General features: G+C 55.3%; 110 protein-coding genes and 1 pseudogene (1 of these 111 only partly in view). 53 read left to right on the plus strand and 58 right to left on the minus strand.

Annotation, left to right across the window (positions count from 1 at the left end):
• Positions 1 to 103 carry the 3' end of a DUF2931 family protein gene (locus MIH19_RS14545; RefSeq protein ID WP_249005546.1) on the plus strand. It extends 512 nt beyond the left edge of the window, so the window shows 103 of its 615 coding nt (coding positions 513-615); its start codon lies beyond the left edge, outside the window; its stop codon occupies positions 101 to 103.
• 367 nt (positions 104 to 470) lie between these two features.
• On the opposite strand, the gene ung is transcribed toward MIH19_RS14545, so the two are convergent.
• From ung to prfB, 3 genes are all read right to left on the minus strand, one after another.
• Positions 471 to 1,178: a uracil-DNA glycosylase gene (gene ung / locus MIH19_RS14550; RefSeq protein WP_249005547.1), complete on the minus strand. Its 708-nt coding sequence runs from the start codon at positions 1,176 to 1,178 to the stop codon at positions 471 to 473.
• 3 nt (positions 1,179 to 1,181) lie between these two features.
• On the minus strand, positions 1,182 to 2,726 hold the full coding sequence (gene lysS, locus MIH19_RS14555) for a lysine--tRNA ligase (protein ID WP_249005548.1): 1,545 nt from the start codon (positions 2,724 to 2,726) through the stop codon (positions 1,182 to 1,184).
• Positions 2,727 to 2,784: 58 nt separating this feature from the next.
• Positions 2,785 to 3,880, minus strand: a protein-coding gene (gene prfB, locus MIH19_RS14560; protein ID WP_349292874.1) for a peptide chain release factor 2 whose coding sequence is annotated in 2 segments (ribosomal slippage) — positions 2,785 to 3,807 and positions 3,809 to 3,880 — 1,095 coding nt in all. Because the reading frame shifts where the segments join, the coding sequence is not laid out codon by codon here.
• Positions 3,881 to 4,150: 270 nt separating this feature from the next.
• Between prfB and MIH19_RS14565 the strand changes: the two genes are divergently transcribed.
• Positions 4,151 to 6,166 carry a hypothetical protein gene (locus tag MIH19_RS14565; protein ID WP_249005550.1) on the plus strand — a complete coding sequence of 672 codons (2,016 nt, stop codon included), beginning with the start codon at positions 4,151 to 4,153 and terminating at the stop codon, positions 6,164 to 6,166.
• 69 nt (positions 6,167 to 6,235) lie between these two features.
• Here the strand turns inward: MIH19_RS14565 and sbcB are convergent, their stop codons facing one another.
• Positions 6,236 to 7,684 carry an exodeoxyribonuclease I gene (gene sbcB / locus MIH19_RS14570; RefSeq protein ID WP_249005551.1) on the minus strand — a complete coding sequence of 483 codons (1,449 nt, stop codon included), beginning with the start codon at positions 7,682 to 7,684 and terminating at the stop codon, positions 6,236 to 6,238.
• Between the two features lie 195 nt (positions 7,685 to 7,879).
• Here sbcB and MIH19_RS14575 point away from each other — a divergent pair, with 195 nt between their 5' ends.
• On the plus strand, positions 7,880 to 8,932 hold the full coding sequence (locus MIH19_RS14575) for a response regulator (protein WP_249005552.1): 1,053 nt from the start codon (positions 7,880 to 7,882) through the stop codon (positions 8,930 to 8,932).
• Positions 8,933 to 8,935: 3 nt separating this feature from the next.
• Positions 8,936 to 9,892: a sensor domain-containing diguanylate cyclase gene (locus MIH19_RS14580; RefSeq protein ID WP_249005553.1), complete on the plus strand. Its 957-nt coding sequence runs from the start codon at positions 8,936 to 8,938 to the stop codon at positions 9,890 to 9,892.
• A 149-nt stretch (positions 9,893 to 10,041) separates the two neighbouring features.
• Here MIH19_RS14580 and MIH19_RS14585 read toward each other — a convergent pair whose 3' ends face one another.
• On the minus strand, positions 10,042 to 10,410 hold the full coding sequence (locus MIH19_RS14585) for a histone-like nucleoid-structuring protein, MvaT/MvaU family (RefSeq protein WP_249005554.1): 369 nt from the start codon (positions 10,408 to 10,410) through the stop codon (positions 10,042 to 10,044).
• A gap of 33 nt (positions 10,411 to 10,443) precedes the next feature.
• Between MIH19_RS14585 and MIH19_RS14590 the strand changes: the two genes are divergently transcribed.
• The 3 genes from MIH19_RS14590 to MIH19_RS14600 all read left to right on the plus strand — a co-directional run bounded on the left by MIH19_RS14590 (position 10,444) and on the right by MIH19_RS14600 (position 11,584).
• The gene (locus MIH19_RS14590; RefSeq protein WP_249005555.1) at positions 10,444 to 10,668 is read left to right on the plus strand and encodes a hypothetical protein; all 225 of its coding nucleotides are present in this window, start codon (positions 10,444 to 10,446) and stop codon (positions 10,666 to 10,668) included.
• A complete protein-coding gene (locus tag MIH19_RS14595; RefSeq protein ID WP_249005556.1) occupies positions 10,665 to 10,904 on the plus strand; it encodes an MBL fold metallo-hydrolase RNA specificity domain-containing protein in 240 nt (79 codons plus the stop codon). The genes MIH19_RS14590 and MIH19_RS14595 overlap by 4 nt, the downstream gene beginning before the upstream one ends.
• Before the next feature lie 386 nt (positions 10,905 to 11,290).
• On the plus strand, positions 11,291 to 11,584 hold the full coding sequence (locus tag MIH19_RS14600; protein ID WP_349292875.1) for a ComEA family DNA-binding protein: 294 nt from the start codon (positions 11,291 to 11,293) through the stop codon (positions 11,582 to 11,584).
• Between the two features lie 65 nt (positions 11,585 to 11,649).
• On the opposite strand, the pseudogene MIH19_RS14605 reads toward MIH19_RS14600, so the two are convergent.
• Together MIH19_RS14605 and zapE are read right to left on the minus strand one after the other, a co-directional pair.
• Positions 11,650 to 12,026, minus strand: a pseudogene (locus MIH19_RS14605) (hypothetical protein); the annotation flags it as partial.
• Between the two features lie 51 nt (positions 12,027 to 12,077).
• A complete protein-coding gene (zapE, locus tag MIH19_RS14610; RefSeq protein ID WP_249009016.1) occupies positions 12,078 to 13,181 on the minus strand; it encodes a cell division protein ZapE in 1,104 nt (367 codons plus the stop codon).
• Positions 13,182 to 13,409: 228 nt separating this feature from the next.
• Here zapE and MIH19_RS14615 point away from each other — a divergent pair, with 228 nt between their 5' ends.
• Positions 13,410 to 13,856 carry a DUF1043 family protein gene (locus tag MIH19_RS14615; protein WP_249005557.1) on the plus strand — a complete coding sequence of 149 codons (447 nt, stop codon included), beginning with the start codon at positions 13,410 to 13,412 and terminating at the stop codon, positions 13,854 to 13,856.
• A gap of 12 nt (positions 13,857 to 13,868) precedes the next feature.
• Here the strand turns inward: MIH19_RS14615 and MIH19_RS14620 are convergent, their stop codons facing one another.
• The 11 genes from MIH19_RS14620 to MIH19_RS14670 form a co-directional block, all read right to left on the minus strand.
• On the minus strand, positions 13,869 to 14,612 hold the full coding sequence (locus MIH19_RS14620) for a Nif3-like dinuclear metal center hexameric protein (RefSeq protein WP_283164058.1): 744 nt from the start codon (positions 14,610 to 14,612) through the stop codon (positions 13,869 to 13,871).
• A 21-nt stretch (positions 14,613 to 14,633) separates the two neighbouring features.
• The gene (hisC, locus tag MIH19_RS14625) at positions 14,634 to 15,698 is read right to left on the minus strand and encodes a histidinol-phosphate transaminase (protein ID WP_249005558.1); all 1,065 of its coding nucleotides are present in this window, start codon (positions 15,696 to 15,698) and stop codon (positions 14,634 to 14,636) included.
• 39 nt (positions 15,699 to 15,737) lie between these two features.
• On the minus strand, positions 15,738 to 17,045 hold the full coding sequence (gene hisD / locus MIH19_RS14630) for a histidinol dehydrogenase (protein WP_249005559.1): 1,308 nt from the start codon (positions 17,043 to 17,045) through the stop codon (positions 15,738 to 15,740).
• A 288-nt stretch (positions 17,046 to 17,333) separates the two neighbouring features.
• Positions 17,334 to 17,972: an ATP phosphoribosyltransferase gene (hisG, locus tag MIH19_RS14635; RefSeq protein ID WP_249005560.1), complete on the minus strand. Its 639-nt coding sequence runs from the start codon at positions 17,970 to 17,972 to the stop codon at positions 17,334 to 17,336.
• Positions 17,973 to 18,013: 41 nt separating this feature from the next.
• Entirely contained in the window at positions 18,014 to 19,276 is a 1,263-nt protein-coding gene (gene murA, locus MIH19_RS14640; RefSeq protein WP_249005561.1) for a UDP-N-acetylglucosamine 1-carboxyvinyltransferase, read from the minus strand.
• A gap of 30 nt (positions 19,277 to 19,306) precedes the next feature.
• Positions 19,307 to 19,549 carry a BolA/IbaG family iron-sulfur metabolism protein gene (locus MIH19_RS14645; RefSeq protein ID WP_249005562.1) on the minus strand — a complete coding sequence of 81 codons (243 nt, stop codon included), beginning with the start codon at positions 19,547 to 19,549 and terminating at the stop codon, positions 19,307 to 19,309.
• Between the two features lie 118 nt (positions 19,550 to 19,667).
• On the minus strand, positions 19,668 to 20,009 hold the full coding sequence (locus tag MIH19_RS14650; protein ID WP_249005563.1) for an STAS domain-containing protein: 342 nt from the start codon (positions 20,007 to 20,009) through the stop codon (positions 19,668 to 19,670).
• Positions 20,006 to 20,671: an ABC transporter substrate-binding protein gene (locus MIH19_RS14655; RefSeq protein WP_249005564.1), complete on the minus strand. Its 666-nt coding sequence runs from the start codon at positions 20,669 to 20,671 to the stop codon at positions 20,006 to 20,008. The genes MIH19_RS14650 and MIH19_RS14655 overlap by 4 nt, the downstream gene beginning before the upstream one ends.
• Before the next feature lie 36 nt (positions 20,672 to 20,707).
• On the minus strand, positions 20,708 to 21,157 hold the full coding sequence (gene mlaD, locus MIH19_RS14660) for an outer membrane lipid asymmetry maintenance protein MlaD (RefSeq protein WP_249005565.1): 450 nt from the start codon (positions 21,155 to 21,157) through the stop codon (positions 20,708 to 20,710).
• A 27-nt stretch (positions 21,158 to 21,184) separates the two neighbouring features.
• Positions 21,185 to 21,982 carry a lipid asymmetry maintenance ABC transporter permease subunit MlaE gene (gene mlaE, locus MIH19_RS14665; RefSeq protein WP_249009018.1) on the minus strand — a complete coding sequence of 266 codons (798 nt, stop codon included), beginning with the start codon at positions 21,980 to 21,982 and terminating at the stop codon, positions 21,185 to 21,187.
• Entirely contained in the window at positions 21,964 to 22,788 is an 825-nt protein-coding gene (locus tag MIH19_RS14670) for an ATP-binding cassette domain-containing protein (RefSeq protein WP_249005566.1), read from the minus strand. The genes mlaE and MIH19_RS14670 overlap by 19 nt, the downstream gene beginning before the upstream one ends.
• Positions 22,789 to 23,001: 213 nt before the next feature.
• On the opposite strand from MIH19_RS14670, the gene MIH19_RS14675 reads away from it, so the two are divergent.
• The 12 genes from MIH19_RS14675 (at position 23,002) to yjgA (ending at position 32,322) form a co-directional block, all read left to right on the plus strand.
• Positions 23,002 to 23,982, plus strand: a complete 981-nt coding sequence (locus tag MIH19_RS14675) for a KpsF/GutQ family sugar-phosphate isomerase (RefSeq protein ID WP_249005567.1) — start codon at positions 23,002 to 23,004, stop codon at positions 23,980 to 23,982.
• Complete coding sequence (locus tag MIH19_RS14680; protein ID WP_249005568.1) at positions 23,982 to 24,590, plus strand: HAD hydrolase family protein; 609 nt, start codon at positions 23,982 to 23,984, stop codon at positions 24,588 to 24,590. Before MIH19_RS14675 ends, MIH19_RS14680 begins: the two co-directional genes overlap by 1 nt.
• Positions 24,587 to 25,204, plus strand: a complete 618-nt coding sequence (lptC, locus tag MIH19_RS14685) for an LPS export ABC transporter periplasmic protein LptC (RefSeq protein WP_249005569.1) — start codon at positions 24,587 to 24,589, stop codon at positions 25,202 to 25,204. Before MIH19_RS14680 ends, lptC begins: the two co-directional genes overlap by 4 nt.
• On the plus strand, positions 25,188 to 25,775 hold the full coding sequence (gene lptA, locus MIH19_RS14690; RefSeq protein WP_249005570.1) for a lipopolysaccharide transport periplasmic protein LptA: 588 nt from the start codon (positions 25,188 to 25,190) through the stop codon (positions 25,773 to 25,775). Before lptC ends, lptA begins: the two co-directional genes overlap by 17 nt.
• A complete protein-coding gene (gene lptB / locus MIH19_RS14695; RefSeq protein ID WP_249005571.1) occupies positions 25,753 to 26,478 on the plus strand; it encodes an LPS export ABC transporter ATP-binding protein in 726 nt (241 codons plus the stop codon). The genes lptA and lptB overlap by 23 nt, the downstream gene beginning before the upstream one ends.
• Before the next feature lie 170 nt (positions 26,479 to 26,648).
• The gene (locus tag MIH19_RS14700; protein WP_249005572.1) at positions 26,649 to 28,181 is read left to right on the plus strand and encodes an RNA polymerase factor sigma-54; all 1,533 of its coding nucleotides are present in this window, start codon (positions 26,649 to 26,651) and stop codon (positions 28,179 to 28,181) included.
• 43 nt (positions 28,182 to 28,224) lie between these two features.
• Positions 28,225 to 28,524 (plus strand): ribosome hibernation promoting factor, encoded by a 300-nt coding sequence (hpf, locus tag MIH19_RS14705; RefSeq protein WP_249005573.1) that lies wholly within the window; start codon positions 28,225 to 28,227, stop codon positions 28,522 to 28,524.
• A gap of 85 nt (positions 28,525 to 28,609) precedes the next feature.
• Complete coding sequence (gene ptsN, locus MIH19_RS14710) at positions 28,610 to 29,077, plus strand: PTS IIA-like nitrogen regulatory protein PtsN (RefSeq protein WP_249005574.1); 468 nt, start codon at positions 28,610 to 28,612, stop codon at positions 29,075 to 29,077.
• A 52-nt stretch (positions 29,078 to 29,129) separates the two neighbouring features.
• Positions 29,130 to 30,014 (plus strand): RNase adapter RapZ, encoded by an 885-nt coding sequence (gene rapZ / locus MIH19_RS14715; RefSeq protein WP_249005575.1) that lies wholly within the window; start codon positions 29,130 to 29,132, stop codon positions 30,012 to 30,014.
• Positions 30,015 to 30,021: 7 nt separating this feature from the next.
• Positions 30,022 to 30,291, plus strand: a complete 270-nt coding sequence (locus MIH19_RS14720) for an HPr family phosphocarrier protein (RefSeq protein ID WP_018402368.1) — start codon at positions 30,022 to 30,024, stop codon at positions 30,289 to 30,291.
• Positions 30,292 to 30,352: 61 nt separating this feature from the next.
• Entirely contained in the window at positions 30,353 to 31,714 is a 1,362-nt protein-coding gene (gene mgtE, locus MIH19_RS14725; protein ID WP_249005576.1) for a magnesium transporter, read from the plus strand.
• Positions 31,715 to 31,797: 83 nt separating this feature from the next.
• Positions 31,798 to 32,322 (plus strand): ribosome biogenesis factor YjgA, encoded by a 525-nt coding sequence (gene yjgA / locus MIH19_RS14730; protein ID WP_249005577.1) that lies wholly within the window; start codon positions 31,798 to 31,800, stop codon positions 32,320 to 32,322.
• A 38-nt stretch (positions 32,323 to 32,360) separates the two neighbouring features.
• Here the strand turns inward: yjgA and MIH19_RS14735 are convergent, their stop codons facing one another.
• The 7 genes from MIH19_RS14735 to MIH19_RS14765 form a co-directional block, all read right to left on the minus strand.
• Entirely contained in the window at positions 32,361 to 33,203 is an 843-nt protein-coding gene (locus tag MIH19_RS14735; RefSeq protein ID WP_249005578.1) for a carbon-nitrogen hydrolase family protein, read from the minus strand.
• A gap of 107 nt (positions 33,204 to 33,310) precedes the next feature.
• On the minus strand, positions 33,311 to 37,054 hold the full coding sequence (locus MIH19_RS14740; RefSeq protein WP_249005579.1) for an AsmA-like C-terminal region-containing protein: 3,744 nt from the start codon (positions 37,052 to 37,054) through the stop codon (positions 33,311 to 33,313).
• A 37-nt stretch (positions 37,055 to 37,091) separates the two neighbouring features.
• Positions 37,092 to 38,582 (minus strand): ribonuclease G, encoded by a 1,491-nt coding sequence (gene rng, locus MIH19_RS14745; RefSeq protein WP_249005580.1) that lies wholly within the window; start codon positions 38,580 to 38,582, stop codon positions 37,092 to 37,094.
• A complete protein-coding gene (locus MIH19_RS14750; protein ID WP_249005581.1) occupies positions 38,579 to 39,184 on the minus strand; it encodes a Maf family protein in 606 nt (201 codons plus the stop codon). Before MIH19_RS14750 ends, rng begins: the two co-directional genes overlap by 4 nt.
• 20 nt (positions 39,185 to 39,204) lie before the next feature.
• Complete coding sequence (mreD, locus tag MIH19_RS14755; RefSeq protein WP_249005582.1) at positions 39,205 to 39,681, minus strand: rod shape-determining protein MreD; 477 nt, start codon at positions 39,679 to 39,681, stop codon at positions 39,205 to 39,207.
• Complete coding sequence (gene mreC / locus MIH19_RS14760; protein ID WP_249005583.1) at positions 39,681 to 40,532, minus strand: rod shape-determining protein MreC; 852 nt, start codon at positions 40,530 to 40,532, stop codon at positions 39,681 to 39,683. Before mreC ends, mreD begins: the two co-directional genes overlap by 1 nt.
• 62 nt (positions 40,533 to 40,594) lie before the next feature.
• Complete coding sequence (locus MIH19_RS14765) at positions 40,595 to 41,635, minus strand: rod shape-determining protein (RefSeq protein WP_249009019.1); 1,041 nt, start codon at positions 41,633 to 41,635, stop codon at positions 40,595 to 40,597.
• A 268-nt stretch (positions 41,636 to 41,903) separates the two neighbouring features.
• On the opposite strand from MIH19_RS14765, the gene MIH19_RS14770 reads away from it, so the two are divergent.
• The 5 genes from MIH19_RS14770 to gatB all read left to right on the plus strand — a co-directional run bounded on the left by MIH19_RS14770 (position 41,904) and on the right by gatB (position 46,921).
• Entirely contained in the window at positions 41,904 to 42,050 is a 147-nt protein-coding gene (locus MIH19_RS14770; protein WP_249005584.1) for an entericidin A/B family lipoprotein, read from the plus strand.
• Positions 42,037 to 43,455, plus strand: coding sequence for a mechanosensitive ion channel family protein (locus MIH19_RS14775; RefSeq protein WP_249005585.1), 1,419 nt, complete (start codon positions 42,037 to 42,039; stop codon positions 43,453 to 43,455). The genes MIH19_RS14770 and MIH19_RS14775 overlap by 14 nt, the downstream gene beginning before the upstream one ends.
• A gap of 179 nt (positions 43,456 to 43,634) precedes the next feature.
• Complete coding sequence (gene gatC, locus MIH19_RS14780) at positions 43,635 to 43,922, plus strand: Asp-tRNA(Asn)/Glu-tRNA(Gln) amidotransferase subunit GatC (RefSeq protein ID WP_249005586.1); 288 nt, start codon at positions 43,635 to 43,637, stop codon at positions 43,920 to 43,922.
• A gap of 59 nt (positions 43,923 to 43,981) precedes the next feature.
• The gene (gatA, locus tag MIH19_RS14785) at positions 43,982 to 45,439 is read left to right on the plus strand and encodes an Asp-tRNA(Asn)/Glu-tRNA(Gln) amidotransferase subunit GatA (protein WP_249005587.1); all 1,458 of its coding nucleotides are present in this window, start codon (positions 43,982 to 43,984) and stop codon (positions 45,437 to 45,439) included.
• A 21-nt stretch (positions 45,440 to 45,460) separates the two neighbouring features.
• Positions 45,461 to 46,921: an Asp-tRNA(Asn)/Glu-tRNA(Gln) amidotransferase subunit GatB gene (gene gatB / locus MIH19_RS14790; RefSeq protein WP_249005588.1), complete on the plus strand. Its 1,461-nt coding sequence runs from the start codon at positions 45,461 to 45,463 to the stop codon at positions 46,919 to 46,921.
• Between the two features lie 19 nt (positions 46,922 to 46,940).
• Here gatB and MIH19_RS14795 read toward each other — a convergent pair whose 3' ends face one another.
• Entirely contained in the window at positions 46,941 to 47,891 is a 951-nt protein-coding gene (locus MIH19_RS14795) for a LysR family transcriptional regulator (protein ID WP_249005589.1), read from the minus strand.
• A 155-nt stretch (positions 47,892 to 48,046) separates the two neighbouring features.
• Here MIH19_RS14795 and MIH19_RS14800 point away from each other — a divergent pair, with 155 nt between their 5' ends.
• Positions 48,047 to 49,462 (plus strand): acetyl-CoA carboxylase biotin carboxylase subunit, encoded by a 1,416-nt coding sequence (locus MIH19_RS14800; protein ID WP_249005590.1) that lies wholly within the window; start codon positions 48,047 to 48,049, stop codon positions 49,460 to 49,462.
• A gap of 19 nt (positions 49,463 to 49,481) precedes the next feature.
• Positions 49,482 to 51,287: a sodium-extruding oxaloacetate decarboxylase subunit alpha gene (gene oadA / locus MIH19_RS14805; protein ID WP_249005591.1), complete on the plus strand. Its 1,806-nt coding sequence runs from the start codon at positions 49,482 to 49,484 to the stop codon at positions 51,285 to 51,287.
• A 79-nt stretch (positions 51,288 to 51,366) separates the two neighbouring features.
• Here oadA and rimO read toward each other — a convergent pair whose 3' ends face one another.
• Positions 51,367 to 52,710 carry a 30S ribosomal protein S12 methylthiotransferase RimO gene (rimO, locus tag MIH19_RS14810; RefSeq protein ID WP_249005592.1) on the minus strand — a complete coding sequence of 448 codons (1,344 nt, stop codon included), beginning with the start codon at positions 52,708 to 52,710 and terminating at the stop codon, positions 51,367 to 51,369.
• Between the two features lie 238 nt (positions 52,711 to 52,948).
• Between rimO and MIH19_RS14815 the strand changes: the two genes are divergently transcribed.
• From MIH19_RS14815 to MIH19_RS14830, 4 genes are all read left to right on the plus strand, one after another.
• Positions 52,949 to 53,356, plus strand: a complete 408-nt coding sequence (locus tag MIH19_RS14815; protein ID WP_249005593.1) for a PilZ domain-containing protein — start codon at positions 52,949 to 52,951, stop codon at positions 53,354 to 53,356.
• Between the two features lie 99 nt (positions 53,357 to 53,455).
• Complete coding sequence (locus MIH19_RS14820; protein WP_249005594.1) at positions 53,456 to 54,481, plus strand: nucleoid-associated protein; 1,026 nt, start codon at positions 53,456 to 53,458, stop codon at positions 54,479 to 54,481.
• A gap of 244 nt (positions 54,482 to 54,725) precedes the next feature.
• Positions 54,726 to 55,004 carry a hypothetical protein gene (locus MIH19_RS14825; RefSeq protein WP_249005595.1) on the plus strand — a complete coding sequence of 93 codons (279 nt, stop codon included), beginning with the start codon at positions 54,726 to 54,728 and terminating at the stop codon, positions 55,002 to 55,004.
• Positions 55,001 to 56,629 carry an NAD(P)/FAD-dependent oxidoreductase gene (locus MIH19_RS14830; RefSeq protein WP_249005596.1) on the plus strand — a complete coding sequence of 543 codons (1,629 nt, stop codon included), beginning with the start codon at positions 55,001 to 55,003 and terminating at the stop codon, positions 56,627 to 56,629. Before MIH19_RS14825 ends, MIH19_RS14830 begins: the two co-directional genes overlap by 4 nt.
• A gap of 198 nt (positions 56,630 to 56,827) precedes the next feature.
• On the opposite strand, the gene MIH19_RS14835 is transcribed toward MIH19_RS14830, so the two are convergent.
• The 3 genes from MIH19_RS14835 to MIH19_RS14845 are packed head-to-tail and all read right to left on the minus strand — an operon-like array spanning position 56,828 to position 58,891.
• Positions 56,828 to 57,445, minus strand: coding sequence for a TPM domain-containing protein (locus MIH19_RS14835; protein WP_249005597.1), 618 nt, complete (start codon positions 57,443 to 57,445; stop codon positions 56,828 to 56,830).
• A gap of 54 nt (positions 57,446 to 57,499) precedes the next feature.
• Positions 57,500 to 58,273: a TPM domain-containing protein gene (locus MIH19_RS14840; protein ID WP_249005598.1), complete on the minus strand. Its 774-nt coding sequence runs from the start codon at positions 58,271 to 58,273 to the stop codon at positions 57,500 to 57,502.
• A complete protein-coding gene (locus MIH19_RS14845) occupies positions 58,274 to 58,891 on the minus strand; it encodes a LemA family protein (RefSeq protein WP_249005599.1) in 618 nt (205 codons plus the stop codon).
• A 251-nt stretch (positions 58,892 to 59,142) separates the two neighbouring features.
• Between MIH19_RS14845 and miaB the strand changes: the two genes are divergently transcribed.
• The 5 genes from miaB (at position 59,143) to lnt (ending at position 64,446) form a co-directional block, all read left to right on the plus strand.
• Complete coding sequence (gene miaB / locus MIH19_RS14850; protein ID WP_249005600.1) at positions 59,143 to 60,489, plus strand: tRNA (N6-isopentenyl adenosine(37)-C2)-methylthiotransferase MiaB; 1,347 nt, start codon at positions 59,143 to 59,145, stop codon at positions 60,487 to 60,489.
• A gap of 77 nt (positions 60,490 to 60,566) precedes the next feature.
• A complete protein-coding gene (locus MIH19_RS14855; protein WP_249005601.1) occupies positions 60,567 to 61,562 on the plus strand; it encodes a PhoH family protein in 996 nt (331 codons plus the stop codon).
• Positions 61,559 to 62,035 carry an rRNA maturation RNase YbeY gene (gene ybeY, locus MIH19_RS14860; protein WP_249005602.1) on the plus strand — a complete coding sequence of 159 codons (477 nt, stop codon included), beginning with the start codon at positions 61,559 to 61,561 and terminating at the stop codon, positions 62,033 to 62,035. Before MIH19_RS14855 ends, ybeY begins: the two co-directional genes overlap by 4 nt.
• On the plus strand, positions 62,032 to 62,883 hold the full coding sequence (locus MIH19_RS14865) for a transporter associated domain-containing protein (RefSeq protein ID WP_249005603.1): 852 nt from the start codon (positions 62,032 to 62,034) through the stop codon (positions 62,881 to 62,883). The genes ybeY and MIH19_RS14865 overlap by 4 nt, the downstream gene beginning before the upstream one ends.
• On the plus strand, positions 62,884 to 64,446 hold the full coding sequence (gene lnt / locus MIH19_RS14870) for an apolipoprotein N-acyltransferase (RefSeq protein ID WP_249005604.1): 1,563 nt from the start codon (positions 62,884 to 62,886) through the stop codon (positions 64,444 to 64,446). It abuts the gene before it with no gap.
• A gap of 9 nt (positions 64,447 to 64,455) precedes the next feature.
• Here the strand turns inward: lnt and MIH19_RS14875 are convergent, their stop codons facing one another.
• Positions 64,456 to 65,004 (minus strand): zinc ribbon-containing protein, encoded by a 549-nt coding sequence (locus MIH19_RS14875; protein WP_249005605.1) that lies wholly within the window; start codon positions 65,002 to 65,004, stop codon positions 64,456 to 64,458.
• Positions 65,005 to 65,244: 240 nt separating this feature from the next.
• Between MIH19_RS14875 and leuS the strand changes: the two genes are divergently transcribed.
• The 4 genes from leuS (at position 65,245) to MIH19_RS14895 (ending at position 69,847) form a co-directional block, all read left to right on the plus strand.
• Complete coding sequence (gene leuS / locus MIH19_RS14880) at positions 65,245 to 67,833, plus strand: leucine--tRNA ligase (RefSeq protein ID WP_249009020.1); 2,589 nt, start codon at positions 65,245 to 65,247, stop codon at positions 67,831 to 67,833.
• Position 67,834: 1 nt separating this feature from the next.
• Positions 67,835 to 68,473, plus strand: a complete 639-nt coding sequence (gene lptE, locus MIH19_RS14885; protein ID WP_249005606.1) for an LPS assembly lipoprotein LptE — start codon at positions 67,835 to 67,837, stop codon at positions 68,471 to 68,473.
• Positions 68,470 to 69,474, plus strand: coding sequence for a DNA polymerase III subunit delta (gene holA, locus MIH19_RS14890; protein ID WP_249005607.1), 1,005 nt, complete (start codon positions 68,470 to 68,472; stop codon positions 69,472 to 69,474). Before lptE ends, holA begins: the two co-directional genes overlap by 4 nt.
• Positions 69,475 to 69,583: 109 nt before the next feature.
• Complete coding sequence (locus MIH19_RS14895) at positions 69,584 to 69,847, plus strand: hypothetical protein (RefSeq protein WP_249005608.1); 264 nt, start codon at positions 69,584 to 69,586, stop codon at positions 69,845 to 69,847.
• Between the two features lie 100 nt (positions 69,848 to 69,947).
• Here MIH19_RS14895 and MIH19_RS14900 read toward each other — a convergent pair whose 3' ends face one another.
• The 9 genes from MIH19_RS14900 to bioB all read right to left on the minus strand — a co-directional run bounded on the left by MIH19_RS14900 (position 69,948) and on the right by bioB (position 79,478).
• Positions 69,948 to 71,744: an acyl-CoA dehydrogenase C-terminal domain-containing protein gene (locus MIH19_RS14900; RefSeq protein WP_249005609.1), complete on the minus strand. Its 1,797-nt coding sequence runs from the start codon at positions 71,742 to 71,744 to the stop codon at positions 69,948 to 69,950.
• Positions 71,745 to 71,955: 211 nt separating this feature from the next.
• Positions 71,956 to 73,755: an acyl-CoA dehydrogenase C-terminal domain-containing protein gene (locus tag MIH19_RS14905; RefSeq protein WP_249005610.1), complete on the minus strand. Its 1,800-nt coding sequence runs from the start codon at positions 73,753 to 73,755 to the stop codon at positions 71,956 to 71,958.
• A 314-nt stretch (positions 73,756 to 74,069) separates the two neighbouring features.
• Positions 74,070 to 74,597: a putative metalloprotease CJM1_0395 family protein gene (locus tag MIH19_RS14910; RefSeq protein ID WP_249005611.1), complete on the minus strand. Its 528-nt coding sequence runs from the start codon at positions 74,595 to 74,597 to the stop codon at positions 74,070 to 74,072.
• 39 nt (positions 74,598 to 74,636) lie between these two features.
• Positions 74,637 to 74,897, minus strand: coding sequence for a flagellar biosynthesis protein FlgE (locus tag MIH19_RS14915; protein WP_249005612.1), 261 nt, complete (start codon positions 74,895 to 74,897; stop codon positions 74,637 to 74,639).
• A gap of 50 nt (positions 74,898 to 74,947) precedes the next feature.
• A complete protein-coding gene (gene bioD / locus MIH19_RS14920; RefSeq protein ID WP_249005613.1) occupies positions 74,948 to 75,640 on the minus strand; it encodes a dethiobiotin synthase in 693 nt (230 codons plus the stop codon).
• A 26-nt stretch (positions 75,641 to 75,666) separates the two neighbouring features.
• Positions 75,667 to 76,473 carry a malonyl-ACP O-methyltransferase BioC gene (gene bioC / locus MIH19_RS14925; protein ID WP_249005614.1) on the minus strand — a complete coding sequence of 269 codons (807 nt, stop codon included), beginning with the start codon at positions 76,471 to 76,473 and terminating at the stop codon, positions 75,667 to 75,669.
• Positions 76,460 to 77,200 (minus strand): alpha/beta fold hydrolase, encoded by a 741-nt coding sequence (locus MIH19_RS14930; protein WP_249005615.1) that lies wholly within the window; start codon positions 77,198 to 77,200, stop codon positions 76,460 to 76,462. The genes bioC and MIH19_RS14930 overlap by 14 nt, the downstream gene beginning before the upstream one ends.
• Positions 77,200 to 78,396 carry an 8-amino-7-oxononanoate synthase gene (bioF, locus tag MIH19_RS14935; protein WP_249005616.1) on the minus strand — a complete coding sequence of 399 codons (1,197 nt, stop codon included), beginning with the start codon at positions 78,394 to 78,396 and terminating at the stop codon, positions 77,200 to 77,202. Before bioF ends, MIH19_RS14930 begins: the two co-directional genes overlap by 1 nt.
• 17 nt (positions 78,397 to 78,413) lie before the next feature.
• On the minus strand, positions 78,414 to 79,478 hold the full coding sequence (gene bioB / locus MIH19_RS14940; protein WP_249005617.1) for a biotin synthase BioB: 1,065 nt from the start codon (positions 79,476 to 79,478) through the stop codon (positions 78,414 to 78,416).
• 49 nt (positions 79,479 to 79,527) lie between these two features.
• Between bioB and MIH19_RS14945 the strand changes: the two genes are divergently transcribed.
• The 6 genes from MIH19_RS14945 (at position 79,528) to cmoB (ending at position 83,955) form a co-directional block, all read left to right on the plus strand.
• Positions 79,528 to 80,286 carry a ComF family protein gene (locus MIH19_RS14945; RefSeq protein ID WP_249005618.1) on the plus strand — a complete coding sequence of 253 codons (759 nt, stop codon included), beginning with the start codon at positions 79,528 to 79,530 and terminating at the stop codon, positions 80,284 to 80,286.
• Between the two features lie 182 nt (positions 80,287 to 80,468).
• Entirely contained in the window at positions 80,469 to 80,600 is a 132-nt protein-coding gene (locus MIH19_RS22475) for a hypothetical protein (RefSeq protein ID WP_283164059.1), read from the plus strand.
• Positions 80,601 to 80,756: 156 nt separating this feature from the next.
• Entirely contained in the window at positions 80,757 to 81,782 is a 1,026-nt protein-coding gene (locus MIH19_RS14950; protein WP_249009021.1) for a serine/threonine protein kinase, read from the plus strand.
• A 52-nt stretch (positions 81,783 to 81,834) separates the two neighbouring features.
• A complete protein-coding gene (locus tag MIH19_RS14955; RefSeq protein WP_249005620.1) occupies positions 81,835 to 82,215 on the plus strand; it encodes a kinase in 381 nt (126 codons plus the stop codon).
• Positions 82,208 to 82,963 carry a carboxy-S-adenosyl-L-methionine synthase CmoA gene (cmoA, locus tag MIH19_RS14960; RefSeq protein ID WP_249005621.1) on the plus strand — a complete coding sequence of 252 codons (756 nt, stop codon included), beginning with the start codon at positions 82,208 to 82,210 and terminating at the stop codon, positions 82,961 to 82,963. Before MIH19_RS14955 ends, cmoA begins: the two co-directional genes overlap by 8 nt.
• Entirely contained in the window at positions 82,960 to 83,955 is a 996-nt protein-coding gene (gene cmoB / locus MIH19_RS14965; protein ID WP_249005622.1) for a tRNA 5-methoxyuridine(34)/uridine 5-oxyacetic acid(34) synthase CmoB, read from the plus strand. The genes cmoA and cmoB overlap by 4 nt, the downstream gene beginning before the upstream one ends.
• Before the next feature lie 79 nt (positions 83,956 to 84,034).
• Here the strand turns inward: cmoB and MIH19_RS14970 are convergent, their stop codons facing one another.
• The 11 genes from MIH19_RS14970 to MIH19_RS15020 all read right to left on the minus strand — a co-directional run bounded on the left by MIH19_RS14970 (position 84,035) and on the right by MIH19_RS15020 (position 97,092).
• Positions 84,035 to 85,330, minus strand: coding sequence for an adenylosuccinate synthase (locus tag MIH19_RS14970; RefSeq protein WP_249005623.1), 1,296 nt, complete (start codon positions 85,328 to 85,330; stop codon positions 84,035 to 84,037).
• 86 nt (positions 85,331 to 85,416) lie between these two features.
• Positions 85,417 to 86,598 carry an ATP phosphoribosyltransferase regulatory subunit gene (locus MIH19_RS14975; RefSeq protein ID WP_249005624.1) on the minus strand — a complete coding sequence of 394 codons (1,182 nt, stop codon included), beginning with the start codon at positions 86,596 to 86,598 and terminating at the stop codon, positions 85,417 to 85,419.
• 131 nt (positions 86,599 to 86,729) lie between these two features.
• Positions 86,730 to 87,605, minus strand: coding sequence for a protease modulator HflC (gene hflC, locus MIH19_RS14980; protein WP_249005625.1), 876 nt, complete (start codon positions 87,603 to 87,605; stop codon positions 86,730 to 86,732).
• Positions 87,606 to 87,607: 2 nt separating this feature from the next.
• Positions 87,608 to 88,798: an FtsH protease activity modulator HflK gene (gene hflK / locus MIH19_RS14985; RefSeq protein ID WP_249005626.1), complete on the minus strand. Its 1,191-nt coding sequence runs from the start codon at positions 88,796 to 88,798 to the stop codon at positions 87,608 to 87,610.
• Positions 88,799 to 88,876: 78 nt separating this feature from the next.
• The gene (hflX, locus tag MIH19_RS14990; RefSeq protein ID WP_249005627.1) at positions 88,877 to 90,175 is read right to left on the minus strand and encodes a ribosome rescue GTPase HflX; all 1,299 of its coding nucleotides are present in this window, start codon (positions 90,173 to 90,175) and stop codon (positions 88,877 to 88,879) included.
• Positions 90,176 to 90,306: 131 nt separating this feature from the next.
• Positions 90,307 to 90,567: an RNA chaperone Hfq gene (gene hfq, locus MIH19_RS14995; RefSeq protein ID WP_249005628.1), complete on the minus strand. Its 261-nt coding sequence runs from the start codon at positions 90,565 to 90,567 to the stop codon at positions 90,307 to 90,309.
• 36 nt (positions 90,568 to 90,603) lie between these two features.
• A complete protein-coding gene (gene miaA / locus MIH19_RS15000; RefSeq protein ID WP_249005629.1) occupies positions 90,604 to 91,662 on the minus strand; it encodes a tRNA (adenosine(37)-N6)-dimethylallyltransferase MiaA in 1,059 nt (352 codons plus the stop codon).
• Positions 91,662 to 93,563, minus strand: a complete 1,902-nt coding sequence (mutL, locus tag MIH19_RS15005) for a DNA mismatch repair endonuclease MutL (protein WP_249005630.1) — start codon at positions 93,561 to 93,563, stop codon at positions 91,662 to 91,664. The genes miaA and mutL overlap by 1 nt, the downstream gene beginning before the upstream one ends.
• A 57-nt stretch (positions 93,564 to 93,620) precedes the next feature.
• Complete coding sequence (locus MIH19_RS15010) at positions 93,621 to 94,991, minus strand: N-acetylmuramoyl-L-alanine amidase (protein WP_249005631.1); 1,371 nt, start codon at positions 94,989 to 94,991, stop codon at positions 93,621 to 93,623.
• 14 nt (positions 94,992 to 95,005) lie between these two features.
• Positions 95,006 to 95,521 carry a tRNA (adenosine(37)-N6)-threonylcarbamoyltransferase complex ATPase subunit type 1 TsaE gene (tsaE, locus tag MIH19_RS15015; RefSeq protein WP_249005632.1) on the minus strand — a complete coding sequence of 172 codons (516 nt, stop codon included), beginning with the start codon at positions 95,519 to 95,521 and terminating at the stop codon, positions 95,006 to 95,008.
• A 59-nt stretch (positions 95,522 to 95,580) separates the two neighbouring features.
• Complete coding sequence (locus MIH19_RS15020; RefSeq protein WP_249009022.1) at positions 95,581 to 97,092, minus strand: NAD(P)H-hydrate dehydratase; 1,512 nt, start codon at positions 97,090 to 97,092, stop codon at positions 95,581 to 95,583.
• Positions 97,093 to 97,371: 279 nt separating this feature from the next.
• Between MIH19_RS15020 and queG the strand changes: the two genes are divergently transcribed.
• Positions 97,372 to 98,478, plus strand: coding sequence for a tRNA epoxyqueuosine(34) reductase QueG (gene queG / locus MIH19_RS15025; RefSeq protein ID WP_249005633.1), 1,107 nt, complete (start codon positions 97,372 to 97,374; stop codon positions 98,476 to 98,478).
• Positions 98,479 to 98,538: 60 nt separating this feature from the next.
• Here queG and orn read toward each other — a convergent pair whose 3' ends face one another.
• Entirely contained in the window at positions 98,539 to 99,081 is a 543-nt protein-coding gene (gene orn, locus MIH19_RS15030) for an oligoribonuclease (RefSeq protein ID WP_249005634.1), read from the minus strand.
• Positions 99,082 to 99,256: 175 nt separating this feature from the next.
• Here orn and rsgA point away from each other — a divergent pair, with 175 nt between their 5' ends.
• Together rsgA and asd are read left to right on the plus strand one after the other, a co-directional pair.
• Positions 99,257 to 100,327 carry a small ribosomal subunit biogenesis GTPase RsgA gene (gene rsgA, locus MIH19_RS15035; RefSeq protein ID WP_249005635.1) on the plus strand — a complete coding sequence of 357 codons (1,071 nt, stop codon included), beginning with the start codon at positions 99,257 to 99,259 and terminating at the stop codon, positions 100,325 to 100,327.
• Between the two features lie 91 nt (positions 100,328 to 100,418).
• Positions 100,419 to 101,288 carry an archaetidylserine decarboxylase gene (asd, locus tag MIH19_RS15040; RefSeq protein ID WP_249005636.1) on the plus strand — a complete coding sequence of 290 codons (870 nt, stop codon included), beginning with the start codon at positions 100,419 to 100,421 and terminating at the stop codon, positions 101,286 to 101,288.
• 32 nt (positions 101,289 to 101,320) lie between these two features.
• Here asd and epmA read toward each other — a convergent pair whose 3' ends face one another.
• Together epmA and efp are read right to left on the minus strand one after the other, a co-directional pair.
• Positions 101,321 to 102,289 carry an EF-P lysine aminoacylase EpmA gene (gene epmA / locus MIH19_RS15045; RefSeq protein ID WP_249005637.1) on the minus strand — a complete coding sequence of 323 codons (969 nt, stop codon included), beginning with the start codon at positions 102,287 to 102,289 and terminating at the stop codon, positions 101,321 to 101,323.
• 7 nt (positions 102,290 to 102,296) lie between these two features.
• The gene (efp, locus tag MIH19_RS15050) at positions 102,297 to 102,869 is read right to left on the minus strand and encodes an elongation factor P (protein WP_249005638.1); all 573 of its coding nucleotides are present in this window, start codon (positions 102,867 to 102,869) and stop codon (positions 102,297 to 102,299) included.
• Positions 102,870 to 102,914: 45 nt separating this feature from the next.
• On the opposite strand from efp, the gene epmB reads away from it, so the two are divergent.
• The 3 genes from epmB to MIH19_RS15065 all read left to right on the plus strand — a co-directional run bounded on the left by epmB (position 102,915) and on the right by MIH19_RS15065 (position 108,143).
• On the plus strand, positions 102,915 to 103,967 hold the full coding sequence (epmB, locus tag MIH19_RS15055) for an EF-P beta-lysylation protein EpmB (protein WP_249005639.1): 1,053 nt from the start codon (positions 102,915 to 102,917) through the stop codon (positions 103,965 to 103,967).
• A 122-nt stretch (positions 103,968 to 104,089) separates the two neighbouring features.
• Positions 104,090 to 105,880 carry a GTPase gene (locus MIH19_RS15060; protein ID WP_249005640.1) on the plus strand — a complete coding sequence of 597 codons (1,791 nt, stop codon included), beginning with the start codon at positions 104,090 to 104,092 and terminating at the stop codon, positions 105,878 to 105,880.
• 178 nt (positions 105,881 to 106,058) lie between these two features.
• The gene (locus tag MIH19_RS15065; protein WP_249005641.1) at positions 106,059 to 108,143 is read left to right on the plus strand and encodes an EAL domain-containing protein; all 2,085 of its coding nucleotides are present in this window, start codon (positions 106,059 to 106,061) and stop codon (positions 108,141 to 108,143) included.
• 38 nt (positions 108,144 to 108,181) lie between these two features.
• Here MIH19_RS15065 and serB read toward each other — a convergent pair whose 3' ends face one another.
• Both serB and parC read right to left on the minus strand, forming a co-directional pair.
• Positions 108,182 to 109,429 carry a phosphoserine phosphatase SerB gene (gene serB / locus MIH19_RS15070; RefSeq protein WP_249005642.1) on the minus strand — a complete coding sequence of 416 codons (1,248 nt, stop codon included), beginning with the start codon at positions 109,427 to 109,429 and terminating at the stop codon, positions 108,182 to 108,184.
• Positions 109,422 to 111,740 carry a DNA topoisomerase IV subunit A gene (parC, locus tag MIH19_RS15075; protein WP_249005643.1) on the minus strand — a complete coding sequence of 773 codons (2,319 nt, stop codon included), beginning with the start codon at positions 111,738 to 111,740 and terminating at the stop codon, positions 109,422 to 109,424. Before parC ends, serB begins: the two co-directional genes overlap by 8 nt.
• Before the next feature lie 207 nt (positions 111,741 to 111,947).
• On the opposite strand from parC, the gene MIH19_RS15080 reads away from it, so the two are divergent.
• Positions 111,948 to 112,178, plus strand: coding sequence for a hypothetical protein (locus MIH19_RS15080; RefSeq protein ID WP_249005644.1), 231 nt, complete (start codon positions 111,948 to 111,950; stop codon positions 112,176 to 112,178).
• A 90-nt stretch (positions 112,179 to 112,268) separates the two neighbouring features.
• Here the strand turns inward: MIH19_RS15080 and MIH19_RS15085 are convergent, their stop codons facing one another.
• A complete protein-coding gene (locus MIH19_RS15085) occupies positions 112,269 to 112,850 on the minus strand; it encodes a YceI family protein (protein WP_249005645.1) in 582 nt (193 codons plus the stop codon).
• Positions 112,851 to 112,890: 40 nt separating this feature from the next.
• On the minus strand, positions 112,891 to 113,436 hold the full coding sequence (locus MIH19_RS15090; RefSeq protein ID WP_249005646.1) for a cytochrome b: 546 nt from the start codon (positions 113,434 to 113,436) through the stop codon (positions 112,891 to 112,893).
• Positions 113,437 to 113,706 lie beyond the last annotated feature (270 nt).

Here is a 113,706-nt window from a genome sequence, read left to right on the forward strand (position 1 = left end):
TTTTGACGATGAGAAAAACGACTACTCAATATGGGTTGATGAATACCTGAAAGAGCATGGCGACTATCTCAATCAGCACGGCCTTCAGCTTGACCGTTGGTGAAGATCATAGGCCAACGAATCACGGGAGAGCTCTAATAGTGAGTTGCTCAGTGAAGAGAAAGTACGGGAGGCTTATTTGAGTATGTGATTGCGTGCAGCTGCCGGCTACCAATGAAGCGTTTTTCATCAATCAGATTCTGCCTGTGCCCGATTAGGTCTTTTGTCATCACACCTCTGTCGGTTTCGACCTCCCAATGCGATGACAGCCAGCAACAGATTGCAAGCGAGCATCGTCCTATTATGCTCGTCAGTGGAGAGATCAAATATCTCCAGCCCATCTTCAATATTTGCACCAAGTAGAAAAGGCATTTGGTCATCTGAGGTGGCGCTCAGGCGCTGGCCGTTTCACAAAGCCAAAAAGAGAAAAATCACGAGCGCTGGGGAAGCGCCCAGTCAATAGCGCCAAGACCCTTGTCACCCAGCCATTGATTGGCCCGGGAAAAATGTTGGCAACCAAAAAAACCGCGATAGGCGCTCAGGGGTGATGGATGCGGCGCTTCCAGCACCCGATGTTTTTGATGATCAATACCGCGACCCTTTTTGTGGGCGTAACTGCCCCAAAGCATAAACACCACTCCCTGGGCCTGCTCATTGACTGCTGAGATCACAGAGTTGGTAAATTCTTCCCAGCCCATACCTTGATGCGCACCAGCACGGCCCTGCTCGACGGTTAAGACGCTGTTCAGTAGCAATACGCCCTGGTCGGCCCAGGCCTGCAAACACCCGTGCGCTGACGGCTGTATGCCAAGGTCACTGCGAATCTCTTTAAACATATTCACCAGCGATGGCGGTGTACGAGTACCGGGCAACACCGAAAAGCTCAAACCGTGGGCCTGGCCCGGCCCATGGTAGGGATCCTGCCCCAGAATCACCACTTTCACCTGTCCCAACGGCGTACTGTTCAGCGCGTTAAATACCTGGTGCACCGGTGGGTAAATGTTCTTACCCGCCGCTTCCTCTGCGGCTAAAAACTGCGCCAAAGACGCCATGTACGGCTGCCTGAACTCTTCTGCCAGCTGTTCCGACCAGCCGCGGCCCGGCAGCAGTTGCTGCGCCAGCCCCTGTAGCGGCGTCATCGCTTAGCCTTCGCTCTTTTTGCTGTCCGCTTTGTGTTCCGGGCGCATGGCCGGAAACAGGATAACGTCGCGGATAGAGGCGGAGTTGGTCAGCAACATGGCTAAACGGTCGATACCAATGCCCTCACCCGCGGTGGGAGGCAGGCCGTATTCCAGCGCCATTATGTAATCTTCATCATAGAACATGGCTTCGTCGTCGCCTGCGTCTTTTTCCGCCACCTGGGCGCGGAAACGCTCGGCCTGGTCTTCAGCGTCATTCAACTCAGAGAAGCCGTTAGCAATTTCGCGGCCACCGACAAAGAATTCGAAACGCTCGGTAACAAACGGATTGCTGTCTTTGCAGCGGGCCAACGGTGACACTTCTTTCGGGTACTCGGTAATGAACGTGGGCTGCATCAGGCGGTGCTCGGCGGTTTCCTCGAAAATTTCGATGTGCACTTTACCAAGGCCCCAGCTGTCCTTCACTTTAACGCCCAGGTCTTTCGCCATCTGCCGCGCAAAGGTTTCGTCCGCCAGTTGTTCGGCGCTGACGTTTTCGTTGTAGCGCACAATAGCGTCAACAACGGTCAGCCGATCAAACGTTTTACCAAAGTCGTATTCAATGCTGCTTTCGTTACCGTCGGCGTCAACCGCCGTATTCACCACCAGGCTGGAGCCTAAAACCTGCTCGGCAATGCTGCGCAGCATGTTTTCGGTCAGATCCATCAGGTCGTTGTAGTCGGCGTAGGCCTGGTAAAATTCGACCATGGTAAATTCCGGATTGTGACGGGTAGAAAGCCCCTCGTTACGGAAGTTACGGTTGATTTCGAATACTCTTTCAAAACCGCCCACCACCAGGCGTTTCAGGTACAGCTCCGGGGCAATGCGCAAGTACATATCAATACCCAATGCATTGTGATGGGTCATAAACGGCCGTGCGGCAGCGCCACCGGGAATCACCTGCAACATGGGGGTCTCAACTTCCATGAAGTCACGATCGGCAAAAAACTGGCGCATGACGGTAATGATTTTTGAACGCGCCAGGAATACTCGACGGCTGTCTTCGTTGACCATCAAATCCACATAGCGATGACGATAGCGGGACTCGGTATCGGTCAGGCCTTTGTGTTTTTCCGGCAGCGGGCGCAACGATTTTGTCAGCAGCAGGTAATCATCCATAGTGACGTAAAGGTCGCCCTTGCCCGAGCGCGCCAATATGCCGCGAACCCCGATAATGTCCCCCAGATCCCAGTGCTTTGTGGCCTTTTGCACGTCTTTGGAGGCGTACACCTGAATTCGGCCAGTCACGTCCTGAACTACCTTAAATGCCTTGCGATCCAGCATCATGCGGCCGGCAATGGCCACAGGAATCGCCATGTCTTCCAACTGCTGCTTGCTATAATCCGCGTATTTTTCCAGCAGCTCGGCGGCGGTACTGTCTCTGCGAAAATCGTTGGGAAACGCATTGCCCTGCTCGCGAATATCCGCCAGTTTGGCGCGGCGCTCGGCAATCAGCTTGTTCTCATCAGGCTGGGCATCGGGCTGGGCATTGTGCATTTGTTCAGTCATTTTGGCTCACTGGGAATAGGAATCGGGTTAGTCCGGATCATAAAAGAGCGGCGCTGAATCAGAGCGCCATTTTCAGGCTGGCTTCAATAAACTTGTCGATATCGCCGTCCAATACTGCTTGGGTATTGCTGGTTTCTACCTTGGTGCGCAAATCCTTGATACGGCTGTCATCCAGCACGTAAGAGCGGATCTGACTGCCCCAGCCAATATCAGACTTGGAATCTTCCAGCTTTTGCTTCTCGGCGTTACGGGCCTGCATTTCGTGTTCGAACAATTTGGCTTTCAGCTGTTTCATGGCCTGATCTTTATTTTGATGCTGGCTACGACCGGCCTGGCAGGCTACAACAATGCCGGTCGGGTTGTGGGTCAGGCGCACGGCCGACTCGGTGCGGTTAACGTGCTGGCCGCCAGCACCGGACGCGCGATACACATCCACCCGCAAGTCCGCCGGATTGATTTCAATCACAAAGCTGTCGTCTACCTCAGGTGCCACAAACACCGATGAAAATGAGGTGTGCCGACGGTTGCCGGAATCAAACGGCGACTTCCGTACTAAACGATGCACGCCGGTTTCGGTGCGTAACCAGCCGAAGGCGTACTCGCCCTGAATATGAAGTGTGGCGCTCTTTATACCCGCCACTTCGCCTTCCTGCAGTTCAACAATCTCGGCCTTAAAACCACGGCGCTCCGCCCAGCGCAGATACATACGCAGCAGCATATTGCCCCAATCTTGGGCTTCGGTGCCGCCAGAGCCGGCCTGAATGTCCATATAGGCGTTGTTGGCGTCCATTTCACCGGAAAACATACGACGGAATTCGAGCTTTTCCAACTTTGCATCCAGCTCGGCAAGATCGTTTTCGATGTCGGCAACCGTGGCTTCGTCGTCTTCTTCAACGGCCATTTCAAGCAGACCGTCGGCATCGGTCAGGCCGCTGGTTAGCCGGTCAATGGTGGACACGATCAGTTCCAGATCAGAGCGCTCTTTGCCCAAAGCTTGCGCCCGTTCGGGATCTTCCCAAACGCTGGGCATTTCCAGTTCGCGCTCTACTTCGGTCAGACGTTCGCTGCGCTGGTCGTAGTCAAAGATACCCCCTGAGCGCTTCAGTGCGCTCACGAAGTTCTTTGATCTTCATAACAATGGGATTGATTTCCATGAAATGCGGACTCGCTCTGGCAAGTGATGATTAAAACAGTGGCATGATTCTACCGGAAATCTGCCGTTAAATCAGCCGCCACAAAGCCACACACAGCGTGCTTTTTTGCGCTTGGCACACACCCTTCTGCCTGACCCACTGATTCAGCGCCGAATTGGCAAGGGTTTCGCAAAAACTGGCACAAGTTTCGCAAGTTCCTCATCAACACACAGTTAAATGCCGGCAAAACTGCAGGGTTTTGCCGCTTTTTATGCGAACACGAGGTGCCCCATGCACGCACAGTCCGAAGCCCGTCACAATCCCGCTCACCAAACCGAAACAGCCCGGCTGCTGCTGCTGGCCAATGAGACTTATAGCCGCTCTAACCAAAGCGACACAGCCTACGCTCAGCGCGTGGCCGCGCGTATCGAATGCCGTGAACAGCTGCAAAGCCTGTTAATGCGGGCACCCGAAAATGCCCAGGCGCAAGGTTTGATGGGCAGAGTGGAGATGGACGACGGCAATCTGCAAAAAGCCCACACCTTGTTTAACACCAGCCTGAAACTGCACCCCGACCAAGCACAGCAATACATCAACCTGGGTTACTGGGCGCTGAAAGTTGAGCGCCCGGCTCAGGCCGAGCAGTATTTTTCCCAGGCGTTGCAGCACGAACGGCAATCTGCTTCCGCATTTAGTGGCATAGCCCATGCAAAACGGCTTCAGAATCAATTTGATGTCGCCTATCTACATTACCGCACGTTGATTCACAGCGGCCACGCCAGCACCAGGGTTTACAGTGCGATGCTGGAGTGTGCCAGCGACCTTAGCGTTCATAACGCTGATCCGCTGCTGCGTGTAGACGCCATTACCTTGCTCAACCAGAGCCACCTGGCGCACCAGAAAATTGGACGCTTTGTCTGTGAGATACTACGCCAGCACTATTCAACAGACACAACAGCACCAGATACAACCGGCGCAATGGATGAGCTGGCCGTTGCAGCCAGCGACGAGCTGCTGCTTCTGGCGTTAAACCAGATCCTTCTGCCCGACCCTGCTGTGGAATCACTGATCACCTCATTGAGACACCAGCTGGTAAAGCACATTGCCGACAGTGGCGAGCTAGAGGATGGGCTGCAACAGCTCGCACTCGGGCTGGGTCGCTACGCCGAACGAACCGGTTACGCGCTGGCCACCGAAGAAGATGAACAGCAACTGGCAGCGACCCTAAACACCAATCTGCGAGCACAATTCAATCAGGGAGACAGCCCGGAGGCTCTGGCCGGCTCGATCATTATCAGCGCGCTTTACGGCGCTCTGTTCCATCAGGATTTTGCCGCCGCGCTGGGGCATTGGAATCTGGTGGATTGGCCGTTGGCGATGCAACCACTGATGGCCGCAAGTTATTACGACCGTGCCTGGGAAGAAGCCGTGAAACAGGATTTTGCAGAGAAAGCGGACGAGCTGCATCTGGATCGCGACGACACACCCCAAGCCTGGCCGGCCTGGACAGAGCTCAACAACAACACTGAAACCAGCCTCCGAGCGCTGATGGCCAACGAATTAGGCCTGCCTGTCGAGCAGCTGCCGGCCACATTGCGGCTGATGGTGTGCGGCTGCCAGAGCGGCCAACGAGCGCTAGAGTTGGCGCGTTATTTAAGCGATGTGGAAGTCATCGCGGTGGACGAATCCTTGGCGAATGTAGCCCGCGGCAGCGCCATGGCCGAGGCGACAAATATTGATAACATTGTGTTCTGGCCATGGTCGTTGGCGCAGCGCTTTATTGCCGACGGCCATCAGGTGCACTGGGTCGAAATAGGCCGCTTGCCCTCGCCAGCAATGGCTGACCTGTCGCTGGCCAACCTGGTGGACCAGGTTGCCGCCTCTGGCGCAGTCGTCCATCTGCACACCGATATGGCCGAGCAAACCCGTGGCGACAAGCAGATACGCCGGCTTATCAGCGAGCACAATTTAGAGCCCCGCCGTAATACGTTGCAGCAACTGCGGCGCATGGTGTTGAATAATCGCTTAGGCGACGTTTGGCAGAGCCTGCTGCAAGATGAAAATTTCTACAGTCTGGGCGGTTGTCACGACCGCTGGTTCCGGCCACAGAGCGAACAGCAACTGAAATCTGTGCTGGCCATGGTCAGTAACGAAGTGCAGTGGAAGCTGGTCAAGGCCCGCGACGAAGACGGTCACAGCCTGGCCACCGGCCCGGTACAGCAGCAGATTCGCGAGGAAGCCTTAGGCAGTCACGTTCAGAGTCTGCTAGGCCAGCAACTGAGCGTGTATTTTCAGCGCCGGCGCTGATTGCGACAACTCTGACTAACGCGAATCAGGAAAACACAACGGGCCTTAGCGGCCCGTTATTCGTTGCCTCTACAAGTAAGGGGAAATAGCTTCACCATACAAGTGCAGTTCTTCGAGAATGTGCCGTTGTTGCCGAGTTATATCTGGCTTCGCCATCAGGCGCTGAAGTTCCGCGCCATATTCGGCAAGTGACAACCAACCTTTCGCTGGCTGGGTCAATCTTTGCTCGCGAAACTGCTCCCAACGCTGCATTTCCTCACCGCTCAAGGTATCCGGATAATTGCGAGCACGATAACGAAACAGCATTTCGGCCAAGCGTTGGTCGGTAAACTGGAATTCGCTTTCGGCAAGCTGCTGCGGCTCCATTGCCAGCGCGCGATCCAATTGCCCACGGTCCCCCGGGCTGAGAAAGCCGCCCGCATAAATCTGTTCGTCCGGATCCGTCAGCTTGGTGTCATAATCACGTTCGAAAGCAGCGGCCACGCGCTGCCCAAAATCTGGCCCTGCCTGGCGCAGAATGGCCAGATGGCGACGCATCTGCTCACCATCGAGGTCCAGCTGTTGCAAACGTTCCGGCGAGAGCGTCGCCAGCATGGTCGCCGGCGCCAATACCGGGCACTTGTTCAGCTGAATCGCCTTTAGCGGGAATCGGCGAATGCCTTCCGGTAACGCAGACTGCGCGGTAAAAACCCGCTCGCGAATCTGCTCAACGCTGGCTTTAATCAGTTCATTAGGATTTTCGCGCAAATCATAAACAATCACCTGATTCTTGTTGCTGGCGTGTTCGGCAACTGGCGCTACCAGCGCGCAACTGCCCTGGCTGGCCGGGTACTTTCCGGACACGTGAAAAACTGGCTTTCGTGTGGAGGTATCCAGCATTTTGCGGGCCGCCTGCTTGGATTTGTTGGCCAGCGCAAATTCAAACAACCGGGGTTGGCGCTCCTTGATCAGTCGCGCCAGCGCAAGCGTTGCGGTTACATCAGACATGGCATCATGGGCTTGGCCATGTTCAAGGCCATTGGCTCGGGCCAAATCTTCTAGGCGAAAGCTCGGGCTACCATCGGGCTTTAGCGGCCATTCTATGCCTTCTGGACGCAGCGTATAAGCCAGGCGCACCACATCAATCAGGTCCCACCGCGAATTACCATTTTGCCATTCCCGACCGTAAGGGTCCCGCAGGTTGCGATACAGAGTATTGCGGGTTACTTCATCATCAAAACGCAAACTGTTATAGCCCACCACACAGGTGCCAGGCTGACTGAAGGCGCTGTTGATCATCGTAATGAATTCGGCCTCGGGATAGCCTTCCTGCGTGGCTTGCTGCGGTGTTATCCCGGTAATCAGACAGGCTTCAGGGGCCGGCAGATAATCATCAGATGGCCGGCAGAAGATAACCAAAGGCTCTTCAATAATACTGAGCTCGCTGTCAGTGCGGACACCTGCAAACTGACAGGGTCGGTCGTGCAATGGGTCGACACCAAAGGTTTCATAATCGTGCCAGTAAAATGTGGGGGTCAAAACCGCAAACTCCTGCAAATAATACGGCGCTGATTCTGACAGAAAATACTGCCCGCGCCCGGTTGTAGCCGGCTTACACAAAAGCACCGGCCATTTATATATGTACAGATCTCATACAATTAACGTAGCACCAATGTACATACGAGGCTTCACTGTTGTAACATCCAAACACTTCCATTTTGCCTGGATTTGCATATGTTACCTGACATACTGATTTGCGACGATTCCGAGATGGCTCGCAAACAGATGGCCCGAGCGCTGCCAACCGCATTGCGTCATCAGGTCAGCTTCTGCCGCAATGGCAGTGAAGCACTCGCCCATATACGCAACAACGTGCCAGACCTACTGTTTCTGGACCTGAATATGCCCGACCTGGACGGCTACGAAGTGCTTGCGCATCTTCGCAGCGAACAGATCGAGCTGCTGACCATTGTGGTGTCTGGTGACATTCAGCCCCAGGCAAAGGCCCGGGTTTTTAGTTTGGGGGCCGTGGCTTTTCTTAACAAACCGACAGCCCCGTCAGCGGTTGCAGGGCTGCTTGCCCAGTACGGCATTTACAGCGAGCCGGAGCAACCTCAACCTTCAACTGCTCCACCTTCGGGCTCGCAGCCGGAGACCGACACCCCGAGCCACTCTGCAAACACCAACCCTGACCTGCAATTATTGCTGAATGACTACCTGCGGGAAATCGCCAATATCGCCATGGGGCGCTCATCAGATCTGTTAGCACGTTTACTGGGTATTTTCGTGCGCCAGCCGATACCGAAAGTGGCTTTTATTGCCAGTTCCGAACTGCACATGACCATCGCCGCGGCGGATGATGAAGCGCATTATTCGGCCGTATGCCAGGGCTTCACCGGAGCCGGAGTTGCCGGCGAAGCTATGCTGCTGTTCGCAGACAGCAGTTTTCGCGAAATGGCAGAGATGCTGCACTACGACAATCTGGACGGCCCGGCGGTCAATATTGAAGTGCTAATGGACATGTCCAGCATTTTGTTCGGCGCATTTTTGAAAGGCATTGGCGATCAGATGAATTTACGGCTGGGCCTTAGCCTCCCAACGGTACTAGGCCAGCATCGACAGATTGCCGAGCTGTTGGACCACCATTATAATCACGAGCAGCAACTGTTGTGCATTGAAATCACTTACACCATTGAAAACCATAATATTCAATGTGACATGCTTGTGCTTTTTACCGAAGATTCGCTGCCATTTTTGCAGCAACGTTTACAATACCTGGCGGAGTAACGAATGCCATCATTAAACTCGGAAAGCGTAAGCTCGTTCCACTGGATGGCTGACATGGTTGAGTCTGTGGAGGTTGGCCTGGTCGTACTAGACTTGGAGTTCCGCGTGCAGATGTGGAACGGCTTCATGGAGCATCACAGCGGCATGACCGCCAGCAAAATTCACAATCAGGTGTTGTTCGAGCTGTTCCCGGACATCCCCCGCGCCTGGCTCAGCAGTAAAGTTGAAGCCGTGACCCTGCTGAACACTCGCGCGTTTACGTCGTGGGAGCAGCGCCCTTACCTGCTGCGCTTTCGCAATACCCGGCCAATTACCGGTACCGAAGAGTTCATGTATCAGAACCTCACCATCAGCCCGCTATGCGGCCCGTCTGGGAAAGTAGAAAAAGTGTGCCTGATGATCTACGACGTTACCGATATTGCCAGCAGCAAACGGGCACTGGAGCGCGCTAACGATCAACTTGCCAAGCTAAGCATGATCGACAAATTGACGGGACTATTTAACCGCGGCACCTGGGAAAATCTACTGGATGCGGAATTTTCACGCCATCGGCGCTACGGTGGCAACAGCACATTGGTGATGTTTGATATTGACCATTTTAAAGCCATTAACGATAGCTTCGGTCACTTGGTAGGAGATGAAGTGATTCGCCACACCGCGGCAACAACCCGCAGACACTTGCGCCATTCAGACAGCGCCGGGCGTTATGGCGGGGAAGAGTTCGCTATTATTCTGCCAGAAACCGATACTGAAGGGGCTCTCACTATTTGTGAGCGTATTTTGAGCGCCATTTCACGGGAAACGGTCACAGTAGATAGCCACGACATTAGCTACACCGTCAGCATTGGCATCGCGCCTCTCACCGATAATTCAAAAAATTATATGGCTTGGTTAGAGCAGGCAGACCAAGCTATGTACTCCGCGAAACAGGGTGGGCGCAATCAGATTGTTACTTTCTAGTGGCCGTTTTTGATGCTGGTTGCGGCTGACCAGTAACTACTTGAGCCCCAATAATAATATTTGCCATCAGAAACGCAAACCGGAGCGCTGGTAAATAAGCGCTCCGGTTTTTTGCACACTATGACTGCAGCCGGATTATGACTGGCAGACTAGTCCTGCCAGCTCTGTACTGCCTCTTTTCCGTGCTTTTCACGCCACTCGTTAAGCGTCTTGTGGTTGCCGCCACGGGTTTTAACCACTTCGCCGGTGTGCGGGTTGCGATAAGTTTTTTCCGGGCGTTTGGCACGATTACCACCGCCAGTCGTGGCGGTTGATAACGAAGCAATAGACGGATCAATCGCGGCCAGAATCTGCACGACGTCTTTCGGCGATTTGTTGTATTCGCCCATCAATTCACGAACTTTGTTTTCAAACGCCAATTCACTTTTCAGTGCTTGATCTTCTTCCAGCTTCTCCAGCTCTGCCGCCAGCTTTTCCATCAGCTGCTTCTTTTGATAATAATCGTTAATTTTCGCCATGAAATTTAAACCTTAAGGTCTGAAGTGCCTGATATGAACGATGACAATATACCAATTGTATGTAGTCACCAAAATGTCGATATCAATAGTAATGAATCAGTAACGCCAAATCAAAGTATTAATGAAATATCCACCGTATTAAAACTTACAATTACTTCAGACTCCAAAACCTCTACCATTTCTGTTAAGGCATTATCAATTGTCACTGATTTCTTAATGACGTTATCGGCAGAGATATACGCTGGTTTTTCTGCATGAAGGTTAACGAAGCCAGCAAAGTAAAACTCCACGGTGAATACTGGCCGGTGAAGGCTCAAATACATAATCTGACGTTACTGTCGGCCCACGGCGACTACAACGAGATTCTTGAATGGTTGCCAGCGACCAAGTGCGCCGTCGCCTGCATGAAACCCTCAGGTGGGACGCCGAGGTACCGGAGCTGGGCGCTGGAGTGGATATATGATCTGACATACGCTCTGTGCGCTTTTTTGTAAGCCTGAACTTACACAACAAAGGGTAAAAGGCTTACAACAAAGCGTAGCGAAATTGGTTACACTTTAACGGTCAAGGATGACACGCTGGCACGGAATGCTAACACATGGAAGAAACCCCACGGAACCGGGGGCGCTCGAAGGAGTCGGGCATACAAGGATGGAATTCAGGGAAGATGCGCCCAGGATGGGTGAAGCCTGATGGATCAGGCCGGGGTCATAGTCACGGGCAACACAGCTGGCAAGGATGTCAGCTGTGCCGTGCGCCCCGTAGCAACCTACTCTCCTATCTCTTGAAGTTGCGCCTGCCCTTTTCGGCTCTGGTTTAGTCCCGTGGCGCCGTGTGGATACTAACCACAACAACCGACGAGAACGTCCGGAGTTAAATCATGAAACGCAGCTCACTGCTCGCTACGCTTACTCTTTTGTTAAGCCTGATGTCCGGCTTTGCCTTTGCTCAGGCGGCGAGCATCAATATCAATACCGCCGACAGCACCAGCCTGGCCTCGCTTTCAGGCATTGGCCAAAGCAAAGCCCAAGCAATTGTGGAATACAGAGAGGCTAACGGCCCTTTCGCCAGCACCCAAGACCTGACCAACGTTAAAGGCATTGGCGCACGAACAGTCGAAAAAAATGCAAACCGGCTAAAGACTCAAGACATAAATAGCCCCAAGGCACCCTAAAAAAACGGGTGGTTGCGATTAAGCAACCACCCGTTTTTTTAACGCCAACCAGCCCCACCTCCGCCTTATAACATTTCGATCGCCATCGCAGTTGCTTCACTACCGCCAATACACAGGGCCGCAGCACCTTTCTTTTTGCCGCAGCGCTGCAGCGCTTACATCGGAGTGACCAAAATTCGCGAACCTATTGAGCCTACGGGGTGGCCCTGTTCAATTGCGCGTTGCGCACGATTGAGGGAGCTGATGGCGTAGTTATCCATGCCTTCTCGGGTATAACCTTTTTTATCGGCCATTTCTTGCGCAAAAGTACCTATCAAACAGCCCGTTTCAGCATCTTCCAAACCGTCAAAAAACATGTGGTCCTGAGGCCATCGCCTGGCCCCATGCGGTAACCACTGCGTGCTTTTAACAACCAATACGGAGCGCTTGACATGGTTGCTATTAACGGAAGCTCGCTCAAGCGTATTTCAGCCCTCAGGCACTGCACAAAAACTTATGGTCTATGGGGCGCAGCCAAGTAGTCTTTGGATTGCATTTCCAGCAAGCGCGACTCAGTGCGCTCAAATTCGAAGTTTAGCCGGCCGCCGGCGTATAGTTCTACGATTGGCACCGCCGCCGAAATAATAACCTTTACATTACGATCGTAGAATTCGTCGATCATATTGACAAAGCGTCGAGCCTGGTCGTCTCTGTCCTTACCCAACAGCGGCACATTGCTGATGATAATGGCGTGGAACTGGCGGGCCAATTCGATATAGTCATTCTGGCTGCGAGGACCGTCGCAAACAGCTTCAAAATCGAACCACACCACGTCATCGGCATGGGCACGGGCTGGAATCTTGCGGCCGTTTATTTCCATCGATTTACTGTGCTTGCCTGCTTCCACCGCCAAATTTTCAAAACTCTTGGTCAGACTGGCATCGGCTTCAGCCCCCAGCGGCGAATGATAAAGCTGGGCTTGTTCCAGCGTGCGTAAGCGGTAATCTACGCCGCCATCTACATTCACCACATCGGTATGTTTTTTTACCAGCTCAATAGCCGGAAGAAAGCGCGCCCGCTGCAGACCGTCTTTGTACAAGCCGTCAGGAACAATGTTAGACGTGCACACCAAAGTAACGCCACGCTCGAACAGACCTTGCATTAAGGTGGCCAGTATCATCGCGTCACCAATGTCGGACACAAAAAACTCGTCAAAACAAATAACCCGGGTTTCATCGGCAAATTTTTTGGCCACAAGTTCCAAAGGATTCTTTTGCCCCTTCAACAGCTTGAGTTCATTATGAACGCGCTGCATAAAGCGGTGAAAATGCACTCTCATTTTGCGTTCGAACGGCAGGGCCTCAAAAAATGTGTCCATCAGATAGGTTTTTCCGCGTCCAACGCCGCCCCAAAAATACAGACCGGTGATCGGCTCCTTTTTGCCCGCTCCCTTGCCCAGCTTGCGACGCAATTTTGACATCTTGCTGTCGCGGGAGCTTTCCGCTGCCAACAGTTTGTCGTAAAGTGATTGAAGACGCTTTACGGCATCCTCCTGTGCAGCATCACTCAGGAACTCCGGACGTTGGAGGTCCTGCTGGTAGCGTTGCCAGGGTGGCATATTGATTGAACTGGCAGTGGGCATAGACGCTGTCATCTGTGGTTTCCAAGGGTTACTGGTCGATTTTGGCGCTGCATTCTCGCGCAATTTGAGTTTTTTCGCCATGTGGTGCCACAACGCGACAATAAGACGATTGGCTCAAGCTTTTGTCGTGGGCGTATGGAGTCAGTGACGTTATACTCATTACCTGTTCTACGGTTCACTATTTTTAAAAGGACAAAGCAACTTATGACAAACCTGATTATGGCAGCAGTTGCCGCCCTGGTGGTTGGCATTCTGATCGGGGTATTGCTGGGCCGCTCTACCGGGCAAGGCTCATCTCTGCGGCAACGTCGCACCGAGCAGCAAGTTGATGAGCTGCGCAACGAATATACCCGCTATCAGGCGCAGGTTAACGAGCACTTTATGGAGTCCGCCCACCTACTGCGCCGCTTCAATGACAGCTATCGCGATGTTAATCAGCACATGGCCAAAAGCGCAACTCGCCTGTGTAACGACGACGAGCTGATCCATGAGCTAGAGCAGAACTCAGCTCAACGCCTGAAAGATGAGCGCAAAGAAGGTTCAGAACCGCCTCGCGACTATGCGCCAAAAGACCCTGACGGTTCTGGCACGCTGGCAGAAGATTACGGTCTGAAAGAAAAAGCCAAAGCTAGGGCCAAAGCAAAAGCCTGAGAACATGCTGGCCTAAGCCGGGTTATCGCACTCGATAAACCGGTGGGCCAGACCCAACTCCTTCGCCAAGGCCTCCCCTAACGCCTGAACGCCGTAACGCTCGGTGGCGTGATGCCCAGCCGCAAAATAGTGAATCCCCCGCTCTCTGGCGATATGAGTCGTGGGTTCTGAAATCTCTCCGCTTATGTAAGCATCCAGCCCCGCATCCGCCGCAGTATCAATAAATCCTTGCGCACCACCGGTGCACCAAGCCACCGTTTTGATCAGGTCTGGTCCGCCCTCAATATGCAAAGGTTGCCGCTGCAAGCAACCCGAAATACGCTCGCTTAGCGCCTGAGGCGTTAACGCCTGAGCAAACTCACCACGCCACACCAGACCGTTCAAAGGCTCCGGGCTATCAATACCTAACACCCGGGCCAGATTGCGGTTGTTACCATACAGCGGATGATCATCCAACGGCAGATGATAACCCACCAGATTGATCTCGTGAGTCAGCAGGGTTTTCAAGCGATTGCGCTTTATACCCACTACACGCTGGTCTTCACCTTTCCAGAAATAACCGTGGTGCACCAGAACCATATCTGCTTTCAACTCCACCGCCGCATCCAGTAGCGCCTGTGAGGCTGTAACGCCGGTAATCAGCGTGTTTATCTCGGCCTTTCCTTCCACTTGAAGCCCGTTAGGGCTGTAATCCTGAAATTTTTCGGGCGTCAGCCAGCTCTCCAGCAGCGCCATAATCTCGTTTCTATGCGCCATAGCAGTGCCAGACCTCGATAATCAGCGTGTATCACAGAGTGTTTTTAACGCCTCCAAAAGAGCATCGTTCTGTGGCGCTTTAGAAATGGTGATACGCAGAAAATCATTGATTCTTGGCTTGTTAAAGTGCCGAACGATCACACCTTGCTCTCGTAAGCCGTTCGCCAAATCAACTCCAGCCCGTTGCGGATGGCGGGCAAACACAAAGTTAGCTCTGGACGGAAGCACCTCGAAGCCCAGTTTCTGCAAACATTTGCTAACCCGCTCGCGCTCACGAATCACCCCGTTTCGGCTGTCCTGAAACCAGTCATCGTCTTCATACGCGGCCTGTGCGCCCGCCAAAGCAAGGCGATCGAGAGGATAGCTGTTGAAGCTGTCTTTCACCCGGTTCAAAGCCTCTATCAGTCCCGCATTACCGGCAGCAAAACCGACCCGCAAACCCGCCAGCGAACGTGATTTCGACAGAGTTTGAGTAACCAGCAGATTTGGATAAAGGTCAATTAAGTCAATGGCGGTTTCGCCGCCGAAGTCGATGTAAGCTTCGTCAATTACGACGACTCGGTCGGGATTGGCCTTTAGCACCACCGCAATCTCGGTAAGGTTCAGGTAGCGGCCAGTGGGCGCATTCGGATTGGGAAAAATGACGCCTCCGTTGGGCTGGCTGTAATCATCAGGGTCAATCGCAAACTCGTCATTCAATGGCACTTTGCGAGCTTTGATGTTGTAAAGAGCGCAATACACAGGATAAAAGCTGTAGCTGATGTCCGGGTAAAGTATCGGTTGGTCCTGCTGAAACAGTGCGCAAAAAACATGCGCTAAAACTTCGTCGGAACCGTTACCCAGAAACACTTGGTCGGCTTTAATACCATGGTAGGTGGCAATGGTTTCCTTCAGCGCCTGACCCTCGGGATCCGGATACAGGCGCAGATTGTCGTTAAGCTCGGCTTGAATGGCTTCGATGACCTTGGGCGACGGCCCAAAGGGGTTCTCGTTGGCATTGAGTTTTACCAGATTAGCGATTTTGGGCTGTTCGCCAGGAATGTAAGGCACCAAATTGTGAACCAGTGGGCTCCAGAATTTGCTCATGTGTGTTCTCCGTAGCGGTGGCCGTTGGTAATGCGGCGTCTAATCTTGCTGAATTCGGTATTCTGCCGAGCGCGCGTGGGCGGTCAGGCCCTCGCCTCTGGCCAGTACGGAAGCCACTCGCCCCATACGGCTCGCACCTTCGGCGCTAAATCCGATAATAGATGAGCGCTTCTGGAAATCATAGACACCCAGAGGCGATGAAAAGCGCGCGGTACCGCTAGTAGGCAGCACGTGATTCGGGCCGGCACAATAGTCCCCAAGTGCCTCGGCGGTATACCGGCCCATAAAAATAGCACCGGCATGGCGAATGTCCGCCAACAACGCTTGCGGATCAGCAACGGACAATTCCAGATGCTCCGGCGCAATTCGATTGGATACTTTGGCCGCTTCTGCCAGATCGGCAACCTGAATCAGAGCCGCGCGATCGGCCAATGAGGTGCGGATAATCTCCGCCCGCTCCATGGTGGGTAGCAGTCGTTCAATACTGGCTTCCACCGCATCCAGAAACTCGGCGCTGGGGCTGATCAGAATCGATTGCGCCTGCTCGTCGTGCTCGGCCTGGGAAAATAGATCCATCGCAATCCAGTCCGGATCGGTCTGACCGTCACAAATCACCAGAATTTCCGACGGCCCGGCAATCATGTCGATACCCACGGTGCCAAACACCTCGCGCTTGGCAGTCGCTACAAAAATGTTGCCCGGGCCCACAATCTTATCCACCGCCGGCACCGTGTCAGTGCCATAAGCCAGCGCGGCCACTGCCTGAGCACCCCCAATGGTAAATACTCGATCTACTCCGGCAATCGCCGCCGCCGCCAGCACCATGTCATTCACCACGCCATCCGGTGTCGGCACCACCATAATCACTTCGGCCACGCCGGCGACTTTTGCTGGTATGGCGTTCATCAGAACCGACGACGGATAGGCCGCTTTGCCGCCGGGCACATACAGCCCTGCCCGATCAATCGGTGTAATCTTCTGCCCTAGCACCGTGCCGTCGGCGTCTTCATATTGCCAGGATTCCTGACGCTGGCGCTGGTGATAATCCCGCACCCGGCGAGCCGCGTGCTCCAAGGCATCACGCTGGTCCTGAGGAATGGTTTTCAAGGCATGCTGCAACCGTTCCTGACTCATTTCCAACTCGGCTACGCTGCTAACGTTCAGGCGGTCAAACTTGGCGGTAAACTCCAGAACAGCCGCGTCACCGCGGGTTTTCACCTCGTGCAGAATATGGCGCACCGACTCGTTCACCTGATGATCCACGCTGTCATCCCAGGCCAACAGGGCAGACAGCGCGCTGTCAAAGCCTGCATCGGAGGCGTTCAATCGCTGGATGTTAACGGTCATGTGCTAAACCCTGTAGTTAATAAAACTGAGAGTGAATAAGAACTGAGAGTGAAAGAGTGCGGGCTATAGAAAATAAGCAGCCCGCGCCGAAAAGAGTTTGCCATCACCTAAGGTACAGCAAAGCAAGTGAGGGGCGGCTTTTCAAAACTGTGCGGAGCCATGGATGGCGGAGCCCAAGCGTCACATGGATGTGCTTGAGCGTGTTTTGAAAAGCCGCCCCTCACTTGCTTAACTCCAAAACAACGGGGCAAAAAACTCTTCCCGGGCGCCCACTCCAGTCCTCGCTAGCTATCGACGCTTTTCCACCGCAGCCGACATCATTTCAATAATGGGTTTTATACGTTCGTGTTTCATTTTCATGGAAGCACGATTCACAATTAATCGGGTGCTGATATGTTCGATCAATTCCCGCGCTTCCAAGCCGTTGGCTTTCAAAGTATTGCCGGTATCAACAATGTCGACGATCTCATCGGCCAGACCCAGAATCGGCGCCAACTCCATGGCGCCGTAAAGCTTGATGATGTCGGCTTGGCGGCCTTGAGCGGCATAATAGCGCCGCGCCAGATTCACAAACTTGGTAGCGACCTTTAAGCGCCCAGTCGGGACCGGACACCCTTTGGCGCCGGCGGTCATCAGGCGGCAGCGAGCGATATTCAAATCCAGCGGCTCGTAGAGGCCTTCACCACCGTGTTCCATCAGCGTGTCTTTGCCCGTCACGCCCAAGTCAGCAGCACCGTATTGCACATAGGTCGGAACGTCGGTGGCTCGAAGAATAAGCACGCGCACATGGTCGTTGGTGGTAGGAAACACCAACTTGCGGGACTTATTTACGTCGTCGATCAGCTCAATTCCGGCTTCTGCCAGCAAGGGCAAGGTTTCTTCCAGAATGCGGCCTTTCGACAAGGCAATAGTGATGGAATCTGTCATATCGTATCCGGTTTCCCGTTAGCTCTTTGCTGCCGTGTTACTTAACCCGGCAAACGGCGAATGCTGGCACCCAGCAACTGCAGTTTTTCCTCGATGCACTCATAGCCGCGATCGATGTGATAAATACGATCAACCACCGTGTCGCCCCGGGCTACCAAGCCCGCAATCACAAGGCTGGCAGAGGCACGTAAGTCGGTGGCCATGACCGGTGCACCAGTCAAATGGTCAACGCCTTTTATAATCGCCGCGTTGCCTTCCATGGTGATATCGGCACCCATGCGGATCAGCTCTTGCAGATGCATAAAGCGGTTTTCAAAAACCGTTTCTATGATGGTGCCCGTACCTTCAGCGATACAGTTCATGGCCGCAAACTGGGCCTGCATATCAGTAGGAAATGCAGGATAAGGGGCGGTACGAATACTGACGGCTTTGGGCCGTTTGCCTTTCATATCCAGCTCTATCCAGTCTTTACCACTGGTAATGTGGGCGCCAGCTTCTTCCAGCTTCGATAACACCACATCCATCAAACCTTCGCGGGTATCTTTCAGTTTTATTCTGCCACCGGTAGCAGCGGCAGCCACAAGATAGGTGCCAATTTCAATTCGGTCGGGCAGTACATGATGGTGGCAGCCATGCAGACGCTTTACACCGTTAATCTCAATAGTAGAAGTACCGTGACCTTTAATATCGGCGCCCATGGCAATAAGGCACTCAGCCAAATCCACCACTTCTGGTTCACACGCGGAATTTTCCAGAATGGTTTTGCCGTCGGCCAGAGTCGCTGCCATCAGCAGGTTTTCAGTACCGGTAACGGTCACCATATCCATGAAAATGTGCGCGCCTTTCAGGCGGCCATTGGTTTTCGCTTTTATGTACCCATTTTCTACGGAAATTTCAGCACCCATGGCTTCCAGGCCCTGAATGTGCAGGTTCACCGGGCGGCTACCAATGGCACAACCGCCGGGCAAAGAAACCTGTGCTTCGCCAAAATGCGCTACCAACGGGCCTAATACCAGAATGGACGCGCGCATGGTTTTCACAAGCTCGTAGGGCGCATGGAAGTGCTTAATGGTGTTGGCGTGAATTTCAACACTCATCTTCTCATCAATCATCAGCTCAACGCCCATACGGCCAAGCAGCTCAATCATGGTGGTGACATCGTGCAGGTGCGGCAGATTGCTGATGGTGACCGGTTCATCGGCCAAAAGTGTCGCAGCAAGGATCGGCAAAGCAGCGTTTTTGGCGCCGGAGATGCGAATTTCACCGTCTAACGTCCTGCCCCCGCGAATCAGAAGTTTATCCACAACAAATAGTATCCTGTATTTTGCGGGCTATCAGCCCTGGCGCGCAGCCCATTCGGCGGGAGTAAAGGCCTTGGGATGCAGAGCGTGAATGGTGCCATCCATAATCATCTGAAACAGCGCTTTATTGATCAGCTGTTGGCGCTTGATGGTTGGTAAACCTTCAAAAACGTCGCCCACTGCCACAACCATGCAATGTGAGCCGTCAATCTGCACCTGAATCTCACAGTCTGGCAGCTCATTCTGCACCAGCGTGGTAATTTCGGCGACATCCATAAACACTCCTCGGACATTGAAAAATCAAGGGGCGGAATTGTAACCAATTCCTTAGCCGGGGTCAGCTTTCGCATCGGATAATCCGCATCAATGCTGGTCGCCAGCGATGCGTGCCAGGTTAATCCGCGTTTACGCCAGATCTGACAGGAGAAAATCCTGGTAATGCGTCATTCAGACTTGCCAGCGCAGCTAACGCCAGCAAGCGCTCACCGGGGTGATCAAAGCGCAGGTTCAGCGAGCGCTCGCGCGCGAACCGTTGCCAACACAAAAGTACCGACAGCAACGAGCTGCTAGCGCTAGTCAACTTTGCCAAGTCCACGGTGATATCGCCTTTGGCCCCGGCCAACAAAGCCTCTCCGCGCTGGCGCAGGTCCGCAGTGGCCATGGCGTCGGCTTCGCCGTCAATTGTCAAGTTGTTGTCGCTGAAATTAAGCGTTGGCTGAGGATTACTGACGCTCATTGTTGCCCTGCTTTTTCGTCAATGGCCTGCTCTAGATTAAGGCTCTCAGCCGCATCATTCCAGCCGTCGATCACCACCTGCACCTGGTCTCTGTTGGCTTCCATTTCCTGACTGAACCGGTCACGGAACGCCAGTCCGATATTCACCCCTTCCACGATCACATTTTCCATCATCCACTGGTCATTTTTGGCGCGGTACATGGAGTAGGTAACAGGGTAGCGATTGCCTGTTTCGGTAATCACCTGCATATCCACAGACGCACGGTTATCATCGCGGGGGTTGAACGTAGCGCCGAGCACCTCGATGCGAAAGTTGCGCGATTCTACTAAAGCCTGGGCATAGCTCTCAAATAAGCTGCGTTTGAACTTTTCTACAAACTGATCACGCTGTTCCGGAGTCGCCTGGCGGGCATAGCGACCCATTACCCGGGCAGCAATGCGGCGGAAGTCCACAAAACCCTCCATAGCCTGGTTCATGCTGCTGTAAAACGCTTCGGAGTCGTCTTGGTACAACCCCCGTTCCCGGTTAAGCTGTTCAACCATGCGTTGGGTGTTGTCGTTCACATAGGCTCGCAACTGTTCTTCAGTATCGGCTTGAACTGACACGGCAAGCAGACTGAGCAAAACGAACAGAAAAATGGATCGATAACGCGCGACGGTCATCTTGGTGTCTCCGGTTGGGTGCTTGTTAAAAAGGCCTTAACGGCCAGAGGCAAAATTACTGATCAGCCGCTCGATATTCATCGCCGACTGGGTGGTGTAAAAGTTGTCACCCGGCTGCAGGGACTCCAAATCGCCACCAATGGATATGTCAATATACTGCTCACCCAGGAGACCGGATGTACGTATCATCGCGGCGCTGTCAGCAGGGATGTTGTTGACATCGGAGTTAATGGACAATGTTACGCGGGCCTTAAACGTATCGCGATCCAGCTCGATCGACTCGATAGAACCAACCTGCACTCCCGCCATTGACACTTTACCCCGTGCCCCCAGGCCTCCCGTATCGGTAAAGTCTGCATATACGGTGTAGGTGCTGCCAGCCGCAGCCAATGACAAACCGCTGACTTGCAGCGCCAAAAACATCATGGCACCCATGCCTGCCAGCACGAACAATCCAACAATTATTTCAGTGGTTCTTTGCGCCATCACCGGCTCCTGTTAATTTCCAGATAATCAGAAATTGCCGAACATTACGGCGGTCAATATAAAGTCCAGCCCAAGCACGGCCAGCGACGAATACACCACGGTTTTTGTGGTTGCCGAACTGATGCCGGCGGATGTTGGCACGCAGTCATAGCCTTGATACACCGCAATCCAGGCGCACACAAAACCAAACACCACACTTTTTATGACGCCGTTTAGCACGTCGTCACGAAAATCAACCGAAGCCTGCATGTTGCCCCAGAACGAGCCTTCGAACACACCCAGCCATTCCACTCCCACCAGCATACCACCAAGGATACCTACCATCGAAAACACCAGGGCCAGAATGGGCATACTCAGAAAGCCCGCCCATAGCCGCGGCGCTATGACTCGGCGCAAAGGGTCTACGCCCATCATTTCCATGCTTGAAAGCTGCTCTGTGGCTTTCATCAAGCCAATTTCTGCGGTCAACGCCGAACCGGCGCGGCCAGCGAACAAGAGCGCGGTCACCACCGGTCCCAATTCGCGCACCAGGGTCAGGGCGATCATCTGGCCAATGGCCGACTCAGAGCCAAAGTCGCTGAGAATCGTGTAGCCCTGCAAGCCAAGTACCATGCCAATAAACAGCCCGGAAACCACCACAATCACCAGTGACAGCACCCCAACCGAATATATCTGTTTCAGCAGCAGCGGCAAGCCCACCGACGGTTTTGGCACACCTACCAGCACGCCCAGCAAAAACTGACTGGCTCGCCCAAAAGACGCCAGAAAATCCAGCGTGTTTTTGCCCAGGCGGGCAATCGCATCCATCATTGCTTTGCTCCCGATTGCAGGACTGCCAGCCCGAAATCCGCGGCGCGTTCTGGCGCCGGATAGTGAAAAGGTACGGGCCCGTCGGGCTTGCCCTGCAAGAACTGCTGCACTTTCTCTGATGAGTGTTCACGCAGTTGTTCCGGCGTGCCAGCGCCGATCACCTTGCCGTCAGAAAGAATACAGGCGTAGTGACAAATACTGAGAGATTCCGGTACGTCGTGAGACACCAGCACGCTGGTCAGACCCATGGCACTGTTCAGTTGTCGAATAAGCTTCACCACCACGCCCATGGCGATGGGGTCTTGGCCGGCGAAAGGCTCGTCGTACATAATCAACTCCGGGTCCAGCACAATGCTGCGCGCCAAGGCCACTCGCCGCGTCATGCCGCCGGACAGCTCTGCGGGCATCAGGTCGCGCGCGCCCCGCAGGCCCACGGCTTCCAGCTTCATTAGAACGATGTCGCGAATCATGTCTTCCGGCAGTTTGGTGTGTACCCGCAACGGGAACGCCACGTTCTCGTAAACACTCACATCGGTAAACAGGGCCCCACTTTGGAACAGCATGCCCATTTTTTTTCGCAGCTGATACAGCGCACCACGCCGCAGCTTGGGTATGTTGTGGCCGTCAACCAAAACCGAGCCAGACTCCGGCTTCAGCTGTCCGCCAATCAAACGCAACAATGTTGTTTTCCCGGTGCCACTAGGACCCATGATCGCAGTGATCTTGCCACGAGGAATTTGCAAGCTGAGGCCATCAAAAATACGCCGCCCAGACCGCGAAAAAACCACGTTTTCCAAGGAAATATAAGCAGCTTCTGCCATAACCCACCCCTTAAAAGAGCCGCTACATTATGCCAAGATGCACTCAAGCTCAATCCGCTATGGCTAAAATGTAACCTTGCGAACTGGCCGCAGCCGGGTTTTGACCCATTCAAAGACAGCCCACGCCTGCCCAATGTTATACTCTGTTTCATGACAGCCCAAGCGGCGAAATCTCGGCCATCAGCCGAATTAGAACTAAAGAGCAGGAACAGGATGACAGACCCAGTGCCAAAGGATTTCCGAGAATCCGCGCTCAACACCATCCGCATCGAGCGCGATGCCATTGCCAGCCTTGAACAGCGTATTGGTGAATCATTCACAAGCGCCTGCCAGGCACTTATGGCTTGCCGTGGCCGTGTAGTGGTGACCGGTATGGGCAAATCTGGCCATATCGGCAACAAAATTGCTGCGACTCTGGCCAGTACCGGCACACCGGCTTTTTTTGTTCATCCCGGTGAGGCCAGCCATGGTGATCTGGGCATGATTACCAGCCAGGACGTGGTGATCGCCATCTCCAACAGCGGCAATACCAACGAAGTGGTTACCCTGCTGCCATTGCTAAAGCGCATGGGCACACCGCTGATCAGTATGACCGGTAATCCGCAATCGGTGCTGGCACAGGAAGCATTGGCCAATCTGGACGTTAGTGTATTGAAAGAAGCCTGCCCTTTAGGCCTGGCACCCACATCCAGTACGACCGCCACATTGGTGATGGGCGATGCTTTAGCAGTTGCCTTATTGGAAGCAAGAGGCTTTAGCGCCGAAGACTTTGCGTTTTCGCACCCTGGGGGGCGCCTTGGCCGCCGTCTGCTGCTGCGAGTGCTGGACATCATGCACAGTGGCGACAGCGTTCCGGTAGTCAGTGAAGGTACGACCCTTAGCGGTGCGCTGCTGGAAATTTCCCGCAAGGGTCTGGGCATGACCACTGTCGTGGACAGCAACGGCGCCTTGATAGGTGTATTCACTGACGGCGACCTGCGCCGCAGCCTGGATAAAAACGTAGACGTACACACCACCGCCATAGAGCAACTGATGACCCGTAATGGCAAAACCATCCGCGCCGAGCAACTGGCAGCAGAAGCTCTGAATATCATGGAAGAAATGAAGATTAGCGCACTGCCAGTCGTCGGTGAGCACGGTGAGCTGGTGGGGGCCCTGAATATGCACGACCTGCTGCGTGCGGGAGTCATTTAATGGACACTCCTGTTGTGGATGCCCCTGATTGCCGGCCGCAATGGCCGGCCAGCGTGCTCGCCAAAGCAGCCAATATTCGCCTGATTGCACTGGATGTGGATGGCATCATGAGCGATGGAAAAGTTTACTTCAGTGCCAGCGGTGACGAGCTAAAAGCCTTCAATATTCTCGACGGGCTCGGACTCAAACAGCTGATGGCCGCAGGCATTACGGTCGCAGTCATTACCGGAAGGCGTTCACCACTGACCGAAAAACGCATGACTGACCTGGGTATTCCGCACTTGTTGCAGGGCCGCGAAGACAAACGCACTGCACTGCTGGAGATTGTCGATCTGCTGGGCATCCCGGCCAGTGATATTGCGTATATGGGTGACGATTTGCCGGATTTGCCAGCGCTTCGCTACGCCGGCCTTGGCATTACCGTGCCCAACAGCTATTGGCTGCTGCAGGAGCACGCCGATTACTGCACCCGCAGTCGCGGCGGTGATGGCGCGGTGCGCGAGGCCTGCGACCTGATTCTCGCTTCCCAAGGCAAGCTCGACACGGCCCTAGCGCCCTACCTTGAACCCTATCTTAAACCTGCCCGCGGCGCGGAAAGCGCACCATGACCTTAGGTAAAGGCGGCGGCCTGCTTGTTACGCTGTTACCGGAACAACGCCCCAGGTGGCAAACGATTGCCCTTCTGGCCACGTTTATTGCCGCCGCTGCACTGCTGTGGCACAGCGACAGCGAAGTACCCATGCCAACGCAAGATAGCGAACTGCGCGGTGACAGCGAGCCCGACAGCTTTGTGGTGGACGCCCTGTACACTTCCTACGACGAACAAGGCACCATCAAAATCCAGTTTGTCAGCCCTCGCATTGAACAGTTCGAGGCCAACGGATACGCCATCATGGCCGAACCACAAGCCACGATCCAAGGCGAGCCCGGCTCAGAACCCTGGCAGCTTACCGCCAAACACGGCAAACTGCTCGACGGCAACAGCCAGCTGGAGCTTGAAGGTGATGTGCGCATTGTTCGACAGATTGGTGAGCGCAGCGCCACCTTGAGCACGACCAGATTGACGCTGGATAACCGCACCAATATGGCGTACACCGATGCCCCCGTCGAAATCGTTGACGCCACCGGCACTACCAACGCCACGGGCATGAAAGCCTGGCTCAATGAACGTATTCTGGAACTTGATTCCCAGGTGGAAGGACGCTATGAAACTGGTAACTGAAGGTAATACACTCTTTTGGCGCCGCGCACGAGGCCTGGGCAAGAGGCTGGGCGTGAGCTTCGGGCTGGCAGGCTTACTCGTCAGCACGCCAGGCCTGGCCTTTGATCTTGATTCCAATATCCCCATCAACGTGGCCGCCAATTCAGCGCGGCTTGACGATGCCAAAGGCGTTGCAACCTACACCGGCGATGTTGAACTGGTGCAAGGCGACACCAAGCTGTTTGCTCAAGAGGTGGTGCTCTACCGCGACATAAATGGGCTTAACCGCATTAAAGCCACCGGCACCCCGGCCCACTACGTTCAGCCCACGGCCAACGGAAAAGGGGAAACCGACGCAAAAGCCCTCACCATAACCTGGTCTGCTGCCGAGAAGCAGCTGACCTTTGAACGCGACGCAGTGATCATGCAAACTGGCAATATTTTTCGCGGTGAACTGATTCTTTACGACACCGTGAACCGCGTCGTCACTGCCCAAGGCAGCACCGAAGCAGGCTCCGGGTCAGGCCGGGTAGAAATGACGATCCAGCCGCGCAGCACACAGGAATCCGATGGCCGTTCTCAGAGCCAGTAATCTGGCAAAAAGCTACAAACAGAAAAAAGTGGTGATTGACGTGTCGCTGGAAATTCGCAGCGGCGAAATCGTCGGACTGCTAGGCCCTAACGGTGCTGGCAAAACCACCTGCTTTTATATGATTGTCGGGTTGGTGCAGGCTGACCACGGCCGCATTACGATTGATAACCAGGACATCACCCCGCTGCCCATGCACGGCCGTGCCCGCAAAGGCATTGGCTACCTACCCCAGGAAGCCTCGGTGTTTCGCAAGCTCACCGTGCGCGACAATATCATTGCCATTCTGGAAACCCGTAAAAATATGAAACGGGCGGAACGCGAAGCGAAGTTAGAGGAATTGCTAGCCGAGTTTCACATCAATCACATCCGCGACAGTATGGGTATGGCCTTGTCTGGGGGCGAGCGCCGCCGGGTAGAAATTGCTCGCGCACTGGCTATGGAGCCCGCTTTTATTCTGCTGGACGAACCCTTCGCCGGGGTGGACCCAATCTCGGTTAGCGACATCAAGCAAATCATTCGCCACCTACGCGACAAAGGCATAGGCGTACTGATCACCGACCACAACGTGCGCGACACCCTGGACATCTGCGAAAACGCCTACATTGTATCCGGGGGCCATATTATTGCCTCCGGCAGCTCCGCCGAAATCTTTGCCAATCAACAGGTCAAAGAGGTCTACCTGGGCAACGAATTCCGGCTGTAATAAACCTTAAAAGTGGGCATGCGATGACATCGCCAAAGGTGAATCGGTTGATTCCCCGGCGAACTCTAGTAGACTCGGCAGAGAATTTGCTTGTGAACGCAAACCCCGGTTAGCCAACCTTTTTTCGGTGGCTGCCACGCGCCAACCGATCGAGTAATGGATTCCCAAGAATGGTGATGAAAGCTTCTTTGCAGCTCAAGCTGGGCCAGAGCCTGACCATGACGCCCCAGCTCCAGCAGGCGATTCGCCTGCTACAGCTTTCTACCCTCGACTTGCAACAGGAAATTCAGCAGGCACTGGAATCCAACCCCATGTTGGAAGCACCGGAAGACGACGATCACGGCGATGAGGAATCCACGCACGCTGACACCAACAGCGATCAAAATACGGACTCCAGCGCAACAGATGCCTCGGTGGACACCAGCAAAGACTGGGACGAAAACGAAAATGGTCCCGACTGGGCCAGCGAAAACGAAATCCCCGATACCCTGCCAGACGACCTACCAGTGGATACGGCTTGGGACGACGTATACCAATCGGCGCCGGCACCGGCCAGCAGCAATGGCGACGATAACGACTACGATTTTGAAACTCGCAACTCGCCCGCTGAAACCCTGCGCGATCACCTGGAGTGGCAGCTTAACCTGACCACCATGACGGACCGCGACCGCGCCGTTGCTCACGCCCTGATGGACGCCGTTGACGAGCGCGGCTACCTGACCAGCTCGCTGGCCGAGATTTATACCGGCCTGCAGGACGAACAAGACGACGACCCGCTGGAACTGGATGAACTTGAAGCGGTACTAAGACGCCTACAGTTTTTTGACCCACCCGGTGTGTTTGGCCGCAACTTGCAGGAATGCCTGCTAATCCAACTGAACCAGATGTCACCAGACACCCCTTGGGTTTCTCAGGCGCGCATGGTCATCACCCACTACATCAGCCTGCTGGGCAACCGTGACTACGCCCAACTGCTGCGTCGTAGCCGCTTAAAAGAAGATCAGCTAAAACACGTACTGGCGCTGATTACCAGCCTGAACCCGCGCCCCGGCGATGTGATTGACCGAACCGAACCGGACTACGTGATTCCAGACGTGATTGTGTACAAGCGCAACGAGCGCTGGCGGGTAGAGCTGAACCCAGAAATTGCACCGCGCATTCGCGTCAATGCCAGCTATGCTTCATTGATAAAGCGCGCTGATAGCAGCGCTGATAACACCTACATGCGCGATCAGTTGCAAGAGGCTAAATGGTTCATTAAAAGCCTGCAAAGTCGCAACGAAACGCTGCTAAAAGTGGCTACCCGTATTGTGGAATATCAACAGGGTTTTCTAGACCAGGGGGAAGAAGCCATGAAGCCGTTGATCCTCTCGGAAATCGCCCAAGCCGTAGAAATGCATGAATCTACCATCTCCCGGGTAACCACCCAGAAATTCATGCATACACCTCGCGGCATTTTTGAACTCAAATATTTTTTCTCCAGCCATGTCAGCACCGATGCTGGCGGAGAATGTTCTTCAACTGCCATCCGCGCCATGATAAAAAAACTGATAGCCGTTGAAACCTCCAAAAAACCGTTGAGCGACAGCAAGATTGCCGCCATGCTTGGGGAACAGGGAATCCAAGTGGCACGGCGTACCGTGGCCAAATACCGGGAGGCACTACAAATACCTCCATCGAACGAAAGAAAGCGACTGGTGTAGCAGCACCAATGTAACAACACCGATGCAATAGCAGGAGAAGCCTATGCAACTCAATATTTCTGGCCATCATGTCGAACTGACCGAAGCACTCAAAGAGTACGTGAACGAAAAGTTCCAGCGCTTGGAGCGCCACTTCGACCAGATTAGTAACACCAATGTGACTCTGCAGGTGGAAAAATTGCGCCAGATAGCCGAAGCTACCGTAAATATAAGCGGTGGCGAATTGCACGCTAAGGCCGAAAATGAAGACATGTACGCAGCGATTGACGCTCTGGTGGACAAACTGGACCGCCAGATCCTCAAGTACAAAGAAAAGCAAGTATCCCGGATGCATGGTAACTAACACCGGATACAACGCGTAAACGCTTCACGCGCTGCGGCATGGCACCATGCCGCAGCCTTTTTTTTAATGGAAGTACCGTCGACCCATGAGCGAGACATCCCTGACTATAGAAACCATCCTTGCCCCGGAACTGACACTTTGTAACGTGCCAGCGTCCAGCAAGAAAAGGGTTCTTGAGTTTATTGCAGAGCAAATTCACCTGCATAACGCCACCTTGGGCAACACTCAGATATTCAGCAATCTGATTGCCCGCGAGCGCCTGGGGTCTACCGGAATCGGCCAAGGCATCGCTATTCCCCACTGCCGCCTGGAAGGCCTGGAGCACGTTATTGGCCTTCTCATCACCCTCAGCGAAAGCGTGGACTTCGATGCCATTGACAACCAGCCGGTGGATTTAGTTTTTGCTCTGGTTGTGCCAAAAGAAGCCACCAGCGAGCATCTTGAGCTGCTTAGCCAGCTTGCAGAAAAATTCAACGACCGGGCTTTTTGTGACCGTCTGCGCCAGTCGGAAGATGCCATTACCCTATTTCAACGTATGACCTCGGGACGCTAATCTGTCTTGACCGGATCCACTTCGACCGTTCGCACTCAAAGGGGTATTAACGATGAAACTGATTATTGTTAGCGGCCGCTCCGGATCGGGTAAAAGTACCGCGTTGCACGTTCTTGAAGATCTGGGTTTCTACTGCATCGACAACTTACCCATTGGCCTTCTGTTCCCGCTGACCAAAGAAGCTGCCGCACAAGAGCCTGCCGGCCGCCTGCACAAAATGGCGGTGAGTATAGACGCGCGCAACCTGTCCGGTGAACTGGCCAATTTCGAAGATATTCACGGACGCCTGAAGGACACCGGCGTCAGCACTGAAATCATATTTTTAGACGCCGACGAGCAATCTCTGCTGCAACGCTTTCATGCTACCCGACGCAAGCACCCACTGAGCGACGATCACACGTCATTGCGCGAAGCCATTAGCTCAGAAAAAAAACTGCTGGAACCCTTGTCGAATCTGGCTGACCTTTACATAAACACCACTGGCATGGGCATGTATGATTTGCGGGACATGGTCAAACAGCGGGTGGTCGGCCGCAAAGACCAGGAACTGGCGCTGCTGTTCCAGTCTTTCGGTTTCAAGCACGGCGTACCGGTTGATTCAGACTACGTATTTGACGTGCGTTGCCTGCCTAATCCCCACTGGGACACCTCTCTGCGCAAGTTTACCGGCATGGACCAACCGGTGATCGATTTTTTGGAGAACGAACCCATGAGCGCAAAAATGGTGCAGGAAATCATCGCTTTTCTGACCTCGTGGCTACCAGCATTTTCCGACAGCAACCGCAGCTACATGACCATTTCCATTGGCTGTACCGGCGGCCAGCATCGCTCGGTTTATGTCTGCGAGCAAATGGGCGCCCACTTCCGCCAGCACAGCAACAACGTGCAAGTACGTCACTCCGAATTACTGCACCTGAACACCGTACAGGACGCCTGATTCAACCATGATCCGACGCCAGCTTTTTATCATCAACAAACTGGGTCTGCACGCCCGCGCAACGGCCAAACTGGTGGCTACAGCGTCTGCTCACCAAAGCAAAGTCAGAATCGCCGGAAAAGGCCGTGAAGTGGATGCCAAAAACATCATGCAGGTGATGATGCTGGCCGCCAGCCAGGGCACGGAAGTTGAACTGATTGCCGACGGTGACGACGAGCAACAGGCCATCATCGCGTTGACAGAACTGATCAACGATTACTTTGGCGAGGGCGAATAGTCGCTCACGCAGTGCCCGCAAGTTCGCTATAATACAGCCGTTTTCTGACAGCGGATGAGCCATGACCGATATTCTGGAAAAAAGCCAGGCACGCCAGCGTCTTCGCTCGTTAGGAGAAGCGCTGGACAGTGGTGCCCTGAAACAAGTGGCACGCATCCTCAATGGCGGCCTCAGCCCCAGTGATATCGCTCACTTGCTGGAATCATCGCCTCCGCGGCAACGGGCGCTGCTGTGGAATCTGGTCGACAAACAGCTTGAAGGCGAAGTTCTTCAGTATCTAAATGAAGACATCCGGGGCGATTTCCTAAGCAAATTCAACGCTCAGGAGCTGGCTGACCTGATTGAAGACTTTGAGTCGGACGATCTGGCCGACTTGCTTCAGCAGCTCCCCGACACGGTGATTCAGGAAGTTCTGAACACCATGGACGAACAAGACCGCCAGCGGGTGGAAGAGGTACTGTCGTACCCCGAAGACACCGCCGGCGGTTTGATGAACACCGACACCATTACGGTGCGCCCGGACATCAGCATTGACGTGGTGCTGCGCTATCTGCGCCGCCACCGCACCCTGCCCTCTATGACCGACAGCCTGATTGTGGTCAGCCGTCGCGATGAATTTATCGGCATGCTGCCGGTTACTTCCTTGCTGGTATCGAATCCTGCCGCCACCGTGCGTGAAGTGATGGACACTGATATTGAGCCCATCCCTGTCACTTTGTCAGATACCAAGGTTGCCATCCTGTTTGAGCGCTATGACCTGATCTCGGCGCCGGTGGTAGCGGAAAATGGCAAACTGCTGGGCCGCATCACCATCGATGACGTGGTCGATGTTATCCGCGAAGATGCCGATCACTCACTGATGCGGATGGCGGGCCTGGATGATGACGAAGACACCTTTGCACCGGTTTGGAAAACCTCACGCAGGCGCGCGGTTTGGCTGGGTATTAATCTGATGACCGCGTTCATCGCCTCTGGAGTGATCGGTCTGTTTGAAGAGACCATCACCAAGGTGGTGGCACTGGCGGTGCTGATGCCCATTGTGGCCAGTATGGGCGGCATTGCCGGCAGCCAGACCCTGACACTGGTCATCCGCGGTATGGCCGTTGGCCAGATCAGCAGCGCCAATGTAGGCTGGTTGTTAAACCGCGAGTTTCTGGTGAGTGCAATGAATGGCGTGTTGTGGGCTTTGGTGGTGGCCGGCGCGGCTACCCTGTGGTTCAAGGATATTATGCTGGGCGCGATCATTGCCGCGGCGCTGGTAATCAATCTTGTCGCTGCAGCCTTGGTAGGCACCGTGTTACCGTTGTTTCTGAAGTCGCGTAATATTGATCCGGCGCTGGCCGGCGGTGTGATTCTGACCACCGTCACCGATGTTGTCGGGTTTGTGTCCTTTCTTGGCCTCGCGACTCTTTTTTATGCTTGAACCTTTTACATCTAGATGCTTTTTAAATCTAAACAGATTTTTACATCTAAATAGCTTTTTACACCTAAGTAACCGGTAATTTCATGATTGATCATAACGAAGAAGAGTTTGAATACGACGGCCCCAGCAAGTCTCAGGTCAAGCGCGAGATGCACGCGCTGCAAGGCCTTGGCAAACAAATGCAGGAGCTCAGCCATGAACAGCTCGACAGCCTGCAAATCAGCGACACGCTGCGCCGCGCCATCGACGAATCGGTCCGCATCCGCCAAAACGAAGCCAAGCGCCGCCATTTGCAATACATTGGCAAGATCATCCGTCAGGAGCCCGACCCCGAGGCCCTGCAGGCCGCTATCACCGCGTTCTCTGCGGGCAGTGTAGAGCACACCCGCCGCCATCACCTGGCTGAGCGCTGGCGCGACCGTATCATCACCGAGGGCGACAGTATTGTTGGTGAGTTTTTAAGCCACTGCCCGGGTGCGGATATCCAGCATTTGCGCAATTTGGCACGCAATGCCCGCAATGAAGTGCAGAAACCGCAAAGCGCCGGCCACGGCCGAAAACTGTTCCGCTACCTGCGCGAGTGCATTGACGCCAACGAGCAAATGTAGGCCAGCCAAAAGCGTTTTGCGTGCTTACGCAGTGGCCGCTACAGGCGGCGATGACTCCATACCGGCATTTGCTGGCGCAGCTGATCCAGCCAATGTTTGTCCAACGCTGCGGTCACTATACCGGGGCCGTCCTCGTTAACCTCAGCCAGCACACTGCCCCAAGGGTCGCAGATCAGACTGTGGCCGTAGGTGCGGCGCTGACTGCTGTTGTGCCCACCCTGCCCGGCAGCTACCACGTATAGCTGGTTTTCAATGGCGCGCGCCCGAATCAGCGCGTGCCAGTGGGCATTTCCGGTTTTCCAGGTAAAGGCACTGGGCAGGCATACCCAGTCAGCGCCTTTGTCACGCAGCGCGCGGAACAGCTCCGGAAAGCGCAGGTCGTAGCAAACCGCCAGCCCCAGGCGCCCGGCTGGCGTGTCCACAGTAATCACCTGATCTCCCGCTTCGAAGGTATCCGACTCACGGTATTGGCCGTGGGCATCGTCCACTTGGGCATCAAACAGGTGGATTTTGTCATAACGCGCCACTTCGTCGCCCAGATCATTGAACACCAGGCAACTGGCTCGCACCCGGTCAGCAATGACCGAGCCATCCGGGCGCAGAGCCAACGGCAATGAACCGCCCACAATCCAAAGCTTCAGGGTTTTCGCCTGTTGTGCCAGAAAAGTTCGAATAATGCTTTCGCTACCGGCCTCCTGCTGCCCGCAGGGAAGCATTTGGTCGCTGGCCAGCACTGCGAAGTTTTCCGGCAGCACGGCCACCTTTACGCCCGCCTCCGCAGCCTGCTGTAAAAGTGCGGCGGCAGCATTCAAGTTATCCTGAAGCTGGTGCCCACTGACCATTTGCAGGGCCGCCACAAGCGCCGAGGATTGCTGTGTCATCACCAAACTCCTTAATTGTTACCGCCGCATAACGTAATTGTTACTCATAGGCACCTTACTCCTGTGCCCATGACCAACGCGATTATGAACTCGAACCGCAGCGGGGTTCAGTTACCTGCGCCGAACACACCCTGCAAGTTGGTTTTGGGATCGTCCCAAGTTCCAGACACTTTATAACTGGCACTGGTCAGCTTGCTTAACGGATCGCCCAGTATTTTATCCAGTACAAAAAGAGCACCGCCAATGGGTGCTCCTGCCCCCATTAGCAACGCTGCCAAAGGCAAATTCTGAGTTAAAGGCACCACCACGACCAACCGCATGTCCAGGCTCTCAGCGGCCATATCGGTGGTGCCGCTTAATTTAAAAGCACCGGAGGGACCCACAATTTGCAGTTCGGGGTCCAGGGTTAACAGCCCATTAGCAATCTGCGCCTTGCCAGAAAGCGCATCAAACGCCACGCCGCGTTCATACAAGTCGGAGAAATCCAACTGCAGCCTGCGCCACAGGGTGTCGGTGTTCAGCAGGTTGAACACGCGAAACAGCTGGGCACTGCTGTTCTGTTGCAGAATCACACCGTCTTCCAGGGTCATGCTGATATTGCCGCTCAGCTGCTTGAGCCCGAACTGATCCGGGCGACCTGGCCATTCCAGCGCCAGTTCAATATTGGTCGCAAGGTTCTCAAGAGGTATATCCGCACCAAACAACCCTCCAAGTTCAGCCAGTTGGCCCCCCGTGACGCTACCTTTAAAACGGCTAACCTGATTTTGCCCTTGCAACAGCCAGTTGAGTTCACCCGCCAGCGCCAAGGAATCCAGTTTGCCCTCAATGGAGCCGATGTTTACACCACCAGCCTGGGAGCGCAGCAAGAATGACCATTGCCCCAGCGGCTCGCCGGCCAGGGCGAGCCGAGCTATGCGAACATTTGCGGAAGGCCAGTCTTGGGGCCGCAGTTCGGCCGCGGCGCCTGAGTCAACACTATCGCGCAGGTTCGCCGCTGCAGTAGGTGCTGGCTCCTGCGAATCGTTACGGGGCAAGTTCAGGTGTTGTAAATCCACCGTCAGCTCAGAACCGTCGTTCGGAACCTCTATGCGTCCGCTGACCAGGTCTGAGTCCAATCGCACGGTCCATTGTTTATCCAGGTCCAGAGCACTGATATTTATATCACTTAATCGACTGCTACCCAGCTGAAGATAATCCACGCGGGCATCAAACCCGGTGTCCAGTGTACGCACATAGCCATGGCCCCGATTTTCCCAATTCACTCCAAATGCCACACCGTCTTTTACCGACGAATCCAGAGTCAGGCGTAAAGGTGCGGTCTCGGTCATCGCTTTTTCGAGAGACCCGGGCCAGTCTATAGCCAGCCCCCGTAAGTCTGAATACAACTCCAGCTCGGGCGGGCTTGCCGCCATCAGAACCAGATCGGCGCTGTAGGTTAACCCTCCGCTGATGCCGTAACTGGCATCAGCGGCCACATCTGCTAATTGCCTAAGGGCTTCGGCATCCAACTGGCCAATCTGGGTGACGGTTAACCCGTCCTGTTCGTTAATACCCAAGCCTATGGTGACAGGCTGGCCTTGGAAAATGCCCTGCATTGGTGCGCCACTAAAGCCCTGCTCGCTGCGATACCGGGCCTGCCCGCGAATCTGCATCCATTTCAGGCCTGAAGGCAGATGTTGCAAATCAACATCGTTGGCCGCCACGAGGGCATCCACTGAAAATTGCCGGGGCTGATTTAAGGGTAAGCGCAAAGCCAGCTGTAAATCCGCACTGCCGGTAAGCGAAATCTGGCTTAAACCGTCGCCGGCAACCTCGCCGAGTGGGCTGTTCTTCATCCAGAAGTCGATGGCTTGCGCGGGCACTTGAGCCGCTGTGTTAACGCTCACCACGGGGCTTTCGTTATCAGTAACCAACCGCACCGTGCTCGGCCGCAGTTGCAAACCACCACTATTTGCCTGTTCTACGCTGACCACCGCCGAGCCGTTGTGAACTTCCACCCGGCCGCGGGCGTCGGTCACTGCCGGCCACTGTGAGTCATAGCGCAGAATGGCTTCTTCAAACTGGTACCACATAGCCGACATAAACGACTCCGGTGGCGCGTCGGCGCCAATCTGGCCGTGGCCGTAATAAGCGCCAGAGGAAATTAGGCCGGCCTCAATGGCGGTGGTCAACCATCTGTAAAGCTCCGGTGCCACGGCGTACTCTGGCACCAGGTCCGCAATCATTGCGGCATCACCGTTCTCAATCTGTACCTGCAAACCCAAATTATCGTCGCCGTGCTGGTCCAGGCGCAGATCAAAACCGCCAACCAACTCGGTCTGCTCACCCATACCCAGGCGCATATCCTCAGAGAACACCCGTATAAGAGCACCGTCAATCTGCCAGGCTACCAGGGCTTTGAAGCGGGGAAACTGCCAGCGTGCCGAAAACAGTTCAGGAAATTCAATTTCTACCGGCTGCTCTGCGGCATAGGTATCCACATAGCCGCCACGGCGGTCAACGTAGATATGCCCCTGCACAGAGCTGGCAGCCGGCGCACCGTTGTGTGCGTTAACTTTAACATCCCGCAGCCGGGCGCTGAGCTGAAAATCGGCTGGGGCCGCATGGGGTATGTCTAGCCGCATAGCGTCCAAAAAACCTGCGGGTTTGTAGTCGTCCAACGCTGCCTGGGCAAGCTGCGGCAATAACGGCAATGCCGCCACAAGCCGGCGCAATGGCCGCAGCGGGAGCGCCTCAGCCACGAATCTTACGCCAGCGGAATCAGTACCGGCCTCGGCAGAGCTGTTGGGCAGCGTTGTCAGCCGTGCACTGAATGGCGACACCTGATCGCCGTTCCAACGCCATTGCAGCTGCCGCAAGTGCCATTCACCGATGCCACCAGGCGTTTGCTCGTCGCGGCGCCATCCAAAACGGGCGCGAATGTCTTCCAACGGAGCCAGCGACATAGCACCAACCCCCAATTGTAAATAGGGGGTACGCAAGGTCCCGTTGACCTGCTCCAACTGGCCGTCACGAAAGCTGAGCCAGGCCTGGCCGCCCACATCAAAGCCTTCCACCCGCATATCACGCCAGCGATAGTCGTCGATCAGACCATCAAACAGGCGCCCGGAAGCAACGTCTACGTAAAGTTGGCCGGTGAACTGACCCAACAAAAAGCTCCGGCCTACCAAGCGAAAACTGGCCAATTGCTGATTGGTGCCGGCTTGCATAGCACGGCCGGAGGCGCGGAAAAGACCGCGCTGATAAAGCAGATCAAGTTGCGGAATGTCCAGTTGACGCAAGTTGCCACTGCTGTCGGTAACAGCCAGCTGTATGCGTGTGATGCGGACAAAAGGTTTTGAAAGCCAGCGTTCGGCCAAAGCGACCAAGCGCAGCAACGAATTGTCGCTGACCTCAAGACCGCTGCCGGCAAGAACCACCTGCCCAGCCGCTTTCTGGCGCAGGGCCAGATCCAGGCCGTCAGCCTCGAACTTTTCCAGCACCAGGCGCAAACGCAACACCGAGGCCAGAAAATCCACGCGCATTCGCAGATGTCTCAGGTAGGCCAAAGGCTCGTCCAGGCCGGTCTCTGTGACCATCACATCTTTTGCGCTGAACTCCGGGTTGAGCCAATACCAACGCGCCGACAACTCACCAATGCTAACTGTGTCACCCAGCTGTTCCGAAAGCTGGGTCTGCAAGGTATCGCGGTACTGGTTCATGTCCGCGGTCAACTGGCGCCCCAAACCGGCATAAAGAGCTAACAGCAGCAACAAAGCCAGCGCCAGCCACCATACCAGCGCAGACAAACGCGCTAACCAGCGCAGCGGCAGGGAATTCGGGGCCGGGGGCGGAGATTCCTGCTTTGACACCGAGTATTACTCCAAACGCCGGTTGCCAACAGCAAGCTTACAACAGCACAACATCGTACTGCTCCTGGCTGTAGAAAGGTTCGACTTGAAAGCGAATGGTTTTGCAGATGAAGGTTTCCAGATCGGCCACATTATCCGACTCTTCATCAACCAACAGGTCGACAACGCTTTGCGACGCCATTACCAGATAGCTTTCGGTGTCATACGCGCGATTCACCCGCAATATTTCGCGAAAAATCTCATAACACACCGTTTCACCCGTTTTCAGAAAGCCACGACCGTCGCAAATCGGGCAGGGCTCACACAGCACTTGGCCCAGGGATTCGGTGGTGCGCTTGCGGGTCATTTCCACCAGGCCCAGTTCGGATACCCCGGTAATTTTGGTTTTGGCGTGGTCCCGTTCCAGCATTTTCTCCAGCATGCGGTGCACCTGGCGTTTGTGTTCGGCGTCTTCCATATCGATAAAGTCGATAATTATAATGCCGCCCAGATTACGCAGGCGCAGCTGGCGGCTGATGGCACGAGCCGCTTCAAGATTGGTTTTAAAAATCGTTTCTTCAAGATTGCGGTGACCAACAAATGCCCCGGTATTGATATCGATCGTGGTCATCGCTTCGGTTTGGTCAATAATCACATAGCCGCCGGATTTTAGCTGCACTTTGCGGCTAAGAGCCTTCTGGATTTCATCTTCTACCGAATACAGATCGAAAATCGGGCGCTCACCTGGGTAATACTCCACTTTGTCGGCAAACTCGCTAACGAACTCGTGCACAAATTCCATCACCCGCTGATGGCTTTCACGGCTATCGATGCGCACTTTTTCAGTCTGAGGACGAATCAGATCGCGAATGGTGCGAATAAACAGCGGCAGATCCTGATAAATCACCGCTGGCGCCTGAACTTTGTCCATGCGCTCGTTAATAGACTGGCCAAGCCGGTGCAAATATTTCATGTCGGCGGTCAGGTCTTCTTCGCTGGCAGCTTCTGCAGCGGTGCGAATAATATAACCGCCCTGAATGGCTACGGAAGACGCCTGCTCTGAGGCGGCTTCATTCACGATCGCCTTGAGCCGGGCACGCTCGGTATCATCTTCAATGCGTTGGGAGATGCCAATATGGTTAACACCCGGCATAAAAACCAGATAGCGGGAAGGAATCGAAAGCTGGGTGGTCAGGCGTGCGCCTTTGGTGCCAATAGGATCTTTGGTAACCTGCACCACCAGCGACTGGCCTTCGCGCAGCAGGGTGCGAATATCTGGCACCACACGGGGTCCGTCGCTAATGTCGTCACTGCCGGGCTGACTGGTAACCACATCGGACGCGTGAATGAAGGCCGCACGCTCAAGACCGATATCAACAAACGCGGCTTCCATACCTGGAAGCACCCGCACCACTTTGCCTTTGTAAATATTGCCGACAATACCTTTGCGGCTGGCGCGTTCGATGTAGGCTTCTTGCAACATCCCGTTTTCAACCAGCGCAACACGGGTTTCTACCGGTGTTACGTTGATTAGAATTTCTTCACTCATGATTGGCGCTCCTTACTGCATGGCCACTGGTTCCACACAGGATAGCCTGCTGCGCTCAGCAATGCCGCGGTTTCCTGAAGCGGTAAACCCACCACCGCGCTGTAACTTCCCTGCAATTGTTCAACAAACATGCCGCCAAGGCCCTGAATGCCGTAACTACCGGCTTTGTCCATGGGCTCGCCGGTGGCTACGTAGGCGTCAATTTGTGCCTCCGTCAGAGTGCAAAAACTGACGTTGGTGGTGACCAGGCAAGAACGGCAACCATCTGCGCTTGCCAGCACTACAGCGGTGAGCACCTGATGTGCGCGCCCAGACAACGCCGCCAGTGTGGCCCTGGCATCCGCAGCGTCAACGGGTTTCCCTAGAATGACGCCGTCCATTATCACCGAGGTGTCCGAGCCCAATACCAGTGCACCGGGTTGCGCGGCGGCAGCCACTAATAGCGCCTTTTCTCGCGCCATGCGTTCAACGTAGTCGGCGGCAGGCTCAGCGGGCCGAGGGGTTTCATCAATAGCGGCAGGACACACGTCAAAGAGTGCGCCAATTTGCTGCAATAATTCGGCGCGGCGCGGAGAAGCCGAAGCCAGTATCAGTGTCTGCATTGACTGCCTCTTGTGCGGGCCTAGCCCAGTCGGCGATTTATATTGTCCAGCAACAAGCTCAGAAAAGGCCAAATCACCGCGCTGGTTAGCGCCGGCCACAAATAGCCGAAACCGGTATTGTCGGCCCCCAGGGCCTGTTTGATAACGTGCACCAGCATCTGATTAATACCCACCAACAGAAACACAATGGCGCACTGTTGTGGCAATGGGTACATGCGCAGGCGCTGGTGTACGGTCAGAACCAGAAACGCCACAACCGCCATGGCCATGGCGTTCACACCCAGTGGCGTTGACTCCAGCACGTCCAGCAACAGACCCAGAGCGGCAGCGAGGAAAACGCCAAATTGCGCCGGCGCACGCACCGTCCAGTAAAACACCATTAACGCCAGCCATTCCGGGCGAAACTCCAGCCACCCAGAAGGCACTGGAGCAATGCTCAGCGTCAGCGCCAGCAGCACCGACAGAGCAAACACCGGGTAGCTAATCACCGACAGCATCAGCGTTCCTCCTGCAAACGATTGCCGTCTTGCGCAGGCTCAAGCTGATTTTCTGACCGCTGGTTATCGGGAACAGGAGCTTGAAACACAACCAACAGCATACGGCTCTGATTGAGCTTGGCGGTGGGTGTGGCTTCAATAGTGATAAACGGCTCGCCAGGTTCCTTGCTGATGCGGCTTACTTCAGCGACCGGATAGCCGCGGGGGAAGCGCCCGCCCAAGCCGGAACTCACCAGTAGATCACCTTCACGAATGTTGGCCGTATCCGGAACGTGCACCAGTTCCAGACTGTTAGCTTTGCCGGTGCCCAACAGAATAGCCCGCAGGCCATTGCGCACCACTTCTACCGGCACCGCATGGCTGCTGTCAGATACCAACAAAACGCGCGCGGTTATCTGGCTGACCTGAATCACCTGCCCCATCAGGCCGCCGGCGTCCAGTATGGCCTGACCTTTGTGAACACCGTCGCTGCGGCCTTTATTGATGACCAATTCATGGGAAAACGGGTCGGGCGACACGCTCACAACTTCGCTGACTATAACGCGGTCGTCGAGCACTTCGGAGGAGTTCATCAGGCGGCGCAGTTCATTATTTTCAGAGGCCAGAGCGGCATATTTCAGAGCACGACGTTCCAGAATTAGCAGCCGCGCCTGCAATTCGTCGTTGTCACGCTTGAGGTCATCTTTGTTGACGAACAGGCTGGCAACCCAATCAGAAAATTGAGTGGGCGCATTGCCCAGCCAGTAGACCGGCGTCAGCCCCGTGGCCAGCGTGCTGCGTACCACTCCCAGCTTGTCGAAGCGGGCATCAGCAACAATCAACGCCAGCGCCAACACCACAACCAGCAGCAACCGGAATCCCGGAACCGGTCCCTGCACGAATATGGTTTTAATAGCTTATTCTCCCCACGGGATCAGCCCTCTTGGGAGAACATTCCAATGCCGCCGCGATCAATCACTTCCAACGCTTTGCCACCACCACGAGCGACACAGGTCAGCGGGTCTTCAGCGATGATCACCGGCAGGCCGGTTTCTTCGCTAATCAATTTGTCCAGCCCGCGCAACAGGGCGCCGCCGCCGGTCAGCACAATACCGCGTTCGGCAATATCAGAGGCCAGTTCCGGTGGCGACTGCTCCAGAGCACTTTTAACGGTCTGGACAATTTGCGCCAGGGACTCTTGCAGAGCATCTAGAATTTCTTCGCTGTTGAGCGTGAACGCCCGCGGCACACCTTCAGCCAGATTGCGGCCACGCACGTCAATTTCACGAACTTCCAAACCTTCGTAGGCGCAACCAATTTCATGCTTGATGCGCTCCGCAGTGGATTCACCAATCAGGCTGCCGTAGTTACGACGCACATAAGTGACAATAGCTTCATCAAACTTGTCACCGCCTACCCGCACCGAATCGGCATAAACAATACCGTTCAAAGAAATAATGGCAATTTCAGAGGTGCCGCCGCCGATATCCACAATCATCGAGCCGCTGGCTTCTTCCACTGGAAGGCCGGCACCGATGGCCGCCGCCATAGGCTCTTCTATCAGGAACACTTCGCGCGCACCCGCACCCATGGCCGACTCGCGAATGGCCTTGCGTTCCACCTGAGTGGATTTGCTGGGCACACACACCAATACCCGAGGGCTGGGGGTAATAAAGCTGTTTTCATGCACTTTATGAATAAAGTGCTGAAGCATTTTTTCCGTCACCACAAAGTCAGCGATTACGCCATCTTTCATCGGGCGAATGGCACTTATATTGCCCGGGGTGCGGCCCAGCATTCGCTTGGCTTCGGCGCCAACAGCGGCCACCGTTTTCTGCGAATTAGTGGTACGAATGGCTACAACGGAAGGCTCATTTAATACAATGCCGCGACCGCGCACATAAATAAGAGTGTTTGCGGTGCCCAAATCAATGGACAGATCGCTGGAGAATAATCCTCGGAGTCTTTTAATCAACATTCGTGTAGTTTCAACCTGAGAGTGGCGGCTGCGAAAAGATGCGGCAACTTTAGCAGCGCCCCCCCGCACAGGCAAGGCGCAGCCTTCGCAAATGCAAATGACCTGCCCTAGCATGAACAAACCGTCATGCATTTACGGGGCCAAAATGCTGTTTTGAGCGACTTGCGGTTTGACGAAGGTCAGCAATTAGACTTTGATTAGATTGATAATAGCTAACACCAATGCCTTGGCTGGGCGGATCAACCCGCAATAGTGGAGACTTACCATGAAAATTATCAATGCCTCAATTTTATTGATGGTTCTTGCGCTTGCCGGCGGTTTGTCCGGCTGCAACACCACCGCGGGCGTAGGTCAAGACATCGAAGCGGCCGGTGGTGCGATTGAAGGCGCAGCAAAGGATGCCAGCAATTAAGCCGCCAGCACTCTCGGTAAATGCGGCAATGGTCTGGCGCCTGTTGATTGTTCTGGCGCTGGCTATTGCCGCTAGTCCGTTTCCTGCTGTCGCGGCCGAGCAAGGTGAAACGCCTACAGCGGCCATCATTGCCTTGGAACCAGGCGAAGGCAGCGACGCACTTATTGCCCAGCGCATTGCCGGTATTTTTGCCCAAATTCGACAGTTCGAATCACTTGAAGTCGGCGTTAGCAGCGGCGTTGTAGCCGTGTCAGGGCAAGTTGCAAACGAAGCCCAGGCCCAACGCGCCCTGCAAATGGCCGGCCGAATTGACGGCGCAATAGCCGTAGACGATCAAGTGGTCCGCACACTGGACCTGAAAGACAACCTGAACCCCATGTGGGACTCGCTGCAAAACACCCTACGCGGCTGGGTAAGAGCGCTTCCTTTATTTTTGGTCGCCTTCGCGATCTTTGTCATTGTTGCCTTCGCCGGGCATCGACTGGCGGGCAACACACGGCTTTGGTCAAAGCTTACCCACAATCCCTTCCTGGCCGAGCTTGCAGGTCATGCCTTGCGGCTGCTAACCATTATTCTAGGCCTACTAGTGGCCCTCAACGTGCTTGGCGCCACCGCCCTGATGGGCACCCTATTGGGCAGCGCCGGCGTTCTGGGCCTGGCCATCAGTTTTGCGGTCAAAGATTCCATGGAGAACTACATCTCCAGCATCATGCTCAGCATCCGCCAGCCCTTCCGCGCCCAAGAGCACGTGGTCATTAACGACTACGAAGGCGTTGTGGTGCGCCTCACATCACGCTCAACAGTACTGATGACCCTTGACGGCAACCACCTGCGCATCCCCAACGCCACCGTATTTAAAGCCGTTATCCTCAATTACAGCCGCAACCCCCAGCGCCGTTTTGAATTCGTGCTGGGTGTAGACGCCGAAGACGATCCCGCCCAGGCCATACAAACCGGCTTGACCGCATTGCAACAACTGGACTGGATACTGAATGACCCCGAACCCCACGGCATCATCGACTCCGTGGGTGATTCCAACATACTGATCAAATTCATGGCCTGGATAGACCAGCGCGACTCCGACTACGGTAAGGCCCGCAGCCTATCTATTCGCGCCGCCAAAAACGCATTGGAAACCCGAGGATTTACATTGCCTGAGCCTATTTATCGCCTGCGTTTCGACCAGGTTCCGGCGGCTTTGTTAACCACAATCTCAGGTGAGCACTCAGAAGCAGATTCGAAAACCACGAACACCAGCCCAATCACACCACCAGCCATACCCCTGACGCCAGCCGATGAAGCGCTCAATGTAGCCCCGGACACTCACATATCCAAGCAGGTGCGCGAGGAGCGCGGCGACGCCACCTCCGAAGACCTGCTGGACGATGCCAGGCCAGTTGAATAGGTTTCGACACAAGCTCTCGAAGACGAGGAGGCGCCTTCTTCAGAAGGCCGCCGCGCCTCTCCCGCCAGGCCACGAATCTGTTACTATATCGGCCTTATTGCCAAGCCCACCCGATCTAAACTCCGCCGTAAAGAATTACGGCGCTGTCGAAATATCAAATGCAAAGAACCGGAGTCAACGTGACCATTTCCCGCGCAGACATTGAAAAAGTCGCCGTACTGGCCCGTATCCGTCTTGATGACGAACAGATACCCGCACTGGAAAACGACCTGAGCAACATCCTCAGCCTGGTTGACCAACTCAGCGCCGCCAACACTGACAACGTAGAGCCTCTTGCCCACCCACTGGATGCGGTACAGCGCCTGCGCGCCGACGAAGTCACCGAAAGCAACCAGCGCGAAGCCTTCCAGGCCATGGCTCCCGCCACCGAGGGCGGCCTCTATCTTGTACCCCGAGTGATTGAGTGAATAATTGAGTGAATAAAGGGAATCGAGTGATCTGACGAACCACACCATCAGGATTGAACATGCATAACAAATCCGTAGCAGAGCTTTCCCGCGAACTGGAAAGCGGCAAGATTTCAAGCGTGGAACTGACCCGCGAGTTCCTTGATCGCATCAAAGCAGAAGACGACCAGTACAACAGTTTTATAACCGTCACCGAAGACCTTGCCATGGCCGATGCCAAAGCCGCTGACGAACAGCGCGCGGCCGGCAACGCCAGCGTCTGGACCGGCGTACCCTTTGCCCATAAAGACATTTTCTGCACCAACGGCGTGGCGACGACCGCCGGATCGAAAATGCTGGCTGATTTTGTGCCGCCCTATGACGCTACGGTCGTGGCCAATTTTCGCGCTGCTGGCGCCGTGTGCCTGGGCAAAACCAATATGGACGAGTTCGCCATGGGCTCGTCTACCGAATCCAGCTTTTTTGGCCCGGCGACCAACCCGTGGGGCTTGAATAAGGGCGAGAGGCGCGTGCCCGGTGGCTCCTCAGGTGGCTCTGCAGCGGCCATCGCCGCGCGCCTGGTGCCGGCCGCCACCGCCACCGACACCGGCGGGTCCATTCGCCAACCGGCAGCGCTGTGTGGCGTAACCGGCTTGAAACCCACCTATGGCAGGGTGTCACGCTACGGCATGATCGCTTTCGCCTCTAGCCTGGATCAGGGCGGCACCATGGCGCGCACCGCCGAAGACAACGCGCTGATGTTGAATGTAATGGCCGGATTCGATCCGAAAGACTCCACCTCTGCTGATCGCGCCGTGCAGGATTACACCGTAACTCTGAACCAGCCTTTAAAAGGCCTGCGCGTGGGCCTGCCGAAAGAGTATTTCTCCGACCAGCTCAATCCCGCCATGGAACAGCAGGTCCGCAACGCGGTGAAGGAATACGAAAAGCTGGGCGCCACAGTGAAAGAAGTGTCCCTGCCCCACGCCGAACTGGCTATTGCCGCCTATTACGTCATCGCTCCGGCCGAGGCTTCCGCCAACCTGTCGCGCTTTGACGGCGTGCGTTACGGCTATCGCTGCGACAACCCGCAGGATCTGAACGACCTGTACACCCGCACCCGTGCCGAAGGCTTTGGCAACGAAGTGAAGCGCCGCATATTAGTCGGCACCTACGCCCTGTCCGCCGGCTACTTTGACGCCTATTATTTAAAAGCGCAGAAAGTACGTCGTCTTATTCAACAGGATTTCATCAATGCGTTTAAAGACGTGGACGTGCTGATGAGTCCGGTGTCGCCGTCGCCGGCGTTTATACAGGGCGAGAAAACCAGCGATCCGGTGACCATGTACCTGGAAGACATATTTACCATTGCGGTAAATCTCGCGGGCGTTCCGGCTATGTCGGTACCGGCCGGTTTTGTCGGCGGTTTGCCGGTGGGCCTGCAGATAATCGGCAATTACTTTGAAGAAGCCCGCCTGTTGAACGCAGCTCATCAGTTCCAGCAAGTTACCGACTGGCACCAGAAACTTCCCCAGTAAACCCGAATCAGGAGAACCGTTATGCAGTGGGATATTGTGATCGGGTTGGAAATACACGCTCAGCTTGCCACCAAAACCAAGATTTTTTCCGGCTCTAGCACCGCTTACGGCGCCGAGCCCAACACCCAGGCCAGCGCAGTTGATCTGGCCATGCCTGGCACCTTGCCGGTGCCCAACGAACAGGCCTTCCGTTACGCAGTGATGTTTGGCTTGGCGGTAAACGCCGAAATTGGCCGGCGCTCGGTGTTCGACCGCAAAAACTACTTTTACCCGGATTTGCCCAAAGGCTATCAGACCACGCAGTTGGACCACCCTATTGTGGGCCCAGGCTTCGTGGACGTTGATTTAGCCGGTGGCCGCAGCAAACGCGTTCGCATCCACCACGCACACCTGGAAGAAGATGCCGGCAAATCCCTTCATGAGGGTTTTCAAGGCATGACCGGTATCGACTTAAACCGCGCCGGCACTCCGCTGATCGAAATTGTTACCGAGCCGGATATGAACAGCGCCGAAGAAGCCGTCGCTTTCGCCAAAAAGCTGCACAGTCTGGTGTCGTCCTTGGGCATCTGTGACGGCGACATGAGCCAGGGCTCGCTGCGCTTTGACGTGAATATCTCACTCAAGCCCAAAGGCTCTGACACCCTGGGTACCCGCACCGAAACCAAAAACCTGAACTCCTTCCGCTTTATGGAGCAGGCCGTCGCCCATGAAGTAGCACGGCAGATGGACATTCTGGAAGACGGTGGTCGCATCATTCAGGAAACCCGTCTGTACAACGGCGATCGCGACGAATCGCGCTCTATGCGCAGCAAAGAAGAAGCCAACGATTACCGCTACTTCCCCTGCCCTGATCTGCTGCCGGTGGTGATCGATGATGCCTTTATCGAAAGTGCGCGCGCTCTGTTGCCAGAACTTCCGGATGCCCGCAAAGCACGCTTCAAAGAGCAATATAGCCTGAACGACTACGACGCCAGCCTGTTGAGCGACGACGCTCGCCTGTCAGCATTTTTTGAAGACACCGCCGCTCACTGCAAAGACCCCAAGCTGGCCGCAAACTGGGTGCTAGGCGAGTTCTTGGCGCGCCTGAACACAGACAACAAAACTGTAGCGCAGGCGCCAATAAGCGGCACCCAACTGGGCCAGCTTGTCGCGCGCATCGCAGACAACACGGTGTCGTCCTCAGGCGCAAAAAAGGTGTTCGAAACACTGTGGAATGGCGACGGCGGCTCTAAAGAGAATGCGGCTGACGCCATAATAGAAGCTCAAGGCCTGAAACAGGTTTCAGACACCGGCGCTCTGGAAGCCATTGTGGATGAAGTATTGGCAGGCATGCCCGAGCAGATCGCCCAGTACCAGGAAGCCGACGAGAAAAAGCGAAAGAAGCTGATGGGCGGTTTTATGGGGCCGTTAATGAAAGCCTCAAAAGGCCAGGGTAACCCGCGCCTGTTCACCGAAATTCTGCAAAGAAAACTCAACGCCTGAATTGACGCCTCAGGCGCTTCTATGGCCCGGAGCGCCTGAGGAACAACTGCTCAAACCGACGGATATTCTGCTGCACATAATCAATAAACGCCCGCATGGCCGGGGTTGGGTGGCGCGCTTGGGGATACACCACGCACCAGCTGCGCCTGAGCGGAAACCCGGCAATATTCACAATGCTCAAGCTGCCCAGGGCGAGCTCGGACAGCACCCCCAGTTTCGGCAAAACCGCCACGCCCAGGCCAGCCAACACCGCATGCTTTACCGCGTCGTTAGAGCCCAGTTCCATACTTGGAATCGCCCGTAGACGTTGATTCTGACAATACAGTTCCAGCGCCAGGCGGCTGCCCGAACCGCTCTCCCGCACCAGTAAACCGCTGTCCAGAAACGCCTGAGCGTTGACGTTCGCTTGCCCAAGTAACGGATGGCCCTTGGGCACCACCGGCACCAGCTCGTTGTCCAGAAACGGCAAAGACGTCAGTGGCCGCTCCGCCGGCACCATACCCATAATCACCAGGTCGTCGGCGTTGTCATTCAGCCGTTGCAGCGCCGTTGCGCGGTTCACCACCGACACTGACACGGTGACCTGCGGGTTTAGCTGCAAAAACGCCCCCAACATATAAGGCACCACATATTGCGCCGTATTCACCGCGACAAGCCGTAACTCCCCGGCCACCTGCCCTTCCAGCGCCGCCAAATTGTTCTGCATCTTCTCCAGGGCGGCAAACACCGAACGCACACATTTAGCCATTTCCTCACCGGCGGCGGTGCAATAGAGCTTGCGCCCAACGTACTCAAACATCGGCAACCCCAGTGCCTGCTCCAGATGTCGCACCTGGCTGCTGATGGCCGGCTGCGTTAATCCCAACAACTCCCCTGCCTTGCTATAGTTTTTTAAATCGTAAACCGCCTTAAATACCTGAAGTTGGCGAAAAGTCAGGCGACTGGCAAGATTCTGAATGGTTAACGGCATGGCGTGGGGGCCCTCTGAATCGACTCATAAGGAATTACTTATACTTAAACAAAATAATATCAATTTTTACGAAAGAGTCGAGAGCGTTAATCTTTTCGAGTGCGTCATTCGGGTTTTATTACCTTCATTAGGGACGAAGAAATGAGGAATCTCCGATGTTGAAGAAAGTACTCATCGCCAATCGCGGCGAAATCGCCGTCCGCATTGTGCGAGCCTGCGCGGAAATGGACATACGCTCGGTCGCCATTTACACCGAGCCAGACCGTTATGGCCTACACGTAAAGCGCGCTGACGAAGCCTACTCGTTGGGCGAAGACCCACTAGCGGGCTATCTGGACCCAGCCCGAATTGTCAACCTGGCGGTAGAAACTGGCTGCGACGCCATCCATCCCGGTTACGGTTTTTTATCAGAAAACGCCAACTTTGCGCGCTTGTGCGAACAAAAAGGCGTGGCGTTTATCGGCCCCAAATCCGATGTCATTCATAAGATGGGCGATAAAACTCAGGCCCGCGACAGCATGCGTGCCGCCGGCATACCCATCACACCTGGCTCCGACGGGAATCTTGCAGATCTGGATGAAGCTTTGAAAATGGCCAACGAAATTGGCTACCCGGTGATGGTGAAAGCGACGTCAGGCGGCGGCGGCCGGGGTATTCGCCGTTGCGACACACCTCAGGAACTGACGGCCCAGTATCCGCGCGTCATTTCTGAGGCCACCAAGGCCTTTGGCTCGGCCGAAGTGTTTATGGAAAAGTGCATTGTGAATCCGCGCCATATTGAGGTTCAAATACTGGCGGACAGCCACGGCAACGTTATTCACCTGTTCGAACGCGATTGCTCGATACAGCGGCGCAACCAAAAGCTGATTGAAATCGCACCAAGCCCGCAGCTTACGCCGGAGCAACGACAGTACATTGGTGCCCTGGCGGTGAGGGCGGCCGAAGCCGTAGGCTACGAAAACGCCGGCACCGTGGAATTTCTGCTGGCCGGCAACGAAGTACACTTTATGGAAATGAACACCCGGGTGCAGGTGGAACACACCATCACCGAGGCCATCACCGGTGTGGATATTGTGCGTGAACAACTGCGCATTGCCGCCGGCCTACCCTTGAGTTATCGCCAGGAAGACATTCAGTTTCGCGGCTATGCGCTGCAATTTCGCATCAACGCGGAAGATCCGAAAAACGACTTTTTGCCCAGTTTTGGCCGAATTACCCATTACTACGCGCCCGGCGGTCCCGGCGTGCGGGTCGACACCGCAATCTACACCGGCTACGAAATCCCGCCCTATTACGACTCTATGTGCCTGAAGTTGGTGGTGTGGGCGCTGACTTGGGACGAAGTCATCGCCCGTGGCAAACGCGCTCTGGACGACATGCGCCTGCACGGCATCAAAACCACAGCCCAATATTACCAGCAGATTCTGGCGCATCCGGATTTTCGCGCTGGCAACTTTGACACCAGCTTTGTGCCCAGCCACCCGGAACTTTTGAAATATTCAACCAAACGCCACCCCAGTGCCATTGCGCTCGCCATTGCCGCCACCATCGCCGCGCATTCAGGCTGGTAATTCACAGGAGAATAAGATCATGAGCCAGGCAAAACGAATTGAAGTCACCGACCTGATTCTGCGTGACGCGCACCAGTCGCTGATTGCCACCCGCATGCGTACAGAAGACATGCTGCCCATCTGCGGCAAGTTGGACCAGGTAGGCTATTGGTCGCTGGAAGTCTGGGGCGGCGCCACCTTTGACGCCTGCGTGCGTTTTCTGAAAGAAGACCCTTGGGAGCGCCTACGCCAGCTGAGGGAAGCACTGCCCAACACGCGCCTGCAAATGCTGCTGCGGGGCCAGAATCTGCTGGGCTATCGCCACTACGCAGACGACGTGGTGGAAGCCTTTGTGCAAAAAGCCGCGGACAACGGCGTCGACGTATTTCGGATTTTTGATGCGCTAAACGATTTGCGCAACATTGAAGTCGCTATGAAAGCGGTGAAAAAAGCCGGCAAGCACGCCCAAGGCACCATCTGCTTCACCACCAGCCCGGTGCACACTGCAGAACTGTTTGTACAGCAAGCCAAAAACATGCAGGCCATGGGCGCCGACTCCATTGCCATCAAGGATATGGCGGGACTGTTGACGCCTTACGGCACCTACGACCTGGTCAAAGCCATCAAGGCGGAAGTCGACCTGCCATTGGTGATTCATAGCCACTCCACCTCTGGCTTGGCGCCTTTATGCCAGCTCAAAGCCATTGAAGCCGGCGTGGACCGCATGGATACGGCTATTTCTTCGTTCGCCTCGGGCACCAGTCATCCGGCGACCGAATCCCAAGTGGCCGCGCTGAAAGGCACCGCTTACGACACCGGCCTGGATTTGAATCTGCTGAGCGAAATCGCCGATTACTTCCGCGAAGTACGCAAAAAATACCAGCAGTTCGAAAGCGAGTTCACCCGCGAAGACGTATCGGTTCAGATTAATCAGGTGCCCGGCGGCATGATGTCCAACCTGGCCAACCAGCTCAAAGAACAGAATGCGCTGGACCGTATCCGCGAAGTGTTCGACGAAATTCCGCGGGTACGGGAAGACCTTGGTTTTCCGCCGCTGGTTACGCCCACCTCGCAGATTGTGGGCACTCAGGCGGTGTATAACGTACTGGCCGGCCAGCGCTATAAAACCATCACCAACGAAGTAAAGCGTTACCTGCAGGGTGGTTACGGCCGGCCGCCAGCGCCGGTGAACGCCGACGTACGTAAAAAAGCCATAGGCAATGAAACCGTTGACGAAGGCCGTCCGGCCGACCATATAAGACCCGAAATGGACAAGCTGCGCAAAGACATTGGCGAACTGGCCCTGAACGAGGAAGACGTACTCACCTTCGCCATGTTCCCTGACCTTGGCCGCGAATTCCTGCAACAACGCAAAGACGGCACACTGGTGCCGGAGGCCCTGTTGCCACCAGAAACAAGATCCCGTGATCGCCTGGTTACCGGTGTTGCCACTGAATTCCGCATTGAAGTGCACGGTGAAAGCTACGAAGTGGCGGTTACCGGCTCCGGCGAATCCGGTGTGGGCAAGCGCAAGCTATACCTTTCGCTCGACGGAATGCCGGAAGAGGTGGTCTTTGAATCCCTCAACGACTATGTGGCACAAAGCAGCAGCGGCCGAAAAAAGGCATCCATGCCCGGCCACGTCAGCACCGCCATGCCCGGCAATGTAGTCGAGGTTCTGGTGAAAGAGGGCGATACGGTGAGTGCCGGCCAAGCCGTACTGATCACCGAAGCGATGAAGATGGAAACCGAAGTGCACGCTGATATTGACGGCAAAATCGCGGCAATTTACATAACGAAAGGCGACCGGGTAACCCCGGGTGAAATGCTGATCGACATTGTCTGATCGGCGCAAGATTTGGTTTGAATAAAAGCAAAAAGCCGCCCCTGAGATCAGAGGCGGCTTTTTTGGTTTCAATAGACGATCAGACCAAAGTCGCCCAAAGGTCATGCTCGTCAGCGTGCTCAACCACCGCCTGAACAATCTGCCCGGGCACCAATCCCGTGGCGTCATTCAGATACACCATGCCATCAATCTCTGGCGCGTCGGCTTTTGACCGCCCGATGGCGCCTTCTTCGTCTACTTCGTCAATCAGCACGTCAATTGTTGTACCAATTTTCGCCTGCAAACGGGCGGCTGAAATTTCGGCTTGCTTGGTCATAAACCGCTCCAAGCGTTCTTCTTTGACATCTTCTGGTACGGCGCCTTCGATCTCGTTAGCCTTGGCTCCCTCAACCGCGCTGTAGGTGAACGCGCCCACGCGGTCTAGTTGCGCCTGGTCCAGCCAGTCCAACAGGTATTGAAAATCTTCTTCGGTTTCACCGGGAAAGCCCACTATGAAGGTAGAACGAATGGTGAGTTCCGGGCAGATTTCACGCCATTTACGAATGCGGTCCAGAGTTTTGCTGTCGTGGGCCGGTCGTTTCATGGCTTTCAGCACTTTCGGGCTGGCGTGCTGGAACGGAATATCCAGATACGGCAGGATTTTCCCTTCCGCCATTAACGGAATAATGTCGTCCACATGGGGATACGGGTACACATAGTGCAGCCGTACCCAAACGCCCATTTCACCCAATGCTTCGCACAGCGACTGCATTTTGGTTTTAATCGGGCGGCCCTGCCAGAAACCGGTGCGGAATTTGGTGTCTACACCGTAAGCCGAGGTGTCTTGGGAAATAACCAATAATTCTTTAACGCCAGCGTCGACCAACCGCTGGGCTTCGTCCATCACATCGCCAATGGGCCGGCTGACCAGATCGCCGCGCATAGACGGAATTATGCAGAAGGTGCAGCGGTGGTTGCAGCCCTCGGAGATTTTGAGGTAGGCGTAATGCCGCGGCGTCAGTTTGATACCCTGGGGCGGCACCAGATCGGTGAACGGGTCGTGCTTGCGGGTGGGCGGCACAAACTGATGTACCGCACCGACCACTTCTTCATACGCATGGGGGCCGGATACAGCCAGCACCCCGGGATGGGTTTTACGGATTTTGTCTGCTTCCACGCCCATACAACCGGTCACGATGACTTTGCCATTTTCATTTATGGCTTCGCCAATAGCGTCCAGAGATTCCTGTTTTGCCGCATCAATAAAGCCGCAGGTGTTCACCACTACAATATCGGCGTCTTTATAGGTTGGTACTACATCATACCCATCCAACCTTAGCTGGGTCAGAATACGCTCGGAATCTACCAGAGCCTTGGGGCAACCCAGGCTAATAAAGCCAACTTTACCGTTACTGGTTTGCGTGTTTTCAGTTTTTTCTATCATAAAGCGGTTCGTAATTCCTGGCGCCGGGCGTAAGCACGCAAATGAATGGAGAGCGATATTTTACACCAGTCGAGCGCGCCGCTACAGTAAAAGCCGAAACCTGTTTCATCAACAATGGATCATTCCAAATGAAAATTTGTGAACATTCATCCGGAAAAAATCGAATAATCTGCCACACTGTAAAATAAAAAAATTCCAACCACATAATAATCAGACATATTGAGTCCGACCGCTGCCTATGAAACTTACGTCTACACAACCGAATCTACGCGATCAACAACGAGTTTACGTTGCGGCCAAAATCGTTATTGAAAGACCCGACGGTTGTCAGTGCAACTGCACAACTACAAACCTGTCGCGCACAGGTGTGATGATATCGTGCGATCTATTAACGGCTGATCAGTTAACTCAGGGTAACCGCGCGCTGGCACCGGGAAACCGCATGCCGGTGAAAGCCCATTTTTCAGTGCCCTTACAACCGGCACAGCCGATCATTGTCGCCGCGGGTAATATTGTGCATTTTCGACGAATCGCACAGAACCAATTTCAGGTTGGCATCCAATTTGAAGAATTTGAAGGCGGTGGGTCCGCATGTGTTGATCTGTATGTACGCAGTCTTCTGAATAAATGTGGCAAATCTGTCTGAAAGTCCCGAACTCCCCGCCAAAACCATTACAATGCTTAGCTGCTTGAGCTGCTATCAGGCCCGCCCTTATTCGTTCATCAATCAGGAATCTGCTACTTCATGGCTATCAAACATCTTCGCACTGCCTTCGCCAGCCAATATCAGCCGGGGCAACCCGCACGCTTGCGCAGCGGCGAAGCTCTGGAAGAGCCCGGTGGCGATTACGAAGCCCTGCACAAACAGATGAAGCGTTTGTTCAACGCCAAACCCGGAAAGAAGTTTGGTCGTTTTTCTGACGATATTGGCGAAAGCCCTTTCAGTAGTTGGATAAAAGATTATCTGGAAGGCAAACAGGGTTTTGCGGCCATGAGCAGCAGATTGTTCGATCAATGGCAGGAGCTTCTCAGCGGCTGTCAGGAAGAGCATCACGGCCATTTGATGCTGGTGCACGAGGCCCTGGCGGATACAGAGGTTGCGTACTTGCTGGTTATAGAAGCAGACAGCGCCATGCGATTTGATGGCAACCAGGCGTTAGACGCCACCGACATTCTCAGCCTTTCACGGTTGAACCTGGCACTGCGGATCGAGCTTACCGACTGGCAGCGTGATGGCGGTGGCAGCAGCGACAGCAATTATCTGACGCTGGTACACGCCCGCGGCACCGCTGAGCCGGGTGAGCTGTTTATTCGTCTGTGCGGTTTTACCAATCAGGTGGATGTGGAAAAAGAGACGATGACGTTTCTGGACGCGGTGGAAGCTTTCGCGAAAAACGAGCAGCCGGATAAAGCCGGCGGAGTGCGCAGCCGCGCTTATGAGTTCTGCAAGGAGCAGCACGCTCTGGGGGAGCCGGTGGCCATCGAGGCCTTATCGGGTTATCTGGATGAGGACCAGCCTGAGCGTTTTCGCGAGTTTGCCAGTAAAACGGCGGAATTGCCGGAGAGCGGCGTGTTGCATCCGGATCATCGTAAGGTGAAGAAGCTGGTGCGGATTGGGGGATCGGGCGGTGGTATGAGCGTGTCATTTTCTTCGGATTTGATGAATCAGGCGGTTTATTATGACCGCGACAAGGATTCTTTGACGATTACTCGTTTGCCTAAGGTTTTGCGGGAGCAGTTGCAGCGTTATCTTGATACTCGCGAGGGGTGAATTAGCTGAGCTTGGGTGACTGGCCACGCGGCGGGGGAAATCTTTTCTTATGGAAAAAGAACTCGCTGCGCTCAGACACCTTTTTCCTGCCAGAAAAGACTTCCCCCACCCCGCTACCGACTTAACTTTGTAGTTACGACCCCATAAATTTTAAAACTGGTCGGATCGACTTTTATCTTTTTTAGGGAATTGGCCTGTTTCACTTATACTTGTTTTTTGAGCTGTTTATCAGCGGGCTTTTATTATGAATATTGATAAGGCAAAGAAGCGGATCGCGAAGCTGGTTAAGAAAGGCTTTGATGGCTATCCGTTGATTTCGTTGGAATACTTTGGTGAAACACCAGGATCTGCGACAAAAGTGGTGGTTTCATTTGTTGCGGAGGAGAACGCAGAGCCTCAGAAGCAGGCATTTTCGAGCGATACCGACGCACGGAAAGACGAGGCGATTCAATCGACTCTGGTGAAGATTATTGAGCGATCTGACGTTAGAACGGTGATGGAAGTTGAGGGTGTTTCAAAATGATACGGCTGACGAATATTCAACTGGCGCTTGATCACGATGATCAGGCGATGACCAGCGCTGTATTGGATCGTTTATCAATCATGGCCGAGGATCTGGTTAGCGTGCACGTGCATAAGCGCGGATACGATGCCCGTAAAAAAACCAATATCGTGCTTATTTACACGCTCGATGTTGAGACGACACAAAACGAATTCCTGATCGAGAAGTTTGCTGACCATCAGTTGGTCAAAGAAACTCCGGATATGAGCTATCAGTTCGTCGCTAGCGCGCCGGCAGATTTACAGGAACGCCCGGTTGTTATCGGTTTTGGGCCCTGTGGTTTGTTAGCCGGATTGGTGTTGGCGCAGATGGGCTATAAGCCCATTATTCTGGATCGCGGCAAAGAGGTGCGTGAGCGTACGAAAGACACCTTTGGTTTTTGGCGCAAGAAAATCCTTAATACCGAATCCAATGTGCAGTTTGGGGAAGGCGGTGCCGGAACCTTCTCTGACGGTAAGCTGTACAGCCAGGTGAAAGACCCGAATCACTACGGTCGTAAGGTATTAACCGAGTTTGTGGCATCTGGGGCGCCGGACGAGATCATGTTTGTCAGCAAGCCGCACATTGGCACTTTTCGGCTGGTCACCATGGTTGAGCATATGCGTGCGAAAATCATTGAGCTGGGCGGCGAAATACGGTTCAGCGCCCGCGTTGACGATGTCCAGATCGACAACGGCCAGATTACCGGTGTGGTATTAGCCGATGGCGAAGTGATCAATTCCAGACACATCGCACTCGCGATTGGCCACAGTGCTCGCGATACTTTCCAGATGCTCTACGATAGCAATGTGTATATCGAAGCCAAGCCGTTTTCTGTTGGCTTCCGCATCGAGCACCCGCAATCTGTCATTGATAAGGCGCGTTTTGGCAAAAATGTGGGCAACCCGATTCTGGGTGCCGCCGACTATAAACTGGTTCATCACTGTAAAAGTGGCCGCTCTGTGTACAGTTTTTGTATGTGCCCGGGTGGCACTGTGGTTGCCGCCGCATCGGAAGAGCATGGCGTGGTGACCAATGGTATGAGCCAGTACTCCCGTGCCGAGCGTAATGCCAACAGCGCGATTGTGGTGGGTATTGACCCGTCAGATTACCCGGGCAATCCACTGGCAGGGATCGATTTCCAGCGAGCACTCGAACGTAATGCCTACGTGTTAGGTGGTTCCAACTACGATGCGCCGGCGCAGAAAGTGGGTAACTTTTTAAAAGGAACGTCCTCAGAGACGGTCGGCAGTGTAGTGCCCTCTTTCCAGCCCGGCATCAAACTGACCGACTTGTCGAAAGCTCTGCCTGATTTTTGCATCGAGGCTATCCGCGAGGCTATTCCGGTTTTCAACAGAAAGATTAAAGGCTTTGCTTTGGAAGATGCGCTATTGACCGGTGTAGAAACCCGAACGTCTGCACCTATTTGTATCAAGCGGGGCAAGGATTTTCAGAGCATCAATACTCACGGGTTGTACCCGGCCGGTGAAGGCGCGGGCTATGCCGGCGGCATTCTGTCGGCGGCCATAGACGGCATTAAAGTTGCCGAGGCTATGGCGCTTAGCATTAACAGCGGGCATCAAGAGTCTGCGTCAAAATTCGCTTGAAAGACTGAGCAGGTTTATTTTGCGGGAAACTGGGACTGGCCCCGCGGCGGGGGAAATCTTTTCTTATGGAAAAAGAACTCGCTGCGCCCAGACACCTTTTTCCTGCCAGAAAAGACTCCCCCCACCCCGTGGCCGAGGTATCATTGAACTGTCGCCTTGCTTTTTTTATGGGTGCTTAACCTTCTCGCCAGAGCTCTCTCAAGACAATATCACCAGGTGATTTGGCAGTTCATTTTTCTGACGGGTGGCTGGCAGTTGGGTTTTCAGATGTGTGCCGCAGGCTTCGATGCAGGTGATAAAACCGTGTAGGGTTTTGCCTTTTTTCACCTGTTCGGTGAAGTCCGCAATGATGGCGTCCCAAGCGCTGTTGTCTATTTTGCTGGAAATGCCCTCGTCTACCAGAATCTCGACGTAACGCTCGGCTTCAGAAACGAAAATTAGCATGCCCGTGGCGCCCGCTGTGTGATGCAGGTTCTGTTCCAAAAACTGGCGCCGGGCCAGGTTCGAAGCTCGCCAGTAGCGCACGGAGCGGGGGATCAGTCGCCTATTTATGCCAGGTAACCTGAATATAAGACTGAGCACGATAAACACGCCCCACTGGCCAAGCAGCAGCGTGTCTGCTGTCAGCCAGCCGGCAAAGTAATTGACGATGCCAGGTACCACAAGCGCAATCAGCCCCGCCCAGAGGAGCGGAATATAGGCGTAGTTATCGGCTTGTGCCGTCAGCACGGTTACTATCTCCGCGTCTGTTTCCTGCTCAACGGCGCTGATGGCGGCCGCGACCTGTTCCTGTTCTTGCTTGGTTAATAATGTCATGGGGTATCGCTTATGAAAGGTTTGAGGGCGGTCTTGGTGATGTTTACCGTGTTTTTACCAGCCACCGGATGCACCTCCGCCACCGAAGCCACCGCCCCCGCCGCCAAAGCCACCACCGCCGAAACCGCCGCCTCCACGGCCGCCCATGCTGGCACCTAAGAGCGCTCCACCTAATAAAGCTGCGCCACCGCGTCCGCCACGCCCACGGCCGCCACCAATGAAATAAATAACAGCCAAAATAATCATGAAAAATAGCGACACCAAGGAAAGTTTCGGCTTTTCCTGGCCTCCGACAGTCTGGCTCGGCAATGCCAATGGTTCGCCACCCAGAACTTGCACGATGGCCGCGGCACCGTTGAGAATACCCTGCTCAAACTGCCCCTGCTTGAACGCAGGCGTCATAATTTGATTAATAATGGTGGCTGAGGCCGCATCGGTAAGGCGCCCCTCCAGGCCATAGCCCACTTCAATCCGAATTTTGCGCTCCTGCTGGGCAACAATAAGCAGCGCACCATTATCATCGCCTTTCTGACCGATGCCCCAATTCCGGCCCAGTTGATAGCCATAGTCTTCTATAGCGTAGCCTTGTAGATCCGGCAGTGTGACCACGACAACCTGTTCCGCGGTTCCCTGTTCATGGGCCTGGAGCATCTGGGTGATCTGGGATTCGGTGGAGGGGCTCAGTATTTCAGCCTTGTCCACTACCCGGCCACTTAGCTCCGGAAATACCGGCGCGGATTGCGCCATGCCCGTTGTCGCCGGCAAAACAATCAGAGCAAGTAGGGCCGCGACGAAGTAGCACACGGAGTAGCGGGAAGGAAACCGCATTTAAAACGTGACCTTGGGTGCTTCTTCGGCGTTTTCTGCAGTAGCTTTGAAGTTTTCACGCTGTTCCAAATCGCTATAAAGAATGCTGTGCCAGATTTTTCCGGGGAAGGTGCGAATTTCGGTGTTGAAACGTTCGACCGACTGAATAAAGTCGCGCCGGGCCACGGCTATCCGGTTTTCGGTCCCTTCGAGCTGCGATTGCAACGCGAGAAAGTTCTGGTTGGATTTCAAGTCCGGGTAACGTTCGGACACAACCATCAATCGACTCAATGCGCTGCTAAGCTCGCCCTGCGCTTGTTGAAATTGTTGGAATTTCTCGGGATTGTTCAGAATGCTTTCATCCACCTGAATGGAGGTTGCCTTGGAACGTGCCTCGATAACGGCCGTTAAGGTCTCTTTTTCCTGGGCAGCAAAACCTTTGACCGTTTCCACCAGGTTAGGTATCAGATCGGCCCGGCGCTGATACTGATTTTCAACTTGCGACCAGGCAGCCTTAACGCTTTCGTCATAGGTGGGAATGTTGTTAATGCCGCAGCCAGTTAGCAGGAGCGCCAGCATCAGCAGCGCCGTCAGTTGCCGCACTGAGCGTATGGGTGTATCAATTGGCCTTGTTTGCATAGTATCGGGAGTCTCCGGAGATGGACGAGGCGCTCAAGCTGGGGCCGCGAATGTCAAAGAGGATCTCACATTCAGCCATTTCAAAACAGCCAGGCGGTTTCTGTGATTCTTGCAGATTACCGAGACAACGCTGGTTGCGGAATGATCGCCCCGTTATAATGCACATTTGCTCTTTTCAGAATGTTTCCGAAAGCTTCTCGCCCGAAAATCCTGACTGCGGGCACCCAATACATCCAGTTGCGTTGAGACCCATGGCCAAAAAGTTATTCATCAAAACCCACGGCTGCCAGATGAACGAATACGATTCATCCCGCATGGCTGATCTTTTAAAAGTCGGTGAAGCGGTTGAAATGACCGACAGCCCGGAAGACGCTGATATTCTATTGCTGAATACCTGCTCCATTCGTGAAAAAGCCCAGGAAAAGGTGTTTCATCAACTGGGTCGCTGGAAAAATCTGAAAAAGAACAAACCGGGGCTGATCATTGGCGTTGGCGGTTGCGTGGCCAGTCAGGAAGGCCAGGCGATTATTGACCGTGCGCCCTTTGTAGATATGGTCTTCGGCCCGCAAACCTTGCACCGTTTGCCGGACATGATTGCCGAGGTGCGGGTGAAGGGTAACGGCGTCGGCGTGGTCGACGTCAGTTTCCCGGAAATTGAAAAATTCGACAATCTGCCAGAACCCGGCGCCAATGGCCCGTCTGCGTTTGTGTCAATTATGGAAGGCTGCAGCAAGTACTGCACATTTTGCGTGGTGCCCTACACCCGCGGCGAAGAGGTCAGCCGGCCGGCGGACGATGTGATTGCGGAAGTGGCGCATTTGGCCTCACAGAACGTGCGAGAAATTAACCTTCTGGGCCAGAACGTAAACGCCTACCGCGGCGACACCCACGATGGCGATGTGATGGATTTGGCGGAGCTGATCACGCTGATTGCCACCATTGACGGTATCGACCGCATTCGCTACACCACCTCGCACCCGGTGGAGTTCACCGATGCGTTGATTGATGTGTACGAGCAGGTGCCGGAGCTGGTTAGCCACCTGCACCTGCCGGTACAAAGCGGCTCAGATCGAATATTGTCGGCCATGAAGCGCGGCCACACGGCGCTGGAGTACAAATCCAAACTGCGCCGCCTGCGCAAAATCCGTCCAGATATCAGTTTTTCTTCGGACTTCATCATTGGTTTCCCCGGTGAAACCGAGAAAGATTTTGAAGACACTATGAAACTCATCAACGACATCGGCTTCGATATGTCGTTCAGCTTCGTTTACAGCGCCCGTCCCGGCACTCCGGCGTCAGATTTGCCGGATAATACGGAGATGGCGGTGAAGAAGCAGCGTCTGAAAATTCTGCAGGATCGTATCAACCAAACGGTTATGGATATCAGCCGCAAGATGGTAGGCACCACGCAGCGCATTTTGGTGACAGGTCTTTCCAAAAAGGATCCGGGCGAGTTTTCGGGGCGCACGGAAAATAACCGCATCGTCAATTTCCGCCATGAGAATTCAGCGGCTATCGGGCATTTTATAGATGTTGAGATTGTAGAGGCTTATTCGAATTCCTTGCGTGGTTTGCCGGTGGATTCTGAATTGTACTAAGAGAATTCACCCATCACCGATATCAGCAAAATCAAAAATGCTCCCTAAAAGAACCACGGGAGTAAAACGGAGAAAACTTGGACACCAACGATTCCAGACAATTTGATTTGTACCCGATTGATCAGCGCCGTTTAACGACCCTTTGTGGCCAGTTTGATGAAAACCTGAAACAGGTTGAGCGTCGCCTTCAGGTTTCGATCAGCCGCCGCGGGCATCACTTTCGCGTTCAGGGTGCGACCGAAAATGTGGCAGCCGCCACTGAGGTCGTGCGGCATATGTATCGGGAAACAGAAGCGACCGAGGATCTGACGCCAGACACCGTGCATCTGTATATTCGTGAAACCGGGTTTGAACGGTTGCCCGAAGAGGTACCGTTTGACGGTGCCGTAACCATTATCAAAACCCCGAAGCTCACCGCCAAACCCCGTGGTGCCAACCAGCAACGATATGTACACAATATTCGCACCCACGACATAAACTTTGGCATTGGGCCAGCGGGTACGGGTAAAACCTGGCTAGCAGTGGCCTGTGCGGTGGAAGCATTAAAAGACGAGCAAGTTAAACGCATTCTGCTGGTGCGCCCGGCGGTAGAAGCCGGTGAAAAACTCGGTTTCCTGCCCGGCGACCTGGCGCAGAAGGTCGACCCATATCTGCGCCCGCTGTACGACGCTCTCTACGAGATGCTGGGTTTTGAACACGTAACGCGTCTGATTGAAAAAAGCGTGATCGAAATTGCACCGCTGGCGTTCATGCGCGGGCGCACACTGAACAACTCGTTCATCATTCTGGACGAAAGCCAGAACACCACTCGCGAGCAGATGAAGATGTTCCTGACCCGCATCGGCTTTGGTTCGACCGCGGTGATTACCGGGGACACCACTCAAATTGACCTGCCCCGCGGTCAGAATTCAGGATTGAGTCACGCCGCCACGGTGCTGAATAACGTTGCCGGGATAAGTTTTATTCATTTTGAATCCAAAGACGTGGTTCGCCACCCGCTGGTTCAGCGTATCGTTGAAGCCTACGGTGCTATTAACGATGGCAACGATCGCAACGGCGCAAACGAGCAGTGAGCATCGTCACACTGGACTTACAGTTAGCCAGCGACGCGGCGAACATCCCGCCAGAAGACCTACTGCTGCAATGGTCGCAGTTGGCCTGGCTGGGCGATGAGCCCACCGAAGTGACCATTCGTATCGTGAATGAATCTGAAATGCAGGCGCTGAATTGTCAATACCGCGGAAAAGACAAACCGACGAATGTCTTATCTTTTCCATTTGAAGCGCCTGCCGGTATAAACATCCCATTAGCGGGTGATCTGGTTATTTGTGCCCCAGTAGTTGCACAAGAAGCCCGGGAGCAGTACAAAGACACTCACGCCCATTGGGCGCACATGGTTATTCACGGCATGCTGCATCTGCAGAGCTACGACCACATCGACGATAACGAGGCAGAGGAAATGGAAGACCTCGAAATACGTCTGCTGTCGCAGATCGGCATTGCCAATCCTTACGACCACGCAGAGGTAACCGAAAAAGACTCATGAGCGATGATCACTCGAGTCGCAGCCAGGGTAGCAATAACAAATCTTGGCTGGAGCGTATATCACAGGCCTTTTCTAGCGGGCCAGAATCCGTAGAAGACGTGCTGGAAATTCTGCGCGATGCCGAAGCCCAGGAAATCATTGACACCGATGCCATGAGCATCATCGAAGGTGCGATGCAGGTTCTGGACATGCGCGTTGAAGAAATCATGATTCCCCGCTCGCAAATGATTACGGTGAAAGCCAACCAGGATCCCCGTGAATTCCTGGGCGAAATCATCTCTTCCGCCCACAGCCGTTTTCCGGTGATTGGCGACAACCCGGATGACGTCATTGGCGTGCTGCTGGCCAAAGACCTGTTGCCACTGGCGATGGATGGCGAGCTGGATTGGAATCATCTTCGCGAAATTCTGCGACCGCCTAATTTTGTGCCCGAGAGCAAGCGCTTGAACCAGCTGCTTAAGGAATTTAAAGAAAATCGTAACCATATGGCGATGGTGGTCGACGAGTACGGCGGTACCGCCGGTCTGGTCACCATTGAGGACGTTCTGGAGCAGATTGTGGGCGAGATCGAAGACGAGCACGACTTCGACGAAGAAACCCACATCAAAGCCCACGGCGATGGTAGCTGGGCGGTGAAGGCCGTTACCCCCATTGATGACTTTAACGAAGCTTTCAGTGCCAGTTTCGACGAAGAAGAATTCGACACCATTGGCGGCCTGGTTCTCAAGGAATTCGGACACCTGCCAAGGCGCGGTGAAGCGGTTGAATTCGGTGGCTTGCGTTTTACCATTGCCAACGCCGACAACCGTGTTATTCGCTTATTACAGGTTATCCGCAGTGAGTTGTAAGTGAATAACATTAGCAACCAACACCCCGCCAGCATCCCCTCTGCCGTCACCCGCTCCCTGTCAGCCAACCGCTGGCTAGGAGCCGTACTGCTGTTGATTGCCGGCGGGCTGCAAACCCTGACCTTTGCGCCTTACTATTTATGGTGGCTGGGCCCTGTTTCCATATTGCTGATTCTGTTGGTGTGCGTGCCTCTGGCGTCCGGCCAGCTCTTCCGCGCCGGTTGGCTTACCGGTTTGGGGTTATTCGCCAGCGGCGCCAGCTGGGTGTACGTCAGCATTAGCGAGTACGGCAACACCGGTCAATGGATCGCCATTGCTCTGACCGCGCTGTTTGTGGCTGGCCTGGCGCTGTTCCATGGCCTGGTGTTCTGGTTCTGGGGCAAGCTCGCGCGTTTTAGTGCGGTGCGCCGGCTGTTGCTATTCCCGGCTATCTGGCTTTTGGGCGACTGGCTGCGGGGATGGGTGCTCACAGGCTTTCCATGGCTGTATTTGGGCACCGCGCACACCGACGGTCCGCTGGCCGGGTTGGCGCCCATAGGCGGAGTGCATCTGGTTACTCTCGCCATAATAACCACCGCCGTTGCCGCCTATGGCGCGCTTTGGCTAATACTGCAAGCGCGACATACCTTGGCCGCTACCGTGGTGGTCGCTGGGCTATTGCCTTGGCTGGTCGCCCCTGCCCTGAACCGCACAGACTGGACGACCCTGGCACAGGAACCCACATCGGTGGCCGCCATGCAGGGCAATATCCCCCAGCAGATCAAGTGGGATCCTGAGTTTCTGAAAGACCAGATTGTGGCGTATCTGGGCATGACCGAAGACCACTGGAACACCGATATCATTTTATGGCCAGAAACCGCTATTCCTATCCCCCAGGATAAGGCCGGCAAAATCATTGACCATATTAACGAGCGCCTGGGCGACAACAGCACGCTGATTACCGGCATACCCTGGTACGGCTTCAGCGAGCGCCTGGAGGGATTCACCTACCACAACAGCATTACCGCAATAGGCGCCGGTGAAGGTATTTATCACAAACAGAAACTGGTGCCTTTTGGCGAGTACGTGCCGCTGGAGAAATATCTGCGGGGGCTGATCGGTTTTTTTGATTTGCCCATGTCCAACTTCACGCCAGGCCCGAAAAACCAATCTGCTCTGACTGCAAACGGGCTGCGGATAATGCCGTTCATCTGCTACGAAGTGGCCTATCCGGATTTTCTGGCGCGTAACGCGGTGAACACCGATCTGCTGCTGACCATCAGCAACGACGGCTGGTTTGGTGATTCCATCGGGCCGTTACAGCACCTGCAACTGGCCCGAATGCGAGCCTTGGAAACCGGCCGTTACATGCTGCGCGGCACCAACAACGGCGTAACCGCGATTATCGACAATAAAGGCCAGATAACCGAACGCATTCCGCAGTTCGAACGTGCGGTTATGGCCGGCGAGGTCTACCGCGCCAGCGGCAGCACGCCCTACATGATTACGTCATCCTGGCCGGTACTGACATTTGCGCTCATCCTGATCGTGTTTGTCCGCGAGCGGGTTATACCGAAGCTCTAGGGCAACAAATCAACTTGTCTTAATTGGCCAGCGACTGGTCACCCGCTCGTAATAGTGCGACCCGCAGGCCTCACAGGGTTGCAGATGGCTGGTAGAAGTCAGGCATAGCATGTGCTCGCAGTTCAAACAGCGGAACATGCCGGCGGTAGCCACTTCACCGGAGATATACTGCCCAGCCTTATGGCTTTCCAGCTTCTGGCGCAGTGCCAATGTATCCACCATCGTTTGATCAGCAACCGACAGCAGGCGCTCGGTCAGCCGCTGCTCCAGCAGCGATAAATCCAACTGCAGCCATTCCGCCAGGCCTTCCCCGGTCTCTCCCACAAAATCCAGCAGATGCTCCAAGTCCCGCTGCAAATAAGCACCCAACAAGCTCAGCTCATCACGGGTCATCTCCTGCAGTTCCTGCTCGGCTTCGATCGCTTTGTCGATCTCCTCTTCCAGGGTTTTCATCGAGGTTTCCTGCACCTTACGCAAGCGGCTCTGCACCTGTTCAAGCATACGGTCGTAGGCCTCAAGGGCTTTTCCAGATAGCTGATTACGTTCGGGTTCGGTCATGAGCGTTTCCTTGTGGTTTTGCCAGCTTTGGGTGGCTGATCATTGGTTAATCTAATCATGGCACACATTATTGAAGTTGGCGCGCATCCCACAATGACTGCGATACGCCCAAACGCGACACCATCGTAACTACGGAGGGCGCAAAACTCCGGCAGACTACCTGTTACCGCCCGTGTGCGTTAGAATAACCGCCCGCTGCGAACATCATATTGATACAGGGTAACTTGGGTAATGGCAGGTATGGACGAGCAATACAATCCCCGTGACGTAGAACAGACCGCCCGCGATTTCTGGGCCGATAACAACACGTTTACGGTGAAAGAAGAACCGGGCAAGCCAAAGTACTACTGCCTGTCCATGTTCCCCTACCCCAGCGGCAAGCTGCACATGGGCCACGTTCGCAACTACACCATCGGCGACGTAATCTCCCGCTACCAGCGCATGCTGGGCAAAAACGTCATGCAGCCTATGGGCTGGGACGCCTTTGGCCTGCCTGCGGAAAACGCCGCCATTGCCAACAAGACTGCGCCCGCCAAGTGGACTTATTCCAATATTGAATACATGAAGAACCAACTCAAACAGCTGGGCTTCGGTTACGACTGGAGCCGCGAACTGGCCACCTGCAAGCCGGATTACTACCGCTGGGAACAGTGGTTCTTTGCCCGCCTGTATGAAAAAGGCCTAGTGTACAAAAAGATGGCCACTGTAAACTGGGACCCGGTCGATCAGACCGTTCTGGCTAACGAACAAGTTGTTGATGGCCGCGGCTGGCGCTCCGGCGCGCTGGTGGAAAAGAAGGCCATACCCCAGTGGTTTATCCGCATTACCGATTATGCCGAACAACTGCTGAACGACATGGACGATATGGATGGCTGGCCGGAACAGGTCAAAACCATGCAGCGTAACTGGATCGGCAAATCCGTAGGTACCGAACTCACCTTTCCTTTAAAAGGCAGCGACGAAGGCCTGACGGTTTATACCACCCGCCCGGACACTCTAATGGGCGTGACCTACATGGCGATCGCCGCCGAGCATTCATTAGCCAAAGCTTCTGCCGAGCGCCATCCAGACGTTGCCCGTTTTGTAGATGAGTGCCGCAACAGCAAAACCGCGGAAGCCGACATGGCGACCATGGAGAAAAAAGGCATTGATACCGGTTTCAAGGTAGTGCACCCGCTGACCCAGGAACACATTCCGGTATGGATCGCCAACTTTGTACTGACAGACTACGGCACCGGCGCTCTGATGGCTGTTCCCGGCCACGATGAGCGCGACCACGAATTTGCCTTGAAGTACCGCCTGCCGATCAAACAGGTAATCTCCGCCAGCGACAAACCTGATATAGACGTGCAAGAAAAAGCCTTCACCGAAAAAGGCGTTCTGGTGTCGTCTGGCAAGTACAGTGGCATGACCAGCGATGAAGCCTTCGGTGCCATCGCCGACCATCTGGAACACACGGGTATTGGCAAACGCACCATAAACTATCGCCTGCGTGACTGGGGCGTATCGCGCCAGCGCTACTGGGGCGCGCCGATTCCGATGATGACTCTGGAAGACGGTACCCAACGCCCGGTTCCAGACGATCAGCTTCCGGTATTGTTGCCCGAAGACGTCGAAATGACCGGCGTACAGTCCCCGATTAAAGCGGATCCAGAGTGGGCCAAAACCACTTTTGAGGGCCAACCTGCCACCCGCGAAACCGACACCTTTGACACGTTCATGGAGTCATCCTGGTACTACGCGCGCTTCTGCAGCCCCAACTACGACAAAGGCATGCTAGACCCGGCCGCCGCCAACTACTGGCTGCCGGTAGACCAGTACATTGGCGGCATTGAACACGCCATACTGCACCTGCTGTACGCCCGCTTCTTCCACAAGCTGCTGCGCGACGTGGGCCTGGTCACCAGCTCCGAGCCGTTCAAGCAACTGCTGACCCAGGGCATGGTGCTGGCAGAAACCTATTCCCGCGAAAACGCCAAAGGCGGCATCGTTTGGATTCCACCCACCGACGTGATCGCCGAACGCGATGATAAAGGCCAAGTGACAGGCTACGTGCATAAAGACGACGGCCAGCCGGTGCAGGCCGGTGGCGTTACCAAGATGTCAAAGTCGAAAAACAACGGCATTGACCCGCAATCGATCATCGACGCCCACGGCGCCGATACCGTACGCCTCTTTATGATGTTCGCAGCACCCCCCGAGCAGTCTCTGGAGTGGTCAGACAGCGGTGTTGAAGGCGCCCACCGTTTTCTTAAGCGCCTGTGGCGCCTGGTGAATGAACAAGTTACTAGCGCCGGCACAGTGCCTGCTATAGACGCCTCGGCGCTGAATGATAACCAGAAGAACCTGCGCCGCAAAGCTCACGAAACCATTGCCAAGGTCAGCGACGACATCAGCCGCCGGCTGACCTTCAACACCGCCATCGCAGCGGTGATGGAGCTGCTGAACGAAGTCAGCAAGCTCAACGACAGCGAACCTCAGACCCGCGCCGTCCGCCAGGAAGCCCTGGAAACCGCAGTAATGATGTTGTCGCCGATTGTGCCCCACGTCTGCCACAGCCTGTGGCAATCGCTCGGCCACAACGAGCCGGTGGTCGATGCACGCTGGCCGGTGGCAGACGAGAGCGCCATGGTGCGCAGTGAAATACAGATTGTGCTACAGGTGAACGGTAAAGTGCGATCCAAGGTAGAAGTGCCGGCAGACATCAGCAAAGCCGACCTGGAGACGCTGGCCCTGCAAAACGACAACGTAGCGCGCTTCACCGAAGGCAGCACCGTGCGCAAGGTAATTGTTGTGCCCGGCAAACTGGTTAACGTGGTGGCTAACTGATATGACCCAACAGCAGCCTGTATCAAAACGGACACCGGCCTTGGCGCGCAGCCTTTTTCTAACCCTTGGTCTGTTGGCAACGACCAGCGGCTGCGGTTTTCAGCTTCGCGGTGCGGCGCCGGTTTCTGCTGCACTACAACCATTGGCTTTGCAGTGCGCCAGTGATGTACCCATAGACCTGTGCCAGTCGGTTCGTCAACAGCTGACTCTGGGCGACGTGGATGTTCGTGAAGCCAACGCCGCCAACTACATACTTGCGATCGGCCAGTACACCGCAGACCGCCGCGCCAGTGCCATTACGATTAACGCAGGAGCGGCCGAATACACCCTGCGCCAGTCGGTTAGCATCAACCTGATCAGTCGCGATAAGGTGCCCTTGATTGTAGACACCCGCCTGAATGCCAACGAAAGCTATCGCTATGATGAAACCAACGTGCTGGCCAAGCAGCGGGAAGAACAGACCTTACAAAAACAGCTGCAAGAGAGACTGGCCCAGCAAATTATTTTCCGGCTGGCACCCCTGACCCAAGCGCGTATTGATGCCCTTCGCGAACACTATCGGGAGGCTACCGGTAACTCTGTGGAAAGCTCCGAAGCGGGAACAGAACCGGCGGCCAAGGCGCCTACTTCAGCCCCATGAAAACTACACCGGCGCAACTGCCCCAAAGCCTTAAGAAAGGCCTGGCGCCGGTGTACCTGATATCTGGTGACGAACCGCTTCTGGTGCAGGAATGCTGCGATCAGATTCGTAAAGTCGCCCGCGACCAAGGCTTTGCTGACCGGCTAACCTTTCACGCCGACAACCATTTTGACTGGAACATCGTGGCCGATGAATTCAGCGCCATGTCGTTGTTCGCCGAAAAACGCCGCATCGAAGTCCACTTACCAACAGGTAAGCTAGGTGACGGCCGCGCCGTGATGGAACGGATACTGGCGCAACCTGCCGACGACATTGTGTTACTGCTGATCAGCGCTCGTCTGGATGCGGCTGAAACCCGCCGTAAATGGTACAAAGACCTACAAGGCAAAGGCCTGCACGTGCCGGTATGGCCGGTAGACGCTGACAAGTTTCCCGGCTGGTTACAACAGCGCGCCGCCAGTCGCGGTCTGACTCTAACCCGCGACGCTTTGGCAATACTGGCGGAGCGGCTGGAAGGCAATCTGCTGGCCGCCAGCCAGGAACTGGAGCGCCTGGAGCTATTCAGCAAGGGCGCAACTATTGACGAAGGCCTGGTGGAACAGGCTGTGCAGGACAGCTCGCGTTTTAACGGCTTTGAACTGGTCAGCGAACTGCTAACGGGAAATGCGTCACACGCCTGCAAAATGATCGGCATATTACAACAGGAAGGCGAAAACCCGCTTGGCTTGCTCACCGTGCTAACGCGGGACATTCACCTGCTGCTGGAACTGAAAGCCCCCGGGCAAAACACCGCGCCTGCGGCTTTTTTCAAAAAACGCGGAGTCTTCCAGCCACAGCGGGCAAAGGCCCTGGAGCAGGCGGCAAAGCGCCTGAACCGTTCACAACTGAATAACGCCATTCACCTGTGCAGCGAAGTGGACCGCGCCGCCAAAGGCTTCGATCCACTAGGCCCCTGGCACTATTTAAGAGACATGTCCGCGTTGCTTGCCAGCAGATCCTGACGTAAATCAAATCGGCTCTATACAGGCTCGCGGCAGTGCATCAGACGCTTGAAACTTCCCACCATCCGGCGCATTGTTTAGTCATCATCAATGCAAGGAGGAGTGAAACATGGGACTTCAGGAAGAACTAAAAACGCTGCCGGAAAAAATCAGACAACACCGCGACGAAGCACGCGTACAGCTCCATCTGGCACGTCAAGATGTCAAAGACGAGTTTGATAATTTGGAACAGGAGTGGGACCGATTCAAAGGCAAGTTCGATCACGCACTGGATGACGCCACCGAGGTTTCCACCGAAGCGTTGTTAACGGTGCAGATTATTGGTGAAGATCTGAAGAAGGGTTATAAGAACATTCGCGACAAGATCAAGTGACACCTGACAGATTCTAACCGTCAGATCACCCATGAAAAAAGCAGGCTCGATAGCCTGCTTTTTCGTTCAACGTCGATAAAAACTGATCAGAATTCTCTTATCAAAACTCTTCAGCCGTTAACGCCATCATCGAATCACTGCCACTGCGAATGCCTTCCGCCAGCGACACGGTCTTTGGCAACAGGCGATCATAATAGAAGCGCGCCGTTTTCAGCTTGCCAGTGTAGAAACCAGAGGTGTCACCCTCGGCTTTCGCTGCGGCCGCCTTCACCATACGGGCCCACATATAAGCCAGCGCGGTCAGGCCAAACAAGTCCAGATAATCCACCGAGGCTGCGCCTACAGCATCAGCGGTTTCTGATGCCTGATTGATCACGTGCTCGGTTACGTCTGACAGGCGTTCAAGAGCTGCTGCCAATGGCTCCAGATACGGGCGCAGGCTTTGTTCGTCACTGTTTTCCTCAACGAACGCCGCTACGTCCTGGGCGAACAGTTCGTAAAGCTTGCCCTGGCTGCCCACAACCTTTCGGCCCATCAGGTCCAGCGCCTGAATGCCATTGGTGCCTTCGTAAATCTGGGTAATGCGGCAATCCCGTACTAGCTGCTCCTGACCCCATTCGCGGATAAAGCCATGGCCACCCAATACCTGTTGACCAATAATGCAGACGTCCAGGCCACGATCGGTCAAGAAAGCCTTGGCCACCGGAGTCAGCAAAGACACCATGCCCTCAGCGTGGGTACGGCGATCCTGCTCGCTGTCGTCGGCGTATTTGGCGATATCCAGCCACTGCGCGACGTAAGTAGAAAAAGCACGACCGCCTTCCACATAGCCTTTCATGGTCAGCAGCATGCGGCGAACGTCCGGGTGCACCAGAATCGGGTCAGCGGCTTTTTCTGGCTGCTTTGCTCCGGTGGGTGCGCGGCTTTGAATACGATCTTTGGCGTATTCACGGGCACTCTGCAGTGACGCTTCAGCCGCGCCCAAGCCCTGTACTCCAACGCCCAGGCGCTCATAGTTCATCATAGTGAACATGGCGTTCAGGCCTTTATTTTCTTCCCCCACCAGCCAGCCCTTGGCGGCATCGTAGTTCATTACGCAGGTAGCTGAACCTTTGATACCCATTTTCTTTTCGATGGAGCCACAGGTTACCGGGTTGCGATCACCCAGGGAGCCGTCGTCTTTCACCAGAAACTTTGGCACCAGGAACATGGAAATGCCCTTGGGGCCTTTAGGCGCGCCCGGAAGCTTGGCCAGCACTAGGTGAACGATGTTCTCCGCCATGTCGTGCTCGCCCCAAGTGATGAAGATCTTGGTGCCGGTGACGGCGAAGGAGCCGTCATCGTTGGGCTCGGCTTTGGTGCGGATAATGCCCAGATCGGTGCCGGCGTGGGGTTCGGTCAAATCCATCGCACCACTCCACACACCGGAGTACATATTTGGCAGATACTTTTCTTTCAGTTCATCGCTGCCGTGAGCATCGAGCGCCAGGCAAGCACCGGCGGTAAGCATAGGCGCCAGACCGAACGCCATGTTGGCGCCCTGCAGCATTTCCTCAAACTGGGACACCAGAGTTTTTGGCATGCCCATGCCACCCTGTTCCGGGTTACCACCCAAGCCGTTCCAGCCGCCGTCAACGATGGTCTGGTAGGCTTCTTTGAAACCTTCCGGGCTAGTGACACCCTCGGCCGTCCATTTGCAGCCCTGCTCATCGCCTTCGCGGTTCAACGGTGCCAGCACGCCACTGGTGATTTTACCGGCTTCTTCTAAAATGGCGTCGGCGGTTTCCGGGTCTACGTTTTCTGCCACTTTTGGCAGCGACGCCCACAGTGCGGGGGCATCGAACACTTCATTCAAAACAAAACGCATTTCACGTAAGGGTGCCTGATAATCGGCCATTAACACTCTCCAACATTCAGTAACAGTCTGTCTGGTCAGGACGCGATCCGGTAGAAAAAAGCCGGGGCCCCTGTCTGTACGTGTGTCCGCGATTATTATTTTTTTACTGCGCAGAGTTTACCGCAATCCCGTCACTAACTCATGAAAAAAGGCCCGTCCCAGATCGAGACGGGCCTTTTACCGCGTTAGCGATGAATCAAACGCCTCAGCGTTAGATGATAAACGCCTCTTCCGGCATATCCAGCAGAGTGTCAGCCCCCGCCAGCATGGTGACTGCATGGGCCCGGGTGCGCGGCAGCATGCGGGTGAAGTAGAAGCGTGCAGTCTGCAACTTGGCGTTGTAAAACAACTCTTCCGTGCTGCCTTCTGCCAACTTGTCTTGAGCCACTTTTGCCATCTGCGCCCATAGATACGCAAATACCGCGTAACCGGAATACATCAGGTAATCCACAGACGCGGCGCCAATCTCTTCGCGGTTTTTCATGGCGCTCATGCCCAGCTTCATGGTCAGCTCGCCCCATTCTTTGTTGATCGCGGCTAACGGTTCAACAAACGGCTTCATTTGTTCGTTGTCGGTATTTTCCTTGCAGAAAGTGTGCACCAGCTTAGTAAAGCCTTTCAACGATTCGCCTTGAGTCATCAGCACCTTACGACCCAACAGGTCCAGCGCCTGAATGCCGGTGGTGCCTTCATAGATCATGCCGATACGGGCGTCACGCACGTTCTGCTCCATGCCCCACTCGGAAACATAGCCGTGGCCACCGAATACCTGCATTCCCAGGCTGGCTGATTCGTATCCAATTTCGGTCAGGAACGCTTTGGCAATGGGCGTCAAAAAGCCCAACAACTCGTCAGCGGCCTTGCGCTCTTCTTCAGTTTTACCACTCTGAACAATATCGGCTTTCTGTGCCGTCATGTAAATCAGCGCACGGGCGCCTTCAGCGATGGCTTTCTGGGTCAGCAGCATGCGGCGAACATCCGGATGCACAATGATCGGGTCTGCATAACTGTCCGGATTTTTTGCACCACTTAACGCACGCATGGCCAGGCGGTCTTTAGCGTAGGCCACTGAACCCTGAAGGCCCAGCTCTGCTGCACCCAGGCCCTGAATTGCGGTGCCAATACGCGCGACGTTCATAAAGGTGAACATGGCGTTCAGGCCTTTGTTTTCCGGGCCAATCAGCCAGCCTTTAGCGCCGTCAAAGTTCATCACGCAGGTGGCGTTCGCGTGGATGCCCATTTTGTGTTCAATAGAACCGCAAGACAGCGCATTGCGCTCGCCAGCTGAACCGTCCTGCGCCGGCAGGCACTTGGGCACCACAAACAGGGAAATACCCTTGGTGCCATCCGGTGCGCCAGGCAAACGGGCCAGCACAATGTGAACAATGTTGTCGGTCAGGTCATGCTCGCCTGCCGAAATAAAGATCTTGGTGCCGGTGATGCTGTACGAGCCGTCCATATTGGGTTCGGCTTTGGTACGCAGGGTTCCCAGGTCCGAACCACAGTGTGCTTCGGTCAGGCACATGGTACCGGTCCACTCACCGCTGATCATCTTGGTCAGGTACGTCTGCTTCTGCTCTTCGGTACCGTGTTCTTCCAGAGTGTTGATAGCGCCGTGGCTCAAACCCGGGTACATGCCCCATGACCAGTTAGCGGTTCCGTTCATTTCGCTCATCACGATACCCAGGGAGCTAGGCAAGCCCTGCCCACCGTGATTAGGGTCAGCCGCTAATGATGGCCAGCCGCCCTGAACAAACTTGCTGTAGGCTTCTTTGAAACCGGCCGGTGTTTTAACGCCGCTTTCACTCCAGGTACACCCTTCACGGTCGCCGCTCTGGTTCAGTGGGGACAGCACCTGTTCTGCAAATTTTGCACCTTCCTGAATGATCGCATCGATCATATCCGGCGTTGCGTCTTCGGCGCCGTCCAGATTGGCGTAATGACTGTCGCTGTTCAGCAGCTCACTCATTACAAATTTGATGTCGCGCAGGGGTGCTTTGTAGTCTGGCATGTAATCGACCTCGGTTTTCAGTGATGGCCGCCTTAAATCGTGGCAGCTGGTAACCCGATGCAGCCGGAGGGATTCCGGTAACGTGCTTCGAGTTTATTTAAACGATTGTTTGAAACATACGTTTCGAAGCACAGAACTGTCAAGAGTCCGGTCAAAAATAACTTGTTCTGCGACAACTCCCCACATGAGTCCAGCGTTTGCCAACCATCGAAAACGCGAAACAAACACTTACCTTTGACTTGCCGTTTACAGGTATAAGGGGCGTTCATAAGGGCTTAGCGGGCGATGTACGAAGGCGGGAAATAAAGAGATTTTTAGACAGAGATGTTCAGAAAACCTGATGTGCGAGCGCTGTTGTCGTCGCCAAAGGCGGACACTCTTGCGTAGGTATCCCGGGCCTGACGAGCTCCCAAAGGTTCCTGTACGGCTGGGTCGGCCAACTCCATCTGAGCTTGTTGCAGGGTCTGCATGGCCTGGGCAGCCACCGCAAGATCTGCCGATGATGGCTGGGCCGGCGCCATGGCGGCCGCCCGCACGGTGCGCATTTTTTCAACCGTGGCTTGGGGGTCACCTGAAACCGCCGAAACGCTGATAGGCACTTCACCGCCAACTGCATACTGCACGCCGTCTGGCCCTTGCTCATAAGTGAGCGCCATTGCACCAGCATGCTGACCGCCCGCCGCCTGGTGGGCAGCCTCATGGGCACGCACCTCTCGGTCACGGGCTTTTAGCTGTGTCAGCAGTTTTAAATCAGATTCATTCAGGCGTGGCGACTGATCGCTGGCAGGCGACGGGCGCAAAGTTATGGCTGAGGTTTGAGGAGAAGCGGACGAAATATTCATGGTGTGAGAATATAACCCTAACTAATCAGGGCGAGGGCCTTAAGCCATGATGTCGAGGAGCGAACCCAGGGTTTCGTCCGCGGTTTTTACCACCTGCGCCGACGCTTCAACGCTGCGCTTGTACAACTGTAAATCCACCATGGGCTCGATAATCCCACCTCCAGTTGAACCGCCAGTGCCTTGGGCGCCGTCCACACCACCACGGGCGATACGGCGGGCAGCATCGTCCATGCCGGCCACACCGCTCTGTATGCCCTGCATACCGGTACTGAAAGCACTGGGAAGAGTAGTGTTGATCATGGTCACCTACCAGAAGATATGATTACGCCATTAGTAAGCCACAATGCTGTTCAATTTTCAATCAACGGCGTCACATTCAGAAATTTAGCCAGAGTCTGTGGCAGGGGCTCACTCAACCAGGGCATAACGCCCAGGCATGGGCAAGCCAGGTGCTGTTGCAGATACGCCAGGGTATCGTTTTCACAGCTCATCACGGTTTCCCGCGGCCGGTTAGCCACCCAGCCGGCCAGTACCAGGCCATCGCGGCGAATGGCTTCGGCGCTCAGCAATGCGTGGTTGATGCACCCAAGCTCCAAACTGACCACCAGAATCACCGGAATATTCAATCGCTGCGCCAGGGCACTGTAGGTTTCGCGATCGTTCAAAGGCACTCGCCAGCCACCTGCCCCCTCGATCAGTAACAGGTCTGCTGGGCGCAGCTGTATGCCGCGACAAAAACCGGCTAGCCGATCGGCGCTCAGGTTGCGCCCGGCCTGTGCCGCCGCCACGTGGGGTGCAACAGCAGGCTCCAGAGCGACGGGATTGATCACGTCATAAGGCAGCTGTTCAGTCATCGCGTTCTGCAGAATAAGCGCATCACTGTTACGCAAGCCATCTGGCGTTTGCACGCAGCCAGAGGCAACCGGCTTCATCGCCAGGGTACGTTTACCCAGCAGCTTCGCGGCCTCCAGCAGCGCAGCAGTCACCACGGTTTTGCCGACGTCAGTATTGGTACCCGTTACAAAATAGGTTTTTTTGGCCATTGAAAATGCCCTGACAGGGTGAGTGTTTAGTCACGAATTAACGGGGTTGGCACTGGTTTTCGCCATTCCAGCCAGCCCGCGTGATAGCTGGCAACAATACTGCCATCGGGCTGTTGTGGATAGTTCTGGTACATCTGTTTTAATCGCCCGGGCGCAGTGGCGGTCTTGCGCCGCTGAATGTCTTTATAACCCGCCCCCAGTTGCCGGAGCTCGTTCATTAACGCCATGGGCGTTGGGTAATCCAGAGTGATCATCTGCGAGCGCCATTGTGCCGCTGGCAAAATCTCAACGGTGGTGGCCGCGAAATCCACGGCAGAAATAAACCCATTTACATGCTTCTGATGTGGATCGGCCAGGGTCCACGCCTGTTGTAGCTCCTGCAGTGTACCCAGCAAAAGCGTTGACACCCGCAACTGACCACCCGGGCGCAATACCCGCAGGCATTCCCGCAATACGCCTTGTGGATTATGGCACCACTGGATCATCAGATTGCTGTAAATCAGATCCACACTCTGGTTGGCCAAGGGCAACCGCTCCGCATCTGCCTCTAGCCATTGGATTGCTTCAGGGCCCATTAATTGTGCCTGGGCATACGCCAGCATACCGGGCGCCAGGTCTACACCGACGGTATGCGCTCCAAAGCGCTGCGCCAACTGGCGCGTATACCAACCCGTACCGCAGCCCAAATCAACAACAGTGGCGCCCTGCAATAACGGTTGGGTAATCGTTGCCAACATGGCATCACCCATTTGCCGTTGCAGCCGCGCCGCGCCTTCATAGCTGGCGCTGGCGCAGCCGAAATCGGAGGCGACCGCCTGTTTAGTGGCAAACATCGTGTGAACTCGTTAGAAAATCGTGAATGGCTTGCCAGCATTCGGGGCCATAGTACTCCCCGGGCCAATGGCCCATGCCGTCGATGGTAACCGCACGATTGTAAGCGGGCATAACCATGTGCTGGGCCCAAGGCGGAACCACTGCATCGCAGCTACCCCGCACATGTAAGGTTGGCACCGGGCACTGCTGCCAGGCACACAACTGACTGCAGTCCCGCAGCCAGCGCACGCCTTTCGCCAATGGATCAATCAGCTCGGGCAAGCCCTGCTTCAACCAAGGTTTTATAGCCCGAGCCAAAGCTGCCTGGTGTTCGCTGCCAGCAATCATCTGCGCGAAAAAAGACGCCCGACAGGCCTGTGGCTGGCGCTCAAAATATCGCTCAAAGCGCCGAAATATAGCGGTCGAAACACCCCACGGCCAGTTTTGCGACGCCACAAATTGCGGAAAACCACCCAGGGTCACAACCTTATTAACCGAGTGCGGATTCGCCCGGGCCGCAGCCATGGCAACTTGCGCGCCCAGCGACCATCCAAGCCACACCGACGGCTGGGGGTAGCGCTGGAGCAGAATCGCGGCCGCGTGTGCGGGGCTGTCGCAGGAACTTAACCCGTCGTCGGTTAACGAAACGACTTCCACCGCGCCTTGCCAGTGCCGATACACCGGTTCCAGCATGGCCGCCTGCACACCCCAACCGCCTATCACCACAAGTGAACTGAAGCGCGCCATCAAACATTCTCTCCGCAGGATTCAATAAGCACGGGGCTTACAACACAATCGGGGCGACATTGCACCAGCGCCTGCAGCAGGCGATCCAGATCGTCAAAGCTATGGGCCGCGCTGAGGGTGATGCGCAAACGGGCCTGACCTTCGGGCACCGTGGGCGGGCGAATAGCCGTCACCAGCAGGCCGCGGCTCTGTAACTCACCGCTGAGCGCCAGCGCCGCTTCGTTAGAGCCTACGACAATCGGCTGAATGGGCGTGGCCGAGGGCATCAGGTGATAACCCATACGTGTAACCTGATCGCGGAAACGATCAATCAGCGCCGCCAGGTGCGCGCGCTGTGGATCAAAGCTTTCGATCAGGCTCAAGCTATTGCAGCTGGCCAGCGCCAAAGCCGGAGGCATGGCCGTGGTGTAAATGTAGGTACGCGCTTTTTGCATCAAGTAGCCGGTTAACCATGCCGGGCCTGCTACAAAGGCGCCGCTGGTGCCTGCGGCTTTGCCCAGAGTGCCCATCAGCACCGGCACTTGCTCTTCACTTAACCCGGCAGCCGCTACACTGCCACGGCCCTGGGGGCCCAACACGCCAAAGCCGTGGGCGTCGTCGATCATCAGCAGTGCATCGTGCTTTGTGCACAAATGAGCTAATGACACCAACGCCGCTTCATCGCCATCCATGCTGAATACACCGTCGCTTACCACCAGTTTGTGGCCCTCGGTTTGTTCCAGCATTCGCGCCAACGCATCCAGATCGCCGTGATGATAACGCCTGACCCTTGCTCCACTGAGCTTGCAGCCATCTACAATAGAAGCGTGATTAAGGCGATCCGAAAAAATCGTATCGCCGCGGCCTGCAAGCGCCGAGATTACACCCAGATTGGCCATGTATCCGGTTGAGAACAGGAGCGCCGAGCTGCGCCCGGTAAAAGCTGCCAGTTGGTTTTCCAGCTGCTGATGAGCCCGGTGATGGCCGCAAATCAGGTGGGAAGACGCACCGCCCAGGCCATCCTCGTTAAGCGCCTCAGCCAGCACTTTGCGGTTATCCGGATGATTGGCCAGCCCCAGGTAATCGTTGCTGCAAAACGACAACAAGGGCTGGCCATTCACGGTTAACGCCGGCCGCTGGGGCCCCGAGATTTCCCGGCGCTGGCGATGCAGACCGGCCTCGCGGCGTTGCTGCAACTCAAGCTGGAAGTCACGCATACTCGGTCACTCGCGGGTCAGACCGACGCGGATTCGCGGGTCGCATCGTAAAATAGGTGGCGCGTTGCTTCCTGATTGACAGCCTCTGCCAGCACCTCTTCGTGCTCTTGCTCTGTGCCGCACTGCTCGCGCTGCTCCGGGCGAATCCCCAAGCGGCGGAACAGGGCCATGTCGGCATCGGCTTCCGGGTTGGCGGTGGTGAGCAGTTTTTCACCGTAGAATATGGAGTTGGCGCCGGCCATAAAGCACAGGGCCTGCATTTGCTCGTTCATATTCTCCCGGCCGGCGGAGAGGCGCACGTGGGACGCCGGCATCATAATCCGCGCAACGGCAATCATGCGCACAAAATCAAACGGGTCCAGATCGGCCACGTTTTCCAATGGCGTACCCTTCACCTTCACCAGCATATTCACTGGAACACTTTCCGGATGCTGGGGCAGGTTGGCCAGTTGCATCAGCAGGCCAATGCGGTCGTCATCGTCTTCACCCATGCCCAGAATACCGCCGCAGCAGACTTTCATGCCGGAGTTACGCACGTTGCTCAGGGTATCCAGGCGATCCTGATAGGTGCGCGTGGTAATGATATGGCTGTAGAATTTTTCCGAGGTATCCAGGTTGTGGTTGTAATAATCCAGCCCGGCCGCCGCCAGTTCGTCGGCCTGTTCGGATTTGAGCATGCCCAGGGTCATGCAGGTTTCCATGCCCAGGGATTTCACCTGTTTAACCATATCCAACACGTAAGGCATGTCTTTTTTGGACGGGCTACGCCAGGCGGCACCCATGCAAAAACGCGAAGCGCCCTTGGCCTTGGCCGCACGTGCTTCAGCGACGACTTTCTCAATGTCCAGCAGCTTTTCTTTTTCCAGCCCGGTGTTGTAATGGCCGCTCTGGGGGCAGTATTTGCAGTCTTCCGGGCAAGCGCCGGTTTTTATCGACAGCAGGGTGCTGACTTGCACCTCATTAGGATCAAAGTACTGGCGGTGCGAAGTCTGGGCACGGAACAGCAGGTCGCTGAATGGCAGCTCGAATAATGCCCGGGCCTGTGGCAGTGTCCAGTCGTGACGGAGTTCATTGGCGCTCATTGGAGTTCCTGTTAACCTTTAAAGGATTCTTGGTTTACGGAGAAGCCAAATGATAAAGCCATCGGAGTGGCTGTCAACCCTAAACAAAATTTTGGTTAACAGCAAAAGCGGTTTTTTGGTTAACATTGAGCGCCAGGCCGGGCGCTGTGTCGGCTGTTTAAACCCGGTTGCCCGCAACGGTCTGTGTCAGGGTTGTTTTGCCGACCTGCCGTGGAATCGCTGGCATTGCCGATGTTGCGCCCTGCCTTTGCCGTTTCCGGCAGCCGGTCATTTGTGCGGCGAGTGTCTTCAGCGACCACCGGCGTTTGACTTAACACTGGCGCCCCTGCGCTATCAGTTTCCGGTGGCGGCAATGATCGGCCGTTACAAATACCAGGGCCAACGAGCCTATGGCCGCCCACTGACCGCCGCACTGGGGGAGTTGGTCAACGAAAGCCTGCTGCGCCAGCCGCAACTAAGACCGGATGTATTGATACCCGCCCCCATGCACCCCAAGCGCAGGCACCAGCGCGGTTTTAATCAGGCCAGGGATATTGCGGAACAACTAAGCAGACGGCTGGATATTCCGCTGGCAGGCAATCTGGTGCAGCGTCGAAGCACGGTTCAAGCGCAACGCACGTTAAACCGTGCACAACGGTTAGCCAACCTGCAGGGCGTGTTCCAGGCCACCGGCACGCCTCCGCCACGAATTGCGATTATTGATGACGTGGTGACCACCGGCGCCACCGCGCGCTTGCTGGCGCAGGCACTGCAGCAGGCCGGGGCTGAACATATCCAGATTTGGGCCCTGGCGCGAACGCCGGGATAGCACCGATTAGGCGAGGCGCTCGGCGACGCCATGCTGGGGCGGGCCATCAATGCGGAAATCACAAAAACCGCCGTCTGACCGGGCCAGTTTTGGCCGAATACCGGCGTAAGCAGGCTGTCACTTTTCCGGATTCAGCCCAGGCCGCCGGGTTCCGGCAGCGGATACACCAACTGACGAAACGAGTGCTAGCCGCTGTAGCTAAAATACACGCCAAGCGCTGGGCCTGGGTTTCGCTGGTGGCCCAGTTGCGCCAGCCGGCGCGCCACAGCCAAGCCAACAACACCGGCCCCGATCACGGCGGTTTTTGCGATTAACAACGGTAAGGCCATGATTCCCCCTGGTCTGGATGGCGTTATTGTGGACTGGGGAATTGTATCAGCCAAAACAGCGAGGCATAGGTGCGCTGTCAAGATTACGCCAGCGACGATACCGGTTATACTGGCCGGCAAATTCATGGCGGCAGCGAATTCATGACTGAACATCCTGACAATGCGATTTCCGGGCACCCATACGATGCCCTAAAGCCAGACGCGCTTTTAGATGCGATGGAAGACGCAGGCTTTGCGGTCAGCGGCCGCCTGTTTGCGCTCAACAGCTATGAAAACCGGGTGTATCAGATCGGGCTGGACGAAGGCCCGCCAGTGATTGCAAAATTTTATCGCCCGGGACGCTGGACCGAAGCCTCGATTCGCGAAGAGCACAGTTTTACCAAAGAACTGGAGGCCGCGGACATTCCCGTGGTTGCACCACTTACCCTACCCAATGGCGATACCTTGGGCCAGAGGGGACCTTTCCGGTTCGCCGTATTTCCCCAGCGCGGTGGCCAGGCGCCGGATGTCAGCGTAGAAGACACCCTGTACCGGCTGGGCCAATGGCTGGGCCAGATTCACAATGTTGGCGCTGCCCGAAAATTCAGCCATCGCCCCGACCTGTCGGTGGCGTCAATACCAACCGGCATCGAGCAAAATAATGAACTGTTGCTTGAAGGCAACTGGGTCCCGCGGGACCTGCGCCCGGCTTGGGACAGCCTGATGGTAGATCTGCTGCGCTTATGCCGTACCCGTATTAACGACGCAGGCAACATCAATACGTTGCGCCTGCACGGTGACTGTCACGCCGGCAATATTCTGTGCCGTGAGGACAGAATGTTGTTTGTCGATTTGGACGATTGCCGCAGCGGACCCGCTATTCAGGATATGTGGCTGTTGTTGAACGGTGAAGATAGCGAGCGCGGAGCGCAACTGGGCGAAATATTGGAAGGCTATGAGATGTTCCGGCCATTTGAGCGCCGCGAACGCCACCTGATTGAGCCACTGCGTTGCTATCGCCAGGTCAGCCACTGCGCCTGGTTGGCGAAGCGCTGGGACGACCCAGCCTTTCCACGGTTTTTCCCCTGGTTCGGCCAGCCGCGCTTCTGGTCAGATCAGATACTGTCGCTGCGCGAGCAACTTTCGGCCCTTCAGGCACCGGCGATTTCACTTCCCGGTCAGTACTGATCCTTTTCCGTATTTGTGATCAAATTTTTTCAGATATTTTACAGAGGCCACTATGAGTCAGGATTCGAAACTCTATACCACCCGCAGTTTAATTCTCACCGCCGTCATTGCTATTGTTGGCTCGGTATTGGTGCTGGAGATCACCGGAAAAATTGATCATTCTGACAATAAAGAGAACCTCCCCATCGGTGAATTTACGGCCATTCAGGTCAACCCCGGGGAATCCTTCAACATGTCATCAAAAGCCTCTGAACTGCACGCGCGATGTGAAAACGGCTATCTGGCCATTGCCGCGGATATCGACCCTTCCTATCTCGGCGTTCTGGTGGATTACAAGAATCGTGGCGTGCGCTGCTCGCGTCCCTCACCGACCGGACCGTCGGCCCTGCCGGAGCCAGAAAACCCGGGGCAACGGGACCAAAGCGATGACTGAACAGCCTAAACCGGTGGCACCACAGCAACTCACTGACCGACTGTTTGCCACCGAACGCAACCCGGAAGACTTTCGCTTTGATGCCGCAGTAGCGCGAGTGTTTCCGGACATGATCCGGCGTTCTGTGCCGGGCTATACCACCATCATTCCAATGATCCAAGTAATCACCGAGCAGTACATTCAGCCCGGCACCAACGCCTATGATCTGGGTTGTTCGCTGGGTGCGTCTACCCTGGCCATGCGCCATGGCATCCAAGACCGCGACTGCGAACTCATCGGTGTCGACAACTCGGTGGCGATGATCGAACGCTGCCGGCATTATATAGCTCTGGATGATCATCCGCTGCCGGTCACTCTGCGTTGTGAAAACATACTGGACACCGACATGCGCAATGCCTCGGTGACCACGCTGAATTTCACCCTGCAGTTTGTGCCGCTCTCTGATCGCGCAGATCTGCTGACGCGAATTGCCCGGGCCACGCGCCCGGGTGGCGCGCTGATTCTGTCGGAAAAACTGCGCTTTGACGACGATACCGATCAGGAAATACAAACTCGCTTACATCACGAATTCAAACGTGCCAACGGCTATTCAGATCTGGAAATCAGCCAAAAACGCAGCGCCATAGAGCACGTAATGATTCCGGAAACCCTGGAAGCCCATCGCCAACGCCTTTTAAACGCCGGTTTTGAACGGGCGCTGGTGTGGTATCAGTGCTTTAATTTCGTCTCGATTCTGGCCATTAAATGAGCTATTTCAACTGGCAGACCTGCTATAACAACCTGTTCGAACACCTTGAGCAGCAGAATCACGGCGCCTGGGCCACGCAGATTCGTCAGCAGCTGACCCAACGCTTTGATGAAACGCCCCACGGCGACGTTCCGCGCTGGCAGAGTGCGTTGAATTTACTGCCGACGCTGCCGAACGTGCAGCCCATACTGGATGCACACGCCGTGACCCTGCGTGCCGGTCAAACCCTAGCCCGGGAACAATCTGCAGATCTGGAAACGGGATTGCGGGGCTTGATGCCCTGGCGCAAAGGCCCGTTTGATTTTTTTGGCACCGCGATTGATACCGAGTGGCGCTCAGACTGGAAATGGGACCGGGTGGCGCCGTTTTTGACTGACCTGCACGGGCGCCAGGTGTTGGACGTTGGCTGCGGCTCTGGCTATCACTGTTGGCGCATGCACGGCGCCGGCGCCGCGCGGGTGATTGGCATTGATCCGGGGCTGTTATTTCTATTCCAGTTTCTAGCGGTGAAAAACTATCTAACCGATGTGCCGGTGGACCTGTTGCCACTTCGCATTGAGGACCTGCCGCCAAAACTCCAGGCCTTTGACACCACTTTTTCTATGGGCGTTTTGTATCACCGACGCTCGCCACTGGACCATCTTCTGGAACTTAAAGACACCCTGCGCAATGGTGGTGAGTTGGTGCTAGAAACCCTGGTAATAGACGGCCCGGAAGGCGCCAGCCTGATGCCGGAAGATCGCTACGGCCAAATGCGCAACGTCTGGTTTCTGCCCAGCTGCGCTACTCTGCTGCGCTGGCTCGACCGTTGTGGTTTTGTGAATGCACGGGTGGTGGATGTGACTGCAACCAGCACCGAAGAACAACGCAGTACCGACTGGATGCGGTTTAATTCGTTACAGGATTTTCTTGATCCCGATGACCCCAAGCGCACCATTGAGGGTTATCCTGGCCCGCTACGGGCGACCCTGATTGCGAACAAACCCAGCTAAAGTCCGGGGACAGAGTTCAAATCTGTCCCCGATTTAAAGACCAGGGACAGATTTGAACTCTGTCCCTGCACCTGGCGTACTACTCACCAAACGGATGGCGCAAAACAATCGTTTCAACTCGGTCAGGACCGGTAGAAATGATGTCAATCGGCGCTTCAATCTGTTCTTCCAGGAAGCGAATATAGGCTCGAGCATTTTCGGGCAGCTGGTCGAGACGGGTCAGCCCTACAGTGCTTTCGTGCCAGCCCGGCAGATCCACATAAATCGGCTCGATGTCTTTGTAAGTATCGCAGCCAATGGGCGGGCGGGTAATTTCACCCTTCGGCGTTTTATAGCCGATGCACACCTTAACCACGTCCATGCCGTCCAGAACATCGAGCTTGGTCAGGCAAATACCCGATACGCTGTTGATCTGAATGGCGTGGCGCAAAGCAACCGCGTCAAACCAGCCACAGCGCCGTGCACGGCCAGTGGTGGTGCCTACTTCATTGCCTTTCACCGACAGGTACTTACCCATTTCATCAAACAGTTCGGTGGGGAACGGACCAGCGCCAACACGGGTGGTGTAGGCTTTGGTGATACCCAGCACATAATCCAGAAACAACGGGCCAAAACCAGACCCGGTAGCGGTGCCGCCAGCTGTGGTGTTGGAAGAAGTCACGTACGGATAGGTGCCCAAATCAATGTCCAGCAAAGAGCCCTGGGCGCCTTCGAACATGATGTGCTCGCCGCGTTTGCGATAATCGTGCAGCAAATCGGTGACATCAGCCGCCATCGGCAGAATCTCCTCACCCATCTGGCGCAACTCGGCCAGAGCCGCATCGACGTCTTCAGCTTCTTCCTTGAAGTACTCGGTCAGCACAAAGTTGTGGAAGCTCATGATTTCGCGCAGCTTGACTTCAAACTCAGCCATGTTGCACAAATCGCCCACCCGCAGGCCACGGCGCGACACTTTGTCTTCGTAAGCGGGGCCAATGCCACGGCCGGTGGTGCCGATTTTATCGTTACCACGGGCGTGTTCACGGGCCACATCGATGCGCACGTGGGTACGCAGGATCAATGGGCACGCAAGACTGATTTTGAGACGGTCGCGGACCGCAACACCATTGTTTTCCAGCTCCCGCACTTCTTTCAACAACGCTTCCGGCGAGAGCACCACGCCGTTACCAATCAGGCACTGAACGTCCCGACGCAAAATACCAGACGGGATCAAGTGCAAAGCTGTTTTCTTGCCCTCAATCACCAGCGTATGGCCAGCGTTGTGGCCACCCTGGAAGCGCACGACTGCGGCTACCTTTTCGGTAAGCAGGTCTACAATCTTGCCCTTACCCTCGTCACCCCATTGGGTACCCAGCACAACAACATTTTTGCCCATGATTCTCTCTCTGTGCGGCCGGCCAATAATGAACGGCCTGCAAGTTTGACTATTAAAAGTCCAATAAATACCAACGCGGTAGCGCGTCAGCCGAGTTTTTCAACAATCCACTGGCCTTGATACTTCACCAGCTGGCGATCACAGCCGCGAGCACCAGGATCGCAATTGTGGTCTTCCGGCAGTGCGCGGATAACCGTATCGCTGTGTCGTAATTCCACAATGGCCACGGCCAGTGTGGGGTCGGGGTCTGCAGGGGCCCAGATTGCACCCTGCGCAGGTGCCGTGCTGCTGCCCAAAGCCACCAGCGCGCGAAGGTCCAGACTGAAACCGGTTGCCGGCCGTGAGCGGCCAAAATCACTGCCAATGGCATCGTAACGGCCGCCTTTCGCAACTGCGTCGCCATGGCCGGGCACGTAAGCGGCAAACACCAGGCCGGTGTGGTAGTTGTAACCCCGTAATTCACAGAAGTCGAAGCCCAGGCGAATACCCGGAAACTGTTGGCTAAGCGTATCGGCCACCCGACCCAGTTGATCCAACGCCGAGTCCAGCTCGGCGGAGGCACCTTGAACAATATCCCGGGCCTGATCCAGCGCCTCACGACCTCCACTTACGGCAGCCAGGCGGCGCAGACGCCCACCGGCGCTGTCCGCTGCTTCGTCACCCAACAAAACGTTCAGTTCGGGCAAGGATTTACGGCCCATGGCGTCAAACACTGCGGCTTCGGTATCGCGGTCAAAACCCGCATCGGCGATCAGATGCTGGTAGATAGCCACGTGTGCCAGGTCCATGTGAATAGCCGGCAGACCGGCAACACTCAACGCTTCCAGCGCCAGACTGATAATTTCCATATCGGCGCTTTCAGAGCTGCTGCCAAACAACTCGCAGCCGGCCTGAATAGGCGTACGGCCTGTCAGCATGTGCCGGGGACGGGTGTGTAACACGTGCCCGACGTAACACAGCCGGGTGATACCTTCCTGCGCCAGAGTATGGGCGTCAATGCGCGCGGCCTGAGGCGTCATGTCGGCGCGCACACCCATCATTCGGCCCGTCAGCTGGTCCGTCAACTTGAACGTTTGTAACTCAAGATCATGCCCTGTGCCGGTAAACAGCGACTCCAGGTACTCTATCAGCGGAGGAATCACCAGTTGGTAACCCCAATGCTGACATACGTCCATAATGTTGCGGCGCAAAGATTCAATCTGACCCGCAAGGGGCGGCAGAATATCCTCGACACCGTCTGGCAACAGCCAGCGATCAGATACTGTCATGAGATTCCGTTATCTGTTTTAACCACGCCGGGAGCATCCCGGAACCCAAACCGGTCAGAGTCTACACTCTCGGCAGACACAAAAAAACCGGAGTACCTGAGTATTCCGGTTTTTTCGTTTTCTACCCGGGCTTAATTAGCGCCCTGGGGGTCCTTCAGGAACTTAAGAAAAGCGCTGTTGGCGTCAATCACCATCAGATCATCCTTGTTCGCAAAGGTATTACGGTAGGCTTCCAGGCTTCGGTAGAAGCTGTAGAAGTCTGGGTTCTCGCCATAAGCGTCGGCATAGGTTCTTGCCGCCTGGCCGTCGCCTTCACCACGCGTCGTTTCTGAGCGCGAGAACGCCTCTGCCAGAACGACGGTGCGCTGGCGGTCGGCGTCAGCACGAATGCCTTCTGCCAGCTCGCGACCGCGGGAACGGAACTCCTGCGCCAGTTTCATCCGTTCTGTCGCCATACGGCGGAAAACGTTTTCACTTACCTGACCGGGAAATTCTATACCCTTTACCCGTATATCCCGTACTTCGATGCCAAACTCACTGACGGAGGTTTGGTTGACCAGGTCAATCAGGTTCCTCATCAGCTCGTCGCGCTCACCAGATACTACCTCCACCATGGTGCGAACACCGAACTGATTACGCAGACCGTTGTCGACCCGTGATAACAGCAGCGACTGAGCACGGAGTTCGTCGCCACCGGTGGCGCGGTAAAACTGGTCCACATCGCGAATTTTCCAGGCAACGTAGGAATCCACATCCAGTGGTTTCTTTTCGACCGTCAAGTACTGCCGGGTTGGCAGATCCATGGTCAAAATACGGATGTCGAACTCACGTACTTGGTCAATCACCGGCACTTTAAAGTGAATGCCAGCCTGAATATCGGTCTGCACCAGTTCACCAAAGCGCAGTTTTACGCCGCGGTGAGTCTCTGGAATAATAAACACGCTCGATAATACCAGCAGGACTACAATCAGGGCGCCTGCAAGACCAACAATACTTTTAGGTCCCATGATTATCTGCTCCTTCGGGCGTTGGTGTCTTGACGGGTGTTCATTTCCTGGATCACCTGATTGGTGACATCCTGAATATCTGCCCGAGAAGCACTACTGCTACCACTGCCGTCTCTGAGCGCTGCCGATGCGCCTTGGGTCAACCGATCCAGAGGCAGCAGCATCATATTGCCGCTGCTTTCGGTATCAACCAACACTTTGCTGCTGTTTGACAACACGGTCTCCATGGTCTGCAGATACATCCGCTCGCGGGTAACGACCGGTGCTTGCTGATATACCGCAAGCACCTCGAGGAAGCGAGCTGTTTCACCGTTGGCACGTTCGGTTACCTGCGCTTTGTAAGCGTTGGCTTCTTCAAGCATGCGCTGGGCTTCACCACGCGCTTCAGGCACCACCTTATTGCGGTAGGTTTCTGCTTCTTCTTTCACTCGCTGCTCGTCTTCACGGGCGCGCTGTACTTCGCGGAAGGCATCCTGTACCGCGGGTGGCGGCTGGGTGCTTTCTACGTTAACGCGTACAATTTCAAGGCCTGTGCCGTAATCGACCAGAAATTTCTGCAGGCGCTGTTCAACCATCACGCCGAGCTGGGCACGGCCTTCTGTCAAAACGTCGTCCAGCGTGGCACTGCCCACTTCATGGCGCAGCGCGCTGTCAGTGGCAAACGCCAAAGCCTGGTTGGAATCACGCACGTTCAAAACGTAAGATTTGGCATCACCGACCCGGTACTGAACCTGAAGGTCAACTGTTACCAGGTTTTCGTCTTGGGTCAACATCTGGCCACTAGACTGCGCGGTACGTACGTTGGTTACACCCACTTTTGTGACATCGTCAATTAGTGGCACTTTAAAGCGCAAGCCAGGACTTTCGGTGCGGTTGTACTCACCAAAACGTAACACCACTGCACGCTCTTGCTCGTCTACGGTGTAGAACGATTGAAAAGTGACATAACCAATAACTAGTATGCCGGCCAGCGCCAAAATGGCACCAAAACCACCAGAACTGCCGCCGATGCCCATGTTGCCACCGCCGCCAGACTTGTTGCCTTTACCCTTTCCACCCAGAAGACTGTTGAGCTTGTCGAGGCCTCTTTTCAGAGCTTCGTCGAGATCTGGTGGTCCTTTATCTTTTCCGCTACCGCCGTTACCCCAAGGGTCGTTATCGTTGCGGTTCCCACCCGGTTCATTCCAGGCCATAGTACTCTCCGTTCCTAACATGTCGAATGGCTGCAAATACTAGGGATTTATTGGCTTTCGGGCAATAGGCGATGGTTTTCACTCGCCGCCTGTCCGAAACACCAGTTCATCCTCCCGCACTCCCGCCCGGCTCAGTAGCTGATGCCAGTCGCGGTTTTGCAATCGCACTTCCAGTATGGTTTCACCGGTTTCCCGGCTGGACTCGCTCAATACCGAACCCGCTTCATGAAGCAGCGCACGGAACCTGCCATCGGCCGGTCCCAGCACAACAAAATGATGGACAACGTCTTCCGCCAGACGCTCTACAACGGCATCAAAAAGCCCCTGTAAACCGTCCCCGGTGACTGCCGACACCCAGGCCCTCACCGGCACGCCTTCTTGATTGCGATCCACTCGTGGAACAAAATCGTCTAGCAGATCCGTTTTGTTAAACACCTGTAGAACCGGCACTTCATCAGCGCCGATCTCCGCCAGCACATCTTCTACCTGGGCTATATTGTCATCGCGACGTTCGTCGTGACAATCAATCACATGCAACAGCAGTGCTGCTTCGTTCGTTTCTTCCAGTGTGGCACGAAACGATTCTACCAGTTTGTGTGGCAAGTGGCGGATGAAGCCCACCGTGTCCGCCAGAATGACCGCGCCGATATCCGGAAGTTCCAGGCGCCGCATAGTCGGGTCGAGCGTCGCGAACAACTGGTCCGCAGTGTATACGTCGGAACTGGTGATTCGGTTGAATAGTGTAGATTTTCCAGCGTTGGTATAGCCAACCAGCGACACCGTAGGCACATCAGCCCGCACCCGTGCCCGGCGCCCCTGGTCACGCTGCCTGCGCACTTTTTCAAGACGCTTGTTGATCGACTTAATGCGCTCGCGCAGCAACCGGCGGTCAGTTTCGAGCTGGGTTTCACCGGGGCCACGCAGGCCAATACCGCCTTTTTGACGTTCCAAATGAGTCCAGCCCCGCACCAGACGCGTTGACATATGTTGGAGCTGTGCAAGCTCTACCTGCAACTTACCTTCGTGAGTGCGGGCACGCTGTGCAAAAATATCCAGAATAACGCCAGTGCGGTCCAACACCCGGCACTGCAGTTCGCGCTCAATGTTGCGTTCCTGGCTGGGACTTAGGGAATGATTGAACAGCACCACGTCTGCCTCTGCCGCGGCTATTGCAGCGCGGATCTCCTCAAGCTTGCCATCACCCACAAAAAAGCGCGGGCTCGGCTGCTTACGCGACCCGGTGACTGTATCCACAGGCTCTACACCAGCAGAAATGACCAGCTCGCGAAATTCGCCAGGGTCTTCATTTCCATCGTGCGCGGTAAAATTAATATTGACCAAAACCGCACGCTCACCAACGTCAGGACGCTCAAACAATGGGCAGTTTCTCCGGGTTACGCAATCAAGAAGCCAAACTCATATAAGCAAACACCCACGCCCCTGTGGAACCCTAGGGTTCGTCAGGGGCGTGGGTGTACCACTGGAACCAGCACAGAAGGACAGAAGAATCAGTCTTCAGACTCGCCCTCATCCTCCTCGCCTGCAGGATTCTGCGGCGGAATACGAACATTCCTTGCCGGCACAACGGTAGATATAGCGTGCTTATAGACCATCTGACTGACGGTGTTTTTCAGCAAAATAACAAATTGGTCGAAAGATTCGATCTGGCCCTGCAATTTTATGCCATTGACCAAAAAGATAGAAACGGGAATGCGCTCTTTCCGCAGCGCATTCAGGTAAGGGTCTTGTAAAGAATGCCCTTTTGACATGTGTGTTCTCCTGTTTGAGTAAGTCAGATCGTCAATTTAAGGTTTTAATGTGGTGCTAAGACCGGCTTTTTTCAAGGCGTCCGCAATGATATCTTTGCTATCACTGTCCAGCCAAAGCGCATCCGGCCATTTTCGCAGCCATGTAAGCTGCCGCTTGGCCAACTGACGGGTGGCGGCAGCCCCTTTATCCACAAAAGTCGCATAGTTACACTGGCCAGACAAATGCTCCCATGCTTGGCGATAACCTACACAGCGCATAGATGGCATAGAAGGATCAAGATCACCGCGAGCCATCAGGCCTTCTACTTCGCTCAATAGACCTGAATCCAGCATAGTCACAAAACGCTGGTAAATACGCTCATGCAGCATCTTGCGCTGCTGCGGCGCTATCGCCAACTGTGCAACAGTATACGGAAGGCAGGGGCCTGCGTCTGCCTGCCAACGGGTGACATAAGTGTAATCCTTATTATCAGCAGCGTTGACGTCCGCCGTGCTGGCGAACACTGCAGGCGGTGCTTGCCACAATGACGAAATCGGCTGCCCTGTCACGCGCTGCACTTCCAACGCGCGGATCAGCCGCTGTCGGTTATTAGGATGAATAAGCCGAGCCGCAACCGGGTCCGCCGCGGCTAACTCTCGATGCAGCGCTTCCCAGCCCTGCAGTTGAGCCTGCTGCACCAGCTGCTCGCGCACTTGCGGGCTCGCCGATGGCAAATCCGACATGCCATGAAGCAACGCTTTGAAATACATCATGGTGCCACCCACTAACAGCGGAATGCGACCTGCTGCCGTGATTTTAGCCATTTCGGCCAGGGCATCCCGACGAAAATCAGCCGCAGAATAGGTGTCAGCAGGGTCACAGATATCAATCAGGCGGTGAGGCGCCTGCGCCAGCTCGGCGGCACTGGGCTTGGCAGTACCAATATCCATACCGCGATAAATCATCGCCGAATCTACGCTGATAATATCGCAGGGCAAACGTTTGCAAAGCTGGAGAGCCAGGTCCGTTTTACCGGAGGCGGTGGGGCCCATAATGAAAATAGCAGGAGGCAATGCTGCCGCCGCGGGTTGATCGGCAGAACCGACAGCGTTCATCAACGCCCCCGTAGAAACAGTTTGTCCAACTCGGCCAGAGTCATCACTGTCCAGGTTGGGCGACCATGGTTGCATTGGCCGCTGCGCTCAGTGGCCTCCATGTCCCTCAGCAGCGAGTTCATCTCCGGAACAGTTAACTGGCGGTTGGCCCGCACCGATCCGTGGCACGCCATGGTGCCCAATAATTCCTGAGTGACGGCCTGTACCCTGTCACTCTGGCCATGCTCAATCAAGTCAGACAGCACATCCCGCACCAGCTGTTCACCATCGGCACCGCGCAACAACGCTGGAATTTGTCGCACCGCCAGCGTCTCTGGCCCAATGCGCTCTATTACAAGGCCCAGCTGTTGCAGTTCATCGCCGTGGGTCTCAACCAGTCCGGCCTCTTTTTGGCTGACTGCCAGCGATAGCGGCACCAACAAAGGCTGGCTTTTCAGATCCTGCTGAGCCAACGCCTGTTTCATGCGCTCATACGTAATGCGTTCGTGCGCCGCGTGCATATCCACCATAATCAATCCGGCGCGGCTCTGTGCCAGAATATAAATGCCGTGCAACTGGGCAATGGCGTAGCCCAAAGGCGGTTCTTGTTCGCTGTCTTCGGGCATTTGCGAAGGGGCGGCGGCAACCCTTGCCTGGTGGCCCGCAGACACGCCTCCCCCGGCATTCAGGGCCTGATAAAAACCAAGCTGGTCACTGGCCTGCCACTGATGTTGCGGATCTGGGTGTGTCACTTGACCAGGCGTTCGCTCGAGGCCGCCCGGGTAGCCCAAAGTCGATTCACTCGCGGCCGAACCTGGCGACGGGAGCTCTTCAGCAGAAGCCGCAAACCCCGTACCGGCTGCAACCGCGTTTTCGCGGCCCAGAGACTGCGCTACCGCACCACGCAAGTGGTCGTCCGGACGCACGTCCGCCAGCGCTTTGTGCAGAGTACGAAACAGAAAATCGTGGACCAGACGGCCATCGCGGAAGCGCACCTCGTGTTTGGTCGGGTGCACATTCACATCCACCGACCCCGGGTCTACTTCCAGATACAGCACAAAAGCGGCGTGGCGATTGTTGTACAGCACATCGCGGTAAGCTTGGCGTACGGCATGCGCTACTAAGCGATCACGAATCACGCGACCGTTGACGAAAAAGTACTGAAGGTCAGCCTGACTGCGGGAAAAGGTGGGCAGAGCAACCCAGCCCCAAAGTTTCAAACCGGTGGCTTCGGCGCTAATGACCACTGCATTGTCGATAAACTTCTGACCACACAGCGACGCAATCCGCCGTTCTCTATCTAGACCTGACAAGGCCGGTCGCAGGCTTTGCACGGCACGCTGGTTATGGCGCAGATTGAAGCCGGTATCGAAGCGACTTAGAGCCTGGCGCCGGACGCACTCTTCCACGTGGCCAAATTCGGTTTTTTCAGTACGCAAAAACTTGCGCCTTGCCGGCGTGTTAAAAAACAGATCGCGAACCTCTACCGTGGAACCCACCGGGTGCGCCGCCGGCGATACGTGCGCGTCCATATCGCGGCCTTCCACTTCGACTTTGCTTGCGGCTTCCTGATTTTCGGTGCGCGAGGTCAGGCTCAGGCGGGACACGGAACTGATACTGGCCAGTGCCTCACCACGAAAACCCAGCGACGCGACTGCCTCGAGGTCATCCAAACTGGTAATCTTGCTGGTGGCGTGGCGGCTCAGGGCCAGGGACAGGTCTTCAGCGGCGATACCACAGCCGTCGTCGCGCACCCGGATCAACTTGACGCCGCCCTGCTCTATGTCCACATCCACCCGACTGGCGCCCGCATCCAGAGCGTTTTCTATCAGCTCTTTGACCACAGACGCCGGCCGCTCCACCACCTCACCGGCGGCGATCTGGTTAGCGAGCCGGGGGGACAGCAAATGTATGTGGGGCATGTCTGGCGCGGACCTCTTTTTTCAACGAGTTATTGAGCAAGCCGCTCAGCTAATCGCTCAGCTGGCAGGAATGGTAATGGTTTGGCCTACCATAACACGGTCGCTCTGCATGCCGTTAAGGTGCATAAGCTCGCGCACGGACAGCTGATTTTCCCGAGCCAGGTCAGACAAGGTGTCGCCTCGCTGGATGCGGTAGCGGCTCACACTATTCTGCATCTGGCCGTTATGCTTCTGCCACGCCAGCAAAGTACCCGGCGGCGGTGTTTTGCGGAAATAGCCGTCAATACCGGTCATAATTGCAGCAGATAAGCGCTTACGATAGAGCTCAGTGGACAAGTTCTTCTCTTCCTGAGGATTTGAGATAAAGCCGGCCTCCACCAATATAGACGGTATATCCGGAGACTTGAGCACCACAAAAGCGGCCTGCTCTACGCCGGGCTTGTGAAGCTCGGTCACTCCACCCAACTGCCCCAGTATTGCGCTACCCACACCCAGGCTGGCGTTAATACTGGCCGTCATAGACAAATCCAGAAGAACCCCGGCAAGGGTGTCATCGCGGCCTTCCAGCGAGACGCCTGAGCCGCCAATCAGGTCAGAGCGGTTTTCGCTTTGCGCCAACCAACGTGCCGTCTCACTGGTCGCTCCCCGTTGCGACAGAGCAAATACCGATGCCCCTTTTGGCTGTGGCGTGCGGAACGCATCCGCATGCACTGACACGAAAAGATCAGCGTTGTATTTACGCGCCAGAAGCGTGCGATTACGCAGGCCTATGTAGTAGTCGCCGGTACGGGTCAGCTTGGCGCTGTAGCCCGGGCGACTGTTGATAAGGTCGTGCAGGGTTTTGGCCATGTTCAGCACCACGTCTTTTTCACGAGTACCGCGGGGCCCGATAGCGCCCGGGTCTTCGCCGCCGTGGCCAGCGTCAATCACTATGACAATGTCGCGTTTACCCGCGGAGTCATGGGTAACGGTAGGCTTTGCCGCCTTGGCCCTATCAATGCGGGTGCCGCCCTCGTCAATCAGGTCTACCACCAAACGGTGGCCGTATTGCTGGTTCGGTTTTAATAAAAAGCTGCGAGGTTTCACGCTTTTTTGCAGGTCCAGCACAACCCTCAGGTCTTTACCATTGCGCACCGCGCTGCGAATGCGGCGGATAGGGCTGCCAGACAAGTCCAGCTTGTCCAGGCTCGTCTGCAACCGGGTGTCTTTCAGGTCAATAACCAGGCGGTCTGGACCCGCCAACGCGAAAATATTGTGATCTACTTCGCCGGCCGTATCGATGACCAAGCGAGTGTGATCCGGCGCCGGCCAGATTCGCAGGCCTTCCACACGGGTACCTGCCTGTACCACCTGCATGAGAAGTAGCAGGTTGAAGGCAAGAAAAGCCCGCACGACTCTGCCGCAGATCCTGTTATAGAAGTAAGCCATTGAACATCCCTTTGTCACGAATCGGTATGGTGCATATCTTCCGGGCCGACTATTTCCAGATCGTTCAGCATATCGGCACCCACCTGAGATCCAGCGCACAAAATGGCCGAGCGACCATTGCCCTGGGATTCCAGATGCACTGTCAGGTCCGCCGTGGGCAGTAACGCCTCGCCCCTTTCCGGCCACTCCACCAGGCATAAACTATGATCATTGAAATAATCACGAATGCCCATGAACTCCAGTTCTTCCGGGTCTTTCAGACGATACAGGTCAAAATGGTATACCGGCGGCTGCAAATTCTCGTAAGGCTCCACAATGGTGTACGTCGGACTCTTTACCGCACCCTCGTGCCCTAACCCGCGCAGCAGGCCGCGGCTGAGTGTGGTTTTGCCCATGCCCAGATCACCATCCAGATAAATCGCCAGCGCGCTTTCTGCACGCTGGACCAAGCAAGCCAACTCCCGGCCCAAGCGTTCGGTTTCACTGTCATCCGCCAGGAACAGCCGGCGCTCACTACCAAAAATTGTCATAGGTCCTCCTGTGTACCGCGAACTCGTTTACACAACGCTCCGTTCAATGACGGTTCAATTCAATGCCCTGAGCAGGCTAACACCCGGGGCAAAGCATCAATAACGTCGGTTGGCTGCAAGCCCATATAGCCAAACTGCTGAGTTGCCAAGTTAGCTGCCGCCAGGTGCAGGGCTGCGGCCGTCACGACGGCCTGGGTCGAATCCTTCAGCTGAGCCAATAAACCACCAGCAATACCCGCCAGTACATCCCCCATCCCCCCGGTAGCCAACCCCGGATTACTGCCACTGACCACAAACATTTCACCGTGCATGCTCGCAATCACGGTGCCGGCACCCTTAAGTAGAATGGCGCCTCCGTACCGCGACTGTAACTTGCGCGCTGCACTTAACCGGTCAAGCTCCACCTCTGCAACGGTGCATCCCAGAAGGCGCGCAGCCTCCCCAGGGTGAGGGGTAAAAATACAGTTGTCCGCGGCTACCGACGCTTTGTTCGTCATCAGGCCGCTGGCCATCAGATTCAAAGCGTCGGCATCCAGCACCTGCGGTTTGTTACACGCCAACACTTGTTCCAGCATCCGTTGACCCCAGGCCGACTGGCCAAGGCCTGGCCCACAAACCACCACGGTTGCCGCCGCTAGCAGAGGCGCCAACTCAGAGCCATGCACAACGCCGTGGCTCATTATCGACGGGCACCGGCTCAGTGCTGCAGCCACGTGCTCTTGCCGGGTCGCCAAGGAAACCAGGCCCGCACCGCTGCGCGCAGCAGCCTCAGCCACCAGCAACCCCGCACCACCAAAACCGCGATCGCCGGCAACCACTAGCACATGGCCAAAATGGCCTTTGTGCGCGTTGGCAGCGCGCTTCGAAATACCCAAAGTAACGGAGGACCAGTCGGCCCGTGTGGCCAACACCGGCTCGGTACAGCCACCAAGCTGCTGGGCGGCACCCAAATCTTCAAAAATCACCTCACCGCAAACCGCGGGGCCATGGCCGGTGAACAGGCCGGCTTTTAGTCCAATAAATGTTACTGTGGCATCTGCCGCCACAACATCACCCACGGCTGCTCCGGTGGTGGCGTTGAGCCCTGAAGGGACGTCCAGCGCCAAAACACCCGCGGCTGATTGATTGCAAAACTCAACAACTCGCGCGAATTCACCCCGTGGTGCGCCATTCAGGCCCGTACCCAACATGGCGTCTACCGTCACATCGGCCTGTTCTAGCAAACTGATCAAATCCTTGTCCGCCAACTGCGCTGCAGTCACCATGCTGATCTTTTGATCGCTCGCCCGCTGCCAGGCTTTACGGGCATCACCCTTCAGTTTGGCGGGGTCTGTTAACACCAAGCAGGTTACGCCCAGGCCATGACGCAGAGCGCACGTTGCCAATAAATAACCGTCGCCGCCATTGTTGCCAGCCCCGCAAAGCACCAGCACGTGACGGCACTGGGGCCAGCGTCGCCTAAGCTGGCGAAAAGCACTGCGAGCAGCGGCCTGCATCAATTCAAAGCCGTCGACTCCTTGTTCGTCAATCAAGTACCGGTCCAGATTGCGCACCGAACCGGCGCTGTACAAAGCCTGTGGCAGGCCAGCACCGAACCCTGTAGGCACTGACAGATCAGACTTTGATAGATGGGGTTCTAATAGACGGAGCTCTGATAAACAGGACTCTGATAGACTGTGCCTTGCTGACCACGACATCGGACACTCCAAGCCAAAGAAACCGGTTTAAGACAAATTGCCAGCTATTTGTAAATCATAGCAAAACCACAAAAAAGGTCACAACTTAATCAAATTAAATCTGCACGCCAACGCCAGCAAAACGCAGATTCGCCCCACACACACGGCCGGCCAATGACAGCATCACCTGCAACATCAACAACCTGCGCAAAAAACAGTCACCAGAAGGCGAATCTGCAGGCATTGGTGCAACAGATTCGCGACTGGGCCCAAGAGCTGGGTTTTGCCGACCTGGGCATCACCGACGCAGATACCGGTGAGCACGCGGAGCGTCTTAAGCACTGGCTCGAACAGGGCTACCACGGCACCATGGATTACATGGCAAACCACGGCGACAAACGCTATACCCCGGCATCGCTGGTTCCGGGTACCGCGCGCGTCATTTCCGTGCGCATGGATTACCTGACGCTGCCCGACAATCCACAACAGGCGCTTCGCAATCGTGAAAACGCGTACATCAGCCGTTATACCTTGGGACGCGATTACCACAAGCTTATGCGGAAGCGCCTGGCGCAGCTGGCCAAACGTATCGACAGCGCCCTTGAAGGCCACCAGCATCGCGCCTTTGTGGACAGTGCTCCTGTGCTCGAACGCGCTCTGGCCCAGCGTGCCGGGCTGGGCTGGATTGGCAAAAACAACATGGTGATACACCCCAAAGCCGGCTCGTTCTTTTTCCTCGGGGAGATTTATACCAGCGCGCCCTTACCTGTAGACGCGCCCTTTACAACAGACCACTGCGGCAGCTGCTCGGCCTGCCTGCAGCTGTGCCCTACCGATGCATTTGTAGACGCGCACATGCTGGATGCGCGGCGCTGCATAAGCTATTTGACCATTGAATTGAAAGAGAGTATTCCGGAAGAGCTGCGCCCGCTAATGGGCAACCGGGTGTTTGGCTGCGACGACTGCCAGTTGGTGTGCCCGTGGAACAAGTTCAGCAAACATTCAGAGGAAGACGACTTCAAACCCCGCCACGGTCTGGATAACACGTCTCTGGCAGCGCTGATGATGTGGAGCGAAGAACAGTTTTTACAGCGTACAGAAGGCTCGGCTATTCGCCGCACCGGTTATCACGGCTGGTTGCGCAATCTGGCGGTCGGGCTGGGCAACGCCCCTACCACCATTCCAGTAATAGAAGCGCTGCGGGCGCGTCAGGATTACCCGTCTGAGATGGTACGCGAGCATGTGGAGTGGGCGCTGGCCCAACACGGCCTGGGGCCTTGAAAGGCAGCCGTTGCACTCTGAGCGCTCGTATGACTTGAGCGCATCAGAATTTAAACGATCTTACAGTTTGAAAAAGTGCTCGCGATAATGGCGCAGCTCGTTAATAGAATCGCGAATATCGTCCAGCGCCAAATGATGGCCCTGTTTCTTAACTCCATCCAGCACATCCGGGCGCCAACGCCGCGCCAGCTCTTTGATGGTAGACACATCCAGATTGCGGTAATGGAAGAACTCTTCCAGCTGCGGCATGTACTTGACCAGAAAGCGCCGGTCTTGGCCGATACTGTTGCCGCACAGAGGAGAATCACCCGGCTCCAGGTGTTCACGCAAAAACGCCAGGGTTTGCTGCTCGGCTTCGGCTTCGCTGATGCGACTGGCTTTTACCCGTTGGGTCAGACCACTTTCGCCGTGGGTACGGGTACACCATTCGTCCATCGCGCCCATCAGGGTGTCAGACTGATATACCGCAAGCACCGGGCCTTCGGCAATCAGATTGAGTTCGGAATCGGTAATCAGGGTAGCCATTTCGATAATGCGCTCCTGCTCCGGATCCAGACCTGTCATTTCCAAGTCAATCCAGACCAGGCGATTGCCCTTTGCCATCGGTATTTCTCCTGCGTGGTGCTAACGGTAAAATCCGGAATTTATCAGCGCAACAGTCGGTAGTGCAGTCGCTAAACCGATAGTATGCCAAGTAGTATGACAAATAATATGCCAATATGATGACACAGCAGCATTGAAACAACCCCCGAAACTTTACCCGGTTAATGAAAAATTTATGGCAAAACGGCGACTCAACAAACAGCAACAATGGCGTATCGAAAAAATTCAGGGCGAGCGGACAGCACGCGCCGCGCGCAAAGAAGAACAAGTAAAAGAGCAGGTCGATGCGGGTGAGTTAGGGCCGGAAGTTCAAGGTTTGATTATTGCGCACTATGGCCAGCAGCTGGACGTAGAAGCCCTTGAAGGCGGGCACCAAGGCACCGTTGTGCGCTGCTTTGTGCGCGCCAATATCGACAGCCTGGTCACCGGCGACAAAGTCATCTGGCGCTCCGGTAAAAATCTGACCGGAGTGATCGTCGCTCGCTGCGAACGCCTCAACCTGCTGCAACGGCCGGACAATTTCGGCGCGCTGAAACCGGTGGCGGCGAATATTGACTACATTATTCTGGTGATTGCCCCCGAGCCCGAGCCCCATGACAACCTGATTGACCGCTATCTGGTGGCGTCAGAAACCACTGACATTCCGGCCATATTACTGCTAAACAAGACCGACCTGATCAACGACAACAACCGCGGCGCCATAAACGCACTGCTGGCGCGCTATGAAGCACTGGGCTACCAGGTGGTTCGTACGTCTGCCACCCTGGCCGGCAACCAGCCACCGCCGGAAGTAGAAGCCCTGGTGAAAGATCGCACGACGGTATTTGTGGGCCAGTCTGGGGTGGGTAAATCGTCCATTATTCAAACCCTGTTGCCCGATGAAGAGCTGCGGGTGGGCGCAGTGTCGCAGAGCACCGGCAAAGGCATTCACACCACCACCACCGCCAAGCTGTTTCATTTGCCCATCGGTGGCGACCTGATTGACTCGCCGGGCATTCGCGAGTTCGGCCTGTGGCACATGACACCGCAAGAAATCGAGTACGGCTTCCGCGAAATTCGCGACCTGATGGGCTACTGCAAGTTCCGCAACTGCCGCCACGCCGGCGACCCCGGTTGCGCCATTGATGCCGCCGCGGAAGACGGCCGCCTGAGCCCGGAACGCAAAAGGAGTTTCCACCGCATTTTACAAGCTATGGCAGAGCAGCAGGCTCGCGGCCTAAAACTGGACCAACCCGGAACACGGTAGCGCCGTAAATCTTGTGCGTTAGGGTATAAACCTTTTGATGAAATGAGCCGTTTGTTCGACTTCGCGCCACCGTAGTTAAAGGATTTTTCTGATGATGGAAAAGCTGTTTGTTTTGAGCCAGTATCTTACGCCCCAGCTCCCACTCTCCCGTCTGGCTGGGCGCCTGGCTGACAGCACCGGTACGCCAGCCTTACGCCACCGCTTCATACGCTGGTTTATTAACCGCTATGGCGTAAACATGAACGAAGCTGAAAACAGTGACCCCGATGCATACGACAGCTTCAATGATTTTTTTACCCGAGCACTCAAGCCTGGTTTGCGACCCATTGAGGGTAACGAAAGCACGCTGGTTAGCCCGGTAGACGGTTGTGTCAGCCAGTTGGGCAATATAAGCGGGGGCCGCATTTTTCAGGCCAAGGGCCAATCGTTCAGCTTGCTGGAACTGTTAGGCGGCGATCAGCAACGGGCCGATATCTTTGCCGAAGGTGAATTCGCCACCATTTACCTGGCCCCCGGTGATTATCATCGGATTCACATGCCGATGGCCGGACAGTTGCGAGAAATGGTGCACGTGCCCGGCCGATTGTTCTCTGTAAATCCAGCTACAGCGGCCAGCGTGCCCAATCTATTTGCCCGCAATGAACGCGTCGTATGCATGTTTGATACCGCGGCCGGCCCAATGGCGCTGGTATTGGTAGGTGCAATGATTGTTGGCAGTGTGGAAACACCCTGGGCCGGCGTCGTGAAACCGGGAGCGGCGCCAGGCGATGGCGGTGTCAGCCAGAAAAGCTACAGCGGCGAGCAGGCCCTGAAGTTTGCACGGGGTGAGGAAGTGGGTCGCTTCCGCCTGGGATCCACAGTCGTGATGGTGATGCCAAAAGGCCGAGCGCAGTGGAATGATGCCCAAAAACCCGGAAAAAAAGTGCGGTTAGGCGAAGTTTTCGGCCAGGTCGAAGTTTGAAGTTGGCAGCTTGTACTTGAAAACTATCGCGCTCAAGCCTTGGCGAATGGGAAGGCCAGCACGTCATCAATCGAACTGACACCCAGCTTCAGCATCAACAAACGGTCCAGCCCCAGAGCAACGCCGGCGCAATCGGGCAAACCGCTGTCCATCGCGGCCAAAAAAGCGTCGTCTTGCTCCATGGCTGCCTGGCCGCGGGCCTGACGCAGCCGGTTATCCGCTGCAAAACGCCGGCGCTGCTCATCCGCATCCGTCAGCTCCCAATAGCCGTTACACAACTCCAACCCATTAATATACAACTCAAAGCGATGAGCTACCGCGAAACCGCCAACCTGGCTGGTGCGCGCCAGCGAGGCCTGTGACGCCGGATACTGGTGGATGAACACCGGGCAATCCAGCCCTAACCGGGGCTCCACCGCAAAACTCATCAGCAAGTCCAGGCAGTCATCGCGGCTCATACCCACAAGCTGCTGCGGCTCCATCCATTGCCCGCAGCGGGCGTGCAGCTGCGCATCGGTGCAGGTGCACGGATCAATATGCGCCCAGCGGCGAAGCGCTTCGCGATAACTCAGAGTGTGCGGTCGCGAGCAGTCAAGCCAGGAACAGACCAAGTCCGCTACTTCGTTCATCAGGGTTTGGTCATCAAAGCCGCAGCGGTACCATTCCAGCATGGAAAATTCGGGGTTGTGCCGTCGCCCGCTTTCACCGTCGCGAAACACTTTTGTAACCTGGTAGATATCGCCACAGCCGGCGGCCAACAAGCGTTTCATGTGATATTCCGGGGAAGTCTGCAACCAACCGCCTTGACGGCCCGCTGCGCTCACCCGGGCAGCAATACCGAGTAGATTGGGATCGGTGACGCCGCAGCGGCCAAGCACCGGGGTTTCAACCTCCAGCACTTGGCGCTGCGCAAAAAAGCCGCGCAAAAACGACAGTTGTTGTGCGCGGCCTTTCAGGGCTCGACTGGCAGCGCTGGGCTGCCAGCTATCAGCGTTGCTCATCCGCGTCCTAGCTTTTAACCCGGTTCATATATTCACCGGTGCGAGTGTCTACTTTCAACACTTCACCAATGGTGATAAACAGCGGCACGCTAACAACAGCGCCAGTGGACAGAGTCGCCGGTTTGGACCCGCCCTGGGCGGTATCGCCTTTCATACCCGGATCGGTTTCGACCACTTCCAGCTCGACAAAATTCGGCGGCGTAATCGTCAGCGGCGCACCGTTAAACAATGTAACCGTGTAAACATCCTGTTCTTTCAGCCATTTAAGGGTATCGCCCACGGCTTTTCCATCGGCCGCGTACTGCTCAAACGAACCATCGGTGAGCATGAAGTGCCAGAATTGACCGTCGGTGTACAGGTATTCCATGTCCTGATCCATCACGTCTGCACCTTCCAGGCTTTCGTTAGACTTGAAGGTACGGTCCCACACCCGGTTGGTTATCAGGTTGCGAAGGCGCACCCGGCTGAAGCCCTGGCCTTTACCGGGTTTTACAAATTCGTTTTCCAGAATGATGCAGGGGTCGCCTTCAAACAAAACCTTGAGACCGCCGCGAAATTCGTTGGTAGAATATGAAGCCATGAAATGTCCACCTGCCAATAGGCTGTTCAGAATTTTAAGGCCGCTATGATACAGCGAACCCCCATACGTATAGAAGCCCGCGCTTACCCGGAGTCTGGGAAAAGTTCAGAGTCCGCCGGCTGGCAGCAGGTTTTAGCCAACTCCATCAACCGTCCGGCAGAGCTACTGGAACGCTTGGGGCTCTGCCCTGAACAATGGCTGGCCGGTGCCGATGCAGGGCACTTGCTGTTTTCGATACGGGTGCCCGAGCCTTTTTTGGCGCGCATGGAATATGGCAACCCCAACGACCCCTTGCTGCGCCAGGTACTGCCATTGGCCGACGAAACCCGCACCCTGGCCGGATTTGTCGCCGACCCATTGGCCGAAGCCGACGCCATGGCAACAACAGGGCTGATCCGCAAATACAAAAGCCGTGCCCTGCTCATGGTGACCGGGCAGTGCGCCATTAATTGCCGCTACTGTTTTCGTCGCCACTTCCCCTATGACGAGCAACGGCTAAAACCGCAGGACCGCCAAACCGTGCTGGACACACTGGCAAACAGTCCGGAAATTAACGAAGTGATTTTGAGTGGTGGCGACCCCCTGGCCGCCAACGACAAATTACTGGCGCAATGGGCCCGGGCCCTGGAGCAGATCCCTCACCTACGCCGGCTGAGGATTCACACCCGGCTGCCGGTCGTGATTCCACAGCGGGTTTGCGATGCGCTTTTGCAATGGATTCGCGCTACCCGTTTGCGGGTGGTTGTGGTGCTTCATATCAACCATCCCGCGGAAATCGACCAAGCTACGGTTCAGGCCCTGCAGAGGTTAGCCGAGGCCGGTGTGACCCTGCTGAATCAGAGTGTTATCCTTCGCGGTGTGAATGACAGCGCCGATGTACTGGAACAACTTAGCGAGCGGCTATTCGATGCCGGTGTGCTACCCTATTACCTGCATGCGTTTGACCCTGTAGCAGGAGCTCACCATTTTGCAGTCCCGGACAGCGAGGCCAAAGCTCTAACACGTGAACTGCTTGAGCGCCTGCCAGGCTTTCTGGTACCGCGTTTGGTGCGCGAGTTACCCGGTGCTGGCAGCAAAACGCCTCTTGATTTGGAGTAAGGCGAAACAGCTTGTTTTGTAAAAATTTATCAACACGGCGGTTTTCGCTTCCCGTATTCGCTTTGCTGGCCTACATTACGTAGTGAATCTACACACTTTTCCCATGCGCACTGGCACTCACTATGGAAGGCACCTCTCTGAAACCAGATATCCGGGTACCGGAGCAAAAAACTGCGAGCCTTTCGTTCTGCGACACCACACCCAAAGCCTTCAAACAATGGATTGGGTTGTTGCCCATGGCCAACATTGGCGAAGTGTCGCGCCAGCTCTATCACGCCATTATTGAACTGAATCAGCTTTTTTTGCCGCCACAGCAGCGCTTGCAACTGCTTGAACTCATTCGCGGAAAAATCCACTTTGTGTGCGCAGAACTGTCCCGTCACTTCATTGGCACCGCGGTATCACTGCCGGAAAAGCAGCGCAAAATCGCCAATCTGGCGCAAGCCCTGCAATTACACCTTTCCGGCGGTTACAAACTCTGCGTGATGGAACTGTTGGATGCCGGCAACCCGGATAAAAACCGTAAGGTTCTCGCCACCGCCATTCACCGCAGCATTGCCGAGCTGTCCGGCACCATACTGCGGGCGTATCAGCTTTATTGCCCTCCCCCCCCAAACAGCTGGCTGGATTGTCATAAGTTTTACCGATTTGCGCTCGCACACCAGTTAAACGCCGTTGAAGTCGACGACGCCACTCTTGGCCGGCGCAATTCAAGCAGCATTGACGATGCCTACAAACGCATTTTATTGTTGGGTTGCGCTCGGCCTAATCAGTTGCGTCAAACGGAACTGAGCCAGCTTTTCACTCTGCTGGAACCCTTGACCGATCTGACAGATTTCGTGCCCGGCGCCCAAGGTGACAGCTTGTTTGTGGTCAATATGCGCGCAGACAAGTCGCCGGTATACCGCAGCCTGTTGGGCAACGCCGAAGAAGGCGACTTTTTCAGTTTTGACAGCCGCCACCTGTCGGCCCAAATTAACCAGGCCATTCAAACAGCTGATAGCAAAGAAGCGAGCGAACTGACGCTGCCGCAACATACCAGTGATGCTCTGCTGGTACACCTCATCCAGGCACTGGGCACTCTTGCCAAACGCAACTTCAACCGCATAACCAGCCATGGCAGCCTAGAGCTGTGTGTCGGGCTAACCGCCGTGCACTATTTTATGGCGGGACGCACAACCCTGAACGATTTCACCCGACAGCCCGAAGCGGAAGACACCGAAGACAACATGTTTATCCGCAGCTCCACTCAAAGAAACGACGCCTGGGCCGGCGCGCACGATGCCGGTAACAAAGACGAGGGCATGTTGGCCAGCAATGCTCCTATCAACTTCACCAGCGCCCGCACCCGTGCCAGTGCGGCACTCAAAAACGCGCCCCGTGCCTGTCGCGCAAAGATGGTCAATACCAGCCCTGGCGGCTTTTGCATTGCCTGGGACAGCCAAATACCCAGCAGCCTGCAAACAGGCGAAATTCTCGGCGTAAGGGAGCAAAGCTCACAACCCTGGAGTGTTGCCGTGGTTCGCTGGATTCGCCAGATTAAAAACGAGGGCACGCAGATTGGAATTGAACTACAGGCACCCAGGGCGACACCTTGCGCGGTGCGTCTGATCCAGAAACTGGGTAACAGTAGCGAGTACTTACGCGGGCTGATGCTGCCGGAAATCAGCGTCATTAACCAACCTGCCACGTTGATTGTGCCGCGGCTGCCCTTTCAATCTGGAAATCGTATTACCCTGCTGATTGATGATCAGGAAGAACAAGGCCAGTTGCTGAAAAAAATGACGGCAACCGGCAGCATCAACCAATTTGAAATAAAGCTTCAGAGCAGGCCTGACGCTAAAACCAGTGCCAATAGACCCGGTCCTGCTGCCAGCGAAGATGAATTTGATTCGCTCTGGCCCTCGCTGTAATACGCGTAAACTCTTTGTACCTGATTGCGTAACCATCGCTTGGTGTGTATTGACATAGCACCGCGTCCGCGCCGGACTTGTTATTACCCGGCAACCTCTTCATCATTCATACTCATCCAAGAGCCTGGCCTTGCCAGTGGCCCGGCTCCGTCAGTGTGCAGCACGAGATTGTCGAGCCATGCAGAAGAAAGCCTCCACCGTTCATATGCTTATTCTGGATCCGTCACTGAATGACGCAGAAAACCTGATCAGCCTGTTACGCAATTCCGGTCGCGCTACCCGGGCCCATCGCATTACCTCCGAGGAAGACCTCGAAGAGGCCCTCAAAAATGGCAACTGGGACATAGTGCTGGCGCGTGACATTGAACAGGAATGCCCGGTAGACGCCGCGTTAGCCATGTTGCGGAGGCTTGGCAAAGACATTCCTTTCATACTACTGACCGATGACTACGACACGGCCCGCGCCACGGCCGTTCTTAAAGCCGGCGGACAAGATACAGTACCTTACACCGAACAGGCGCTGCTGGTGCTGGTTGTAAATCGCGAACTGACGGACCTTGACGAGCGCCGCCGCCGCCGGCTTTTGGAATCTCACCTGCGCGAAGCCGAACAACGCTGCCAGCGCCTGCTGGAAAGCTCAAAAGACGCCATTGCCTATGTCATTGAAGGCATGCATGTTTACGCGAACGAATCCTATTTAGAGTTTCTGGGTTACGACGACATCGACGAGCTGATGTGTATCCCGGTTCTGGACACCCTCGGCAGCCAAAGCCAAGACGACTACCGCCAACTGATTAAAGGCTTTGCCAACCAAAGTAGCGAACGGGTGAGCCAAAAAGTAACTGCGCGGCGCAGTGACGGCCGCGAGCTGACGGCCAATATGCAGGCCTCGGCCGCCACCTTTGACGGCGAACGCTGCACCCAGATTGTGCTGCGACCGGAGCACAACGGCGAAGAACTGGAAGAAAAACTGAGGCAAATCAGTAATCAGGACCTGCTTACCGGCCTGTATAACCGCCCATTCTTCATGGCCTCGCTAGCGGAAGCTATTACCCAAGCCGGTGCCAGCAGCGAATCTGGCGCGCTGGCTTATATTTCATTAGATAATTTTGCGCCGCTGAAGCGGGACGTTGGCATTGCAGGCGTCGACTTTTTGCTGCGCGATTTAGCCACTCTGCTGCGCGAGCAGGTAGGTGCAGACATGACCTTGGCGCGCTTGGGCGACGACTCGTTCGCACTGCTGAACCTGCCCTACAGCGAAAATGACATGGTCCGCCTGGCACAGAAAATCTGTACAGCCATTGCGGGTTCGCTGTTCGATGTCGACGGCCATTCGGTGCAGCTCACGGTGAGTATCGGCGTTGCGGCCATCACCGAAACGGCGCCCAAAGCCGAAGAGTTGATGGCCCGCGCGCACCGCGCTTCAGCCGAACTAAAAAAACAGAACGAGCAAACCCACGGCAACGGCGTGCAGGTACACAATGCCGCCGAACACCGAATACTCAGCGATAACACCGCCATAGACGGCATACATCGTGCGCTGGACAACGATCAATTTCGCTTGCTATTCCAGCCAGTTATCAATTTGCGCGGGGAAAATGAGGAACACTACGAAGTTTACGTGCGTATGCTGGACGACAAAGGCGAAGAGGTTTCCCCCTACGATTTCTTACCACCCTTAGGGCCCACAGACACAGCTATGAAGGTTGACCGCTGGGTATTCTTGCAAGCCATAAAAAAACTGGTTGCGCATCGTGTGAAGGGCCAGAACACTCGGTTATTTCTGAACGTGACCGCCGAAACCCTGCACGATAAAACTTTCACACCCTGGCTCAGTGTGGCTCTGAAAGCTGCACGCCTGCCAGGTGACACGCTAATATTTCAGCTCCGCGAATGCGACGCCAATAATTTTACAAAACAGGCAAAGGACTTCGCAAAAGCCCTGCATCAGCTGCATTGCAAAGTGTCCATAACCCAGTTTGGCTGCGCCTTGAACCCGTTTCATGCGCTCAACCATATCGACACCGACTACGTTAAAATAGACGGCTCGTTTACCGAAGAGCTGCAGAATGATAACGACGCCCGCGAACATCTCAAGGAAATGGTACAATCACTACAAAGCGCCGGCAAGCTGTCGATTGTGCCGCTGGTAGAAAGCGCCGGCATACTGGCAACCCTGTGGCAGGCCGGGGTAAATTACATTCAGGGCTACTACTTACAACCGCCCACCCCCGAAATGACCTACGATTTCAGCGACAATTGATCCCCAGGCGCTCTTTCAGGCACTATTTCAGGCACTACTTATAGCCCCGTGTCATGGCTCCGTGGCGGTTGCACCTGTTGATTGGTTTCACTTTCACGAAAGCCAATCAGGTACAGAATGGCGTCTAACCCGAGCGTTGAAATGGCGTGGCGGGCAGATTCCTTCACCACGGGCTTGGCACGAAACGCCACGCCCAAGCCGGCTTCGCTGAGCATGGGCAAATCATTAGCGCCGTCACCCACTGCAATCACTTGTTCGTGGGAAATGCGTTCTTTTTTCGCAATTTCCAGCAGCAGTTCGGCCTTGCGCGCGCCGTCTACAATGGTGCCAGACACCTGGCCGGTTACCTTACCGTCCACAACCTCCAACTCGTTGGCATACACATAATCAATGCCCAGTTGGCGCTGAAGGTTGCGAGCGAAGTAGGTAAAGCCGCCCGACAGAATCGCAGTCCGGTAACCCAACGCCTTCAAGCTTCGAATCAGGTGTTCAGCGCCTTCTGTCATTTTCAGGCGCGCGGCAACCCTCTCCAGAACCGACTCATCCAAACCCTTCAGCAGCGCAAGACGCTCGGCAAAGCTCTGGCTGAAATCCAGCTCTCCGAGCATTGCACGCTCGGTAATAGCCGCCACCTGAGGCCCTACACCGGCCTCTAGCGCCAGTTCGTCAATCACCTCGGCTTCAATCAAGGTGGAGTCCATATCGAATACCACAAGGCGGCGGTTGCGGCGGAAAATAGAATCTTCCTGGAACGCAATATCCACATTCATCTTGCTGGCCAGATGCAGAAAGTCGGCTCTCAACTGTGCCAGATTATCTGGCGTGCCACGCACGGAAAATTCCACACAGGCAGTGCGATTTTCATCCACGTTCAGTGACGGCCGCGCCGACAGGCGCGTAATGTTGTCGATATTGAGCTGGTGCCGCGCGGTAATCGCCGACACCCGCGCAATCTGCTTAGCGGTTATGTCCCGCGCCAGCAAGGTTACAATGTAGCAGGCGCGGTTGCGGCCTTGGGCCCACTGCTGGTATTCCTCCGGTGTAATCGGCGCAAACCGCACCTGCAGATCCAAAGCGTGCAAGCGAAATAACAGATCGCGGATCACCGGTGACGAGTGCGACGCGTCAGGAATCTGGATCAGAATCCCCCACGTCAGGTAATCGTGAATCACCGCCTGGCCAATATCCAGAATGCGCACCTCGTACTGGCCCATGATACCGGTAATCTCGGAGGTCAGGCCGGGCTTGTCGCGCCCGGAAACGTTGATCAGAACCAGTTCACTCACTGTCTGCTTGCTCCTGTTGATGGGCCGCACCGGTTGCTGCCAATCCTCTACCCGCAACCCCGATACGGTCAACCCGCTGCAGGCCCCGTGGCAACTTGTGGCCGCGACGGCCACGCTCACCCAGATAATGCTCAAGATCGCTGAACTGAAGGCTCATTTTGCGTTTTCCGGCGTGGATCTCGAGCTGGTCGCTGCGGGCGAATACCGCCACCGCTACTACAAACTCTTCACGGGACTGCACCCGCGTCGAAGGAATACTGATCAACTTGTTGCCTTTGCCTTTAACCAGTTCCGGCAGTTCTGTGAGTGGGAACACCAACATCCGGCCTTCGTTAGACACCGCGGCCACGTATAGGGTTTCGCGACTTTCAGGCGCCATCACCGGCACCATCACCGGCTCCATAATGCGGGCACCCTTAGGCACACTGACCAGAGTCTTACCGTTGCGATTCTTGCTCAGCATGTCACCCAGCGAGGTTGCAAAGCCATAACCGCCATCGGTCACCAGCACCACCTTGCGCTGGCTGTCGCCCATCAGCAAGCCGCAGAATTGAGCGCCCGGCGGCGGGTTGACGTGCCCGCTCAGCGGTTCGCCCTGACCTCTCGCCGACGGCAGGCTGTGAGCCATCAGGGCGTATGCACGCCCGGTCGAGTCAAGAAAAATAACCTGCTGGTTATTGCGCCCGTGTGCCTGCAAAGAAAACTTGTCACCTGCCTTGTAACTCAGACCCAGCGGATCGATATCGTGGCCTTTGGCCGCTCGCACCCAGCCTTTTTCAGACAGCACAACCGTGACTGGATCGTTGGACACCAAGTCAATATTACTAAACGCCCGCGATTCACCACGCTCTACGATCGGTGACCGGCGGTCATCGCCGTAAGTTTCGGCATCTTGTTCCAATTCGGTTTTAATCAGCTTACGCAGCTTTTTCTCGGAGCCCAGAATGGATTGCAAGTGATCGCGCTCGGTGGCCAGTTCATCCTGCTCGCCACGAATTTTCATCTCTTCCAGCTTCGCCAGGTGGCGCAGCTTCAGCTCAAGAATTGCCTCGGCTTGGTCCGCCGACAACGAGAACCGAGCCATCAATTCGGCTTTAGGCTTGTCCTCATAGCGGATAATTTCGATCACTTCGTCCAGATTCAGATAAGCAATCAGCAGCCCTTCCAGCAGGTGGAGTCGGGCCAGCACTTTATCCAGCCGGTATTGCAGGCGTCTTATCACCGTGGCGCGGCGGAACGTAAGCCACTCGGTCAGCAGCTGCACCAGGCCTTTCACACCCGGGCGGCCATCGTTACCAATCACGTTGATATTCACCCGATAAGGCTTTTCCAGGTCGGTACTGGCAAACAGATGCGCCATCAGGCCTTCGTCGTCTACCCGGCCTGAACGGGGCACAATCACCAACCGGGTGGGGTTTTCGTGGTCTGATTCATCGCGCAAATCCGCCACCATGGGCAGCTTTTTGGCCTGCATCTGATGGGCAATCTGCTCCAGCACCCGGTTACCGGATACCTGATGGGGCAAGTCAGTGATTACCAGGTCGCCGCCTTCATTCACCCAGCGCGCACGCATGCGCAACGAACCGCGGCCGGTCTCGTACATTTGCAGCAGATCTTTACGCGGGGTAATAATTTCTGCCCGAGTAGGGTAATCCGGGCCCTGGATGTATTCGCACAGCTGTTCTACCGTGGCATCCGGCGCGTCCAGCAGGTGAATACAAGCAGCCGTCACTTCGCGCACGTTGTGGGGCGGTATGTCGGTCGCCATACCCACGGCTATGCCCGTGGTGCCATTAAGCAACACATGGGGCAAGCGCGCCGGCAGTATCGAAGGCTCGTCCATGGTGCCGTCAAAATTGGGCACCCAGTCAGCCGTACCCTGGCCCAGTTCGCTGAGCAGCACGTCGGCGAAGCGCGCCAAACGCGATTCGGTATAGCGCATGGCAGCAAACGATTTGGGGTCGTCTGGCGAGCCCCAGTTACCCTGACCATCCACCAGCGGGTAGCGATATGAAAATGGCTGCGCCATCAACACCATGGCTTCGTAACAGGCGCTGTCGCCGTGGGGGTGGAATTTACCCAGCACGTCGCCCACGGTGCGCGCAGACTTTTTGTATTTGGACGTCGATTTCAGGCCCAGTTCCGACATGGCGTAAATAATGCGCCGTTGAACCGGCTTAAGCCCGTCACCGACATTGGGAAGAGCCCGATCAAGAATGACGTACATGGAGTAGTCAAGATAGGCTTTTTCCGTATAGTCCCTGAGCGCAACCCGCTCAAAGCCCTCATCCGTTGTCTGAAACTCTGGCATGGATGCCTCTTTTGCCTGAATTATCTGAAGGAAACACAAAGCTGCCGGCGCCTTGCGCGGTCAGTCTGGAACCGCACATTATATGGAGCCGGCGGCAGATACACCAATTCCAATAGCGGAATTCCCGAATGGAGCGTTTTCCGTAACCATCGTATGCTTCGCATTAGTAATAGAAGACCGTTTTTTCTTTCACCTAAGCGGACCACTATGAAGCCAAACCTAAAAGCCTGCGGGCAAGCCATGATGACTGCGTTGGCTAATGCAGTGCTAGCGTTAGTGTTGATGCTGTTGGTGGAGTTTGCTATCAGCGGAAGTTTCCGCGTTCCGGCGGCGTATCTGTGGGCCGGCCTGGTGATATGGCTGGTTATTTTTGTCGGCCAGTTCTGGCGTATGCGTCATCTCTGCCAATGCAGTGAATCGCGCCACAACAAAGCCTGAGCTCGCTCAATATGCGCTTGAAAAAAACGGCGGAGCTACACAGCTCCTCCTTTTTTTTTACGCCGATTCGTCGTTCCCGCCATTTGGGGATTACTGGCGAATGCCTTCCACTGAGATTTCAAGAGTAACAATCTCGGACGCAGGCCCCAAATTGGTAGGAATACCAAAATCAGTAAGCCGTAACTCGGTTTCAGCTTCAAAGCCCATGCGGTAGCCACCCCAGGGATCCGCGCCGTGACCAATCATTTCCGCATCCAGCACTACTTCACGGGTAACACCGCGTAGAGTCAGGTCGCCCACAATGTCGGCTTCTCCTTCTTCGTCCAGGCGGATCCCGGTGCTTTTAAACGTCGCTTGCGGGAACTCACCGGTAGAAAGGAAATCTTCACTCCGGATGTGCTTGTCGCGTTCGGCGTGGTTACTATCAACACTGACGGTATCAATAGACACCGTTACCGAGCTGTTCTGCGGATTTTCGGCGTCGTACACAAACTGACCATCAAAATCATTAAAGCGCCCGTAAAGCCAGCTGTAACCCAAGTGTGAAATACGGAAATTAATGGACTGATGAGCGCCCACTTTATCAAAAGCGTAGGTGCCCGAGTGGTCCGCCGCCTGAGCGCCACCGACCAAAACCAGAGACACCGCCGATGCTAAAAATAATCGTTTCATAAGAGAGTTCTCGTTAATTAAAAGCCAGTGCGGGACATCTTTAGCGTCCCAGCATACGTCGCAAAGTATTGTCTCGGTCGATAACATGATGTTTGAGTGCACCAAGCGCATGAATACCCGCTAACACGACGACACTCAAGGTTACCCAATAATGCACCACACCCGCGGTGTCTTCCATGCCCTTGATGCGACCCGTGATGGAGGGCACATCAAACCAGCCAAACACGCTCACCGACGAGCCGTCAGCGGTAGAAATCAGGTAGCCGCTGACCATGGCAACAAACAGCAGCAGATACAACAAACCATGGACCAGGTGCGCCGCGACAACCTCCCAACGCCGATGACCTGGCACCGGCTCCGGCCGCGGGTTCATCAGGCGCCACACAACCCGCAACAGCATGGCAGTAAACAACAACACGCCAACACTGCGATGAATGTCCGGCCCCTGTTTGTACCAGGCGTCGTAATAAGTAAGGCCGACCATCCAATAACCCAAGCCAAACATACCCGCCACGGTTAAGGCCACCAACCAGTGCAGAAACACCGCCACCAGGCCGTAAGTCCCTTGACTGTTATGCAGCTGCATAGCGCTTCACGCTCCTTTTCCTACATAAGTCATTTGCCGTATAGGGCATTTACGGATTGTTCAAAAATAGCGCAACGCTATGATAACCATATTGCATATCAATCAACAAAAAAGGACGCTTTATTATGGAACTTGAATTCGACGAACACGTAGTTGTACCTAGCAATAACTAACAGTTGTACCCAGCAATAATTAAAGGCAACGCCAACACTGCAACGGCTCACGCCGGGTAAGTTGTTACGACTTCGCTGATTTCCCAGAACCCTTCGT

The organism is Marinobacter sp. M1C, assembly GCF_023314135.1.
Lineage (GTDB): Bacteria > Pseudomonadota > Gammaproteobacteria > Pseudomonadales > Oleiphilaceae > Marinobacter.

What these genes read in the sequence shown, in the direction of transcription:
- MIH19_RS14815 (WP_249005593.1), top strand. Translation starts at nt 52,949, where the DNA reads ATGAAACTTACGTCTACACAACCGAATCTACGCGATCAACAACGAGTT.
- zapE (WP_249009016.1), bottom strand. Translation starts at nt 13,181, where the DNA reads ATGCCACCCTGGCAACGCTACCAGCAGGACCTCCAACGTCCGGAGTTC.
- rng (WP_249005580.1), bottom strand. Translation starts at nt 38,582, where the DNA reads ATGAGTGAAGAAATTCTAATCAACGTAACACCGGTAGAAACCCGTGTT.
- miaB (WP_249005600.1), top strand. Translation starts at nt 59,143, where the DNA reads ATGGCCAAAAAGTTATTCATCAAAACCCACGGCTGCCAGATGAACGAA.
- lptB (WP_249005571.1), top strand. Translation starts at nt 25,753, where the DNA reads ATGGCCGTTCTCAGAGCCAGTAATCTGGCAAAAAGCTACAAACAGAAA.
- epmA (WP_249005637.1), bottom strand. Translation starts at nt 102,289, where the DNA reads ATGAGCAACGCTGATAGCTGGCAGCCCAGCGCTGCCAGTCGAGCCCTG.
- MIH19_RS14600 (WP_349292875.1), top strand. Translation starts at nt 11,291, where the DNA reads ATGAAACGCAGCTCACTGCTCGCTACGCTTACTCTTTTGTTAAGCCTG.
- asd (WP_249005636.1), top strand. Translation starts at nt 100,419, where the DNA reads ATGATGGAAAAGCTGTTTGTTTTGAGCCAGTATCTTACGCCCCAGCTC.
- mlaD (WP_249005565.1), bottom strand. Translation starts at nt 21,157, where the DNA reads ATGGCGCAAAGAACCACTGAAATAATTGTTGGATTGTTCGTGCTGGCA.
- MIH19_RS14580 (WP_249005553.1), top strand. Translation starts at nt 8,936, where the DNA reads ATGCCATCATTAAACTCGGAAAGCGTAAGCTCGTTCCACTGGATGGCT.
- MIH19_RS14930 (WP_249005615.1), bottom strand. Translation starts at nt 77,200, where the DNA reads ATGGCGCGCTTCAGTTCACTTGTGGTGATAGGCGGTTGGGGTGTGCAG.
- hflK (WP_249005626.1), bottom strand. Translation starts at nt 88,798, where the DNA reads ATGGCCTGGAATGAACCGGGTGGGAACCGCAACGATAACGACCCTTGG.
- MIH19_RS14590 (WP_249005555.1), top strand. Translation starts at nt 10,444, where the DNA reads ATGAACGATGACAATATACCAATTGTATGTAGTCACCAAAATGTCGAT.
- hisD (WP_249005559.1), bottom strand. Translation starts at nt 17,045, where the DNA reads ATGACCGTTAACATCCAGCGATTGAACGCCTCCGATGCAGGCTTTGAC.
- hpf (WP_249005573.1), top strand. Translation starts at nt 28,225, where the DNA reads ATGCAACTCAATATTTCTGGCCATCATGTCGAACTGACCGAAGCACTC.
- MIH19_RS15080 (WP_249005644.1), top strand. Translation starts at nt 111,948, where the DNA reads ATGAAGCCAAACCTAAAAGCCTGCGGGCAAGCCATGATGACTGCGTTG.
- MIH19_RS14585 (WP_249005554.1), bottom strand. Translation starts at nt 10,410, where the DNA reads ATGGCGAAAATTAACGATTATTATCAAAAGAAGCAGCTGATGGAAAAG.
- MIH19_RS14945 (WP_249005618.1), top strand. Translation starts at nt 79,528, where the DNA reads ATGATAAAGCCATCGGAGTGGCTGTCAACCCTAAACAAAATTTTGGTT.
- MIH19_RS14595 (WP_249005556.1), top strand. Translation starts at nt 10,665, where the DNA reads ATGAAGGTTAACGAAGCCAGCAAAGTAAAACTCCACGGTGAATACTGG.
- bioF (WP_249005616.1), bottom strand. Translation starts at nt 78,396, where the DNA reads ATGCGTGACTTCCAGCTTGAGTTGCAGCAACGCCGCGAGGCCGGTCTG.
- MIH19_RS14565 (WP_249005550.1), top strand. Translation starts at nt 4,151, where the DNA reads ATGCACGCACAGTCCGAAGCCCGTCACAATCCCGCTCACCAAACCGAA.
- MIH19_RS14970 (WP_249005623.1), bottom strand. Translation starts at nt 85,330, where the DNA reads ATGGGCAAAAATGTTGTTGTGCTGGGTACCCAATGGGGTGACGAGGGT.
- MIH19_RS14775 (WP_249005585.1), top strand. Translation starts at nt 42,037, where the DNA reads ATGCCAGCAATTAAGCCGCCAGCACTCTCGGTAAATGCGGCAATGGTC.
- lptA (WP_249005570.1), top strand. Translation starts at nt 25,188, where the DNA reads ATGAAACTGGTAACTGAAGGTAATACACTCTTTTGGCGCCGCGCACGA.
- MIH19_RS15085 (WP_249005645.1), bottom strand. Translation starts at nt 112,850, where the DNA reads ATGAAACGATTATTTTTAGCATCGGCGGTGTCTCTGGTTTTGGTCGGT.
- MIH19_RS14800 (WP_249005590.1), top strand. Translation starts at nt 48,047, where the DNA reads ATGTTGAAGAAAGTACTCATCGCCAATCGCGGCGAAATCGCCGTCCGC.
- ung (WP_249005547.1), bottom strand. Translation starts at nt 1,178, where the DNA reads ATGACGCCGCTACAGGGGCTGGCGCAGCAACTGCTGCCGGGCCGCGGC.
- orn (WP_249005634.1), bottom strand. Translation starts at nt 99,081, where the DNA reads ATGGCAAAGGGCAATCGCCTGGTCTGGATTGACTTGGAAATGACAGGT.
- MIH19_RS14825 (WP_249005595.1), top strand. Translation starts at nt 54,726, where the DNA reads ATGAATATTGATAAGGCAAAGAAGCGGATCGCGAAGCTGGTTAAGAAA.
- MIH19_RS14845 (WP_249005599.1), bottom strand. Translation starts at nt 58,891, where the DNA reads ATGCAAACAAGGCCAATTGATACACCCATACGCTCAGTGCGGCAACTG.
- MIH19_RS14915 (WP_249005612.1), bottom strand. Translation starts at nt 74,897, where the DNA reads ATGATCAACACTACTCTTCCCAGTGCTTTCAGTACCGGTATGCAGGGC.
- MIH19_RS14795 (WP_249005589.1), bottom strand. Translation starts at nt 47,891, where the DNA reads ATGCCGTTAACCATTCAGAATCTTGCCAGTCGCCTGACTTTTCGCCAA.
- MIH19_RS14645 (WP_249005562.1), bottom strand. Translation starts at nt 19,549, where the DNA reads ATGGATGTCGCCGAAATTACCACGCTGGTGCAGAATGAGCTGCCAGAC.
- tsaE (WP_249005632.1), bottom strand. Translation starts at nt 95,521, where the DNA reads ATGACAATTTTTGGTAGTGAGCGCCGGCTGTTCCTGGCGGATGACAGT.
- MIH19_RS14955 (WP_249005620.1), top strand. Translation starts at nt 81,835, where the DNA reads ATGAGTCAGGATTCGAAACTCTATACCACCCGCAGTTTAATTCTCACC.
- mgtE (WP_249005576.1), top strand. Translation starts at nt 30,353, where the DNA reads ATGACCGATATTCTGGAAAAAAGCCAGGCACGCCAGCGTCTTCGCTCG.
- MIH19_RS14835 (WP_249005597.1), bottom strand. Translation starts at nt 57,445, where the DNA reads ATGACATTATTAACCAAGCAAGAACAGGAACAGGTCGCGGCCGCCATC.
- gatA (WP_249005587.1), top strand. Translation starts at nt 43,982, where the DNA reads ATGCATAACAAATCCGTAGCAGAGCTTTCCCGCGAACTGGAAAGCGGC.
- holA (WP_249005607.1), top strand. Translation starts at nt 68,470, where the DNA reads ATGAAAACTACACCGGCGCAACTGCCCCAAAGCCTTAAGAAAGGCCTG.
- MIH19_RS14735 (WP_249005578.1), bottom strand. Translation starts at nt 33,203, where the DNA reads ATGACACAGCAATCCTCGGCGCTTGTGGCGGCCCTGCAAATGGTCAGT.
- lysS (WP_249005548.1), bottom strand. Translation starts at nt 2,726, where the DNA reads ATGACTGAACAAATGCACAATGCCCAGCCCGATGCCCAGCCTGATGAG.
- rsgA (WP_249005635.1), top strand. Translation starts at nt 99,257, where the DNA reads ATGGCAAAACGGCGACTCAACAAACAGCAACAATGGCGTATCGAAAAA.
- MIH19_RS14720 (WP_018402368.1), top strand. Translation starts at nt 30,022, where the DNA reads ATGATCCGACGCCAGCTTTTTATCATCAACAAACTGGGTCTGCACGCC.
- MIH19_RS15065 (WP_249005641.1), top strand. Translation starts at nt 106,059, where the DNA reads ATGCAGAAGAAAGCCTCCACCGTTCATATGCTTATTCTGGATCCGTCA.
- leuS (WP_249009020.1), top strand. Translation starts at nt 65,245, where the DNA reads ATGGACGAGCAATACAATCCCCGTGACGTAGAACAGACCGCCCGCGAT.
- MIH19_RS14770 (WP_249005584.1), top strand. Translation starts at nt 41,904, where the DNA reads ATGAAAATTATCAATGCCTCAATTTTATTGATGGTTCTTGCGCTTGCC.
- MIH19_RS14840 (WP_249005598.1), bottom strand. Translation starts at nt 58,273, where the DNA reads ATGCGGTTTCCTTCCCGCTACTCCGTGTGCTACTTCGTCGCGGCCCTA.
- rapZ (WP_249005575.1), top strand. Translation starts at nt 29,130, where the DNA reads ATGAAACTGATTATTGTTAGCGGCCGCTCCGGATCGGGTAAAAGTACC.
- MIH19_RS14950 (WP_249009021.1), top strand. Translation starts at nt 80,757, where the DNA reads ATGACTGAACATCCTGACAATGCGATTTCCGGGCACCCATACGATGCC.
- hflC (WP_249005625.1), bottom strand. Translation starts at nt 87,605, where the DNA reads ATGGGACCTAAAAGTATTGTTGGTCTTGCAGGCGCCCTGATTGTAGTC.
- mutL (WP_249005630.1), bottom strand. Translation starts at nt 93,563, where the DNA reads ATGCCCCACATACATTTGCTGTCCCCCCGGCTCGCTAACCAGATCGCC.
- MIH19_RS14650 (WP_249005563.1), bottom strand. Translation starts at nt 20,009, where the DNA reads ATGAGCGTCAGTAATCCTCAGCCAACGCTTAATTTCAGCGACAACAAC.
- cmoA (WP_249005621.1), top strand. Translation starts at nt 82,208, where the DNA reads ATGACTGAACAGCCTAAACCGGTGGCACCACAGCAACTCACTGACCGA.
- MIH19_RS14830 (WP_249005596.1), top strand. Translation starts at nt 55,001, where the DNA reads ATGATACGGCTGACGAATATTCAACTGGCGCTTGATCACGATGATCAG.
- bioD (WP_249005613.1), bottom strand. Translation starts at nt 75,640, where the DNA reads ATGGCCAAAAAAACCTATTTTGTAACGGGTACCAATACTGACGTCGGC.
- MIH19_RS14700 (WP_249005572.1), top strand. Translation starts at nt 26,649, where the DNA reads ATGGTGATGAAAGCTTCTTTGCAGCTCAAGCTGGGCCAGAGCCTGACC.
- ptsN (WP_249005574.1), top strand. Translation starts at nt 28,610, where the DNA reads ATGAGCGAGACATCCCTGACTATAGAAACCATCCTTGCCCCGGAACTG.
- parC (WP_249005643.1), bottom strand. Translation starts at nt 111,740, where the DNA reads ATGCCAGAGTTTCAGACAACGGATGAGGGCTTTGAGCGGGTTGCGCTC.
- gatB (WP_249005588.1), top strand. Translation starts at nt 45,461, where the DNA reads ATGCAGTGGGATATTGTGATCGGGTTGGAAATACACGCTCAGCTTGCC.
- hfq (WP_249005628.1), bottom strand. Translation starts at nt 90,567, where the DNA reads ATGTCAAAAGGGCATTCTTTACAAGACCCTTACCTGAATGCGCTGCGG.
- oadA (WP_249005591.1), top strand. Translation starts at nt 49,482, where the DNA reads ATGAGCCAGGCAAAACGAATTGAAGTCACCGACCTGATTCTGCGTGAC.
- bioB (WP_249005617.1), bottom strand. Translation starts at nt 79,478, where the DNA reads ATGAGCGCCAATGAACTCCGTCACGACTGGACACTGCCACAGGCCCGG.
- MIH19_RS14620 (WP_283164058.1), bottom strand. Translation starts at nt 14,612, where the DNA reads ATGGCGCATAGAAACGAGATTATGGCGCTGCTGGAGAGCTGGCTGACG.
- MIH19_RS14875 (WP_249005605.1), bottom strand. Translation starts at nt 65,004, where the DNA reads ATGACCGAACCCGAACGTAATCAGCTATCTGGAAAAGCCCTTGAGGCC.
- MIH19_RS14680 (WP_249005568.1), top strand. Translation starts at nt 23,982, where the DNA reads ATGGACACTCCTGTTGTGGATGCCCCTGATTGCCGGCCGCAATGGCCG.
- queG (WP_249005633.1), top strand. Translation starts at nt 97,372, where the DNA reads ATGACAGCATCACCTGCAACATCAACAACCTGCGCAAAAAACAGTCAC.
- MIH19_RS15060 (WP_249005640.1), top strand. Translation starts at nt 104,090, where the DNA reads ATGGAAGGCACCTCTCTGAAACCAGATATCCGGGTACCGGAGCAAAAA.
- MIH19_RS14865 (WP_249005603.1), top strand. Translation starts at nt 62,032, where the DNA reads ATGAGCGATGATCACTCGAGTCGCAGCCAGGGTAGCAATAACAAATCT.
- MIH19_RS14655 (WP_249005564.1), bottom strand. Translation starts at nt 20,671, where the DNA reads ATGACCGTCGCGCGTTATCGATCCATTTTTCTGTTCGTTTTGCTCAGT.
- lptC (WP_249005569.1), top strand. Translation starts at nt 24,587, where the DNA reads ATGACCTTAGGTAAAGGCGGCGGCCTGCTTGTTACGCTGTTACCGGAA.
- MIH19_RS14900 (WP_249005609.1), bottom strand. Translation starts at nt 71,744, where the DNA reads ATGGCCGATTATCAGGCACCCTTACGTGAAATGCGTTTTGTTTTGAAT.
- miaA (WP_249005629.1), bottom strand. Translation starts at nt 91,662, where the DNA reads ATGAACGCTGTCGGTTCTGCCGATCAACCCGCGGCGGCAGCATTGCCT.
- MIH19_RS14675 (WP_249005567.1), top strand. Translation starts at nt 23,002, where the DNA reads ATGACAGACCCAGTGCCAAAGGATTTCCGAGAATCCGCGCTCAACACC.
- hisG (WP_249005560.1), bottom strand. Translation starts at nt 17,972, where the DNA reads ATGACAGATTCCATCACTATTGCCTTGTCGAAAGGCCGCATTCTGGAA.
- MIH19_RS14575 (WP_249005552.1), top strand. Translation starts at nt 7,880, where the DNA reads ATGTTACCTGACATACTGATTTGCGACGATTCCGAGATGGCTCGCAAA.
- MIH19_RS14975 (WP_249005624.1), bottom strand. Translation starts at nt 86,598, where the DNA reads ATGACAGTATCTGATCGCTGGCTGTTGCCAGACGGTGTCGAGGATATT.
- MIH19_RS15090 (WP_249005646.1), bottom strand. Translation starts at nt 113,436, where the DNA reads ATGCAGCTGCATAACAGTCAAGGGACTTACGGCCTGGTGGCGGTGTTT.
- lptE (WP_249005606.1), top strand. Translation starts at nt 67,835, where the DNA reads ATGACCCAACAGCAGCCTGTATCAAAACGGACACCGGCCTTGGCGCGC.
- MIH19_RS15010 (WP_249005631.1), bottom strand. Translation starts at nt 94,991, where the DNA reads ATGGCTTACTTCTATAACAGGATCTGCGGCAGAGTCGTGCGGGCTTTT.
- cmoB (WP_249005622.1), top strand. Translation starts at nt 82,960, where the DNA reads ATGAGCTATTTCAACTGGCAGACCTGCTATAACAACCTGTTCGAACAC.
- MIH19_RS14615 (WP_249005557.1), top strand. Translation starts at nt 13,410, where the DNA reads ATGACAAACCTGATTATGGCAGCAGTTGCCGCCCTGGTGGTTGGCATT.
- mreD (WP_249005582.1), bottom strand. Translation starts at nt 39,681, where the DNA reads ATGCTGTCGGTGATTAGCTACCCGGTGTTTGCTCTGTCGGTGCTGCTG.
- bioC (WP_249005614.1), bottom strand. Translation starts at nt 76,473, where the DNA reads ATGTTTGCCACTAAACAGGCGGTCGCCTCCGATTTCGGCTGCGCCAGC.
- yjgA (WP_249005577.1), top strand. Translation starts at nt 31,798, where the DNA reads ATGATTGATCATAACGAAGAAGAGTTTGAATACGACGGCCCCAGCAAG.
- efp (WP_249005638.1), bottom strand. Translation starts at nt 102,869, where the DNA reads ATGGCTTCATATTCTACCAACGAATTTCGCGGCGGTCTCAAGGTTTTG.
- MIH19_RS14820 (WP_249005594.1), top strand. Translation starts at nt 53,456, where the DNA reads ATGGCTATCAAACATCTTCGCACTGCCTTCGCCAGCCAATATCAGCCG.
- hisC (WP_249005558.1), bottom strand. Translation starts at nt 15,698, where the DNA reads ATGAGCAAATTCTGGAGCCCACTGGTTCACAATTTGGTGCCTTACATT.
- epmB (WP_249005639.1), top strand. Translation starts at nt 102,915, where the DNA reads ATGATACAGCGAACCCCCATACGTATAGAAGCCCGCGCTTACCCGGAG.
- MIH19_RS14910 (WP_249005611.1), bottom strand. Translation starts at nt 74,597, where the DNA reads ATGAATATTTCGTCCGCTTCTCCTCAAACCTCAGCCATAACTTTGCGC.
- MIH19_RS14895 (WP_249005608.1), top strand. Translation starts at nt 69,584, where the DNA reads ATGGGACTTCAGGAAGAACTAAAAACGCTGCCGGAAAAAATCAGACAA.
- MIH19_RS14750 (WP_249005581.1), bottom strand. Translation starts at nt 39,184, where the DNA reads ATGCAGACACTGATACTGGCTTCGGCTTCTCCGCGCCGCGCCGAATTA.
- MIH19_RS14670 (WP_249005566.1), bottom strand. Translation starts at nt 22,788, where the DNA reads ATGGCAGAAGCTGCTTATATTTCCTTGGAAAACGTGGTTTTTTCGCGG.
- MIH19_RS14905 (WP_249005610.1), bottom strand. Translation starts at nt 73,755, where the DNA reads ATGCCAGACTACAAAGCACCCCTGCGCGACATCAAATTTGTAATGAGT.
- rimO (WP_249005592.1), bottom strand. Translation starts at nt 52,710, where the DNA reads ATGATAGAAAAAACTGAAAACACGCAAACCAGTAACGGTAAAGTTGGC.